The organism is Halobacillus sp. Marseille-P3879 (assembly GCF_900240285.1).
Lineage (GTDB): Bacteria > Bacillota > Bacilli > Bacillales > Halobacillaceae > Halobacillus_A.
Window position 1 is genome coordinate 285,541 of record NZ_OESS01000001.1, and the last position, 115,343, is coordinate 400,883.

Consider the following 115,343-nt stretch of genomic DNA (forward strand, 5'->3'; position numbering starts at 1 on the left):
AAGAATATTCCAGATATCGTAACCTGCTTTATTTTATCGGGCTTCCCTTTGAAATTCTTATCTACATAGCTGTACTCGTATTTGGCTGGTCCCCTGTATTTAAGAAGTTTGGCGAGCGGGTTTCACGTTTTTCGGTGGTTAACATCCCTATCTACGTTTTACTGCTTTCCACCGTGATATGGATTATCAGCTTTCCTCTCGATTATATCGGTTATCGCTTGTCTTCTCTATATGGAATCTCTACACAAAGTTTCTCAAGCTGGATGCGTGATGAGTTAATCAGCTTCTGGGTTGGCTTTATTATTATGGCTCTTTTAATTACGGTGCTTTACCAGTTGATTAAGAAAGCGCAGAAACGCTGGTGGCTGTATGCCTGGCTGCTGCTCATTCCCTTTTTTACATTCATGATGTATATTCAGCCGGTACTTATCGATCCGTTATATAATGAATTCACCGAACTGAAGAATCCTGAGCTTGAGGAGAAGATTCTCTCATTAGCTCATGAGGCAGATATACCGGCCGATCGAGTTTTTGAAGTCGATATGTCAGAGAAAACAAATGCCATGAATGCATATGTGAACGGAATTGGATCAAACCTTCGGATCGTGCTGTGGGACACTACACTGAATCAGCTTGACGACAACGAAACGCTGTTTATCATGGCACATGAAATCGGCCATTACGTTATGAACCATCTTTATATGAATCTGGCCGGGGTCATTCTATCAAGTCTTGTTGGATTATATATCACATATCGTCTTTTACATTGGATGGTTCGCAAATGGGGGGCGGAGTTTGGTATAAAAAGGGCAGCTGACATTAGTTCACTTCCTGTTTTATTCTTAATTCTAACCGTGTTATCGATCATATCCACTCCGGCAGAGTCCGCTGTCTCACGCCAGGCGGAGCGTGCAGCTGACGAGTATGCGATAGAGATGATGCCTGACCGGGAAGCGGCGATCGGTTCGTTTCAGGAGCTTACGATTAATGGAAGAAGTGAAGTGAACCCGCCTGCCCTGGTTAAATTTTTTCGCTATGGCCATCCCACAATGATGGAGCGTATCGTGATGCTTGAGGAATATGAAAGGGAAAAATAATGGGAGTGGGACATAAGTAACGCAGCGATGTCAAAAAACGAACATTCATATAAACGCAGATGATTAGCGTAGTTAAAATGCGAAGACTTCTGTGGGAACAGCACGAGCCGAAGATCCCGCAGGAAAGCGATCTTTGCTTTCTGAGGAAGCTGAAGCCGTGCCCACTTAAAAGCGAAGCGTTTTGACGGAGCGATGGGTGAATTCTCTTTAACATAAATAATCCGAACTGATTTCAACAAAATCGTTCGGATTATTTTATGCTTTATTCAGTTTTGTCCCAACCTCGATGTTTATTTAAACCATCCTTTTTCCTTTACACGTGAGACGGCTTCAATCCTGTTGCTTACCTCAAGCTTATCTAATACGACAGAAATATAATTACGTACCGTTCCTGTAGTTATAAAAAGCTGTTTCGCAATTTCTTTTGTATTCTTCCCTTCGGCAATAAGTTCGACGACCTGTTTTTCCCGCTCCGTAAGAGGGTTCTCATTACCAAATGCCATATCGACTAACTCGGGTGCGAAGATTCTTCTGCCGTCCATAATGGTTCGAATCGAGTTAGCCAGATCTTCGCTCGGACTGTCTTTTAATAAATACCCGCTTACCTGCGCTTTTTGTGCACGTTCGAAGTATCCGGCTCTGGCAAACGTTGTTAGAATTATAATTTTGCAAGGGTTGTCTTTTAACTGCTCTGCGGCGTCAAGGCCGCTTTTTACAGGCATTTCGATGTCCATAATACAAACATCTGGCTGAAGCTCCTCGACGAGCTTACATGCCTCTTCACCATTTTTGGCGGTGCCGACGACCTGCATATCCTCTTCTAAATCAAGCAGTGAACCAAGGGCTCCTAAGAGCATACGCTGGTCTTCAGCGATAACGATCCGTATCATTCCAATTCCTCCTGTTTCGATTGTAGAATGACTTTGGGTACACGAATGGTTAAGGTGGTACCCTGTTCAGACGACAACTCAAGGCTTCCATTAACGAATTCCAGGCGTTCACGGATCCCCTGGAGACCGTGTCCTTTCAACAAATTCTTGTCTTCTGAAAGCCCTACGCCATCGTCGCTGATTTGCAGATGGACTTCATCTGGCAGCTGTTCAATATGAATCGAGCACACAGAAGCCTGGCTGTGTTTTACGACGTTGGTTACCGCTTCTTTTAAACACATGCTGAGTACATTTTCTACAAGAAGTGGTGTGTTACTTAACTCGGGGCTGCCTTCTGCATGGAACTCAATTTCGGCAGCTTGCAGGATTTGCTGCACACGCAGAAGTTCATCCGCTAACTTACTTCCTCTCATGTTAGATACCATTTCCCGTACTTCTTTTAACGCTGTTCTCGCCGTCTGCCTTATATCATGAATTTCGCCTTGGGCAGCTTGCGGGTTTTTATCTATTAACTTCCCGGCCAGGTCGCTTTTTAACCCAATTAAAGAGAGCTTCTGCCCGAGCGTATCATGGAGGTCACGCGCGATTCGTTCCCGTTCCTCGATCACCTTAAGCTGGGAGATTTTTTCGTTGGCATCTTCCAGCTTATCTTCCAGCTGCTCCCGTTTAATCCGGTAGTACATGGTAAACGGAAGCAGTATTACTCCAATGAGACAAATTATAACAAAAGGAAGTTGAGGAAACAGTGCTTCGTTCTGCATCACAAAAACGAGAGTAATCGCTCCGACCGTAGTGACAAGATGAACAATATAAAGGGTGAGAAAACCGCTCAACCTCTGGATATTACCTATAAAAAATGCCAGAAATAAAGCGAAGTAAATGTAACCGAATAAGAGGGTCATGATAATGCTGATCACCATTTCAATACTTACCCAAACGTAGACCATTCGGCTGTGAGAAATAAAAGAGAGCCGGTAGGAGAGAAAGAATAGGATGATCATAAGAAATCCGAATATAATTTCAAATAATGAAGAAGAGCGGAAGATAAAGAAGAAAGGCAGCAGACAAAATATAATCCATATATATGAGCTTAATCCTGTATTCTTGGGGATGATTTGGTACCAGTTCTGCATAGGTTTCTCCTTTTCCAGTCTTATTTTGTAGTATTTCCATTCTATCAAAAGAAACCCTATTGCGTACAAATAGGGTTTCCTGCCTCTGACTATTGATCTTGAAAGCCTGTACGCGGCTTTTGAAGAAGCGGTTTTACTTCTTTAAAGCTGACAAATGTCTTATTGGCTGTATCATAGAGCCTGAATCGAATCGATTTCAAGCTGGATAGCAGCGTGATGGTTGTGGCTTTTTGCAGCGGTGGTGTGGATTCGTGGGCCTCTTCAAGCTTATAATTCGGTACTCTTGGACTTAAGTGGTGAACATGGTGGTAGCCAATGCTCCCTGATACCCACTGAAGGAGCTTCGGCAGCTTGTAGTATGAACTGCCATCGACCGCAGCTTTGACAAAATCCCATTGAGATTCATCTTCAAAATAAGAATCCTCAAACTGGTGCTGGACATAGAACAGCCAAATACCAAGCACTCCGGATACATAAAGAATGGGCAGCTGAATAATAAGAAAAGCCTGCCAGCCGATTGCCCAGATCATAAGGGCATAAATAACGGCAATCGATCCATTCGTAAGGTGTGTATTCCAGCGTTCCTTCCGCTTGGCCCCTTTCCGGTTAAAACGGTTGGATAAACAGAATAAATAAAGCGGTCCTAATCCAAACATAATGAGAGGGTTACGGTACAGACGATAAGCTAAACGTCTCCAGAAAGAAGCGGCGACGTATTCTTCAACGGTCATCACCCATACATCCCCTGTGCCTCGTTTGTCTAAATTACTGCTTGTCGCATGGTGAATCGAATGATCCCTTTTCCACTTTTCAAAAGGAAACAATGTGAGTATTCCGGTGATGGTGCCGGTAATCCGGTTTGCCTTTTGATTTTGAAAGAAAGACATGTGTGTACAGTCATGGAAGATAATAAAGATGCGGATAACAAACACTCCTGCGATCATGGCTAAGGGTACAGCAAGCCACAAAGATACAGCAAGACTTTGATAGGCTGCAAACCAAAGCAGGAAAAAAGGAACAAGTGTATTGATCAGTTGACGGATCCCAACTGTTTGATCAGGTTTTGCAAAAGCGGCTACATTCTTTTTTAATTCTTTTTGTTTATGCTGGCTCATAATAAGGACTCCTCATACGTTCGTTTGATCATAAACCCAATCATAGAAGAAATGAAGACGGGATGTAAGGCATAAACGTCAGGGGGTGAGTATGACATTTGTCATGGGTGGAGCCAATATTTATGTAAGCGCTTTCTTTATATGTGATAAAATGGAAGGCAGATATCATTTCAAAGGGAGAGATTTTATGATTAATTTTGGAAATCAGATTCAGTTTAAAGTCTATCAAACGATGCCTGACCCTGATCCCGAACGACTGCCCGTTGTGTATGAAGAATGGGAGCAGCAGGCCCGTGCCGTTTTAGAAGATGGTCCTTTCTACTATATTGCCGGGGGAGCCGGTGGTGAGCGGACTATGGATGCCAACCTGCAATCTTTTAATAAATGGGAAATTGTGCCGCGAATGCTCAGGAATGTAGAAGAACGCAATTTATCTATTGATCTGCTTGGTCATACTTATTCTTCTCCCTTGCTTCATGCGCCGATAGGGGTTCAGTCAATCATACACCCTGATGGAGAGATTGCCTCTGCAAAAGCTTCTGCTGCTTTGGGGGTCCCCTATATTGCAAGTTCAGCTTCTACAGCCCCGATGGAAGACCTTGCTAAGGCTGTGGGAGATGCGCCGAAGTGGTTTCAGCTTTATTGGAATAAAGATCCAGAAGTTACCGCCAGCTTTCTGAGGAGGGCGGAAGAATCAGGATACTCCGCGATAGTAGTGACCTTAGATACCCCTATGATGGCATGGAGGGAAAATGATTTAAAAAATGTTTATCTTCCTTTTCTCATGGGAGAAGGAATTGGAAATTACTTAACTGATCCAGCTTTTTGCTCTCAATTGCCGAAATCTCCTAAGGAAGATCCGGAAGCCGCAATTCTGCACTGGACAAAAACGTTTGGCAACCCGGGTTTAACATGGTCAGATTTAAGTTTTATTAGAGAGCACACAAGCCTGCCGGTTTTGTTAAAAGGGATTCTACACCCAGAGGATGCTCAAATGGCTCTTGAACATGGGGTGGACGGTATCGTTGTTTCCAACCATGGAGGAAGGCAGGTAGATGGTGCGGTTGGAGCGCTTGATGCGTTAGTGGATGTATGCGGGGTGGTGCATAATCAAATTCCTGTCTTGATGGATGGAGGCGTCCGCCGTGGTGCAGATGTCGTTAAAGCACTGGCCTTAGGAGCTGCAGGCGTGCTGGTGGGACGGCCGTGTATGTATGGGCTTGCCGTCGCTGGTGAGAAGGGCGTTCGAGAGGTATTGCAGAATATGCTCGCTGATCTGGACTTAACCATGGCTTTAGCCGGAGAGAAATCAGTTCGTGAGATGAATCGATCAATCATCAAAGAGAGCAAATGACAGAACTTCCTGGCTCCATATGCAGGCAGGGCTGTAGAGCAGAGTTAAAATCAGAGAAATTTCGCCTCTTTTCTTTTTGTTAGAAAATTGTTACGATAAATAATAAATTTCTTATCACGAGAGGTCGAGGGTAAGGTCCGTTGACGCCTCAGCAACCTGTTTCTACAAGGTGCTGCATCCTGCAAGCCGGAGAGCTTGAAAGATAAGAAGACGATGTATTATTTACAAAAGTCTCTTCTTATTCAGGAAGAGGCTTTTTTATACTTTAAGAATGTTTAACTTTGTTAAAGGCCTAAAGTATAGGGAAACTATGAGTTTTCCACCATTGGACTTGGCGGTAAGCCAAGTTTTTCTAATTTATTTGAAGGAGCGATGAAAATGACACTAGAAAAAAGACCACCATTTAAAGCAGACCACGTAGGAAGTTTTCTCCGGCCTGAGAGAATCAAGGAAGCCCGTTTTCAAAAAGACCGAGGAAAAATCTCAGCAGTTGAACTGAGAAATATAGAAGATGAAGAGATTGTTAAATTAGTAGAGAAGCAGAAAGAGGCTGGGTTAACATCAATTACAGATGGAGACCTGCGCCGATCCTGGTGGCACTTTGACTTCCTGGAGGGTCTGGAAGGTGTAGAAGGCTATGAGCCGGAAGAAGGTATCCAGTTCAGCGGGGTCCAAACAAAGGCTCATTCCGTAAAAGTTACAGGTCAGATAGACTTCGAGAACCACCCAATGCTGGAAGACTATAAGTTTCTTCATTCGGTTGTAGGAGACCATCACGTGCCTAAGTTTACGATCCCAAGTCCCAATATGCTTTTCTTTAGAGGAAATATTGATCGGGAAATATATGAGGATGATGAAGTATTACTTAAAGATTTGACGAAAGCCTACCAAAAGGCAATCCAGGCTTTTTATGACGCAGGCTGCCGTTATTTGCAGCTGGATGACACCTCCTGGGCTGTATTCTTCTCGGAAAAAGGCTTAAAACAGATTGAAGAACGAGGTCAGGAGCCGGAAAAGCTTCGTTCGCTGTTTGTGCAGGCGATTAACGATTCTATTGCAGATCGACCGGATGATATGGTGATTACTATGCACATTTGCCGCGGGAATTTCCGCTCTACGTATTCAGCAGAGGGAGGGTATGATGCGGTTTCGAAGACATTATTTGACGAGTTGCATGTAGACGGTCTTTTCCTGGAGTATGATGATGATCGTTCCGGGGGGCTTGAACCGCTCAAACACGTGAAACGAAAAGATTTAAAGGTCGTGCTTGGTCTCGTCACTTCTAAGTTTCCAGAGCTGGAAGATAAAGAGCGTGTGAAACAACGAATCTCCGAAGCTGCCAGCTATGTCCATAAAGATCAGCTTTGCTTAAGTCCGCAGTGTGGTTTTGCCTCCACAGAGGAGGGAAATGAATTAACGGAAGACGAGCAATGGGCAAAAATACGTCATGTCGTTGAAATTGCTGAGGAAGCATGGGGGACTGAACAATAATATAAAATTTTTGGCATTTTACTTAAATTTTATCTTTCCGTACACTAAAGAAAGGGATAGGCTGATTTATTGTCGCTCGTCCGGATGGAAAATGTTTTCGAAACAAGTGCTGATGACAGCTGCCTGCCCGAACATGAAGGAGATTGTCCATAAACTATCCAAGATGAGCCAGGTGAAGGAGAGTCTTTTTCTGTATGAAAAGAAATTCTAAGGAGCGGGCCCCTTCCACTCCTGCGGAAGAACGAGTGAGCCGAAATCGCCGAGTATGGGTTTTGCGAGGAAGCTCGGGCGCTCGTCCGCTAAAAAGGGAAGGGGCTTTCGCTCCTGGCGGTAAGAGAAAAGCTTGTGGAGAAACAGGGGTTTCTCTACAAGCTGAATCCAGAGAAATTAACTTTTCTCTGGATTTTTTGTTGATTGAATGTTTAATTTCTTTGATGGAGAAATGGTATGATGGAGAAAAGAACGTTTCTACGGAGGGTACGCTTATGAGTTTATTTTTACAGCGGATTAATAACCAGCTCGATACAAAGAACGATACAGTGTTCAGGGTGCTTCTCTATTCCCTTGAGAATTATCCGTATATACCTGATGAAATGGCAGCCGAGGTGCTGCGCCGAAGCAGGGGGTCAGAAGCGAAAAGATCAGCCGTATTGAATTACATGCCTAAAGTCACTCTTGGTGATCAATCGATTCAGCAGCTGCTGTCTTGCCTTGCGCACTCCGAAAAATACACAAGGTTTATTGACCAGGTAGAGGTAGAGAAACTATTTGAGTACCGGGAGCAGTTTGACCCTTATGTGGCAGCAGAAGATTGGGAGTTTTATGAACAGGTTAAAAATACGGAGAATGAAGAAGAAATGTTTATGCTCTATGCTGGTCTCCTTCAAGAACTGTCCGTTCAGTTTACTTCTAATAAATATATTCAGGCAAAGCGGGTAATGGATCAGCTGGTTGATTACGGCTGGGTTACAGGTCCAGAAGTGATTGGGGCCATCGAGGAGTCTGCGGCATCTCCTTATATGAATTATAATGGTCTGTTAAACATTTATGCCCTTCGTTATTTTAAAGAAGACCGCTATATCTCAACCCTAGTCGATCTGCTGAGAAGTGAAGAGGACCTGGTGCTGGAAGAAGCAGCAGCATCCCTTAATTACTTTCAGACGGATCATCTGGCCGATCAGATTTATCCATTCTGTTTTAACGAAGATTTTATTTATCCGATTAGTTTACTTGGAGAAATTAAAACAGATTATGCGTTATTCCTTTTAAAAAAGCTGTTCGGTGAGATTGAAGATCTCGAGGCAAGGGAGCTGGTCGTGGAAGGAATATGCCTGCACTTTGCAGAACAAGGCTTTGAAGAGGTGGAAACTTTCATGGAGCAGGGAGAATTTTCGGGCCTGGTCGATATGGATGAACTCGCTTATGCTTATTTCAAAGTTATTAACCGGGATCACCCTGACCTCATGTTATGGAAAAATGAAGTAGAAGAACGGGAGGCTTTTTTCCAACAAGAGTTAAGCCCGGGTCCTTTCGTTAAAGAAGTGAAAGTAGGGCGTAATGACCCCTGTCCTTGTGGCAGCGGGAAAAAATACAAGAAATGCTGCGGGGCATAAATTAGCGCATGTTATATAAAAAGAGAAGGATGCAGATAACTCCTTCTCTTTTTTTGTATTCTAGGAATCTTTTTTAGAGTGACATCCGCGACATAAGCCATCCGTCCTGCGGAAGGGAGACCACCTTCCTATGCGTGTCGTGTCTGCCAGGGCACCTGCGTCTATATTCTTTTTAACTGCTGAGTGTTTTCTTTAGTAAATCGGCTTCTGCTAAAGCTGTTGAATTGTTTTTAATTTCCCCTGGTTTTCCGGCTTTTGCTAATAAATATCCATTAAGTGAGCTTCCAAAAAACTGAAGAATGTACTGAAATTGCTGAATGAGAGGCATTCCTTTGATTTTGGGATTATCTCCGCCTACTGCAATCACATATACCTCTTTCTGCTGAAGGTCCTCTTTAAATGTTTCATATCCGGGTTCTCTGACCACCTGTGAGAAGCGGTCGACGAAGTTTTTCATCAGTCCGGACATACTGTACCAGTAAACCGGTGTGGCAAAAATAATGACATCGTGCGCAAGCATCTGGTCAATAATGGCATGATGGTCATCATCTATTTTCTTAAATCCATTTTCAGAATGACGCTCATCCTTAATTACTTCTATCTGATGATTTCTAAGGTAAATATGGGTTGTGTTTTTTTCAGGGACCGCCTGCTTTGCTAAATATTCTGTATTTCCATTCTCCCGGGTCGATCCGTGAATGACAATGGTGCTCACTCGAATTCCTCCTTATAAGTATTTAAGTTAAGCATACAATAACAGTTTAGCTTATGACACTTCTGTGACTTGATATGTCTTTCTAAAGAAAGGAAGGCTGAATGCCGATATAAAAGAAAACAAGCAGAGTAATGGAGGTATTGTATGTTCCCGCTTTTTGCAACAAAAACCAAATCTAAACCAGCTCCCCTGGTGTTTGAACCTGTGCCCCGCGGAAAAATTAATATAGAGAAAGGTTCCAAGTTACATAAGCAGTTTCAAATGATTGCACTGACAGAAGAGGATTTATCAGTTTTGAAATCGCTGCAGCCGATCGTAAGAAGGAATATAGCGATGATTGTCGATCAGTTTTACGAGAATCTGGCACACGAAGGCTCTCTAATGGAAATCATTGAAGATAACAGTTCGATAGAAAGACTCAAAAAGACACTGATGGCTCATATACAGGAAATGTTTAACGGTTTGATTGACGAACAGTTTATCCATAAAAGAAAAGTTATAGCGGAAGTTCATGTGAGAATTGGTCTAAAGCCTACGTGGTATATGTGCTCCTTTCAGGATATATTAAACTCTCTTCTTTCTATTTATGATCGTGAAGTGCTGGATGAAGCGGAGTACCGCCAGGCAATTAGGGCAACAACGAAAATTTTAAACTTAGAACAGCAGATTGTACTTGAACTTTTTGAGCAGGAAAATAGAAGAATCCGTGAAGAGGAAAATGAGAAAAAAGCAGAAGCCTACCGTAAGATTGATGAAATGGCCGAAGAGCTCGCTGCAATTTCACAGCAGGCGAGTGCCTCTACGGAGCAGCTTACCGAACAGAGTGACAAAATTCTTGATGACTCAAGGAAAGGTACGGAAAACGCTCAAGAGGTAGAAGGGCAGTCAAATGAAGGAAAAGAGCAGCTGGAAGTTCAGCAGGAGCAAATGAATCATATCCAGCAGAGCATTAAACAAATTAAAGATGAAATGGAGAAACTAAAAGGAACAGCAGATGAAATCAGCCAGATCGTTACGATTGTTTCTTCCATCGCTGAGCAGACGAATCTGCTTTCTTTAAATGCTTCCATCGAAGCTGCCCGGGCTGGCGAGCATGGAGCTGGTTTTACAGTCGTCGCTAATGAAGTTCGTAAGCTTTCTGAACAGACGAAAAGCTCGGTTTCTGAGGTGTCAGAATTAATTCAATCGACAAATGGTCAGATCCATAAGGTCTCTAATAATGTAGGGGATATTGACAAACTGATCGTAGAAGGAACTGAAAATATGGATCAAATCAATAATTTCTTCACAGAGATTGTTTCTGCAATGGCACAGAACAAACAATATAATTCCGGTATTCAAGAGGAACTAGAAGGGTTTAGACTTGTAATTCAGGAAATCAACGATGCTGTAGCTCAAGTGGCCTCTTCTTCTCAACAGCTGGCCGAGGTTACAGAACAATCATAAAAGGGGATTGAAAGAGCAGGGGAACATTTTTCCTCTGCTTTTTTCTTTTGAGACCGGGACTGAAACCTAAGGTAATACATATACGTATTAAAAGAAAATAGAGAGTGGAGGAATGAACATGACCCTTCAATCTGTACTCACCATTAATAACTGCCACATATCGATGAGAGATGAGATCGTTTTGAGTCAAATAACGTTTGAGGTACAGCAAGGTCATATTACAGCCCTGGTCGGCCATAATGGGGCAGGAAAATCCACCTTAATAAAAACGATCATTGGTTTGTTGGAAAAACAATCTGGAGCCATTGCGATCAATGGGATTGATCAGGATGGTGATTTTTTAGAGTATAAATACCAGTTCAGCTATATTCCCGAAGAGCCTCTTCTCCTTAATGAACTTACGATATTCCAGCATTTTCAACTTTATCAAAAGAGCTACCACATTCCTGACGCCCTTTTTATCGATCGTATTCAGACGTATACAGAAGCGTTTGAACTGATGGATAAGCTCGATGAATATCCGGAATCTTTATCAAAAGGGATGCGGCAGAAAGCTCAAACCATTTGTGCGCTTTTACCAGAAGTACCGCTTCTGCTCATTGATGAACCTTTCATGGGACTCGATGTGTATGCAGGTACTTATTTAGAACAGCTGCTGAAGGAGCGGAGGGATCAAGGAACGAGTATCCTGCTTACGACTCATCAGTTGGATAAAGTGCATAACCTGGCTGACGATTTTGTCATGTTAAAGGATGGAAGAATCTCTTCTGCTGGATCAATTGATCATTTCGACCAGCTCGACAGGAGGGGGACGTTATGAATTTCTCCACATGGGAAGTGTACCGTTGGGTGCGGGGCCAGCGTTTTAAGAGGAAGAGGCGTCTTTATCAGCAAGCCTTTCAGTTAACATTTGATGTTACTCTTGCCATTTATTGTGCTGTATTAGGGGCGGTTTTTTTATTGATGGCAGTAGATGGGCTGCAGCAGCTTTATCCTCTTTTTGATTTATGGCAGGCTTCCTTAGGTCAGTTGGTTTGGCTCTTACCTTCAGCTTTCATTCTTTGGGCGTGCGGGCAGTCTTTTTTTTACCCTGGTTTAATGTTTACTACGAGTGAATTGAAACTGAGCATGCTGCCGCATACTAGAAGTCATTTACTCTGGCATATCGCTCTTGTCAGAGGGACTGCCTGTACGGCCTGTGCGTTCCTTGCTGCCATGATCACAGGGTGGCTGACTCCGTTTACGTACAGTTTTGCTTTTTATTCAGCTGTTGTCTTCAGCTTGTTTTTTATCCTTACCATGCCCTTGCAGTGGTGGCTTTTCTCTGTTTCCCGCTGGAAAAAGCTTTTCGTGTTTGCGGCTGTGTCTCTTTTTATAAGCGGTGTACGTTATATCACGTTGTACCTAGAGCTGCACGGAGGATGGGTCGGACTTTTTCTGGGACTGCTGTTGTTAATTTGGAATCTTTATCTAATTCCCCGCAGCACTCAGGGAGTCGACTGGGGACGCACGGTTGAAGTGAACGATGCAAAGGTATGGAACCTTAAAATAATCAGTCACATGACAGGCGTCTTTATTAAACCGCCGAAACGATATGGAGTGCTGCACAGCTTTATTAGAAGGAGAAGGGCAAAGCAGCGTTTCACCCATATCCATCAGCTTTATCACCGGCTGTGGCGGTATCATTTACACCATCAATTTACGTACGTGTGGAAAACCATTTTGGCTTGTGCTGTGATTGTTACTGTGTTACCTGTTCATACGCCCTGGATCATGTATCTGACACTTCCTATTGCTGTCTTCGTTTATATTGAAGTGGCAGCTGGTCTGTTTGCTGATCAATTTAGAAAGCAGCCGATTTTAGGCATTATTCCAATCGAAGAACAAGGCTGGCTGCGTACGTTTTACAAATGGTCGGCTGTCGGAATGAGCTTTCTATTTATCCTCTTTGCAGTGGTTATGATCAATTTACACGGTTTGTATGCCGGGTTGTCCCTTCAATTACTGGGCCTTGGTTTCTGGAGTTTATATGATTTACAGCAGCGCCTGCGTGAGCGGATAAGTATTCTGCAGCGAACAGAAAAGAAAGGTTTGGAAGTATTGCGTTTGACCGGCTACGTGTGTCTGGGAGCGGGGGTGTTTTTTTCTCCAGTCATATTCGGTCTTATTCTTCCGCCTCTGGCAGCTAAATACAGAGAAAAGCTCCCATTTTTACGTCTGTCTGCATGAGGAGTTTTATTTTTCTTCAAGTACTTCTTTTAGAACGACGGCGTGGTTATGGGTCTCGTCCCTGGCTCCAAATAACAAAACAACACGCTGTCCCTCTGACTGTTCCCTCAGCTTGTTGAGCAGGGACTTCTTTTCTGGCTGGTCATTAAGCTCTTGCCTGTATTGTTTTTTAAATTCCTCAAACTTGGCGGGTTCATGATTAAACCATTTTCTTAAATCAGGGCTGGGAGAAATGTCTTTCATCCATTCATCGATTTCCGCCTGTTCTTTTGATATCCCTCTTGGCCATATTCGATCGGTTAAGACACGGTATCCTCCAAGTTTTTTTTCTTCATTATAAATTCTTCTTAAAACGACGGACACATTTTCTTCCCCCATTCCTTATTATTTAACAGGTGGTTCTGTCTATTGGTTTAATTTCCATAATTTAATTCATCTAAACGGAATAATGAAATTATGTTACTATAAAAATAGCGAAATTGTGTAAAATTTTAGTTTATTTGTTGGATTTTATGGATAAAAATAACTATTCGGATAAAGGGGTGAATTTGTGAACGAACTAATCTATTTAATTATTTTTACTGTGATTGTTATTGGCATCGGTTTATGGGAAAAGCACTCACTGGATCGAAGGCTTAAACAGATACCTACGAGAATATTAATTAACGGTATTAGAGGGAAGTCCACCGTAACCCGTCTTGTGATGGGGATTCTAAAGGAAAACGGAGAAAAGGTGATCGGAAAGACAACAGGTACATCCGCACGAATGTTCTATTGGGATTTAAAAGAAGAAGAACCAATCATTCGCGGTCTTCAGGGGCCGAATATTAGTGAGCAGCGAAAAATGGTACATAAAGTGACTAAACGAAAGGCTGATGCTTTCGTAAGCGAATGTATGGCAATTAATCCAGAATACCAAAAGGTTTTTCAGGAGAAGCTTGTAAAATCTAATATTACGATTATAACCAATGTGATGGAAGACCACCTGGACATCATGGGACCAACGCTTGATGATATTGCCCAGGCTTTCAGCTCTACGATTCCTCATAATGGCTATTTAATTATTCCTGAAACACCTTATCAGCAATTCTTTGAGACAGAAGCAGCTAAAAGAAACTCTAAAGTCTTGATTGCAGATGAAAGTGCAATTGATGAAAACTATCTAAAGAAATTTCCATTTATGATTTTTCCCCAAAACGCGGCTCTTGCCCTGGCGGTTGCTGATATCCTGCAGATCGATCGGGAAACGGCATTAAGAGGGATGCTGAATGCTCCTGTAGATCCTGGAGCAATGCGCGTTCACCAGTTTGGCGGTGACGAGGAACCTAAATACTTCTTTAATGGCTTTGCTGCAAATGACGTCACCTCAACGTTAAATATATGGGAGCGTATTAAAGAGCAGGGCTATCCTTTAGAAGATGTTACTGTAGTGATGAACTGCCGACAGGACAGAGTGGACCGGACTATAGAATTTGCTGAAAAGGTACTGCCGGCCATGGAGATAGACAGGCTGGTTCTTATTGGCAGAGAAGCTCATCCGATCTTAACGGCATATGATGAAGGAAAAATAAGAACAAAACATATTGTAAACTTAGAGAAACAGTCAGTTGAAGAGGCGGTTGAATATGTCGACCGCCTGCCTGGGCATGCTCTCGTTTATGGGATCGGAAACATCCATGGGGGAGGAGAAGAGTTTGCCAAAGCCATAGAAGAGAAAGAGTTATCGAGAAAAGACCGCCAAATCAAGGAGGAAGCTCCTTTTGAAGTGGAGTTTTCCAATAGAGAATATCAGATGAATAAATAAAGAAAGAAGCTTTTAGTGAAAAAAAGGGGTTGGAGACGCAGTGTTTGGGACGGATTTATATATAGCAATTGTTATAGGTGTCTTATTAAGCTTGCTTTATGCGGAAAAAACAGGGATTATGCCGGCAGGTCTCGTAGTACCCGGCTATCTCGCTTTAATATTTGATCAGGTCATGTATGTACTGGTTGTCGGATTGATTAGTCTGCTTACATATCTACTCGTAACGCAGGTGCTCTCGAGATTCACGGTGCTGTACGGCCGCAGAAAATTTGCTGCTATGTTAACAGTTGGAGTTTTGATGAAAATGTCAATGGATTACTTATATCCGCTTACTCCCTTTCCGGTTATGGAGCTTAGAGGGATAGGGGTTATTGTACCGGGGCTTATCGCCAACTCTATCCAGAAACAAGGAGTTATACCAACATTCAGCTCTACGTTTGTTATTGCGTTTTTTACGTTCGTGTTTATTACGGTCTATCATTTGCTGTAGGGGAGTTCTTAGTATGAAAGAAACAAAGCTGAAGTCATTTATGCAGGTCTGGGTAAAAAAACACCGGGAGAAAGCCGTTTCTCATTCTATTATTCTAGCTTTAATTTTATCTGTTCCTTTTTTTGCCCATAAACAGATTGATAGAGTGCAGGTTCCTGAGAACACGAGACCGGATAATGTGGACTACCGAGTATCAATGGTAGGGGATATGATGCTGGGACGCCATGTCAGGGATGCAGCAGTCAGGGAAGGGGAGCCGATTGACCGGGTTTTCTCTTATGTTACTCCTTATTTCGAGGAGTCTGATTACTCTACCGGAAATTTTGAAAATCCAGTAATTGATACAGAAGATGAATCGGTAGCCAGTCAGATGGAGGATTATGAGTTACATAATAAAGACATTCACCTTTATGCTGAAGCAGGTGCAGAGGATGCGCTCGTAGACGCGGGGTTTGATTCTGTAACGATGGCTAACAACCACACGATGGATTACGGGGACTTATCTTTAACTGAAACACTTAACCATATGGGAGAAGCGGATATTGATCTTCTCGGGATAGGGGATGTCCTTGATTCTGGAGAAGCTCAAGCTGCCGAAGTCGGTGAAGAAGAGGAAGAACTATTGGATGCAGGAGAGATTTCATATTTCGATATTAATGAAAATTATTCAGCAGCTATTTTAGGTTTTACCGATGTGTTTGTTCAAGGCTATAGTGCCGGTGACTACGTGGGCGGTGTGTTAACAAACGATGGGTTAAGTGTTCTTCAAAGCCGTATTCAAGAAGCGAAAGAAGAAGCGGATGTCGTTATTGTTCATGCTCACTGGGGCGATGAGTATCAAGTAGGGTCGAATCAGGAGCAGGAAAACCTTGCCTGGCTTTTAACGGACATCGGTGCTGATATTATTATCGGCCACCATTCTCACGTTTTAGAGCCTGTTACTGTAGTAGAAACTGAAAATAATACCTCCCTTGTCATGAACAGCCTTGGAAACTTTGTCTTTGACCAGGGGTGGTCAAGGACGAAAGAATCAACTCTGGCCCAGCTCGACTTTTTAGAAGATGGAAGTGCGAATCTATCATTTATTCCTATGCAGATAAGTGATACGAAGCCCCGGGAAACGAAAGGCCTGTTAAAGCCATACCGTGATTACCGGATTTTTCGAACGCTTCGCAAAGAACTGGATCGTGATCTCTGGGAAGTGGAAGACAGCAGGCTCGTTATTGATTTAGAAAAAGCTGGCGTACTGGAATACGGAGGGTCTGCCTCATGAATTACCTGAAGATCACCAATATATTTGCGGTTATCGTATTTATCGGATTAGTCGGATGGAACTATTATTTTGAAGACGAATTCGACGCATTTCGAGAGCCTTATCAAGGTGAAGAACCAACAGAAGCTGTTGAAATTAATGAAGAGGATGAGGAGTCTTATGCCTATGGAGTAAGTGCCCTGCACCCGCTGGCTGTAGAAGCAGGTATGGAAGTCCTTAATGAAGGAGGGAATGCTGCTGAAGCTGCAGTTGCTGTTTCCTTCACCTTAGGTGTCGTGGAACCTTATGGATCGGGGGTTGGCGGCGGCGGTCAAATGGTCGTTCATGAACCTGGTCAGCAAGCGATGACTTATGATTATAGAGAGGCAGCCCCTGAAAGCGGGGAGTGGCCGGAAAGAGGAGTAGCTGTTCCTGGATTTGTAAAAGGAATGGAAGCTTTATATGAGGATTATGGGGACAATAAGGAATGGGCTGAATTACTAGACCGATCAATTGAATACAGTGAAGAGGGCTTTGAAGTTGGAAGAATTTTCAACGAACAAATTCAGAGCTCGGACCGTTACCTGCAGATGCCTGAAGATAAGCGGAGTAACTTCTATCCGGAAGGCCGGCCTATTGCTATGAATGAAACGATCGTCCAGAAAGAACTGGCGGATACGTTAAAGATTATACAAGAAAAGGGAGCGGACGGTTTTTACGAAGGAGAGTTCGGCCGACAGCTTGCTGCTGAGATCGGATTGCCTGAAAGTGATTTGGCTTCTTATGAAGCAGCCGAGCGGGAAGCACCTGCCGGGAGCTTTAAAGATCAGACCGTGTACGCAGGCTCCTCTCCGACTTCAGGAGTTATTGTCGTTCAAGCTTTACAGATGATAGAGAGACTTGAAGAGGACTTTGAAGAGGTAATTCGCAGTGAGTTTGAAAATGATGATGGGGAACTGCCGGAATATCTTGCAGACGGACTTCCTGAAGATATGGAAGCTGTAGTGAACGATGAAGAATGGCAGGCTCTCTATATTCATCTTATTAATAAAATTACGGACCAGGTATACAGTGAGAGGGTAAGTACTCTTGGAGATCCTCAATTTGAAGAGGTCAATCAGGAAGAGCTTACTTCCCGGGAGTATACAGATGAGTTATTTGAACAGGAATTTTCTGAAGGGGATGGCCTGTCCAGTTCTGCAGAATTGCTGGACAGCCCTAATGAGATCAGTGACTCGAGGAATACAACACACTTTGTAATTGTCGATAAGGATGGAATGATGGTTTCTGCAACGAATTCCCTCGGTCAATTCTTTGGTTCCGGCCGTTACACCAACGGATTTTTCCTGAATAATCAGCTGAATAACTTTAGTACGGTTGAAGGTTCAATTAACGAATATCAGCCTGGAAAACGGCCGCGGTCATTTGTTTCTCCGATGATATTTGCCGAGGAGGGTCAACCTGTACTTGGGTTAGGCTCGCCTGGAGGCTCAAGAATTCCGGCGATGCTGATTCAAACGTTTTTACAATATGAGTATGGCAGAGACGATAATGATGAAAGGATTAATTTACAAGAGGCCATCATGAGACCAAGATTCTATACGGAGGATAATGTTGTGCACCTCGAAAATATGGTGGAGGATAGTTCACTTGAAGCGTTGAGAGAAGGCATGAATTATTCTGTCATCACCCATGACTCTCCTCTTTATTACGGCGGAATCCAGGGCTTAGGGATCCGGACAGAAGGAGAGGTCAAGGAAATGTTTGGCGGGGGAGATCGGCGCCGTCTGGGAACATGGCAAATTGCAGATGAGGAAGGTTTAGTGGAAGATGATACAGAAGAATAATGATGAAGAGCCTCCAGAGGCAAAAAGGACGTCGAAAGCAAGCGGTATACGTTCGAACGTCCCCACAAAATAACTTATAGAGAAATAAGGTGTTTCTCCACCAGCTGGAAGCCCTGCACATGAGTGCAGGGCTTTTTTAAACAGCCAATGAAATAAAATTTCTAAATTCATAACATAACATTGACAAAATAATTCAAAGGGAATATGATAAAGACAGTCATTAAATTGTCACAATTTTAAAAAAACCGCAGAATATATACAGCATTCCCACCACCTCTCACGCTCCCGCCCGCTTCAACAAGAATTCCAGCTCAAGAAATGAATAGCACTCTGTTCTGACAGGGGTCATATACGAGAATAAAGGTAAGGAGACGATCGCATCCATGGAGTTATCGAATTTAACAACTGAACAAAGAAACAAAAACAGTATGTCGCTGGATCAAATGTCGATCATGGAAGCTTTACATACGATAAACGATGAGGACAAGAAGGTAGCACAAGCTGTAGAAGCGGTTCTCCCGAATGTTAATACATCTGTTGAAAGAATTTTTAAAGCATTGGCCAAAGGCGGCCGGCTGTTTTACGTCGGGGCAGGCACGAGCGGCCGGCTCGGTGTAATTGATGCATCTGAGTGTCCGCCTACCTTTATGACTCCGCCGGAAATGGTTCAAGCGATTATGGCAGGAGGGAACGATGCATTCTTTAGTGCCGTAGAAGGCTGCGAGGATGACGAGAATCAAGGTGCAAAAGACTTAGAAGTTAAACAGCTGAGCAGTAATGATGTCGTAATGGGCATTACAGCAAGCGGACGTACTCCTTACCCAATCGGTGCATTAAAATATGCACGTAAAATCGGGGCTTATACAATTTCGCTGTCCTGCAATGATAATTCAGAGATCAGCAGGCATGCTGACTGCGAAATTGAAGTGGTGGTTGGACCTGAAGTGTTAACTGGATCGACAAGGATGAAAGCGGCAACCGCCCATAAAATGATTCTTAATATGATTAGTACTACGACGATGATTCAGCTTGGAAAGGTACATGAAAACCTCATGGTGGATGTACATGCCAGCAATTATAAATTAATGGAACGAGCGAAGCTGACCATAATGGAAATCACTCAGGTGTCCTATGCAGAAGCTGAAAAGGTACTAAAGAAAACGAATCACGAAGTTAAACCGGCAGTAGTGATGATCAAAACCGGAGCCAGTTTCAAAGAGGCCGCAGAAGCGATTAATAAAAGCGGCGGGTATGTGAGGCAGGCAATCAACTACATCTTGAAGTAAAACACATGAGTTCCGGAAACACCATTAATAGCTTATCGGGCTGTTAATGCGTTTCATATACTTAACAAAACCAAAGGGGGAAGGAATTTGAAGAAGCTATTTAAACGTCCTGTTTCATTGCTTGCAATGGGTGCACTTTCACTTTTTCTAGCTGCAGGCTGCTCATCAGATGAAGAGTCTTCAGGGAATGATGGCGGCGGTGAAGGTTCAGGCGATGGAGAAGTATCAGGAGAGCTGGAACTTCAATACTTTGTTGGTGGATACGGGGATTCCTGGTGGAAAGAAGTTATTGCTGATTTTGAAGAAGAATATCCTGATGTATCAATTGTAGAGCACGCAGGTCCAAACATAAACGAAGAGATGAGATCGCGCTGGGTATCAGGAGATCCGCCTGATGTGGTTTACATTGACGGTGCTGGATCAAGTGAAACGCAAATGGTGGAAGATGGCCAATTGATGAACTTAACGGATTGGGTAGAGGATATCGAAGTAGATGGCGAACCTTTGATGGACAGCTTTATTGTAGACCCTGCTACTTATGACGGCGATATTTACTCACTGCCGCTCGTATTCGACACGTGGGGCACATGGTATAACGAAGCAATGTTTGAGGATGAAGGATATGAAGTACCGGCAGACTTTGACGGTTTCATGGACACGATGGGTGAAATTCAAGATGGAGAAGACATTTCCCCATTCGTTACTACAGGACAACACCCTTATTACTTCCTGCGCGGCATGCTTTACCCTGCATTTGGCGCAGCCGGTGGAGATGAGTTGTTGAATGATGTCATCACCGGGGCTGAAGGTGCCTGGACAAGTGAGCCTGTCGTTAAAGTTATGGAAAAAGTACAGGAAATGCAGGAAGCTGGCTACATCGACGAAGGGTTTGGCGCGTTGAACCATACCCAGTCTCAAATGGACTTCCTAATGGGAGATAATGCCTTTATCCCAGTAGGTTTCTGGCTTCCGAATGAAATGGCCAACGATATTCCTGATAACTTTGAATTTGGTTTTATTCCTTCTCCAATGCAGGATTCAGGCGAACCATATTCAGTAGTTCCTGACTTGCGCCCGCTAGCAATTGCAGAAGAAGCTGAAAACCCTGAAGCGGCTCAAGCTTTTGTGGAATTTGTCTTTAAGAAAGAATACGCAAGGTCTTTCTCTGAACACACAGGAGCGATCATGAACTTAAATGGTGTTGACTTATCTGAGAATGATGAAGTACCTGATTATTTAATTGAAGCGAACGAAATGATTAACGATGAAGAACAGGTGCAAATAAACAACAAACCACACCCAATGAGTTCCGACTTGGAAGAACCTATTAGTAACTCACTGGTATCGCTTATGCTTGGTAATATTACAGCAGAAGAGTTTACGGAGGAAGCAGAGGAAGCTGCGGCCGAATATCGTGAGAGCAATGAATAGATAATGCTGACGGTATGGAATATAGGGGTGCAGCCTTATATTCCATACTCTTATTTCTAATAGAAAGAGTGATTGGGTGGTACAGTCTAAAAAGCAAAAATATACCTTTTTGGCATTTTGTCTTGTCCCGACATTTATCATGTTTTCCATTTTCACCTTGTATCCGTTATTCAGTGGATTGTATTATTCTTTCTTTGAATGGTCGGGTGCTTCACAGGATAAAACCTTTATTGGCTTTGACAATTACATAAAACTTTTTAATGATTCGATCATTCCCCGCACCATTTACCATGACTATTTCCTGGTGGCAACAAAAGTTGTTGGGATTATGGTGCTGGCCTTGTTCTTTGCTGTAGCTTTAACTCAGTTAAAGATTAAAGAGGCACCTTTTTACCGCATTGTGTTTTTCTTTCCAAATATTATGTCGGTGGTCGTTATTGGTATCCTTTGGGCTTTCATCTATAACCCGAGCATGGGTCTTGTGAATTCTGGACTAGAAGCAATAGGACTTGAAACCTGGACCAGAGCCTGGCTTGGAAATGAAGATTGGGCGCTAGCCAGTCTGGTATTACCGTCTGTATGGGCCGGGATTGGTCTGTTTATGCTCATGCTCATGGGCGGAATTGCCAATGTGTCAAAAAGTTATTATGAAGCCGCAGAGATTGACGGAGCAAACGAATGGCAGCAGTTTTGGAAAGTAACCCTGCCATTGGTATGGCCTCAGATTAAAATATCAATCTTATACATTGTCATTACCACTTTGAACGGGTCTTTTATAATCGTCCAGATTATGACCGGCGGGGGTCCGAATAATTCCACACATGTAATGGGGTCTTATTTATACCAGCAGGCTTTTCGACAGTATGACTTTGGGTATGGAGCCACCATTGGTGTAATGATTCTCATTATCTCTTTAGTTACAGTATTAATCTTACAATTTCTTATGCGACGAGAGAGAGTGGAATATTAATCTTAGCCGGATTTATCAAGGGGGTAAGGAACATGCAACAGAAAAAGAGTGTAGGTCAATTACTAGGAAGAGCGGGCATCAGAATTCCTCTTATATTATGGTCGATTGCTGTTTTATACCCAATTATTTGGATGTTCATCGGCTCGTTTAAGTCCAACGGAGAAATTTATGCAAACCCGTGGGGGATGCCTGACCAGTTTAACTTTGAGAACTTTAAGAGCGCCTGGACGGATTTTAACATCGACACGAGTGTATTTAACAGTTTAATCGTGACAGCGCTGGGAGCTGTCCTGACACTGGTATTAGCCATCCCTACGGCGTATGCTATCGAGCGGTTAAGGTTTAGAGGGAGCCGTATTTTATTTACTCTCTATATATCTGCCATGATGATCCCTATGGTATTAGGATGGATTCCTTTGTTTTTCCTGCTTCAGCGGTTTAATCTGCTTGATAATATCTATGGACTCGCCATGGTTTATGCTGTCAGTCAGCTGCCGTTTACAATATTTGTTCTGACGAGTTTTATGAGCACGATACCAAAGTCATTAGAGGAATCGGCCTCTATGGACGGGCTTTCACCGTACGGTATACTGCTGAAAATTATTACTCCATTATCCATGTCTGGAATTATTACGGTCACCATTATGAATGCCATCCAATTTTGGAACGAATACTTCATGGCATTGATTTTTCTTCAGTCAGAAGGGAATTACACACTTGCTCTTGCCATTGATTACATTAGCAATGAAGCAGAGTATACCAATGCATGGGGGACGCTGTTTGCCAGTCTGACGATTGCAATTATTCCCGTTATTGTTCTTTATGCGATCTTCCAGCAGCGTATTGCGAAGGGAATGACAGAAGGAGCTATTAAAGGTTGAATGGAGCGGCTGAACCACCAATATTTTGAGAAAGCTGTGGGCGTTTGACAGCTTTCTTTTTTTGTCTAATTTTGTCTAATTATTGCAAATAAAGCGCTGTCATACATAATACGACAAAAAGTTACATAATTTTCAGAAATTTTTGCAAGAAATTAATTGTAATCGGTTCCGTAACATTTTATGCTAATAATAAGCAAAGACATAAGGGGGTGATGGCGTGTTAAACGAAACATTAGTTGAACACGATCTCTATTTATTTCATCAAGGAAATTTGCGTTACAGCTATCAGCTCCTCGGAGCCCATCCTCATGAGGAAGATGGCGAGGAAGGATATCGGTTTGCCGTTTGGGCACCTAATGCTGAACAAGTAAGCGTTGTGGGTGACTTTAACAACTGGGATGGTACAGAGCATCGCCTCAGGAAGTTAAATGAAAACGGCATCTGGTACGGTTTTATACCGGAACTCACCGAAGGCACGATTTACAAGTACGAGATCTTAACACCACACGGGCATTTGAGGCTAAAAGCCGATCCCTATGGCTTTTCCAGTGAGCTGCGCCCAAATACAGCCTCAGTGACTTATCCTCTCAATCAATATTCATGGAATGACAACCAGTGGATGGACAGGCGAGAGAAACTAAATATCTATGAATCTCCTATCTCTATTTATGAATTGCATTTAGGGTCCTGGAAGAATATTGAGACCGAAGTTTACTACAATTACAGGGAATATGCAGATATGGTCATTCCGTATGTAAAAAAACTCGGCTACTCTCATATCGAGCTTCTGCCGATTACGGAACATCCTTTTGATCGCTCCTGGGGCTATCAGACGACCGGATACTTTGCGGCGACTTCCCGTTATGGCTCGCCGGACGATTTCCGGTATTTTGTCGATCAATGCCATCAGAATGGCATAGGGGTGATACTCGACTGGGTTCCCGCTCACTTTTGTAAAGACGAACATGGCCTGCGAAGGTTTGACGGAGAAGCCCTGTATGAGTACGAGGATCCTGTGAAGGCAGAGAAACCGCAATGGGGTACGCTTACATTCGACTTCGGTAGAAATGAAGTACAAAGCTTTCTCATTTCCAATGCGATTTACTGGCTGAAAGAGTTCCATCTCGATGGGCTGAGAGTCGATGCTGTCGCAAGTATGCTCTATTTGGACTTTGGCAAAGAAGAAGGACAATGGGAGTTAAATGAATACGGCGGCAGAGAAAATCTAGAAGCAGTGGCTTTTATCAAAAAGTTGAACGAAGCCATTTTTGAAGAGGTTCCTGACGTCCTGATGATGGCCGAGGAATCGACTTCATGGCCGCAGGTAAGCGCCCCGACCTATTTAGGAGGTCTCGGGTTTAACTATAAATGGAACATGGGCTGGATGAATGACATGTTGAAGTACATTGAAATGGATCCTATTCATCGAAAGCATCATCATCATTTGATCACATTCTCTTTTTTCTATGCATTCTCTGAGAACTTTATTTTACCTATTTCCCATGATGAAGTGGTCCACGGGAAGAAATCGCTCCTAAACAAAATGCCGGGCGATTACTGGCAGAAGTTCGCAAACTTACGCGCATTTCTAGCTTATATGTATGCGCACCCTGGTAAAAAACTGCTCATGATGGGGACAGAATATGGTCAATTCGATGAATGGAAGGATCTCGAAGACTTAGACTGGGAGCTGCTGGATTATGAATCTCATTCTTCCACTTTGGATTATGTGAAGCAGCTTCATCAACTGTACAATGACATGCCGGCCTTATGGGAGTTAGATCATGACGAGGAAGGGTTTTTCTGGATAGACCCTAATAATTATGAACAAAGTATCGTTTCCTTTGCCAGAAACAGCCGCAATGCATCGGATCAACTCATTATTGTTTGTAATTTCACCCCAGAGGTTTATCACGGCTATAAAGTGGGAGTCCCTAAAAGCGGGTACTACAAAGAGATATTTAATAGTGATGCCACCCACTTTGGGGGATCGGGGCAGACGAATGGGCTGCCTTTAGAAACGGTCGATGAACCGTGGCAGGGTCAGGATCAGCATGTATCTATGACCATCCCTCCACTAGCTGTAAGCTTCATAAAAAGAACTTCTTCACCAAAGGAGGAAAATGAATGAAAGGCAAAGAATGCGTAGCTATGCTCCTGGCAGGGGGGCAGGGCACAAGACTGAAATCATTAACGAAGAAAATTGCAAAACCAGCCGTCTATTTTGGTGGAAAGTATCGAATTATTGATTTTCCTCTAAGTAACTGCACAAATTCTGGTATCGATACCGTAGGAGTCCTTACCCAATATGAACCGCTTATTTTAAATAATTATATCGGTATAGGTTCTTCCTGGGATCTCGATCGAAGTTATGGAGGGGTATCCGTACTCCCGCCATATGTTCAGTCTGAAGGAGGAGGATGGTATACAGGAACAGCCAATGCCATCTTCCGCAATATAGAATTCCTTGATCGATATGAACCAGAGCACGTTTTAATTTTATCAGGGGACCATATTTATAAGATGGACTACAGCGCGATGCTTGAGGAGCACATCGAGCAGGATGCAGATGCTACCATCTCGGTGATCCCGGTTGCCTGGAAAGAAGCAAGTCGTTTTGGAATCATGAATACCAACGATGATGGAAGAATTATAGAATTTGATGAAAAACCTGAATTTCCTTTAAGTAATCTCGCTTCCATGGGAGTTTACATTTTTAAATGGGAAGTGTTGAAACGCTACCTGTTGGAAGATGAGGAAAAGGAAGGATCTTCCCACGACTTCGGAAAAGACATTATTCCAGCTATGCTGCAGGAAGGGAAACACCTTCATGCTCATAAGTTTGAAGGGTATTGGAAGGATGTCGGTACAGTCGACAGTTTATGGGAAGCAAATATGGACTTGTTGAAGGAAGAACCTGAACTCAATTTAAGTGATAATAAATGGCGGATCTATTCGAACAACCCTAATCAGCCGTCTCAATATATTGCGCCTTGTGCCACCGTACGAAATGCACTAATTAACGAAGGCTGCCGCATTTACGGCACTGTTGATACGTCGGTTATTTTCTACGGTGTCCACGTTGAGAAAAGTGCGCTCGTGAAAGATTCTGTAATTATGCCTAACGTAAAAATCGGTAAAAACGTTAAAATCCATCGAGCAATTATTTCGGAAGGCAGCATTATTGAAGATAACGCCGTAATCGGAGATGCAAGCCCGGACAGTCAAATTACATTAGTGGCTGAAGAGGGCAGTGTGATGGCATCAAGCTACGCAACAATCATTAAGTAAGGGGTGACGATATGGATCGTATTGCCGGGATTATAAACCTTGATCATGAACAAGACCTGATGGATGAATTGACCTATTTTAGATGCGGCGCAGCAGTGCCTTTTGCGGGACGATATCGTATGATTGACTTTACTATTTCCAACATGACGAATTCCCGGATGGAGTCTGTGGCTGTGTTTGCCCGCCGCAAGTACCGTTCCCTTATGGATCACCTGGAGCAGGGGAAAGCCTGGGATTTAGACCGAAAGCGTGGAGGTTTGTTTATTCTTCCTCCGGACTGGAATGATCCTACTGATCTATCACGGGGTGACCTACAGCACTTTCATAATAACATTGACTTTATTAAACGTACGCTTGCCGATTATATCGTAGTGTCAGGCTCGCAGAATATTTGTAATATTAACTACCGCGATGTGCTGGAGGCTCATAAGCAGTCGGGAGCGGATGTAACGGTTGTATATACGAAAGTGAGGGACCTGCAGCCTGAGCATAATTTAGCTCATAAGCTTACCATCGATGACAGCAACCGTGTTGCAGCCATCCATAACGACCAGAACAGCTCCAACGTATACATGGATATGTACATTATCGAAAAAGATTATCTGTATTATTTAATTGAGAACTGCATTGCCCATGGATGTTCACACTTCTTCCTTGATGGAATCAAAGGAAGGCTGCCGGATATTCATATTAACGCTTATGAGTACACAGGATCCTATTCCTTAATCAACTCAGTGGAAAGCTATTATCGAAACAGTAAAAAAATGCTGGACCGTTCTGCACACGATGAATTGTTTAAAGAGGAATCGCCGGTTTATACAAAAATAAAAAATGAAGCTCCTTCTAAGTATGCGCGATCCTCCAACGTGACCAATACTCTCGTAGCCAATGGATGCATTCTCAATGGTCACGTAGAAGAAAGTATTCTATTCCGAGGAGTGAAAATAGGCAAAGGAGCCGTAGTTAAGAACTCAATTATCATGCAGAGATGTGAGGTTGAAGAGAACGCGGTTTTAGAAAACGTAATTCTGGATAAAGATTGTACGATTTCAACAGGGCGCACGCTTATAGGTGCCCCCGAGAAGCCTTTTGTCGTTGCAAAAAGTAAAACGATGTAAACATCATAAAAGAGGCTGTCTGAAAAATGATTTCTGACAGCCTTTTTTGTTTAATCAAAACGCTTTGTTAGTCGATAGCTTTGACGATGTAAAGGGACAACAAGGACAAGCTTGACGTGTACAGCCAGCAAGAAGAAAAAGAGTTCTTCTTTTCATAAAGACAGCCCACAATAAAAGGAGATGAGAAGGAAATGAATGTATTAATGATTGGTTCGGAATGCACCCCCTTTATCAAAACAGGTGGATTGGCAGATGTGTTAGGGTCTCTTCCCCATGCACTTAAGGATGATGGACATGACGTCCGTGTCGTCCTGCCGAAATATGAAACAATGAGTGACGACTGGAAGATTAAACTGGAAACGATTCATACTTTTAATGTAGAGCTTGGCTGGCGTAATAAATATGCCGGCGTGCAATATATTGAACATAACGGGATACCTGTTTACTTTATTGATAACGAATACTACTTTAAGCGTTCAAATTTATATGGATATGACGATGAAGCCGAACGCTTTGTCTTTTTCAATAAAGCCATTATGGAAATGGTCCGCAAAATGGATTGGAAACCTGACGTCCTTCATTGTCACGACTGGCAGGCAGGATTGATTCCGGTTCTGCTTCATACTCACTATGGAAACCATCCTAAATTCCAGGATATGAAAACAGTTTTTACCATTCACAACCTAAAATATCAAGGAATTTATCCAGATGCAGTTTTATATGATTTACTTGGCTTCGACGGGAATATGATGACTACAGGAGGGTTAGAATTTTTCGGCAATATTAACTTCATGAAAGGAGCCCTCAACTTCGCTGATCATATCACTACCGTCAGCAAAACTTATGCAAAAGAGATTCAAACTCCCTATTATGGGGAAAACCTAGATGGAGTACTTAGGGAAAGATCAGAGAAATTGTCGGGTATTGTCAACGGGATTGACAACCAGGCATTTAATCCGATGAAGGATAAGAATCTCCCTTTCCCGTTTAGAACCTCGCTTCTGAAGAAGGCTCAGAACAAAATGTGGCTTCAGGAACAGCTGGGACTGCCTGTCAGCAAAGACATTCCAATGATTGGAATCGTTTCCCGTCTGGTTGAACAGAAAGGCTTTGATTTAGTAGGAAGAGTTTTAGACGAATTACTGGCTCAAGATGATGTTCAAGTGGTTGTATTGGGAACCGGAGAACCGGAGTATGAACATATGCTCCAATGGGCACAATCGAAGTATCCGGAAAAGTTGTCCGCGAATATCATGTTTAGTGAAGAGTTATCTCGTCAAATCTATGGAGCTAGTGATTTATTTTTAATGCCTTCTCGTTTCGAACCATGCGGGATCGGCCAGCTTATCGCCCTTCGCTATCTGGCTTCCCCGATTGTAAGGGAAACCGGCGGTCTGGCCGATACCGTGCAGTCATTTGATGAAAAAACCGGAGAAGGCAACGGCTTTACATTTACTAACTACAATGCCCACGATATGTTGTTCACAATTCGCCGTGCCATATCTTTGTATCAAGATCCAGATGCATGGAAGCAGCTTGTTAAAAATATGGCCAAAAGTCAGTATCCGTGGAAATATTCAGCTAATCGTTACAGTGAATTGTATGAGGCAGCATTAGAGTAGGCGCGAATGGGAGGACACCCTATGTTCAGCAGTAAAGAGGAATTCAAACAGGCGTTTTCTGTTAAGATGCAAACCGATTTAGGCAAAAAAGTAGGTTCAGCCACAGCTGCTGATGCTTATCATGCTCTCGGTTTATTAGTGAAAGATGAAATGAACAGAAACTGGCTGAAAACTTCGAGACAGTATGAGGAGAGTAAGGAAAAGCAAGTATACTATTTCTCTATGGAGTTCCTGATTGGACGTTTACTTGGCAATAATCTATTAAATATGCAATTACTTTCTCTAGTAAAAGAAGGACTCCATGATCTTGGCTTTTCTTTAGCGGAGTTAGAAGAAGAAGAAAATGATGCTGGTTTGGGGAACGGAGGGCTGGGACGACTGGCCGCCTGTTTCTTAGATTCATTGGCTTCTTTAGGATACGCTGGACATGGGTACGGCATTCGATACAAGTATGGAATGTTCGACCAACGAATTATCGATGGTTATCAAGTCGAACTGCCGGATCGCTGGTTAGCACGGGAATATGTCTGGGAGGTTCGCCGGCCTGATGAAGCGGTGGAAGTGCGCTTCGGGGGAGTGGTGGATATGGTGAGAACACCAGGTGGAAGTCTTGAATGCTGTCACCATCACTATGAGCAGGTGCGGGCGGTTCCGTATGATGTTCCTGTTGTAGGTTATGGTAATGAGACCGTAAACACGCTGAGACTGTGGTCAGCTGAGGCAACAGACCACGACACACTTGTAAAAGCATCGAAGGATGACGACTTTGATAATTTTCTGGAGCATAAACGCTCCCTGGAAGAAATTTCAGAATTTCTATATCCTGATGATTCACACGAAGATGGCCGAAGACTGCGGTTAAAGCAGGAGTATTTTCTTGTCTCAGCAGGCGTTCAAAGCGCAATTCGAAATTTTGAACGATTGCACCTGCCTTTATCCTCATTTCCGGAACATGCGGCTTTACACATCAATGATACTCATCCGGCCCTCGTGATTCCTGAATTAATGCGTATATTAATGGATGAGAAAGGATTAGGCTGGGAGGAAGCGTGGGAAATTACTCAGGCTTCTGTGTCCTATACGAATCATACTACACTTAGTGAAGCTTTAGAGACTTGGCCGATCGGTATGGTACGCTCTCTCCTGCCCCGCATTTATATGATTATTGAAGAAATTAATGAACGCTTCTGCCAGTCCCTCTGGGAGAAGCACCCGGGAGATTTTGACCGTATCGCAAGTCTCGCTATTGTAGCAGATGGATCCGTAAAAATGGCTCACTTATCCATCGTAGGCAGTCACAGCATAAATGGAGTGGCTAAGCTTCACACCGACATTCTTAAAAAACGGGAAATGAAAATTTTTTACGATACCTTTCCTGAGAGGTTTAACAATAAAACGAATGGTATTACCCATCGTCGCTGGCTGCTTCATGCCAATGTCCCGCTGTCTACATTGATTAATGAAGCAATCGGGGATTCATGGATCGAGGAGCCGGAACGGTTGGAAGACCTTATGCAGTACAAGAGCGACAGGTCATTCCTTAGTAATCTAAATGATATTAAACAAAAGAAAAAAAACGAGTTAGCCGGATTTATAAAAGGGTATACAGGGATACAAATAGACCCTGCTTCTATTTTTGATGTTCAGATTAAGCGACTGCATGGCTATAAACGACAGCTGTTGAATGCCCTGCATATTATGCACCTGTACAATCAGTTAAAAACCGACCGCCGCCATAAGATGACGCCGCGGACCTTTATATTTGGTGCAAAAGCAGCTCCGAGCTACCACTTTGCAAAAAAGGTGATTAAACTTATTCATACTGTAGCTGATGTCGTGAATAATGATCCGGCTGTGAACGATCAGATGAAAGTGGTCTTCCTGCCTAATTATTCCGTTTCTCTGGCGGAGAAGATTATCCCGGCTACTAATATCAGTGAACAAATCTCAACAGCAAGTAAAGAAGCATCAGGCACCGGGAATATGAAGTTTATGATGAATGGAGCGCTCACACTGGGCACAATGGACGGGGCTAATGTAGAAATCCACGAACTGGTAGGGGACGATTATATTTATACCTTCGGGTTGAGTTCGGATGAAGTGCTGGAATACTATCGAAACGGACGTTACAGCTCCCGTCAGGTGTATGAACAGGATGACCGTGTAAGACACACACTTGATCAGCTCGTTCATTACAGTCCCTTTTCTAAAGGTGAAACAGAATTTCAAGATATTTATGACAATTTAATTACCTTTAATGATGAATACTTCGTTCTAAAAGATTTTGCAAGTTATATAGATACTCAGGCCAGAATCGGCAAGGACTATAAAGACGTGCAGCTGTGGAATAAGAAGAGTCTGGTTAACATTGCACGTTCAGGTAAATTTTCCAGTGATCGAACCATCCAGGAATATGCCTCCGATATTTGGAAAATCCAGCCTACTGGCATTCTGAAATAAGACGTAGAGGAGGACTTCTTGTGAGACAGCTGGATATGTATCATAACAGCTTTGAAACAAATTATAGAGAGCCTTTTGGAGCAGTTGCAAAGGGCTCTAACGTTACACTAACGATCGATGTTCACAGTCGGATTAATGTGTCACGCGTGGTTCTTCATTACATCTTAGACAAAACCGATCAAGAGCACACTAAGGTTATGGACTTATACAGCGAGGAACACCAGTATAATTCATTTGAATGTGTGATAGAGATGCCGGAGCGCCCCCAGCTTGTCTGGTACTACTTCGAGGTGGCTGCAGATGATACTACCTATTATTACGGCAGAGTAAATATTGAAGAGAGCGGGGAAGGTGTGGTTTATCAACAGGTTCCTCCTTCCTGGCAGATCACTGTGTATGATGAGAGCTATGATACCCCTGCATGGTGGAAACATGCGACGATGTATCAAATTTTTCCCGACCGTTTTTATCGTGAGGGAGAGCCGGATTTAAAGAAAGCGCCTAAATCAAGTCTGATGCATTCTCATTGGGAAAATGACCCATATTATATTAGAGATGAAGACGGAGGCGTGGTTCGGTGGGACTTTTTCGGAGGAGATTTGCGGGGGATTGAGAAAAAGCTGGATTATATCCAATCCCTCGGTATCACAGTTATTTATTTGAACCCTATTTTTGAAGCAGAGAGCAACCACCGATATGATACCGGGGATTATCACAAGATTGACCCTCTGCTTGGAACGAAGGAAGATTTTGAATGCTTGATTAAGTCTGCAAAAGACCGGGGCATCGAAATCATGCTTGATGGCGTGTTCAGTCATACAGGAAGCAACAGTAAGTATTTCAATCAAAAGGGTGAATATGATTCGCTCGGAGCCTATCAATCTAAGGATTCGCCGTACTACTCCTGGTACAAGTTTCATAAATACCCAGATGAATATGAAGCGTGGTGGGGAGTTGGAACGCTGCCTACTCTAAATAAAGAAGAGGAAAGCTATCAGCACTTCTTAATTCATGATAAAAACAGCGTGTTAAAAACCTGGCAGAACTCAGGCTTAAAGCACTGGCGTTTAGACGTAGCAGACGAGCTCACAGATGATCTGATTAAGCAGATATACCAGCAGTTGAAGAAGGAAGATGAAGAAAGTGTTTTAATCGGAGAAGTGTGGGAGGATGCTTCCAATAAGTCTGCTTACGGCAAGCGGAGAGATTACTTCTTAGGAGGCGTTCTTGATTCTGTAATGAATTACCCTTTTCGTGAGCTTATGCTTAATTTCATGAAGGGAGAAGTTGATTCTTACTTTGTAAAACGACGCCTGTTAACTCTGAATGAGCATTACCCAAAACCCTACTTTTATGCGTTAATGAATATGCTCTCCAGCCATGACGTGGAGCGGATAAAGACCATGCTTGATGATTTTCTTTCAGACGATATCGATGAAAACCAGAGAGCAGGCATCGTTCAGGCACAGGTTAAAGCGCTTAGTCTTTGGCTTTACTCATTTCCAGGGATTCCTTCTTTATATTACGGGGACGAAGCTGGGCTGACGGGAGGAGAAGATCCTGATAACCGCAAGCCTTACCCGTGGGGGAGAGAAGAAGAGGAGCTAATGACATGGTATAAAAACATCGGAACGTGGCGGAGAGAACACCAGGCCCTTCGTACAGGAAATTGGAAACCTCATGCTGTTCATGAAGATGTGTTTGCCTTTGAACGGTGGACAGCCAATGGAGTGGATTTCTTTGGAGATAAAGCGAATGATGAGAATATTATTTTTATTATGAACCGTAATGTTGATCAAGAGATTGAGATTAAAATACCAGCTCGTAAAGGAAAATGGCAGCATCTCGACAACAAACGGAGAATTTTCAAAACAAAAAACGAAGAGCTTACGTTGAATGTGCAGCCATCTGAATGTTTTCTTTTACGCCATATGCATTAGAAAAAGGTCAGTCTCTTAAGCAGGAGGCTGACCTTCTCTGCGTGACTAGGTACTAAAGAATAGCATGAGAAATTAAGAAGTCAGCTCTTCGGCGGAAGAGCTGACTCTGTGTGATTATCTAAAATCTCTGTTAGCTTCCATCACTCTGCATACGGTTGTGTAGAGAACAGTAGCACTTAGGGATACGATAGTCACCAACCATAAAAAGTTCTTCATAAATGATTCTCCTCCTAATCTGACTAAAAGAATTTCACTTTCCCTTTCTTGAGTACGAGTTTTGGTCCCCCTACTAAAAACAGGTAGCGGTCATCGATAATGTTCTTCATGGCTTTAGCTTTCATGCCATACAGTTTTTTATCATCCAGGATGGTTCCCATTGCATCGGCTCCTCCAAGAGAGGCAACGGTTCCTTTATAATCAAATGAGAAGTCCTGTAACTCTTCATTTCTTAGCAGAGAGGTCAAGTTGGAAGCGCAAGTTTCGGCTTCCTGAATAGCACTTTGGGCGTTAGCAGGATAAGGACGATCATTCTCTTTATCCATTACCCATGAACAGTCTCCTATGATAAATATGTTGTCGTGACCGGGTACACGTAAGTCTCCATCTACGTTAACTTTGCCTTTAACAAGCTCAAAGCCTGATTGCTGGACGACCGGGTTGGCTTGTACACCGCCTGTCCACACCACAGTTCCCGCTTTAATCTCTTCGTGATCATCACCTACTATGAAACCTTCTTCCGTACACTTCTGAATTTTCGTACCGATTCTAAATTCAACCCCGCGTTCTTCCAGTGATTTTTGAGCATATTCCACAAGCTCTTCATCGAAACCGGGAAGAATGTTAGGAGCGGCTTCAACGTTAATAATTCTTACCTTTTCCCGGGGCACATTATATTCTTTACATAGTTCAGGTACGCGTTTCGCTAACTCTCCAACAAACTCAATACCTGTAAAGCCAGCACCGCCTACTAGAATGTTTAGGGCATCTTCGTTTTTTTCATCTGAGCTGCTGTACCGTGCAAATTGGAACTCAATATGATCACGAATGTAGCGGCTGCTGTTGATATTTTCAATTTTTAATGCGTGTTCTTTAATTCCAGGTATGCCAAATGTTGCAGTTTCAAAACCTAAAGCAATGACTAAATAATCATAGCTGAGTTCCCCATTCTCAAGAATGACTCGCTGCTCATCTTTCTTAATTTCCACAACAGAGTCGAAGTGCAGCTGTACTCTTTTTGTATTAACGACGTCACTAATCATTACTCTTGAGCTGTTTGGTGTAGCCGTTCCTGCTGCGACCTCATGAAGCCATGTGGTTAAATAATGATAATTGTGTTTATTCACCAGCGTGATATCCGCTTCATCTGGGCGAAGCTGCTGGGAGAGTTTCTTCGTTGTCATCATACCCGCATATCCCGCACCAAGGACGAGGATCTTTGGCTTTCTAATATTCACTTGACATCCACCTTTCCTTAGGAGTAAATCCTGAATCGTTCGTAAATTTTAAATACTCTATCATTATAACAATGACTGGATGCTTGTTGTAATCATATCTATTATGCCGAAATACGTCACTTGTAATTACAAAGAATTCTCAAGGTAAACATTCTTGAAAAATAAGGGCATATCAAGGAAAATGTAAATAACTCACAGGTGGAGGAGGGAAGAGGTGAAGCTTAGTTTACAACAAAAGCAAACGACACAGCTGAAAATGACCAGCGAACTGCGTCAGGCTATTTCTTTGCTTCAGTATTCTCATCAGGAAATCATCGAGTTTATCAATGAACAGGTGATGGAAAATCCTCTCCTTGAAATTGAATCATCAGGGAACGTCTCTTACACCCATGCCTCAACAGTGGAATACATTCCTGCAGAGATCAAGGACTGGCGCCAATATCTGGTGGAACAAGCAGGTGTATTATCATTAAACTCTTTAGACTATTATTATATAAAGGAGTTTATTTTAAATCTGAATGACGAGGGATTTCTCCCGTACACTGACCGTGAGCTCGCTGTCCGTTTCCATTTAGAGGAAGACAAAGTCAAATGGCTGCGAATGCAGCTGAAAGATCTTGAACCTGAAGGAATAGGGGCGTACGATTTTAAAGATTATCTAATTATGCAGGTTCACGGAAATGATCCTCAAGCTGAAACGATAAAACACATCATCCAAGATTACTTACCAGAAGTGGCTGCTGGTCATATTGAAGAATTGGCAGAAAAATTATCCCTGACAGTGGAAGAGGTTCAAGAGTCAGTGGATCGCTTGAAAGAGCTTAAGCCTCGTCCCAAACTCGGCACACCCCCTCAAGACACTTATATCGTTCCGGATTTCTTACTGGAGGAACAAGAAGGGGAGTATGTAGTATCATTAAATCGTGGAGGAGAGCCGAGTGTATATATTACTTCATACAATCAAAAAGTAGATGAAGAAGGAAAAGAGTTTTTGAAGCAGTGCTATAAGCGGGCAGTCTGGTTACTTAGAAGTATTGATAAACGCAGACATACGATGCTTGTAGTGGCCCAGGCCATAATAGACAGGCAGACAGCCTACTTAAATGCAGGCGAGGAAGGTTCTTTTACGCCGCTGACATTAAAGAAGGTTGCCGATGAGGTGAATATGCATGAATCTACAGTTAGCCGGGCAATTGCTGATAAATATGTAAAAAGCAGAAGTCATACCTTCCGGCTGGATCAGTTTTTTACTTCTAGTCTTGAAGCTGCCGATGGAAAAATGGTTTCATCGAAGTATGTTAAAGATTTAATTGAACAAATGATAAATCAGGAGAATAAACGGAAACCGCTGTCTGACCAGGTAATCGCGAATCATCTTCACCAAAAACACTGCATTGCTGTTTCCCGTCGCACAGTAGCAAAGTACAGAGAAGCAATCGGTATTTTATCTTCACCTCAAAGAAAATTAAAGTAAGCCCGGTTAAAAGGGCACCAAAAGGAGTATTCATCATGACATCATATCCTAAAGAACAAATCCAAGCCTACAAAGAAAAGCATAAACAAACAGGGAGGCTGCTCATTAAATGTCCTGACCAGCCAGGTATTGTATCAGCCGTTACCCGTTTTTTGCATAAGAACGAAGCCAATATAATCGAATCTAACCAGTATACAACTGATCCACAGGACGGTACATTTTTTATGCGGATCGAGTTTGAATCTAAAAAGCTCCCGGCTAAAGAGGAAGAATTAAAACACGATTTCTCTGAAATTGCGTTATCGTTTGATATGGAATGGTCGCTTAAAGGCGCCTATGATGTGAAAAAGACAGCGATATTTGCCTCCAAAGAACTGCATTGCTTACGCGAGCTGCTGCTGGAGTGGCAAAGCGGGGATTTAATTGCTGACATTAAGATGGTTGTAAGTAACCATGAGGATTGTAAAGAGTTAGTCGAATCATTTGGACTTCCTTTTTTCCATATTCCTTCAAACAAACACATTCGGAAGCAGGTGGAGGAAAAACAGCTTGAGCTGCTGAAGGAATACGATATCGATTTAATTGTGCTTGCACGCTATATGCAGATTCTGACTCCTGAATTTGTTGCAGCTTATCCATTTCAAATTATTAACATACACCATTCATTTCTTCCTGCTTTTATTGGAGCTAATCCGCACAAGAGAGCCTACGATCGTGGAGTGAAGCTGATAGGTGCCACTTCACATTATGTAACAAACGATTTAGATGAAGGACCAATTATTGAACAGGATATTATTCGGGTGGACCACCGTGACAATGTAGAGGACCTCAAGAAAATGGGGCGTTCTGTAGAACGTACTGTACTGGCTCGTGGAGTGAAATGGGATTTAGAGGATCGTCTGATCGTACACGAGAATAAGACCATTGTTTTTTAACGAATTTCCATCAAGCCCATGTTTCCCTTAAAGGAACAATTCAAACCAAAGTGTTGGCTTTATGAATAAATCCGAGGTGGTATTTTGAAAAGTAAAGCTCCTTTTTTTATGGTTCTGCTTGCAGCCTCGCTGTGGGGCACAACAGGTACAGCACAAACATTTCTGAACAACAGCCATCCCATATCGGTAGGCGCTATGCGCTTAGCGGTGGGTGGTTTATTTTTATTCGCAGCAGCCCTGGCGTTTAAAAAGTTTTCCTTTCAGCGTTTGTCAAAAAGACATGTTATATTTGCGGCATTTTGTATGGCGTGTTATCAGCCATTTTTCTTTTCCGCTGTGAGTATGACAGGGGTCGCTATCGGAACGGTCGTAGGCATTGGAAGCGCCCCGATTATGGCAGGAGCGATAGACTGGCTGATCTTGAGAAGGGCAAAATCTATACACTGGTGGGCTGCCACCATTCTATCGATCGTTGGCTGTCTAATGCTTTTCGTAAATAGTGAAGATGTAGTCGTTGATCCTTTAGGTATTCTTTTTGCCTTAGGAGCAGGACTTTCTTTTGCCGGCTATACTTTGCTGAGTGAAAAGCTTGTAAGGTCAGGGTCCCCTATTTCGGTATCAGCAGTTGTCTTTCTTATCAGTGCTCTCTTGTTGTCACCTTTTTTATTCATTTTTGATATGAGCTGGGTCTTTGAGATTAAGGGTGCATTGGTAAGTCTTCATCTAGGTGTACTGGCCACAGGTGTGGCTTATCTCTTGTTTTCTAAAGGATTAGTTCAGGTGCAGGGGTCCACTGCAGTGACCCTTTCATTAGCAGAACCTTTAACTGCAGCAGTCCTGGGTGTGTTTGTAGTAGGCGAAGTTTTTTCCTTAGCTTCCTGGCTTGGTATTGTTTTAATATTCGCTGGATTAACAATTTTATCGATTCCACAGAAAACAACCCAGTCAAAAAATGCGGCATGAAATTTCCCGGGAAATATCGACACAGTTCTTAATAACTAGAAAGCCCCCGAAACCTTGGATGGATTCGGGGGCTTTCTTATGAAAAAGGCCCTTTTTAAAGTTTATAGATTTTTTGATATCTGGTTAACGCATCATGTGTACTTTCTCTTTTAATCTTGAAGCTGTTGGCGCTTAGTTCAGCCATTGTTTGCAGGTCATCTACTGCTGTACAGAAAAGAAAACTGCATTCTTATTATTGGTTACACCCTGGTCTGCAAGTTTTAGACCATCACTATATTCAATAAGCTCATACTCCCAGTAAACAGCTGTCTATCGCTGCTTCTTATGTCGCCAGTTGAGAAGTTTTGACTTCGAACGCCTGCGCATTTCGTGCGAATTTTTATGTATAGCAATTGACTGCGTGTTCAGCACTTTGATTCCTGTTATGGACGTTACATACGGAGGCATTGGGTTACAGCTCAGGAGCAATGTTCATGAGGCTGGCTGCGATAATGGAACCGCATTAATGGCAGTTTTCACCTGTGATAATGGTCTGCCTATGTAGCTTTAGCACCTTTCTTAATGATTCTAAGAATGATCAAAGACGGTTTTTACCTTCTGCCGCTTCATAGCCAAATGCAGAGCCTTTGTGGGGCTTCCAATCCAACCCTCCTGAGTGCCGTCGCCAACAAAAAATGCGTAACGTTAATTACTTATCAGTAAACGGATGCCAGCCTCTAAGCCAAAATGGCCAAGGAACGCCTGATATTTGCTCTCCCATCTGTCCCAGCTGGTTACCGTTGATCCATACTATTCCAGGACGCAGCTTTAGAGACGGCGAATCCGGCTTTTCGAGGTCCGGCCCACCAGCAACAGCCAGACCACAGATAGTATCGTTAGCAAGTGTAACAGCCTCCTCTTTCGTAGAAAACTTGTCAGCTCCAGTAAAGGTCCAAATGCTTTTTCGTATTTCCAGCAGTGATTTCTAAATTAATAGGTTATTCATACTTCCGGTAGCATTTTTGTTGTTAGTTCATATAAATTCCACTCTATTTAACGACAAAACGTTAAAAAATTATTTAACATTTTTAACAGAATTAACGATATCAGTTTAAAAAATTATTGTCAAAGCTGAAAAAAAATTAAATTCATGCTAAGCCTATGTCGTTATAGGCTTTAGAGCGGTTTTAATTTTTTTAGATTTTTGACATACTGAGATTATTCGTTAAGATAAGTTTGTAAAGAAAAAATTTAACGAAATTAATGGAATTGGTTTGGAGGAGGTCGTAAATGTCGAACCAACATGAAGACACGGCTAAAGCTTCAATAGAAAGAGCTAAGTCTTTGGTCATTGATTCAATTGCCGAAACAATGGATTTATACGGGGTCACTCGAAGTGCAGGGAACCTTTATGGAACTATGTATTTTGAAAAAGACATGACGCTGGATGAAATGCGTGAAAAGCTCGGAATGAGTAAACCAAGCATGAGTACCGGGGTTAAGAAATTGCAAGACTATAATATAGTGAAGCAAACTTTTCGAAAAGGTACTCGCAGACAAACTTTCGTGGCAGAGAAGGACTTCTTTCAGTTTTTTGCCAACTTTTTTTCAAAAAAATGGTTAAGGGAAGCAAAAATTAATCTAGATGCTATCCAAAAAGCACAGGAAGAGTTACATGATCTTATTGAAGATCATGATGTAGAAGAGGATTTGCGGGAAGAAGCGATCTTAATCTACAGACAAATAGAAGCTTCCAAGCCGTATTATCATTGGCTGCAGAAGCTGGTAGCCTCAATTGAAAGTGGAGAAATCTTTGAAATTCTCCCTATAGAAGAGGAGGAAAAATAACATAACGACTCTCCTAAAATAACAAAACTGTTATTTTTAGGGAGACGTCCGCCTTTTATAAATTACAGAATATTCAGAAAATAGGAGTGGAGTCTATGACCAAACAGTCTAATCAAAGTCAGTCATTCTTGAAAAAGAACGCCACAGCATTAGTACTAGGGGCAGCAGTCGCTGCATTTATGATCTATATATTTATTACAAATGAAAACATCCACTGGGGTGGATTCATTGCAATGATCGTCTTTTACGCTCTCGTCTATTATGTAGGAGCTTTCTACGCCACTAAAAAATCAAATTCCCTCTCAGATATGATGGTTGCCAAGCGCAGCATCCCCCTTGGTGTCGCAATGTTTACAATGGCCGCTACGTGGGTAGGTGGAGGTTATGTGAATGGAACCGCAGAATTTACCTACAGCGATGGTTTAGTTTGGGCACAAGCCCCGTGGGGATATGCCCTAAGTTTGATAATCGGTGGTATTTTTTATGCTAGAAAAATGCGCCGTTACGAATTTATGACGATCCTGGATCCTCTCCATCAGCGTTTTGGCAAGAAAATGGCCGGTGTGCTGTACATTCCGGCGTTATTAGGAGAGATGTTCTGGAGTGCTGCGATACTTACTGCACTCGGAACAACCTTTGGAACCATTTTAAATATCGATTTTACTACGTCCATTATATTGTCTGGTATTATCGCGATCGCTTATACAGTAGCAGGTGGAATGTGGGCTGTAGCCTATACGGACGTGTTTCAGATGGCTGTTCTGCTCATAGGATTAATGCTCGTTATCCCTTTTACACTCGGTCATGTGGGTGGAATAGAATCAGCGTGGGGCAGTTATTCGTCAGAAATGGGCACGTATTCCAACTTATTCCCGCCCTTAGACGGATGGAATGACCCGGATTGGGGAAATTATTACTGGAATTGGATTGATTATGCACTGCTTCTGATCTTTGGGGGAATTGCATGGCAGGTCTATTTCCAGAGGGTCCTTTCCGCAAAAAATGAAAAAACTGCTATGTGGCTGTCTATCACTGCAGGCGTGATTTGTATTATAGCTGCCATTCCAGCTGTTATTATCGGTGTAGTTGGTTACAACATTGACTGGGCTGGAATGGGGCTGCCGTCACCGGAGAATGCATCAGTTGTCCTTCCGCACGTTCTGCGGTATTTAACGCCTGAACTCATATCAGCCATTGGGCTGGGAGCTTTAGCTGCTGCTGTGATGTCTTCAATGGACTCTTCCATTCTATCAGCATCCTCAATGGCATCCTGGAATATTTACCGTCCATTGATTAACCCTAAAGCGAGTCAGGATAAATTAAAGAAAGTAATAAAACGTACGATTATTATTGTCGGAGTAGGAGCTATGATCATTGCTCTTAACGTACAAAGTGTATACACGCTTTGGTATTTAGCTTCCGATTTAGTTTACACCATCCTCTTTCCACAGCTGACGATGGCTCTATTTTACAAAAACGCCAATCTATATGGCTCTATTGCAGGATTTTCAGTTGCTTTGTTCCTGCGGTTAGGCGGGGGAGAACCTGCGTTGGGATTACCAGCCTTTCTCCCGTACCCGATGATTGATGCAGATGGAATTGTTTTATTTCCATTTAGAACGCTGGCTTGTATCGCCGCATTTGTTTTTATTTTCATAGTATCAGAACTAACGAAAAACAAATGTAAACCGAAGCCATTAGTTCTTCCTTCTGAAAAAAAGGAAGCTGCTTAATAGTTGAAAAAAGTGTCAGCTCTTTACATAGGGCTGGCACTTTTTCAATTAATCGAACAGTTTGTACTTACGTAAAAGAGAGGACAAAGTGGGGCGTTCTTGATTATTTCTTCCTATTATATGAGTGGCTGAAAATAAAGAATTCAGAATCGCCTCTTCTGCAGCTTCTCCCATGGCTCTAAATGCCTGGTCGATTTCTTCCTCATGAATAAAGGAAAGCTTGTTTAATTTCTCTGACCGCTCGTGAGGGATTGTAGTTGCAGTAGAAAAGCCGATAACGATATCCCCGCTTCCATTTGAGATTATACTGCCAGTTCTGGAAAGGCCGGTTACACTTCTTTTTAAAACTCTTTTTAATTGCCGCTCTGTAAGGGGAAGGTCTGTTGCAGTCACAAGCATAATCGACCCCTTATCTTCATCTTCCTGTTCTAATAGTGGATAAAGCTTCTGCCCAATCTTTCTTTCATTAATCGTAAGATCCTTTAGAGTGCCGAAATTAGAAACGACATAAACCCCTAATGTATACGTCCCATGAGGCAGTTTTATTAATCGAGATGAAGATCCTACTCCTCCTTTTAGCGAATAACATAGCATGCCTCTTCCTGCACCTACTGATCCTTCTTCAAAGTAAGGAGAAGCGTTTGATACAGCATCCATGACATCTTTCTCTGTAATCGATTGTTTTCGAATATCGTTTAGGATCATATCATTGCATTCCCCGATTATTGGGTTAACGGTGCCTGTAGAACGACCGATTTCTTTATTGTTTTGAAGGGTATAATTAATAACGGCCTGAGCAGCTGTTCCAATGCTAAGCGTGTTTGTTAATATGATGGGAGTCTCAATTGTCCCTAATTCATCTAATTGTACAGTTCCCATTGTTTTGCCAAAGCCGTTGATCACATAGCTGGCACCCATTACTTTTTCTTGAAAGAGATTTCCCTGGTGGGGAAGTATAGCACTGACTCCGGTTTGCACATCACCATCACTGATAGTGGTATGTCCTACGGTGACCCCTTTAACATCGGTAATCATGTTGCGTTCTCCTGTCGGTAGTTCGCCAATTTGAATATGATAATCGCTAAGTCGACCCATAATTTAATAACCCTCCTCCGATTCATTGTTGCATACCGATGAAAGTATATACAAAAATCGGTGTATATTGTGAATAAAATGGTAAAAATAAGAAAAATATTGTTAGGAAATCTTCCAATTTAAATTTTTTTCAATTTTATTTGGTTGCGCTTACATTTAAACCCTGTTTTCAATAAACTCCATTCATTTCAGGGATTTTCCGGTGATTTTCAATTGTCATAATTATCAGATTTTAAGTTACAAATGCCTACACAATCACCATTCAAGCGTGAAAAGTAGTTTTCTTCATGCTATACTAGTATGAAATTGAAAAAACAGAATTTTGTCACTTTTGCTTGCAGACTTCAAGAACGAGTAGATGAGGGGGAACCACTATGCAAAAAAATGGATATCCAATTCCTCAAGGGTTATATCATCCTGAGAATGAACATGAAGCTTGTGGAATCGGAATGCTTGCTAATATTAATGGAACGAAATCACATAGCATCGTTGAAAATGCAATTACGATCCTTTGTAATCTTGAGCACCGTGGAGGCCAGGCCGCCGATGTGAGCACCGGTGACGGAGCGGGGATCTTAACTCAAATTCCACATTATTTTTTCGAGAAACAATGTGAGAAAGAAGATATAGAACTGCCTCCTGAAGGGGAGTACGGCGTGGCGATGGTTTTCTTGCCGGATGACCATGAGACTCGCGTTGAGTGCAAAAAGATCTTCGAAAGAATCGTTGAGGAAGAAGGTCAGCATTTCCTCGGCTGGCGTACCGTTCCGATTAATGATTCTTTTGTCGGTAAAGATGCGAAAAAAACAAAGCCTTTCATCCGCCAGGCTTTTATTGCACCTGCTAATGGATTCAGCAATCGAATGGATCTGGAACGCCGCTTGTATGTTATCCGGAAACGTGCTGAAATCGAAATTGCAAACCTGGACGGCTATGATGATTTTTATATCAGCAGCTTGTCTTCAAGTACAATTGTATATAAAGGAATGCTTGTACCAGAACAACTGGACTCATTTTATATCGACTTAAATCATCCTGACTTTAAGACGGCTCTGGCATTAGTCCATTCCCGTTTTAGTACAAATACATTCCCAAGCTGGAAGAGGTCGCACCCTAACCGATTTACAATTCATAACGGAGAATTCAACACACTTAGAGGTAATGTGAACTGGATGAGGGCAAGGCAGGAGCTTTGCGAATCTGAATATTTCAGTGATGAAGATTTACAGAAGATCTTACCTGTTATCGATTCTAACGGCAGTGACTCCTCTATGTTTGACAACGCTTTTGAATTCCTCTACCTATCCGGCCGCTCTCTGGCACACACAGCTATGATGATGGTACCGGAACCATGGGCTAATGACGATTCCATCCACCCTAAGAAAAAAGATTTCTATGAATATCATAGCTGCCTTATGGAACCGTGGGACGGGCCTGCAGCTTTAGCTTATACAGATGGAAAGCAGATCGGTGCATGTCTGGACCGTAACGGACTGCGTCCAGCCCGGTACTACGTGACTAAAGATGGCATGATTGTGCTTGGTTCTGAAGTAGGTGCCCTTGATATCTTTGCTGATGACATTTTATACAAGGATCGTCTTCACCCTGGCAAAATGCTGCTAGTCGATCTGGAAAAGGGAGAAATCATCCCTGATGATGAAATTAAGCTGGATATTGCGAATCAAGAGCCGTATGGAAAATGGTTAAAAGAATATAAAATGGATATAGAAGATCTACCGAAACCTGTAAAGAAAGAGAAGTCTGTTGAAAACCTGTTGGATAATCAACTGGCATTTGGATATACAACAGAAGAGTTAAATAAAATTTTAAAACCACTTGTTTCGGATGGGAAAGATCCGGTCGGTTCAATGGGATACGATTCTCCTCTTGCCGTGCTGTCGAAAAAACCACAGCTGCTTTACAGCTATTTCAAACAGCTGTTTGCACAAGTAACGAACCCGCCGATTGATGCCATTCGTGAAAAGATCATTACGATGGTCGAAACGACGATCGGTGCTGAAGGTAACCTTGTCGATCCGAAGCCGGACAGCTGCAGAAAAATTCGTCTGAAAAGTCCTGTACTGCGCAACGATCAGTTAGAGACGATAAGACATCAGGATTTAGAAGGATTTAAGTCTCAGACTTTATCAATTTTGTTTGAAGCAAAAGAAAACTCCATGGAAAAAGCTTTAGAAGACTTGTTTAAGAAGGCAGATGAAGAAGTAAATAATGGAACAACGTTATTAATTCTCTCTGATAGAGGAGTAAATAAACAACATGCTGCCATCCCTGCGCTTCTTGCTGTTTCAGGTTTACACCATCATTTAATCCGCCAGGGAACAAGAACTAAAGTCAGCATCCTTCTCGAATCTGGAGAGCCACGTGAGGTTCACCATTTTGCTGCACTGCTCGGTTATGGAGCAGAAGGCATTAACCCTTATTTAGCTTATGAATCACTTAATGATTTAATTGAGAAAGACGATCTCGACGTTGAGGACCTGGATACAGCGGTCAACCGCTATGTTAATGCCGTAACGGATGGAGTCATTAAAGTTCTTTCAAAAATGGGTATTTCCACGATCCAAAGTTACCGGGGAGCACAAATCTTCGAAGCTGTAGGGATTCATCCGGAGGTCATTGACCGCTATTTCACGCGAACGGCTTCTCGTCTTGGTGGTATTAAGCTGGATATGATTGAAAAAGAAGTTCTAATGAGACATGAGAACGCCTATGGAGATGAACGGAAAGGGCATAAAACTCTTGATGCCGGGGACGATTACCAGTATCGGGCAAATGGGGAAGATCATCAGTATAATCCGAAAACGATTCATACTCTTCAACATGCTTGCCGCACAAATGATTACAACTTATTCCAGTCTTACTCTAAGATGCTTACAGACGAAACGGATAACCTGCAATCCTTGCGCGGGCTCATTTCCTTTAAAGAACGTCCTTCCATTCCGCTTGACGAAGTGGAATCCGTAGAAGATATCTGCCGCCGGTTTAAGACAGGGGCAATGTCATACGGTTCGATCAGTCAAGAGGCCCATGAAGCCCTGGCCGTTGCTATGAACCGTGTAGGAGGGCGCAGTAACACTGGAGAAGGTGGAGAAGACCCTGATCGATTTACTCCAGATGAAAACGGAGATTCCCGGCGCAGCTCTATTAAACAGGTGGCTTCCGGACGTTTTGGCGTAACAAGTCATTATTTAGTAAATGCAGATGAAATTCAAATTAAGATTGCACAAGGTGCGAAACCAGGTGAAGGTGGACACCTTCCTGGTAAGAAAGTCTATCCTTGGATTGCTGAAGTACGTGGTTCTACGACGGGTGTAGAGCTTATCTCACCACCGCCGCACCACGACATTTATTCAATCGAAGATTTAGCTGAGTTAATTCACAACCTAAAGAATGCCAATCCTCGTGCCCGCATTAGTGTTAAACTCGTTTCAGCCGTAGGTGTAGGAACGATTGCGGCAGGGGTAGCAAAAGGACGTGCTGATCTTGTCCTCATCAGTGGATACGATGGGGGTACAGGGGCCGCGCCGAGAACGAGCTTGAAGCATACTGGTCTGCCTTGGGAAATTGGTTTGGCTGAAACCCATCAGACACTGCTGTTAAACCGTCTGCGTGACCGCATTGTCGTAGAAACTGATGGGAAAATGATGACAGGCAGAGACGTAGTTGTCGCCACGCTATTAGGGGCAGAAGAATACGGGTTCTCAACAGCGCCATTAGTAGTCTTAGGCTGTGTAATGATGCGCGTATGTCATTTAAATACCTGCCCTGTAGGTATTGCGACTCAGGACCCTGAACTAAGAAAGAAATACGCAGGAGATCCGGAACATGTAGCTAATTTCATGCGTTTTGTAGCTCAGGAAGCCAGAGAAATTATGGCGGAGTTAGGCTTTAGAACAATCAATGAAATGATCGGTCGTACTGATGTACTTCAAGCCAACGAAGATATTGACCATTGGAAAGCAAAAGGTGTCGATCTGTCTGCTCTGCTTCACAAGCCTGAAGTGGCTGAGGGAGTAGGACGTTATGCAACGAAGGAACAAGATCATGGATTAGAGAAAACCATCGACAATGAAGAACTGATTCCAATGTGTAAAGATGCACTTGAAAAAGGTGAAAAAGTGACAGGCACGGGCTCTATTCGTAACATTCACCGTGTGACTGGAACCATTCTAGGAAGTGAAATTACCCGCCGCTACGGTGAAAAAGGTCTGGATGAAGATACTGTCAGCTTGACCTTTAAAGGTTCAGCCGGTCAAAGTTTTGGCGCATTTATTCCTAAAGGTATGACATTACGCTTAATCGGAGATGCGAACGACTATGTAGGTAAAGGGCTTTCCGGCGGTAAAATTATTGTACATCCATCCCGTAAATCCACGTTTATTCCTGAAGATAACACGATCGTGGGTAACGTCTCCTTCTACGGAGCTTCCGCTGGAGAAGCTTACGTTAACGGGCTTGCAGGAGAGCGTTTCTGTGTTCGTAACAGCGGAGCTGAAGTGGTAGTTGAAGGAGTAGGGGATCACGGATGTGAATATATGACAGGCGGTAAAGTAGTGGTTCTGGGTGAAACAGGACGTAACTTTGCAGCTGGGATGTCCGGCGGAGTAGCTTATGTATTAGATGAAAATGAAACATTTGACAATAAGATTAACAAAGAACTAGTTCACGTTGAAGCGTTAGAAGATGACGAGGAAATTACAGAGCTTTATGAAATTATTCAGCAGCATGTGGCTTACACGAAAAGCCCTAAAGGGGAGCGCATCTTAAATGAGTGGGAAGAGACTCTTCCTAAGTTTAAACGTGTCATTCCTGAAACGTATCTGCGTATGCAGCAGAGAATTAAAGTTCTTAAAGAAGACGGTTTAGATAAATTTGATGCTGAAATGACAGCATTTGAAGAAGGTACAAAAGAACCAGTAAAAGCCTAAATCAACAGGAGGGGATCTAATGGGAAAGCCAACAGGTTTCATGGAATACGATCGGCAGTCACAGAAAGAAAGAAATCCTGCTGAGCGTACGAAAGACTGGGATGATTATACTCTTCCGTTGACTGATGACGAGGTTCAGTTACAAGGGGCACGCTGCATGGATTGCGGCGTACCTACTTGTCAATCAGGTATGGAAATCAACGGATCGACAACGGGTTGTCCCGTCTATCATTTAATACCGGAATGGAATGACTTAGTTTATCGCGGACAGTGGAAGGAAGCTTTGAAAAAAGAGCATGAAATGAATAACTTCCCTGAGTTCACAGGGTTTGCATGTCCTGCCCCGTGTGAAGGTGCGTGTGTGCTGGGGATTAACGAACCCCCTGTAGCTATTCGTACAGTAGAACGCTCCATTATCGAGAAAGGGTTCGAGAATGGATGGGTCCAGCCTGAACCACCAAAGTCCCGTACTGGTAAAAAAGTAGCTGTTGTAGGTTCCGGACCTGCAGGATTAGCTACCGCTGCTCAATTGAACAAGGCAGGTCACTGGGTAACCGTCTATGAGCGCAATGACCGTGTCGGAGGTTTATTAACATACGGAATTCCTGAAATGAAATTACCGTATTCGGTGGTAGAACGCCGTGTTAAAATTCTTGAAGAAGAAGGAATTAAGTTTGTCACCAATACAGAAGTAGGCCGTCATTTTCCAGTTTCTAGACTGCGTGAAGAGTATGATGCGGTGATCCTTTGTGGAGGAGCGACTGTGCACCGTAATATCGAAGCAGATGGAAGAAGCTTAAAAGGCATACACTATGCGATGGACTTCCTTCACTCTAATACGAAGAGCCTTCTTGATTCTAACCTTGAGGATGGCAACTACATTTCAGCAGAAGGCCGCGACGTAGTTGTTATTGGTGGAGGAGATACGGGTACTGATTGTCTCGCTACTTCAGTTCGTCATAATTGTAAGAGCCTTACACAATTTGATATTTATGATAAAAAAGGTGCAGATCGAGACGACTTAACCAATCCATGGCCTCAGTATCCTATTGTTCACCGGGTGGAATACGGGCATAAGGAAGCGGACGCTAAACTTGGACGTGATCCACGTGCCTATGCTGTGATGACTAAGCGGTTCGTCGGTGACGAAAATGGACGTGTAAAAGAGGTTCATACTGTGAACGTAGAACTTATCTTTGATGAAAAAGGAAACCGTATGCGCCGTGAGATTCCAGGTACTGAAAAAGTTTGGAAAGCAGATCTTGTCTTGCTGGCCATCGGTTTTAGCGGGCCTGAGCAGGACCTAATTGAAAAACTTGGCGTAGAGACGACAGAAAGATCAAATGTAAAAGCAGAATATGGGAAGTACGAGACCAGCATTGATGGAGTGTTTGCTGCAGGAGATATGCGCAGAGGTCAAAGCCTGATTGTATGGGCAATTAACGAAGGCCGGGAAGCAGCGCGCGAATGTGATCGCTACCTTATGGGATCTACTGTACTTCCATAAACCGTAAAAACCAGTCCACTAAGGACTGGTTTTTTGTCTTTGTAAAAGGACTAAAGTATAAGAGAGTCTACGATTTCCTCCATTGGACTTAGAGGTGAGTCAAGTTCTTTGAGGTAACCATAAGTAAATTGAAGGAATTTGCATAATTACTGTTTAAATGGCTGATAAATAAGGTATGTGTACGGTAAAGACAAAGAGAGGATGTTAGTTATGCTTAGAACAATTTTAATGATTATTGGAGCTATTGTAGTAATTGGTTTTATTCTTTCACTGCTATAATAAAAATTCTCGTACGTATTAGAGCTCACCGACAAGCTGGTGAGTTCTTTTATTTTGGATTAATAATGGGTATAGAAGAGGATTTAATACGATACATAAGAATTTGAAATATATATTTACTTTTTAGGGGAATTTGATATTATATAAGAGGATTTGTTACTTTAAGTTGATTTTTTAGAAAGGGGCTTGTGATTTATGCTGACCTCACTTTATCTGATATCATTAACGGTCCTGCTCACTTTCTTAGTTATGGCAGCAGTCGATCGTGTTTTATCAGCACGTAAAAAGAGAAAGAATCTTTCTCAACCTGCTAATCAAGCAGCACCTGTCCTCGAAGTAAACCAACAAGGTTGATTTCATATAGAATAGGTACACAGAACTCCTTAGAATTACTTCTAAGGAGTTTATTTATTACACACTGTGATCTTTATGGCCTGTTATAATGATGGTAAATCGCAAAGAGGAGGCAGATCACATGAAAGAGCAGGTTGAAGTACATAAGGATCATTTTTTAGATGAATTGAAGGAATTTTTAAGCATTCCTAGCATTTCTGCTTTATCAGAGTACAAAGGAGAAGTAGAGAGAGGGGCAAAATGGCTGGCGGATTCACTGGTTCGTGCTGGATTAGAAAACATAGAAATCATTGAAACAAAGGGACATCCAATAGTTTATGCGGACTGGCTTCATGCGGAAGGAAAGCCCACCGTGTTAGTTTATGGACATTACGATGTGCAGCCTGCGGATCCTCTTGAACTATGGGAAACACCGCCTTTTGAACCGGTTGTAAAGGATGGTAAGATTTTTGCACGAGGAGCTACGGATGACAAAGGTCAGCTTTATATTCACGTCAAAGCAGTTGAATTACTTATGAAAGAGAAAGGGAGCCTTCCGGTAAACGTAAAATTTTGTATAGAAGGGGAAGAGGAGGCAGCGAGCCCTAACCTTCCTCCTTTTATTACAGAAAATAAAGAAAAGCTGGCTGCTGATGCAGTTGTCATTTCTGATACTTCCTTTATAGAAAAAGGTCTGCCTGCAATTTGTACTTCACTAAGAGGTGCGCTTGCTTTAGAGCTTGTGGTCGATACTGCCAATACGGATTTACACTCTGGCTCTTATGGAGGAGGAGTTCCGAATGCAGTGCATAGCATAGTCCATATTCTTGATTCTTTTCACAACAGCCATGGAAAAGTTGCAGTAGAGGGTTTTTATGAAGGCGTTCCTGAAGTAACAGAAGAACTTAGAGCCGAAGTAGATAAAATACCTTTCCACCAGGAATCGATGAAGGAAGAACTTGATTTGGAAGATTTTTATGGGGAAGAAGGATTCAGCTTTAAAGAACGAACGGGCATCCGCCCTACATTAGAAATTAATGGGATTGGCGGGGGATTTCAAGGGGAAGGAGTGAAAACAATCGTTCCTGCCCGAGCACACGCTAAACTCAGCTGCCGGCTCGTGGGGGAGCAGGATCCGCAGCAAGTGTTTAAACAAATAGAACAGCATATCAACCTTCATAAACCTAAAGGCGCACGGGTCCAACTAAAGCAGTTAATAGCCGCTAAACCTGTATCTTTAGATTCCAGCCAGCCTATGATACAAAAAGCCGCTGACGCTTATGAACGCATATACAACGTCAGACCGCTGTTTCCGAAAGAAGGGGGATCTATACCTATAGTTGAAGTGTTTTCACGCGTGTTGGCTGCCCCTGTGGTGCTCATGGGGTTTGGGTTATCATCAGAGAACCTTCATGCCCCTAATGAACATTTTCATGTTGAAAACTTTACTAAAGGGATTGAAACAGTATGTGAGTTTTTTGAGAATTGTTAAAGAGAGATTTATTAGATTTCTCCTTCCTCACATTCGTAACACCTGAGCAACTGGTCTTCGTCAATGACACCTTCGAGAAATCCATCTTTACAGTAAATTGTTTTTCCACAGACCGCACAAGTTCCAACAAGTTCAACCATGGTTCTCCTCCTTATGGGCATGAATTTAATCTGCCGCAGCTTGGTTTGTGTTACGTTATTTTCCCTGTTATGGTTCTATGAAATCCTTTATTAAAAACCAGCCGTTAAGGCTGGTTTTAGTTATTCATAAGCTCTGAAACAATTTCATAAGAACGTACTCTGGCTTCATGGTCGTATATTTGGGATATAATCATCATTTCATCAGCTTGGGTACTATCTAAGAACTCTTGTAATTCCCGTTTTACTTTTTCCGGTCCTCCAATTATTGATGCACCGAGCTGTTGTTGAAGGGCATGTTTCTCATGCTCGGTCCAGACCTCTTCCATATTATCAACAGGAGGCTGTAACAGCATGTTCGTGTTACGTACGAGGTTGAGAAACTGTTGATATAAGCTAGTAGCAAGACGCTGTGCTTCTTCATCAGTGTCAGCTGCGATTACGTTAACGCCTACCATTACGTAGGGCTCCTCCAATACTTCTGAAGGGGTGAACTTGCGTCTGTATAGGTCCAGGGCACCTAGTGTATTATTTGGTGAAAAGTGGCTGGCAAATGAGAAAGGAAGACCTAACTGTCCGGCTAACTGAGCACTGAATCCACTGGACCCTAATAACCATATCGGGATATTCAATCCTTCACCGGGAATAGCCCGTATGCTGCGTAAACCCGTGGATTTCGAAGGGTTAAAATATCCGCGTAGTTCTTCCACCATGTCCGGGAAGTTCTCTGCATGGCTGTCCAGGTTCCGTCTAAGAGCGTGAGCGGTGGTCTGATCAGTTCCCGGTGCTCTTCCAAGGCCTAAATCTATCCGGTCTGGAAACAACGTTTCAAGAGTGCCGAATTGTTCCGCAATTATAAGAGGCGCATGGTTGGGGAGCATGATTCCCCCTGATCCTACTCTAATAGAAGTGGTATGGTGCGCTACATGACTGATCGCAACAGCTGTGGCTGAGCTGGCAATAAAGGGCATATTATGGTGTTCTGCCATCCAGTAACGTGTGAATCCAAGCCTTTCAGCATTCTGGGCAAGGTTAACCGTATTTTTAAATGATTGTGCAGGGCTTCCTCCTTCAAGTACAGGGGCTAAATCAAGAACTGAATACTTTATATCACTTAATTGTTTGTTGGACATATCATCATCATCCTTTATAAAGACTTGGTAGTATCGTATATCGTACCAATTTTGTTTCGGGACACAAAATAATCTGCTTTTACAAGTTTTTTCTAGCTTGCATCGTTTGTTATTAGACTTTACTATAAGAGTTACTATGTTCAGAGTGGGAGAGGCGCATGAAAACACTTAAAATAAAAAATAAAGATGCGAATAAGTATCTCAAAGGTTATCCGTTGCTGCACAAATCTTCTGTAGCATCCACTGGTTCTGATTTAAAAGAGGGTGATCTGTTATCTATTATAAGCGAGAGTCACACTTTTATAGGCAAGGGTTATTATGGTTTGCAAAATAAGGGTGTTGGCTGGGTATTAACGCAGGATCAGAAACAGACAATAGATCAGGCATTCTTTTCCAATTTATTAAGCAAGGCGCTTGCATTCCGCAAGACTCTATATCGTGATACAGAGACGAACGCTTTTAGAATTTTCAATGGGGAAGGCGATGGATTTGGCGGACTGACGATTGATAAATTTGATGATTACTACTTGCTTACTTGGTATAGCGAAGGGGCTTACCACTTTAAAGACTATTTTCTTCATGCTATTAAGGAACTTCTTTATTTTAGAGGTATATATGAGAAAAAACGTTTCGGAAAACAAGGGCGTTATATTGAAGAGGATGAATTCGTAACAGGGGAGAGGGGGACATTTCCTCTTCTTGTAAAAGAGAACGGTGTCCGATTTGCTGTCTATTTTAATGAGGGGGCAATGGTTGGTGTATTTCTTGACCAAAGAGAAGTGAGGCAAAGGATCAGAGAGGGGTATTCGGAAGGGAAAAAGGTACTTAATGCCTTTTCCTATACTGGTGCTTTTTCAGTTTTTTCTGTATTAGGAGGAGCGGCCCATACAACGAGTGTTGATTTAGCCAATCGAAGCTACTCGAAAACAATTGAACATTTCAAGTTGAACAGTATTGACTACGAAGCACAGAATATTGTCGTAGAAGATGTATTCAAATATTTTAAGTACGCAAATCGAAAAAACATTCTTTTTGATTTAATTATTTTGGATCCTCCTAGTTTTGCCCGCTCAAAAAAGCGTACATTTCGTGCGGAAAAGGACTATACTGATCTCCTTAAGGAGACAATTGAAATTACGGATCATAAGGGAACTATTGTAGCCTCAACGAACTGTGCAAAGTTTAATATGCGCAAATTCCGATCATTTGTTGATAAAGCCTTTGTCGACTCTAATCGTTCTTATCAAATTACTGAAGAATTCTCATTACCTTCAGATTTCAAGACCCATTCCGCCTTTAAAGAAGGGAATTATTTAAAAGTCTTGTTTTTACAATTAGATCTATAATTCGACTGCTTCCCGCAATATCAGTTAGTAGAGATAATTCTTATCTCTGTTCAACCTTCCATCATTCTTTTGGCAATCTCATCAAACCCTCGACGACCCTTCGACTGCTTTTAGCAGTCTCTTTTTTTGCTGATTATCCTATCTTTCATTAATTATGACTCTTTAACTTTCTTTAAGCACTCCGGATCAATCATTGTTTACATTTATGTTTACAAGTATACAAAATGCATTCTAAATGTGTACAATACCGTGTTCATGTACACAAAGTTGAACACATAGCTAAAATTAGGGATGTGTACAAAAAAGATTGCATGTAAACATATTTGTAGTAAATGTGTACAATTACGAACACGAAAATAGTCACATTGACTATTCCGGCCTGATCTAATATGTTTAATAGTGAAGCTAGTAATCTAGCTAATTTCTTTTATTAAAAAGGAGAGCTATTAAATGACAAAATCAAGAATTGCTGCTGTTGATGTCGGGAACGATGCAGTGAAAGCAAACTTCGGGAAGTTAGAATCCGAACTATATATACCAAACGTGATGGCAAGAGACTTAGAAGACCGCCCGGTTATCGGAATTGAAGAGCTTGATGACAAAGAACCCCTGGATAACATACATATACGGGTTCATTCCCCTGCGCTGCAGGAGAATAACGCGATATACCGTGTGGGTAATCTAGCGGCTAAAAGCGATAATTCTACAGAACTGGATCCAGGCAGCAGTAAATCTGAAGAGGATCAGACGCTCGTTATGCTTTTTACTTCGCTGGCACTGGATGCTGTTGCTGGCAGAGATGCTCAATCCTCTAAGAATAATGTAGTAGAGGCTAATTATACGTTAGGGACGGGACTCCCGCTTAGAGAAGTAAAGGAAGGTAAAGATGTAGGGTATCGCTCTCAATTACTGGGATCTGTTCACCAGGTAGAATTCCTTGTCACACCTAAATACCAGGGAATGAAAGTAAATATTAAGTTTGACGAGGTGAAAGTATATCCTGAAGGTTTTGCGGCTTATGTAAACTTAGTAATGGACAATGACTTAAACATTATTAATAAAGACCTTATTGATAAGCAAATTCTTATTCAAGACATAGGTGGACTTTCAACCGATATTGCAGTAATCCGTAACCGCAATGTGGACGACGATAAAGCGCAAGGGTTCAACTTAGGAGTTGCTGAGTCGCTTGAACAAATTCGAGATGAGATACTGACGAAACATGGTGTACAATTAGACAGTCGAAGAGATGTAGTCGATATTATTACAAGAAAGAATGATCGTCATCATATCATGGTGCGAGGCAGTCGTACCAGCGTTCATGACATTACAGACCGTATACTGTTAGAGTTGGCTAAAAAGCAGTACCGTTTCCTTCGAAATGTATGGCAGAAGAATTCTCAGTCTGAGATTTGCTATTTTGTCGGGGGAGGATCAGCTGTATTAAAAGAGTATATTAAAACGCTGAATAATAAACTCGACGGCTTTAATATTGACTTTTTTGAAGATGAAAATGAAAGTATCTGGATGATGGCCAACGCTTACTACAAACTAATTTCTGATTACATCCGCAAAAATGAAGCTTCTCAAAGCAAAAAGGAAGATAAAAAAGAAAAAGCGTCATCAAAGTAAGGTGATTAAATGAGTAATACCAAGAAAGGTGTAGAAAGGGGGCAGTCGATAACGTTTCGTGTCCCCTCGGATACACCAGATCACTTATTGAAGCAATTAACAGCTTTAAAAGAGAGTGAAAGAAGGAACTTTTCCAGTAAGGTTGCGCAGTTTGTTCTGGAGGGAGTAAGTAAGTCTTTATCCAGGGAGAAAGAGACTGTAACCATACCTCTACCCCGCCAGCTTACAAAAGAACAGAGGAACTGGTTGAAACATGAGCACTCTGAAGCTTTGATGGGAAGCATACTGTATCAATTGCTAAGCGACCCTACACGAGCTATGACTTTACTCGCATCTTTAAATAGTAATGCAGTAGATATTGAAGAAGCCCTGTATTTACAAGAAGAAACTGCTGCTTCACTTGACAATAATATATCTGAAGAAGATAACAATCAAAAAACGGATGATCAGGATGTAACTCTAGAAACAAGCAATGATCATGACCTCGATGATTTAAGTTTAGACAGCTTACAGACTGATATCCATGCTTCTGCAGAAACAGAGGAATATGAAGAAGATGAGGATCCTTTAGGGGACTTTCTATCTAGCATGAATAAATAACGAATCCCCCAGTTATACAGACTGGGGGATTCGTTATTTTAGTAAATCAAAATCACGGACTAAGATTTTCAAAACTACGGACTAAGCAAGCGGGTTGTTTTCAGCATAACTAAGAAAGCTCTGTTCGTCTTCAATTGTGCCGCATGCACCGCATTGCACTTTGTATTCCGGACCTCTATAATCAACATGATAGACAGCTAGCTGATCAGGATTACATTCCGATATTACCTGACCCGAACGAGGGTCAAGTTTAATAGATGTAGCTACCTGTTTAATCCTGTTGAACCTGGATCTGTTTGTCTTACAATTTGGGCATAAATAAGGTTTCACTTTCACGCTTCCTCCATTAATAATATAGTATATCTATTATTATGGTACTTCTTAAAGAAATTTATAATTAAATTTTAAAAATTAAAGACTGTAGACATTTCCCGGGAAATGTCGAGGAAGCTCGACAGCTGATTTATTATATTGTTGAGGTACAACTTCTACAGAGGCTCTTTATTAAAGGAAACATGTTAACCTCACCGCCAGGACATAAAAAAAGTAGAAAAACCGAGGTTTCTCTACCAGATAAAACACATTATTTGTTTAGTGAGACCCAATGATGAGACCATTCTTGAATACTTTCAATCACTGGTTTTAAGGATTTTCCCTTTTCAGTCAGTGTGTATTCAATTCTTACCGGTGTTTCGGGGAAAACTTCACGAACAATTAACCCTTCTTTCTCCATATCCTTTAATCGATCGGAGAGTACTTTTCCACTTATTCCAATAGAAGATTCTATGCTTTTAAAGCGCTGTTTCCCTTCTAAAAGTTGATATATAATTAGCCCGGTCCAGCGTTGACTGAGTATCGTAATTGCCTTTTCAAAACGTGGGCAGATAGATTTATTCATAGTTATCACTCCTAAGGAAAATATACCACGAATCCAGCCAATATGGAATGAAAATACTACCTGGTTACCTTTAGTAAGTGAAATTGCGTTAGAGCAGCGGAAAGTCTTACTTGTAAGAAACTGGACGGAAGGCTTTTATGGACGCTTCTTTATTCTATAAATTCAAGTTCAGGCATCCACTGGGCTACATGCTCTTTATTTTCTTCCATAATCCTTCTATGGTCAGGAAGAAGAGTGGAATCCAATTGGTTCATGGGCAGGAGTTCATACGAATGCGAGCCTTCAGAAGTCACGTAAGTAAGCAGGAAACGAGGGTCTTCCACATTTAACTGATCATTTTCCTTTACAAAGTCAAATTTTATTACTCCGCCTATTCGTTTTTCTAGAGCGTTTTGGCCAGAGAAAAAATTTCCCAGGGAATAGACTGCCAGCATTTTATGGCCATCTTGGCCTGACACCCATTCAACAGGCTGCAGAACATGAGGATGGTGACCGATCACTACATCCACACCAAGATCAGCAGCAAATTCCATTAACTCCTTTTGTTCTTTATTCGGCAGCGGTTCATACTCATCCCCAAAGTGAAGGCTGAGAATGATAGCATCACTCTCCTGTTCCGCTTGACTGACATCATCTTTAATTTGTTGTTTATCAATCAGGTTGACGAGGTGGGCTTTCCCTTCAGGTACAGGGATACCGTTCGTCCCGTATGTATAGCTTAAAAAAGATACATCAATTCCTTCATCTGTGCTTAAAACTCTTGTCTTATTTTGGTCTTTTTTGTCTCTATATGCTCCTGTATACATCATACCTAAAGAGTCCCAGTGATTAAGAGCGCTTATTACTGCTTCTTCTCCACGGTCCAGTGTGTGGTTGTTAGCAAGAGTGACCACATCTACTCCTAAATTCTTCAGAGCATCTCCAAACTCTTGAGGAGTGTTAAAAGAAGGATAACTAGACAGCCCAATCTCTTCTCCACCAATCATTGTCTCCTGGTTAGCCATTGTTATCGTCGTATCATTTAAGTATGGTTTTACATCTTCAAGCATAGGCATAAAGTTAAAACCATCAGCAGTTTTAGCATCATTATATACACGGTCATGTATGAGCATATCACCAACTGCAGAAACGCTTATTCTCTTTTCCGGGCGTACAGGTGCTTTATCATTTAAAGTAACCTTGTTAATACTATGAGAAAGTGGGGGATTTGAATCTTGTGAGCTGCTGCATCCAGTAATCATTAAACAAACCAAGACAGCACTAAAAAAAACCTTCACGATCAACCAGACTCCTTTGGCAGGTAAAATGAACTAAATCTTTTTCTATTATAACAGAATACATCCGGCTGTATTCTATGGAAATAAGAAAAACCACCCTCTTAAAGGATGGTTTTTCGCAGCTTCACAGGCTGATGTGGCGGGTGCACCTGGTTTGATTTTTGACTCGGCTAAAACATGCATGGGATGAAACCGACATGAAGGTGATGTGTTAAGTTCCACTGCAGCTGTTTGACGAGTGATGAGTGCTAGAAGTGAGGCATGTTAACTTTTGTTGTGTTTTTTGAACAGTGTGAATCTAGTTTGTATTTACGTATAATGGAAGATCTGTGTGTCCCATTTCTCTTACATAAACAAATAAGTTTCCTTTATGATGAATTTCATGATCTACCGCTGTATGGAGAAGTTCCGAAACCGACAGTTCCTTTCCGAAAATTTTTGATACATCGATTTTTTGCTGAAAATCTTCATCAGAAAGTTGTTGAATCATCTCTATTGTTTTTTCTGTATAAGTAGAAGCTTGTTCTGTAAGGTTTGCTTCGTCTTCTTCGTTAAAAAGAGGAACTGGTTCCTGATGATTGGCCAAACTAGCAAACATGTAAGTGGATTCGAAAATATGCTTCACCAGCTTTTGTGCTTCCACGGACGAAGGCGTTGGCTTATAAGTATAGTCTTTGCGGTCAATTTTAGCCGTCAATTCGTTCGTAACCTTTCTGTGGGATAAAAAATAGTCGATAAAACGAGCACTTTTACTCATTTTGATCCTCCTTTTGATTTCAGACTTCTCAACTTAAAGGTATATGCGTTGTTAAAATGGGTCAACCATAACGCTCAGATGGTCGAATATCATAATTTCAGACTTAGACGCATTGTCTTCAGGTAAGTCTAAAGTCCTTGAATTTTGTGGCAAAAATAAGAACATTTCATTACAAATATTTCATTTTGTTAAAATGAGACAGTTTTAAGTTCAAAAAATAGGGGATATAAGGTAAAATAAATGAGTGCGAAATTAACGGAGGTTTTACGATGTTTACAAATAATAAATATTTCACAAAAGATAAATTAAATAAGTGGCTTGTTTATGCTGTAGTAATTGCTATCTTCTGGATGAAGATGTATTTCATTCAAGGCAGTATTTTCACATTAGGCGTTGAGAATGCTAATGAAGCAGCAATACTTGCGTTTAACCCGCTCAGCAGTATTTTCCTTTTATTTGGTATAGGAATTCTTCTGGGAGGACGCAGAGGACTGTTAATCACTTATATCATTGGTTCTGTGCTTTTGTATGTGAATGTACTATTTTATCGTGAATACAATGATTTTATTACGATACCCATGCTTGGACAGGTTGCAAACCTCGCTGGTCTAGGAGGAAGTATCACTAATATTCTTTCGCTCACGGACATCCTTCTATTCGTAGATGTATTTGCGGCTATATTTCTATTATTCTATCTGAAGTCCAGCCGTTTTCCTAAATTTGCTCCGAAGCGCAGGGAAGGTATCGTATTAGCCATTGTGGCTATTCCGCTTTTCCTCGTAAACTTGGCCTGGGCAGAGACAGAGCGCACTGACTTGCTTGAAAGAGCATTTGACCGCAACATGCTGGTTAAATACATTGGTGTGATTAACTACCATGTATATGACATTGTGCTTCAAGGGCAGACAGAAATGAAGAAGACATTTGCTGACAGTAACGAACTGGTGCCTGCGCTTAACTATTTAAATGAGAAAAAGACTGAACCAAATAGTGAAATGACAGGTGTAGCAGAAGGTAAGAACGTAATCGTCCTTTCACTTGAGAGTACGCAGACCTTTGTGGTAGACAATGAGCTGAATGGAGAAGAATTGACTCCGTATTTTAATGACTTAAAAGAAGAAGGAGCTTATTTCAATAATTTCTATCACCAGGTTAAGCAGGGAAGGACATCGGATTCTGAATTTATGCTCGATAACTCACTATACGGGCTTAACCGGGGCGCAGCATTTTTCACTCACTCAGGGAACGAATATGAAGCTTCTCCGGAGATCTTAGGAGAAAATGGATATACTACTTCAAACATGCATGCGAACGACAAAACGTTCTGGAACCGTAATGTTATGTACGATTCATTAGGATACGATGAGTTTTATAGTAAAGAAGATTACGATGTCACAGAAGAGAAGTCTTACGGCTGGGGTTATCTGGACGAATATTTCTTTGCCGACTCTTTAGATAAAATGGAAGAGATGGAGCAGCCGTTTTATAACAAAATGATTACGCTGACGAACCACCATCCGTTTACGCTGCCTGAAGATAAGAAATATATTGATGAAGGCGAAACAAACAGCGGTACGTTGAATCGTTATTTCCAAACGATTCGCTACCAGGATGAAGCACTGAAACAATTTGTTGAAGAATTTAAACAATCTGATTTATATAATGACACAGTACTTGTGATTTATGGAGATCACTTTGGTATTTCTGAGAACCACCAGGAAGCGATGGGGCAGTATCTGGATAAAGATATTAATGAATTCGAGCAGTTCCAGCTGCAGCGAGTACCATTGCTTATGATTGGGGAAGGCATCGAACCACAGGAGCATGATACAATCGGGGGACAAATTGATTTACGTCCTACGATTATGAACCTGCTCGGGGTGGAAGATGATAACCCAATTCAATTTGGTCAGGATTTATTCAGTGAAGACCGCGATGAAATGATGGTTACACGCGACGGTGACTTCGCAAATGAAGAGTATGTAGGGGTAAAAGAATCATGTTATGACCGTGAAACTGGTGAAGAAGTAGAAAGCGAAAGTTGTGAGCCATTCTTCAAGGAAGCTGAAGAAGAATTGCAGATGTCTGATTCGATCGTTTATGGAGATTTACTTCGCTATCTCGATGAAACAGAAATGATTGAAGAAGAAGAGGTCTCTGACTCATCAGATGAAGAATAATAAAGAAGCCTTCACTCTTAGGAGTGAAGGCTTTTTATATGATTACCATCAAATGATGTCCAACCATACTTTGATAGTCGTAGCTGTAATAAGAACGGCCAGAATGACTTGAAGGGTTTTAGTATTTATAGTTTTGCCTGCTTTAGCTCCAAGTGGGGCAGCAATTAAGCTGGCTATAATCATAAGACCAGCTGCAGTGTAGTCAACCTGGCCCGTCGTAATTTTTCCTACCGCCGCACCAATTGAGGAGATTAATGTTATGGCTAAAGAAGTAGCGATGGTCATTCGGGTAGGCACCTTCAATACAACAAGCATAATAGGAACCAGTAAAAACGCACCTGCTGCACCAACAATACCCGCACCTATTCCCACAATGAGAGCCAATAAAGCAGCTAACCACTTATTGAAGGATACCCGATCAAATGGAATGTCATCAATGCCTTTCTTTGGTACAAACATCATAATTGCTGCAGTTAAGGCTAAAATACCATAGATTAGATTTATGCCATCCTCTGGCATAAATCGGGATCCATACCCACCAATAAAGCTTCCAATTAGTATACTTACACCCATGTAAAGGATGAGCGTTTTATTTAAATATCCGCCTTTACGATAGGCCCATACCCCGCCAATAGTTGCAAAGAATACTTGCACGGCACTGATGCCGGAAACTTCATGAGCTGTAAAGGCAGTGAAACCAACAAGAGAAGGAATATAAAGTAGCATTGGGTACTTTATAATAGAACCTCCAATGCCGAGCATCCCTGAGATATAGGATCCAACAAAACCAATTAAGAATACGGTAACAATAAGTCCAAACTCCATAACCAACTCTCCTTAAAAAAGGGAACCATTCGAGGTTCCCTTTTTCTTTTTTATCCTTTTTGAATCCAGAATTTTAGTACTTCATTTTCTTCGTCGCTCTTTAGTAACTCATGACCGCCTGATTTGGCCCATGCTGTTAAGTCACCTTTCGCTCCTTGGTCAGTCGCGTGAATTTCAAGCACATCTCCTGTTTCAAGTTCTTTCATTGCCTTTTTTGTTTTTACGATCGGCATTGGGCAGGCGAGTCCTTTTGCGTCTAATACTTTAGTAGAATTCATAATTTAAAACCTCCAACATTTATTTGTGTTTATTGTGTTATCTAACCGCACAACGGTTAGGTCCAATCTCCATTTCGCGCTGTTCCTCTTCATCTGGAGAGATTTTCCCCATATTTGTTTCTCTAATTTCTTGATAAGCATTTGGTTGAGGCGGAAGGTTCTCTGTTACCATTTTGCGAAATTCCGTTTCATCTTCAATGTTTAAACCATGGTTGTTAGAAAACAATGTTCCTAGCTTTTCTGCTACTGTTCCATTCTCGTTAAGTTCATCCATAATCATAAAGTGAGCGGGTAGAACAATTAGTTCGTCAGAAAGCTCTTTGTAACGAGAGTAGAGTGTCTCACGTAGATCTTTTACCCAGTCTTCTGCTTTACCAGCTAAATCGGGACGTCCAATTGAATCAATGAATAGAATGTCTCCAGAAAGAAGGTACTGACCATTGATGACAAATGAAGTGGATCCTATGGTGTGTCCTGGAGAGTACAATGCATGAATGGCGATCTCGGTATCTCCAACTTTCACGATCTTATTATCTTTTAATGGTGCGTAGTTAAACTTCACTTCACCAGCATCTTTCGGTGGAAGCCAATAGGTGGCGCCTGTTTTTTCAGCTAATTCACGCCCACCTGATATATGATCAGCGTGTAAGTGTGTGTCAAATACGTGAGTGACTTGAGCGCCTTTTTCTTCTGCAAAACGAATGTAAACGTCAGTCATTCGTGTGGCATCGATGATCGCAGCTTCACCCCTAGAGACAACCATGTACGATAGACACCCTTTACCGATTCGTACAAATTGAAAGAGCTCACCGCCATCCCTTAAGTCTGCCACTTTAAGGGGCTCTAAATATTCACTCCAGGCTTTCATTCCACCTTGTAAATAGGAAACATCTCTTCCTTCTTCCGAAATCATTTCTGCTACCATTACTGAAGATCCTTCCTTTGCACAAACCACAATTACGTCTTGATCGACAGGAAGCTGGTCAAGAATTTCTTCAACACCGTCAAGCAGATCAAAATAAGGGATATTTAAATACGTTAAGCTTTTTCCTTCAATCTTCCAGTCTTGAAAAGCTTCTTCATTTCTAACATCTAAAATAAATAAAGGTTCATTGTTTAATATTTTTTGTGTGACCTGCTGAGCAGTCATTGCATTTATAGTCATAAACACTACCCCCTTAGGTATTATTTTTAATAAAAAATTAATTGGATTTTGTGGTTTCGCCTGTCCAACCGCTCATTCCAGGCACCACATTGTAGACATGGTTATAGCCTTTAGCTGCCAGCTTTTGGGCGGCCATGTCGCTACGGTTCCCTGTGCGGCAAACCACATAAATATTCTTCATATCATCAATTTCATCCATGCGTTCATCCAGCTCGCCAAATGGAATAGATTGCGCACCTGGAATATGGCCGAAAGCGTATTCTGCGGCTTCACGAACATCTAAAATAAGGGTATCTTCATCAAATAATTGAAGGGCATCATTCTCTACTACATGAGGATGATGTTTCTCTTGAGACTCCTCGTCACTGGATTTACGAATGTAATGGCTTAACACGTCATTTTCTTCTGTAGTGCCAAGGTACTGGTGGCCAGCTTTATCAGCCCAGGCTTTCATGTCAGCGGTAGATCCTTTGTCTGTCGCTTCTACTTTAAGCACTTGACCTGCGTCAAGATTTTGAATGGTCTTTTTTGTCTTCACAATTGGCATTGGGCAAGCGAGTCCCTTTGCGTCTAAAACTTCATTTGTTTTAATATCCATACCTGAGTCCTCCTTAGATTTATTCGGTTGTTCCTTCGTAATTCATCATTCCGCCATCCGTGTTAATGACCTGATAGCCTTGCCCTTCAAGAAACTGGGCAGCCTGACCGCTGCGTCCTCCAGAACGACAAACCATAACGTATTCTTTTGATTCGTCTAACTCGTTCATACGAAATTCTAGAAGACCTAGAGGTATATTGTGCGCTCCAGGTATCTTGCCGGCTGCCACTTCATCCGTTTCTCTTACGTCTATAATGTTTAACTCTTTATGCTGATTTTCTACTTGTTTTGCTGTCATTGTTTTCATACTGGTCATCTTCCTCCTTAAATGAATAGGTTTACGTTACCGTCTTCTGCTTCTCCTAAATAGGCGGCAACTCCTGCATATTCAATATCTTCGAGTAACTCTTCTTTGCGAAGTCCAAGTAAATCCATCGTCATCGTACAAGCGACTAAGTTCACTTCTTGCTCTTGAGCCATTTCGATTAAATCAGGCAAAGGCATGGCATTATGCTTTTTCATGACATCTTTAATCATCTTCGGTCCAAAACCTGCGTAATTCATTTTAGAGAGTCCCATCTTCTCTGCTCCGCGAGGCATCATTTTGCCAAACAGCTTTTCCATAAAGTTTTTCTTTACGGCTACGTGGCCATCTTTACGTAAGGCGTTTAATCCCCAGAACGTATGAAAAATAGTTACTTCATGATCATACGCTGCTGCGCCATTAGCAATAATGTAAGCAGCCATCGCTTTATCGTAATCTCCACTGAATAAAATAATGTTCGTTTTCTTTGTTACTGACATATTCCTCATCCTCCTAATATACTTCTACACCTAAGGGTATTATTTGTTTCAAAAAAATTAGCGGCTTTTCACTAATAATTGTACAGCTTCATTAATGGATTCTTCTTTTGTCTCTTCATCCTGAGCATCTTGAATGCAATCAACCAGATTGGAACTTACAACTAATCCGATCGTACGGTCAAGGCCGCTACGTAATGCTGATAGCTGGTTGATAACATCTTTACAATCCTTGCCCTCTTCCATCATTTTAAGCACGCCCCTCATTTGGCCTTCCATACGTTTGATGCGGTTTTTTACTGAGCTGTTGTATTCCATAGCTGAACCTCCTTATTTATGGAGCTGCGTTTTAATTGAATTATATTACATGACTTATACTATACCCTTAGGGGTATAATGTCAACAATTAAAATTTATTTTATTGGGCAGTATAAAAGCGAGGTGAATCAGGATGGACATTTTGATGGATTCTGTGAAGGTCTTAGGAAGAATTGTGACAATTCTTCCGCTTATGCTGGTAATTGGTTTATATATGGGAAAGCGTTCAATCGGAGAGCTTCCTGTATTTGATTTCTTAGTAGTTTTAGTTTTTGGAGCTGTTGTAGGCGCTGATATTGCGGACCCAAAAATTAACCATATCCATACAATTGTAGCTATGGTTGCTATTGCTTTTCTTCACCAGTTAATCATATTCATGAAATTGAAAAACCGTAAAATAGGAAAGCTACTATCCTTTGAGCCAACCGTTGTTATTTATAACGGTAAATTTCTTTATAAGAATATAAAAAAAATAAATTACGCCATAGATAATATTACTCAGATGCTAAGGGGTAAGGGAGTATTTACCATTCAGGACGTAGAGATTGCGGTTATTGAAGCGAATGGACAGCTTTCAGTAAAGCTGAAAGCAGAAAAAGAGTGGGCAACAAAGGTTGAAGTCGGTGGAAAAATTACACCTGGTGAGTATGATGTTCCCATCATCTTAGATGGGGTAGCTCAAGAAAAAATGCTTAAAAGGATGGGTAGAGATAAGGAATGGATGAAAGATCAACTAAATAAACATAGCATTTTTGACATACAAACAGTGTTTTATGGGGCTCTTACGCCTGCTGGTAAGTTTATTTATTCCACAAAGGACGAGCAGGAAGACTTATCTATGGTGCCGCCTATTGAGCACTAAAAAAGAGTCATCCTCCAATCCTGCTGACAGAGAGAGATGAAAGCGCCCGTCATGGAGTTCGTGAGGCAGTTCGGTTGCTCGTCCATAGATAGGAAAAGTTGGCGGCAAGAAAAAAGCCTGTGGAAAACCAGGAATTTTCCACAAGCTTAAGAGGCCTCTGTCTCATTATACACTTCGATCTATGCACGTAATTAATCGCTCTTCAATGTCCTTTGCAAGAGCATGGACAGCGTCGTCATTTATCATATTGATAAGGGCGGTGGGCTTAGGCATGCCGATCTTTGTAGTCCCATCATCATCGTAAACCACTATTTTGCATGGAAGAAAGTATCCGGTCATTTGATTTTCGGTTATCACTCTCTGGGCTTCTTCAGGATTGCACACTTCTAATACTCTGTACTCCTTTTTAAAGTCCAGTCCTTTCTCTTGAAGTTTATCTTTAATATCAAAGCTCCAAAGCACTCCAAATTGTTCTTCCTTTAAACTGTTTTCCAGGTTGTTTACAGCATCCTCAACTCTTTCGTTCGTCGACACAGTATAATCAAACATAAATTTCCTCCTCAATACCGTTTTATAAATAACATACCCGTACCTGTATTTAGTTAATCAGTAAATGGAAAAAGATTGATCACAAACCTGTATCATTTCTTTTTTTTATATTAGAATAAGGGGAGCAAAAGAGAGGACGTGAACATCTATGAGTGAATTGAAAGATATTAAGCTGATTGCCCTGGATATGGACGGTACGTTGTTAAACACAGAAGAGAAAGTGACAGAGGAGAATTATAAGGCCGTCCAGGAGGCAAAAGATAAAGGGATCCATGTTGTACTCAGTACGGGTCGTTCCCTGGATCGCTGTCGGGACATAGCTGAGTCATTAGGACGCTCTTCTTATATAGTGACTATAAATGGAGGAGAAATATATAACGATAAGTTTGAACTGGTGGACCAGACCCTGCTGGATTCTAAACTTGTTGAACGTCTCTGGGAGCTTCGCCAGCAGCATGAAGTACATTATTGGTCTACTACCGTCCAGGGACAGTTTAACAGCACCGAGAATTTTGATAAAGAAGTAAAAGATTACGATTGGCTGAAGTTTGGGTTCGATATCGAAGACGACGAGATTAGGAAAGTAATTTTAGACGAGCTTTTAGAAAACAAAGCCTTAGAGATCTCAAATTCAAGCCCGACAAATATCGAAGTCAATCCAGCCGGGGTAAACAAAGCTGCTGCTCTTCTAAAAGTGTGTGAGCGTTTAGACTTAAACATGGAGAATGTAATGTCCGTAGGAGACAGCCTAAATGATTTAGCGATGATTAAAGAGGCTGGAATTGGTGTTGCTATGGGGAATGCCCAGGAAGATGTAAAGAAAGCAGCAGCCTGGGTAACGGATACCAATAACAACAATGGAGTAGCCAAAGCTATTCGAAGTGTGCTTAATAATTCCTGAGGCATAAGGGAGACGGTGAACTCATAATATAATACTACCCTACCTAAAGTCTCCTCCTATACAGAAAAACGCGGATGCTTACTAATCAGTGAGCTCCGTGTTTTTTTTTGTTGTGAAAACGCTTACCTATAAATGCAGGAATTTCCCCCCTGAAAACGAATAGTTATAAAGAGGTCTATTTTTGCCTGGGATGATCCGAAATTTCAGTAAAAGGGTGATTATTATTGAGAGCCGCATATTTAAAGGAAGAGCACGATATTCTTCGGAAGGCTTTAAGAAAATTTCTTGAAAAAGAGGCTTATCCTTACTTCGAGGACTGGGAAGCTGACGAACAGATTCCCCGCTCGTTTTGGAGAAAGCTTGGAGAGCAAGGTTATCTCTGCCCGTGGCTCAGTGAAGAGTATAGTGGATTTGATGCAGACTTCGGTTATTCAGTTGTCATTAATGAGGAGTTAGAAAAAGTAGGAACAGGACTCATTGGAGTAGGGCTGCATAACGATATTGTCGTACCCTACTTATACCATTATGGAACCGAAGCACAAAAAAAGAAATGGCTTCCTAAGTGTGCAAGCGGAGAAATCATTACAGCTATAGCCATGACTGAACCGGGAGCAGGCTCGGATTTAGCCAATATAAAGACAAATGCTCAGTTATCGGGAGATCACTATGTAGTAAATGGGGAAAAAACTTTTATAACCAATGGCATCCAGGCAGATTTAATCGTGGTAGTCTGCCGTACAAGTTTGGACGCTGACCCAGCCCATCGCGGAATCAGTCTGTTACTCGTCGAACGGGGGACAGCAGGTTTTTCCAGGGGGAAGAAGCTTAGAAAAGTAGGGCTGCACAGTCAGGATACGGCAGAGCTCATTTTTGAGGATGCAAAGATTCCAAAGGAAAATATCCTTGGGGAAGAAGGAAAAGGCTTTTATTATTTGATGGAGCATTTACAGCAGGAACGGTTAATCGTAGCAATAGGAGGGATTGCAGCGAGTGAACGGATGTTAGAAATTACAATAGATTACGTAAAAAACAGGAAAGCTTTCGGTCAATCCATTGCCTCTTTCCAGAATACTCAGTTTAAGTTGGCTGAACTGCAGACAGAGGTAGAGATGGGGAGAACATTCCTGGACCGAACCATAGAATTGCATATGAACGGCGGGGATGTAGTCAAAGAGGCGGCGATGGCCAAGTGGTGGATTACCGATCTTGTGAAGAAAGTGGCTTCCACTTGTATGCACCTTCACGGAGGCTATGGGTATATGGAGGAGTACGAGATCGCCCGCAGGTTCAGGGATGCTCCTGTAACGGCAATTTATGCAGGTTCAAACGAAATTATGAAATCGATTATTGCGAAAAAGATGGGATTAATGTAGGAGGTAGATTGAATGAATGAAGTAGTTATTGTGGAGGCGGTCCGCACTCCGGCAGGCAAACGAAATGGATTACTAAGTAATGTTAGAGCGGATGAATTATTTGCCAAAGTGCTGAAAGAAGTGGTGGACCGAGTGTCTCTGGATCCGAAACTAGTGGAAGATGTCATAGCAGGGTGTGTATCTCAAGTAGGGGAACAGGCAGGCGATATAGCTCGTACGGCTTTATTAATTGCTGGTTTTCCCAAAGAAGTACCCGGAGTCACGATTGATCGACAGTGTGGTTCGAGTCAACAAGCTCTGCATTTTGCTTCACAGGCTATAGCAAGTGGAGATATGGACATCGTGATTGCAGGCGGAATAGAAAGTATGTCTAGAGTTCCGATGTTTTCAAACATGAAAGGGACTGAGCATAGTGACAAGCTTACCGATCGGTATGAGATTATCAACCAAGGACTTTCTGCGGAACGGATCGCATCCCGGTGGAAATTAAATCGGCGTGAGCTGGATGAATATGCAGCCGGCAGCCATGAGCGAGCGCTGCGAGCCATAGAAGAAGAACGGTTTGATAAGGAAATTATGGCTGTAGAAACGAAAGACAAACAAGGGCTTCCCGTCATGATGCAGCACGACCAGGGACCGCGAAAGGGAACCACTGTTGATACACTTGCAGAGCTTCAGCCTGTATTTGACGAGCATGGAGTAATTACAGCGGGTAACGCGAGTCAGATCAGTGACGGAGCTTCAGCTGTCCTATTAATGTCTCGAGCTAAGGCTGAAGAATTGGGGCTGAGACCGAGGTGCCGGGTGGTGTCGCGCTCAGTTGTGGGATCTGATCCAACTTATATGCTTACAGGTCCAGTTCCTGCTACGCATAAAGTGCTGCAAAAAGCTGGACTAAGCCTCGAAGACATTGACTTATTTGAAGTTAATGAAGCATTTGCTCCGGTACCTCTTTTCTGGTTAAAAGAAACCGGAGCGGATCGGAATAAATTAAATGTTAACGGAGGGGCGATTGCTTTAGGCCATCCGCTTGGTGCTACAGGTACGAAGCTGTTAACGACTTTAGTTCATGAGTTAGAAAGAAGTGAGAGACGTTACGGACTTCAGGCAGTTTGTGAAGGTATGGGGATGGCCAACGCAACCATTATTGAGCGACTGGGGGATTAATCCATGAAAGCAGATGACATTGTTGCTGTTGTTACAGGGGGAGCTTCTGGTCTTGGAGAAGCGACTGTGCGAAAGATCATAGAACAGGGTGGAAAAGCTGTCATTCTTGATATGAATTCGGAAAAAGGCAAAGCTCTGGCAGAGGAGCTTACCCCATCGGCGGTCTTTTACCCGGCAGATGTGACCGATGAAGAAGAAGTGGAACAAAGCCTTACTAAAGCCGTCCGCCATTATGGTTATATCAATGCTCTCATCAACTGTGCAGGAATCGTGATTGCTGAAAAGGTGAAGAGTAAGAAGGGGCTTCATTCATTAAGTGCTTTTCAGAAAGTAATCGAAGTGAATCTTACCGGGACCTTTAATATGATCCGGTTAGCGGCTGAGAAAATGGTAGAAGCTCCGGCTAATGAAGAAGGGGAAAGGGGAGTTATTATTAATACCGCTTCCATTGCCGCCTTTGATGGGCAAATTGGACAAGCTGCATACAGCGCTTCTAAAGGAGGGGTAGCCGGGATGACGCTCCCAATCTCAAGAGAATTAGCCCGTTTCGGCATAAGGGTGATGACAATTGCCCCTGGTTTGTTTGAAACTCCTATGTTTGACGTGCTTCCTGCATCAGCTAAAAAAGCGCTGGGAGAAGCCACCCCTTTTCCCAACCGTCTGGGTCATCCGCAGGAGTACGGAAAACTTGCAGTAGCTATCATAGAAAATTCGATGTTAAACGGGGAGGTGATCAGGCTAGACGGGGCAATAAGGTTACAGCCAAGGTAGAAAAAGGAGACCACTAAAACAAGGGGAGAGGATTAGGTATGGGACCAACCTTAACTAGTATGTTTGAACAAACGGTTGCCAAATATCCAAACAAAGAAGGATTAGTTGATCTTCGGTTAGGAATCAGATGGACTTACCACCAATGGGATGAAGAAGTTAACCGATTGGCTAATACCCTGCTTGCTGAAGGAGTCGACAAAGGAGACCGCGTGTCAACGGTTCTTTTTAACACAGCTGAATTTGCTACAACTTTGTTTGCTTGTATGAAAATCGGAGCTGTCTTTAATCCGATCAATTTCCGATTAACTGTTCAGGAAATTGATTATATCATTAATGATGCTTCTCCTAAGATTGTGCTTTTTGAAAAGGCGACGGCAGAATCTGTTCGTGGAGCAGCTGAATCCCGGCCTGACATTTCTTTTTGGTCTATTGATGAAATGGAACTCGATTATGCGGACAACTATTACGAGATGGTCGCAGGGCAAATGACAACGACACCAAACATACTGGTTGAAGAGGATGACCTATACGCTATAATGTACACTTCCGGGACAACGGGGGCGCCGAAGGGTGTTATTCATACCCACAGAGACATGGTCGATCAGGCACTCATTTTAACAGCCACGCTTAGATTAACACCAAACGACAGAGGGTTAAGCGTTGCCCCGTTGTTCCACTGTGCAGAGCTTCATTGTACTTTTTTTCCTAGAGTGATGGTAGGTGCAACAAATGTGATTCTCCACCATTTTGAGCCCCGTGCGATGATTGAGACTGTAAAAGAAGAGCGGATCTCTACTATGTTTGCCGCGCCTACGATGTGGAATATGGTCCTCCAGGAAGAGTTTATTCAAGAGGACTTCAAAACGCTGCGGCAGGGACTGTATGGGGGAGCGCCAATGGCCCCGGCTTTAACGACCCGCCTGCATGAAGCTCTCGGTGTCCAGTTGCTGCAAGCATATGGGATGACAGAGATGGGACCTGCCATCACTGCATTATTTGAGGATGAACAGATTTCAAAAGCGGGATCGGCGGGAAGAGCGCTGATTAATCATGATGTACGAGTGGTCAGAACGCGTGAAGGCGGACCAGCAGACCCGGATGATATATGCAATCCCGGAGAGCTGGGAGAGATAGTTGTGCGCGGGCCGAGTACAATGAAAGGTTACTATAACCGCCCGGAAGCTACCGAAGAAGTGATGTATAAAGGATGGTATCACTCAGGGGATATAGGTTCATTCGATGAAGACGGGTACTTATGGGTGAGCGATCGTGTGAAGGACATGATTATATCGGGTGGAGAAAACATCTACTCGAGGGAGGTAGAGGACGCCTTATTTGACCATCCTTCCGTAATGGATGCGGCCGTGATCGGAGAACCCGATGAAATGTGGGGAGAACGGGTGGTGGCTTACGTAGTACCTAAAGAAAGAGGGCTGACCGCATCTGATCTCGAGGAGTTCTGTATATCCACGAATAGACTTGCCCGTTATAAACGACCGAGACGGTATGAATTTGTCGAGGAACTGCCAAGAAACGCAAGTGGAAAATTACAAAAGTTTAAACTGAGAGAAAAACTGGAAAGCAAAACATAATAGAGGACACTGCAGTGCAACAGTGTCTGAGGCTGTTGAGTAAATCTCAACAGCCTTGTTTTTTTAATTCCAAGATTCCTTTTCTTCGTGCTGATTATCTATAGATTCTTAATTGTATCAATCGGCTGCTTTTCTCTGACTTCATCATAGGAGGCAAATGGACAGCCAAGCGTCTGAACGCGGTGAAGAACATTTTCAATCGTATAGGAATAGGGAGTTAAACTGTCATTTAGCTCGCCCCAAAATAAAGGAGTAGCAACGCTCGCTTCCTCCGTGGCCCGTGCGGAATATGGAGCAATAATGGTTTTTCCTTCTGCATGCTGGACATAGTCGATATACAGCCGGTCCCCGCGTTTTTTCTTTAATCTTTCTATTGTAAATAGTTCCGGCTTCTCTTTTACTAGCAGCATCGCTAATTTTTCTGTAAAATTCCTCGTTTCCTCATAGCTGATTTTTCCTTCTTCAACGGGGATGTGGATCTGTAAGCCTTTATTTCCTGATGTTTTTACAAAACTGTAAACCTCAAGCCTGTCTAATAGATGCTTTAATAGCTTGGCAGCTAAAACAGCGGTCTGGAACTTCTCCCGGGAAGGGGGGTCGAGATCGAACACGATTTCGTCAGGGTAAGAAGACAGTGCTCGTTGAAACGGCAAATGGAATTCTAAAGCTCCCTGGTTGCCAAGCCATAACAAGGAATTAAGGGAATCAGCCCGTAAAGCCATCTCCCCATCTTCCTCATCCCACCCCTCAATATAATCAGGTGCATAATCAGGCTTATGCTTTTGAAAGAAAGACTGTTTCGTAATTCCGTCAGGGTAGCGGATGACCGTAACTTTTTTGCTTGAAAAAAAACGGAGCATGTGGGGAGCTATGTGACGCAAATAAATCAAATAGTCTTCTTTAAGTACCCCGATAGGCCATAATGTTTTGTCTGTATGGGTGAAATACACCTCTTTTGGAAAAAGCGCCAGATCCCATCTGCATTTTCGCCTTGTGCAATCCTCGGCCGATAAATCAAAGCGGAAATCTTTAAACACAGGCTCTCTTAATTCTTCATCCTGAGCATTAAGGCAGTTAATATCCACACATATGCCAGGTTCAATCTTCCAGTTTTGTCCTTTTTCTTTAAAGAATTTGATTAATGTCTGGAACTGCTCGCTCTCAAGCCCGTGTTTTACACGCCCTAATCCAATTCGCTGCTCCTCATTATATATTTCAGCTTTAAAGTAATCATTGTCAGGATTGTATTGAGTAAGAAACCCTGAAACGGTTCGCCATACTTTTATCTTCAACCAGTTTGAAGAGCGCTTGTTAAAGGCGTAGTTGCTTGATTTGCGTTTCGCAACGACCCCCTCTCCGAGATGCTCGAATACGAGCTGCCTGACTGTCTTCCAGTCGGAATAGGAGGTTACATAATGAAGCGAGGGGTGATTCAGGTCTTTCACAACCTTCTTAAGTTCTTTTTTCCTGTTTAAGTAAGAAAAATTCGTGATGTCTTGAGTCTCCTGAGTTACCATATCAAAAGCCATATAAGAGGCAGGACGCTTTTTAGAAGCCTGGATGATTCGATCCTTATTTTTTAAGCGACCGCGTTTCTGAAGCTGTTCAAAGTCGCCCTGGTAAGGAGTGTTTAAAATAACGATTTCCCCATCGAGCACAAAGTCAGCTTCCGGCACAACCGATAATCCTTCAATTAGTTCGGGAAACTGAAAAGAAAGGTCTTTGCCATTACGGCTGATTAATTGAACCTCTCCATTTGTAAAAATGAGGAAAGCTCGAAATCCATCATATTTTACTTCGTATTGCCATTCTTTTCCTTTCGGCGGCTCGGCAGAAAGAGTGGGAAGCATTGGTTTATCCATCATTATCACCTTCTTTGTATTCGTTAGTTTAAGTCGCGCTTGCCAGTTTAAACATAAATTTTATAAACAAAACGCATGCTATAAAAAAAGGAGTGATCATCGATGCACACGATGTGGAAAGGTACGATCAGCTTTGGGCTCGTAAACATTCCAATAAAATTACATGCAGCTACTGACAACAAAGATATTAGACTTAGACAGCTGCACGAAGAATGCAAATCTCCGATTGAATATAAGAAACGATGTCCGGTCTGTGAGAAAGAAGTAGCAAATGAGGAGATTGTGAAAGCGTATGAGTACACGAAAAATAAGTTTGTAGTACTCGATGCGGAAGACCTGGAAAATTTGAAGAAAGAGCAAGAAGATAAAGCCGTGGAAATTCTCGATTTTGTAAAGTTGGAGGAAATAGATCCTATCTATTTTGAAAAAAGTTATTTTATGTCGCCAAACGAGGGGGGATCTAAAGCGTACGGGTTACTCCGTCAGGCATTAAATGATACAGGAAAGATAGGGATTGCAAAGATTATTATCCGTTCTAAAGAGCAGCTTGCTATAGTCCGTGTCTATAATAATACGCTGATTATGGAGACGATTCATTATCCGGACGAGGTAAGAAACGCAGCGGATGTCCCTAACGTACCAGAAGAGACGGAACTGAGTAAAAAAGAAGTTAGTACGGCTAAGACCTTGATCGACCAGCTTACGGCTGAATTCGAACCTGAGAAGTATACGGATGAGTACAGGACGGCTCTTATGGAACTAATTGAAGCCAAACGCAACAATGAAGAGATCACGACCTCTAAGCCGAAGACAACTCCGGACAATGTTACTAACTTAATGGACGCGTTAGAGAAATCTTTAGAGAGCACTAAAGAATCGAAAAAAATCTCTCCGAAAAAGAAAACAGCTTCCAAAAAGTCAACGGGTAAGAAGAAATCATCTTAAGCTTAATCCTTGCTGTGTAGCGTTTTGTCGAACTATAACCCTGTATTTATGCTGTGATTTGTAGTATAATAATAATAGATCAAGTGGTCGGAGGGTTGTTTCTATGAGTGTTCGTACAAATGAACAAGCAGAAAGCCTGATGCAGTCTGCAAAGGCTTCTATGGCTATAGAAGGTTTAAGTTTAAGCCAACGAGAAGAGAGCCTTGTTAAGATGTGTTTAACAGGTTCCATTACTCATAAAGAGTTTTTAAAGCGGGCACTGGAATTGTCTCGCCATGCCTGAATCAAGGTATGGGAGCGGATCCTCCCGCTATTGTTATCCTGGGACCTCTATACTTATCAATCATTATGATATTATGGATGACCGCCAGCTCCAAACCATGGAAAATTTAGTAGCAACACAGCGATTGTCAGAACTGCAGGATTCACCTGTACAAGGCAATTTTGATTTACGTCATTTACAAAAAATTCACGAAGCTATTTTTAGAGATTTATATCCTTTCGCTGGAGAATTAAGAAGCGAAAATATTACTAAGGACGGGTTTACTTTCGCCCAGGCCCGCTTTTTACGAGATTCTGCTGAAACCATTTTTTCCGGCATTTTAGCAGAAGATTGGATGTCTAAAGACAAGGAAGAGCTTGCCGGTTGTTTAGCTTATTATATGGCAGAACTAAATGTACTCCATCCTTTTCGAGAAGGTAATGGCCGCAGCCTGCGTGAATTTGTCAGATGCCTTGCCTTAGAAGCGGAATTCACAATTGATTGGGCAGCTGCCCCGAAAGAAATCGTATTGCAGGCAAGCATTGAGTCTGTTCATGATCCTGAAGCATTAAGAAAAGTTATCTATGAATCATTAACTAAAGTAAATAAATGAGGTCGTACAAATAGTACGATCTTATTTTTTATGATACATTATCAGAAAAATCTGAAATAGATAAGTGCAGAGGAGGGGAACTATGAAAGAATCAGTATCCTTGCGTTCCGTATATAATGCGAGACAGCAGATCAAAGGAATTGCCGCAGAGACCCCGCTGATTTATTCAGAGGCTTTGTCTAAAGAAACAGGTAACCATGTCTATTTAAAATTGGAAAACCTGCAGCCGACAGGAGCCTTTAAGCTTAGAGGAGCAGCTAACAAAATCCTCTCCCTAACCGAGGAGGAAAAGCAGAAAGGGGTCACTACTTTCTCTACAGGAAACCACGGTATTGCCGTAGCCTATGTAGCTAAACAATTGGGGATTGAGGCGACGGTATGCATTTCAAACCGCGTACCAGGTGAAAAAGTAAACCGACTTCAACGGTTAGGGGCGGTCGTTGAGAAGTTTGGCGAGAATCAAGACGATGCCGAAGCTTACTGTTATGAGTTGGAAAAGCAGAAAGGGCTTTCAGTTATCAAACCTTTTGATGACCCTCAAGTTATCGCGGGACAGGGGACGATAGGGCTTGAAATTATTGAGCAGCTTCCTGAGGTCAGTGAAGTTGTCGTTCCCCTTTCAGGTGGTGGATTGCTTTCGGGCATAGCCTTTACATTGAAGTCAATTGCTTCGGATGTTTTTATACAGGGAGTGACGATGGAACAATCAGCTGTCATGCATGAAAGTCTGAAAAAAGGAGCTCCTGTGCAGTTAAAAGAAGCCGATACTTTAGCCGATAGTCTTCTAGGCGGACTTGGACCGGATAATAAATATACTTTTTCATTAACGAAGCGCTATATGGATGAGAGTGTACTTGTTAGTGAGAAAATGATTGAAAAAGGAATCGTTTTTATGATGGAATTTCATAAAATGATAATAGAAGGTGCAGCTGCAGCTGGGATTGGGAGTGTTTTACGAAGGAAGGAAGGGGATGGACGAAACGTAGTAATTGTAATCACCGGGAATAACGTGGATCATCAGACCATTCGTGATTTGATTTAAAGTAAAGAGTGAATGAATGGGGTGGGAAAATGGGAATACCTGTAAAGGATGTTTTGCAAATCCCTGTACTTGAACCAGCACGAGTGCTTACTGGGGAAGCATTTGTGAGCAGCAGGGAGATTGAGTGGATTTCCGTAATTGAAACACCTGTAGAAAATTTCGTCAGGAAGAATGAATTTGTATTAAGTACAGGTATTGGCTGTAGTGAAGACCCCGTAGCGTTAGAGAATTACGTGCAGGACGTCATAGACTCCGGTGCCTCGGTTCTCGCATTCGCGACTGGCCGGCATATTTATAAAATTCCCGACCGGATCCTGAAGAAAGCCGCAAACCATGATTTTGTACTGATGGAAATCCCGTGGGAAGTCAGATTTGGTGATGTGCTGCATGATGTTCTTCAGGAAATAAGCCGGCAAAAACACGTAGAACAGCAGCGAACTGAAGAAATCAGGCAGGAATTAATTAACTGTGTCTTAAATGGGAAAGGCCTCCAGGAAATTATGAAAATTGTTTATGAGAATACTGTCATTCCCGTAGCCATTAGTGATCATAACAAGCTCGTCCGTGCCAATTACTATTTTGATCAGCGTATGATCCAAGTCTTAAACGGAGAAGTACAAGGAGACTACCAGCTTATTCTGTCTCAAGAAACTCCTTTTAAAGACCACCCTTTATATCACTATATTGAGAAGTATCTGATTGGAGAGGATGATTGTTACCAATTAACGATATTATCGAATTATAAGAAACAAGGGTATTTACTATTTAAACCAGCTTCTGATACAGAACTCACCTGGTCGAACTTGAACATTTTAGAACACGCTCTCACAGCTTGTGCCCTATATTTTGTTAAAGAGAATGCCATTGAAATGACAGAAATAAGGTTGAAAGATAACTTTCTCCTCGATTTGGCCAAGACAGATATGGAAATGGATAAACAACTTCAGTCGAAGGCCCATTTGCTCGGATATGATCTTACTAAACCGTATATTTGTCTTGTTGGAGAAATTCGCTTTAAGAAAAAAGTCGATGATCTTATCGGAACCCCGGACCAGGCTGTCATGTCTTCCTCCATGCATAGTCGAAATTACTATATTCAGAAAGAAGTAGCCCATGCCGGTGATGTATTAAAAAGGAGAACGATGGCAACTTTTGAAGATGGCGAAGTAATTGTTTTCCTTGAAGCTGATAATCGACCTTATATGGAAACAGCGAACCAATTCCTGGATTTAGTAGAACGACGCCTGAATGAATTGCTGGCCGGGATTAATATTTCCTGGGGAATATCAATGCATAAAGATGGGGTTTATACGTTTCATAAAAGCTACAACGAAGCGGTTACAGCCTTCAATATAGGGAGGCAGCAGCATGAAGCCGGAGAGCGTACTTTTTTTAGTGATACGCGGATGAACCGTTTATTAATGGCCCTTTCACACGAGAAAGAAATTGAACAGATTGTACGAAGTACGTTACAAAAGCTGATTGAGTATGACCAAAAACGACAAACCGACTTAATTCACACATTTATTGTCTACAACAAATACAATAGTAATGTAAGCCAGACAGCCCGGGCTTTAAATTTACACCGTCAATCCTTACTCCACAGATTGCGTAATATTGAGCAGCTGACAGGCCTTTCACTATTGAATGCGGATGATATGTTTTTAATGGAATTGAGTGTACGTCTCTGGATGTTAAAGAAAGTAGACGAATAAAGAAGGAGAGCTCGACTCAAAGGAGCTCTCCTTAACTATTGTTCTTCAAATTTTTCATCGGGTACAATGACCTTTTCAGATCCGCTTTCTGTTACTGTAGATCTCAGCTTTACGACCCACTGATTCTCATTTTCATCAAAGTTTAAAGATTCGATTGCCAGTGCATTGCCCCGCTCTACTTCACTTAAAGCACTTGCTAGTGCCTGAGCCTCTGTTAAATCCGCTCCTTCAGGCCGTTCTGGATCTAACACAGTGACTTCCCCTGCTTCACCCTGCATGGGGGTGGATTCAGCCACCGGACCGTCAATCGTAACTTCAACTTTTTTTCCGAGCCACATATCTTCTTTTACGCCAGAAACCCAAATTGGTTCTCCTCCATCGGGTTCTATACGGTCAACGACTAAAATGCTCGTTTCATTCTGGTCCATTACATACCCTGAAAAGGTGGAGTTGTCTTCTTCATTATCCGGTGCCGCATTGCCGTTGGAACCTTCCTCTTCTTCTACGTTCGTTGTCCCACAGGCCGCTAATAACATTAAAAAGAGAAGCATCCATTTTTTCATTCTTTATATCTCCCTCGTTAAAAAATGGTAGATTCATTTCAAATACTACACCTTCCACAATGACAAATACAAGAACCTTTGTTATGATATATCCATCCAAGCGAATATTCATAGTTACTACTAGGGGGGCCCGAATGGGCTGAGAGGAAAGCGTGAACTCTTTCCGACTCTTATATACCTGATCTGGTTAGCACCAGCGGAGGGAAGTAGTCAGACACGATGTCTATTACTCTACCTATACTAGTCAGGTCCTCTTAGAGGGCCTGACTTTTCTTATGTCTAAGCCCTCATATTAAAAGAAGGGAGGAAACCAATGAAGAATCGAACTAGACTGCTTACAACCATGGCCGTATTTGTGGCGATAGGAACACTGGGATCTCAATTGTTGTGGTTCCCGGCAGGAGTCGCGAAAGCTTACCCTGTTCAGCACGCTGTGAATGTTTTGTCAGCCATTACTTTGGGACCTGTGCCCGCGGTAGCGATTGCCTTTACCATCGGCTTGCTTAGAAATTTATTAGGCTTAGGAACGCTGCTTGCCTTTCCAGGCGGCATGATCGGTGCTCTATTTGCCGGATATTTATACAAATGGACAAAAAGGAACGGTGCTGCCGCTTCGGGTGAAATGATTGGATCGGGACTGATTGGCGCTTTATTCTCTGTACCCTTTGCCAATCTGCTCATGGGGAGTAGTGCGGGAGCTTTTGCTTTTTTACCCTCATTTCTCGTCAGCAGCATAAGCGGATCCTTGCTTGGATGGCTTCTGGTATCGAGATTGTCCCACTTGAAACAAACCACCCCATTGAACTACCAATAATATAAAAATAAAGGAGGACAAACGTATGAGTTTTACAGAAGAACTAAGAAGGGAAAACAATGATATATTCAATGCAATCTTTAACCACCCGTTTGTAGATGGAATAGGTAAAGGGGACGTCCCTCATGATTCTATTGCCCACTACGTCAAAGCAGATTATGAGTATTTAAATGCCTTTATGCACATTTATGGAATCGGCATTTCTAAATCGAACGACCGAAAAGACATCAAGTACTTTAACGAACAAATCTCTTTTACGATGAACAGCGAGGCCCACCCTCACCAGAACTTCTGTGACGTCATTGGGGCAGGCTATGATGAACTACACGGCTACCCCCTTCCTCCGACGGCTGATCATTATGTGAAACATATGATGTACCATGCCCAGTCTGGAGGGCTCGGGGAACTTTTAGCTGTTATGCTTCCCTGCCCATGGACCTACCTTGAAATTGGCAGACATTTAATGAAAAAGTATCAGCCAACCCCTAGGGATACTTTCTACCCTTGGATCGAATTTTACGCTAATGAGGATTTTGAAACGCTCTCAGAGGCCATGCGTACTCGCTTGGACGAGTTGGCCGACCAGGCATCAGAAGCCGAGCGCAAACGAATGAAGGAGGCTTTCCGCAAGAGCTGCCAGCTTGAGCTGAAGTTTTGGGAAATGGCATACACTTGTGAAAGCTGGCCTCATGAGGAAGGAGTGACCACAAAATGAGTAAGGTTTCTACAGCTTTAACGATTGCTGGAACGGACCCAAGTGGAGGTGCCGGCATCCAGGCAGATTTAAAAACATTCCAGGAATTAAAGAGTTATGGGATGAGTGTGGTTACGTCAGTCGTTTCTCAAAATACCACCGGGGTTAAAGATGTTCACCATCTTCCAGTTGAGTTTATTAAAAGCCAATTGGAGGCTGTGTCTTCCGATATGCCTGTGCATGCCTTTAAAACAGGAATGATTGCCAATATGGAGATGATGAAAGTCATTGCTGAGTGGATACCTGAAATATCAGCTCCCTACGTTATGGACCCAGTAATGGTAGCGACGAGTGGAGATCCCTTAATTGAAGAAGAGTCACGCAGCTATTTACGGGATCATCTTCTTCCATTAACAGCTATTGTGACTCCAAATATACCCGAAGCTGAATTTCTGCTCGATGCTCAAGTGGAAAGCATCGAAGATATGAAACAGGCAGCTGAACAAATATGCACTCGATTTGGTGCAGGGGCGGCTCTTATAAAAGGCGGACACATGGAAGGAGATGCCGTAGACTTCTTATTTGACGGGTCTTCCATTCACGAATTCAGAAGCAGACGAATCAATACGAAAAATACACACGGGACAGGGTGTACGTATGCAGCAGCAATTACCGCTTTATTAAGCCAGGGAGTAGCGTTGGAACAAGCCGTTAGTCACGCTAAACAGTTTGTCACTAAAGCTATTCAATATTCGTTTGATCTAGGCAAAGGAAGCGGACCGACAAATCATTTTGCGGGACGTGTGAAGGAGGAAGAGTAATGACAGTCAAGCTCGTAAATGAAGTACGGGAAAAAAAGCCGTTGATTCACAATTTAACAAATCAAGTTGTCATGAACTTTAGTGCGAACGGTTTGCTGGCTTTTGGAGGTTCACCGATAATGGCAATGGCAGAAGAAGATGCTGCTGATATCGCTCAATTATCAAATGGGGTACTTATTAATATCGGCACTTTAACGGAACCTCATCTGCGGGCGATGATAATTGCAGGTAAAGCGGCAAATGAAAAAGACATACCAGTTGTCATTGATCCTGTAGGCGTAGCGGCAACTTCATATCGAACGGAAGCATTTAACCGTATTATCAATGAGGTTCACCCGGCTGCTATTAAAGGAAATGCTGGAGAGATGGCTCACCTCGTTGGAATCAATCTTGAAACAAAAGGTGTTGATTCAGTGGGTGAAGGGGATCCTCAGATGATTGCCAAAAAGGTAGCTTCTTCGTTTAACACAATAGCAATAGTAACTGGAGCAGTTGATGTAATTAGTGATGGGGAAGAAGTTGTAACGAATGAAGCAGGCCATGAATGGCTGGCAAAAGTAACAGGATCGGGTTGTTTGTTAGGATCTATTCTGACTGCTTGTTTATCAACTTCAGGCAGCCGTTTGGATCAGGCGTATGCTGCTGTTAGATTCTACGGCCTCGCAGCTGAAAAGGCCGCTCGTCATACAAACGTAAATGGACCGGGGACGTTTGCCGTCCGCTTCATCGATGCTCTTGCGATGGATCTAACGAAGCTTGAGGAGGGCTGAGCTTGGAGTTAAGCAAGCAATTAAGGAAATATTTAATTATGGGAAGTCAGAATTGCGATCGTAATCCCGAAAGGATCCTCAAGGAAGCGATCGAAGGAGGAATTACGGCCTTTCAATATCGGGAAAAGGGGCCTGGTGCTCTGGAAGGAGAAGAGAAGCTTGCTCTTGGCAGGAAGCTCCGCAGTCTTTGCCGGAAGCATAATGTGTTGTTTATTGTTAACGATGACAGCGGTTTGGTGGAGCCTCTTGATGCTGATGGCATTCATGTCGGTCAGGATGATGTCGATGTGCAGGAACTGCGTACCCTTTTTCCAAAAAAAGTGATTGGGTTGTCTATATCAAATGAGGTTGAACTGCGGCGAAGTTCAATTGAAGCCGTTGATTACTTGGGTGCGGGCCCGGTCTTTGCCACTTCTACTAAGGTAGATGCGAAGGAAGCTGTTGGTGTGGAGTGGATTGAAAAAGTGAAGCATATCCATCCAGAAATACCGCTGGTCGGTATCGGGGGGATTACGGTGAACAATGCGCGTGAAGTAATAAAAGCCGGAGCTGATGGTGTGTCGGTCATTACTGCGGTTACAGCTGCTGTTGATGTAAAAGAGGCGGTAAGAAAATTGTAAATGAAAGTCCCGCCGGATCCGGTGGGACTTTTTTACATCTCAAAATAGAGGGGGAAGTGATTGCTGCACCTCTCATTGAACCTGTGAGAACAATGGGGACACTCGCTGGTATTCATGTATTGGCTGATGGGAAGTTCATTCTTACAATGACCGCACATGATTCCATATTCATCCTGCTGGTCTTTGGGCCACTTAGCAGGCGAATGATCAGTTAATTCTTGATGACAGTAGTAGCAGGCGTAATATTTATGGCAGCAATAGAATTTGATGGCAACAACATCTACTTCACTGTGGTAATGCTCACAGCGGGATTCTGAATCCAGGTTCATTCCATTAACCTTAGGTTGGTTCATAGGGGGTCTCCTTCCGTCTTGCTTTCATAGCTGAAAGAAAATAAGCGATCGTAGCAGCAGCTCCACTGATAAGAAAGGAGCTTTTTGAGACATGGCCAAATTCAGCCTCTGTCATTTGCGCAGATGCAGCAACAGGGAATTCAGGTACGTAATTCATTGTTATAAGATAGCCTGAAGCCACTTCGAGGATTGCATATATTATCCCAAAACTAACAATAAAAATCATGTATTTAGTCAGCCATTCTCCTCTATTTCCTGACCTGTTTTCTTTCCTTCTGAAAAAACCAGATATGAGAAGAATGATTCCCAGAGTTCCAATTATAAATTCGACGTAGTAAAAGTTCCCTTCGTTCAACAGACGAATGAGAAATTGTCCACCGAATAAGCCTGTTAACAGCAAACCGAAAAAAATTGCAGCAAACTTCATAATAATCCTCCTTGCACGAACTATCCTTTCTTCTCGTTAAAAACGGGTTAAACATTTTTTCATTACACTGTCTAACCATAAATGGAATTTTATTACTTTAAGTGTAACACGTCGCTTTTATACTTACTATCAAGAAGAAGTAAAGTACCTTTAGAATAGGGTTTTATGGTAAACTGTTATTTTAGGGATGTGAAGATTATGTAGTGTTTTCGAGTTCAATCTTCTCTTTAAGAGTGAGATATGATTAAATAGGTTTCGGCGAGTTTTTATCATACCCTGAGAAAGGGGGAAAAGGGTTCAATTGAACTTTGAAGAACGTTTTGATTGGAAGCTTTGTTTCATTCTTTGTTTATTTATTACGATAAGCTGTGTCGCGTTATACAGTGCACAGCAAAGTCCTCAATATAGTGAAAATTTCATGCTGAAACAGCTTGTCTGGTTCGGAGCTGGCGGGGTCATCATTGGAATTATGCTTTATTTTGAACCTGACTTTTACAAGAAGATAAGCTGGCCTCTTTACATCGCCGGTCTTCTGATTTTAATCGGGCTGGTCATCGCACCTTCTTCGATTGCTCCTATTGTCAAAGGACAAAAAAGCTGGTTTATTTTACCTGGTTTTGGGTCGATTCAGCCTTCTGAATTTATGAAGGTATTTACGATTCTTATATTAGCCAATGTGGTATCGAATCACCATGAAAAGGTACGAGCAGTCACCATCAAAAGTGACTTTATTTTACTTGGGAAGATTGTCGGTTTAACAGCCCTGCCTTTAGGCCTGATTATGCAGCAGCCTGACCTGGGGACAGCACTAGTGTTTATAGCAATTATGTCAGGGATGATACTGATCTCCGGGATTACTTGGAAGATTATTATTCCTTTATTCGGCTTAGTTGCGGGAGGCGGTGTAGGAGTGATCTGGCTGGCTCTTTCCTTTCCTCAACTGCTTGACCAATACTTAGGTGTTAAACAGTATCAATTAGGACGGATCTATGCCTGGTTAAATCCCCAGCAATACGGGTCATCGGAGGGTTTCCAGTTAATTAGAGCGATGCGTTCTATAGGTTCCGGCCAAATGTTTGGTAAAGGGCTGGGAGAACGAGAGCTTTATTTACCGGAAGCTCACACAGATTTTATCTTCAGTATTATTGGCGAGGAGTATGGGTTTTTCGGCAGCTGTGTTGTTTTGCTGGCCTTTTTTATGTTTATTTACCGATTAACTACAATTGCGACTAGAGCTAATAATAGATTCAGTACGTACATGATGGTTGGACTCATAAGCATGGTTGCTTTTCATGTGTTTCAAAACATAGGCATGTCCATTCAGTTACTGCCGATTACGGGGATCCCGCTCCCTTATATCAGTTATGGCGGTAGTTCCCTGCTTGCATTCTTAATAGCCATCGGGCTTGCTTTTTCAGTTTCTTACCACCACCGAACATTTATGTTTGGTAAAGACTAAAAAACGCGTTTCTCTTCTAATGGGGAAACGTGTTTTTTTTATTGGTCTGATCAGTATCCTCAAAGCATGATTGCCAGAGTGAATTTATGTATAAAAACAACTAATAAAATTTCATACAATTTTTACATTACATAACAAAATAGTAATGAATACAATAAAAGTATAGTAATCCAAATATTCAGATAATAGGGGGAGGGATAGTTATGGTGCTTCCATTTGATATTCTAGAATATCATCAACGACTTAAGGGGACAAAAGAGCGCATGGCTGAGAAAGGAATTGATGTGCTTCTGATAACGGATCCGGCAAATATGAATTATTTGTCAGGCTATGATGCGTGGTCCTTTTATGTTCATCAAATGCTTGTCATTGTTATTGATGAGCCGCAGCCAATCTGGATCGGGCGTCATCAGGATGCAAATGGCGCTCGCGCGACTACGTGGATTTATGAAGAAAATGTGATTGCTTACCCGGATTATTACGTGCACTCAGACATTTACCATCCTATGGATTTCATTGCTGAAATTTTAACTCAGGTCGGGCAGGGCAATCGAAGCATTGGTGTTGAGATGGACCATTACTATTTTACAGGTATGGCCCTTGAGCGATTAAAGAAAGGGATGCCGAACGCTCAGTTTAAGGATGCCTCCCTGCTCGTCAATCGCGTCCGAATTGTAAAATCCGATCAGGAAATTGAATATATGAAGCGTGCCGCGTCTATTGCTGACTTAGCAATGACGAAAGGTGTTGAAAGCATATGTGCAGGCCGGAGAGAATGTGATACCGCTGCTGAAATTTACTACCAGCTTGTTAAAGGTACTCCAGACCATGGTGGTGAATATCCAGCGATCGTTCCATTGCTGCCGACAGGAGATCATACTTCCATTCCGCATCTTACCTGGTCTGATCGTCCCTTTGTAGATGGCAGCCCGGTAATTGTTGAATTAGCCGGTTGTTATAAGCGTTACCACGTGCCCCTTGCTCGAACGGTTTCAATCGGGGAGCCTAATCAGAAACTGGAGCTGCTGGCCCCAGTGGTGTTAGAAGGGATCCAAAATGTATTAGAAGCTGCAAAGCCAGGGGTAACGTGCAGTGATCTTGAAGCGGTTTGGTCGAAGAGTATTAAAAAGCATGGATTTGAGAAAGAATCCCGGCTTGGATACTCAGTAGGTCTGAACTATCCGCCTGACTGGGGAGAGCATACAGCGAGTATTAGAAAAGGGGACCCTACCGTACTTGAGCCAAATATGACGTTTCATTTGATTCCGGCTTTATGGTTTGACTATGACGGTATTGAGATCAGCGAAACATTTAGAGTCACGGAAACAGGCTGCGAACGATTTACGACATACCCGCAGGAACTTATAGTCAAGCGTGAGTCCTCTATATTGATAAACAGCAGCGACCAAATTAGTTAAGGGGGTGGGAACGATTCGTTTATATGAACGGGATCGAATTGAACGGGTGATACGACTGGATACTACTTTAATCGATAAAGTAGAAGGGGCTTTTACCGATTTAACAACAAAACAAGTGACAATGCCGCCGATTATGCGAATCGATGTCCCGGCGAATAACGGCGAAGTAGATATTAAGTCTGCTTATATTGAAGGATTAGACAGCTTTGCGGTTAAGTTGTCTTCCGGATTCTTTGATAACCCTAAACGAGGTCTTCCCAGTGCAAACGGAATGATGATTCTGTTAAGTGCCGAAACCGGGGAGCCTCTGGCTGTCTTTGCTGATAACGGGCTGTTGACTGACTTAAGGACAGCTGCTGCAGGAGCCGTAGCTGCCCGTTCTTTAAGCAGAGAAGACAGCAGGACAGCAGGGATAATTGGTACAGGTTCTCAAGCCAGATATCAGCTCGAAGCGCTGACTACGGTACGTGCCATTGAACAAGTATATGTGTTTGGGCGCAATGAAGAGAAAGCAGAGCTGTACAAGAGAGAAATGGAAACGAAACTTGGTATTGCTGTGAAAGTCATGACAACGGTAAGAGAAGTGGTTGAAAACAGTGATATTGTCGTTACCACTACACCTGCTGACGAGCCGATTATTCATTCGGAATGGCTCCATAAGGGATTGCATATAACTGCGATGGGTTCTGACGCAGAGCATAAGCAGGAGCTTAGTCCAGAGGTCCTGGAAACAGCAGATCTGTTTGTATGTGATGTGGTTAGTCAATCTGAGCGTCTAGGTGAATTAAGGGCTTGTTCAAATCAGAAGGTAATAAACTCAGCAGTTGAGCTTGGCCAGATTACAAGCGGGAGTAAAGACGGCAGAATAAGTAATGATCAAGTAACGATTTGTGATTTAACCGGAACGGGGGCACAAGATACAGCGATCGCCCGGTATGTATATCAATTATTGGTGAACAGGGAGGATGAGAATCATGAAAGAAGCTAAATTTGGAACAAAATCAATTTGGGCTGGAGAAAAAGATCAATTAGCATTTGGAGCTACGCAGGTACCGGTTGTTCATAGTGTTTCTTTTGGATATGACGATATGGATGACTGGTATGAAGTTGCGATTGGCAATAAAAAGGGCCACATTTACGGCCGTAACACGAATCCGACCGTAGAAGCTTTTGAAGAGAAAATCCGGATCCTTGAAGGCGCAGAAGCAGCAACCAGCTTTTCTACTGGAATGGCGGCGATCAGCAATACTCTTGGTACGCTGCTTCATCCCGGCGACAGGATTGTTTCGATTAAAGACACTTATGGCGGAACGAATAAAATTTTCACAGAGTTTCTTCCTCAGTTGAATATAGATGTCATGCTTTGTGATACTGGTGATCATGATGCGATTGAATCAGAAATAGAGAAAGGCTGCAAGGTCCTCTATTTAGAGAGCCCAACCAATCCAACTGTAAAAATAACTGATATTAAGAGAATGGCCAAAGCTGGTAAAGCGGTCGGAGCAACAGTCGTCGTAGATAATACGTTTGCTACACCTGTTAACCAGAATCCAATTGATCTCGGTGTTGATTTGGTGATTCACAGTGCAACTAAATTTCTCGGAGGGCATGCCGATGCTTTAGGAGGAGCAGTATGCGGCAGTAAAGAGCTTGTAGAGAAGATTTATCATTACCGTGAAATCAATGGAGCCACATTAGATCCGATGGCGGCTTACCTTTTATTAAGAGGGATGAAAACTTTAAAGCTGCGGATTGAAAAACAGAACCAAAATGCTCAGCAAATTGCTGAATTCTTAAAGCAGTTCGACGTAGTAGAAGATGTGTTTTATCCAGGTTTGGCAGAACACACAGGTCATGAAATTGCGAAGGAGCAAATGAGAGGATTTGGCGGTATGCTTAGTTTCTCCGTCAAAGGAGGCGTTGATACGGTTCGTCACCTGCTTCCAAGCTTAAAATACGCAAACCGTGCAGCTAACCTTGGAAGTGTAGAAACAATTGTCGGACCAGCAAGGACCACGAGTCATGTAGAATGCACTCCTGCAGAGCGAGCAGCGATGGGTATTCCTGAAGGGCTGATTCGCTACTCAGCCGGCATTGAAGATATTGAAGATTTAAAACAAGATTTAGAGCAGGCGTTTCAGGCACTTCCAAAGGATTTAGCGGTTCAGAGCTAAACTGAGGTGAGGTTGATGAAGCAGCGGAACGTCTTAAACCATAGGAAAAAAGCCGAAGCTGTTTACCCGGAGCTGGTCAAATGGAGACGCGATTTTCATAAACATCCGGAATTAAGCTTTAATGAGAAACGGACGAGTGAAAAAGTTATAGAGGTTTTGCAAAGCTTTGACGGGTTCCACATTCAATCTAACGTGGGAGGTTATGGAGTGATAGCCTCCCTGTCCAATGGGGACGGTCCGGTTATCGGACTACGGGCGGATATGGACGCTTTACCGATTCAAGAGCAGTCGGCCTGTGAATATGCATCGAGGAATCCCGGCGTCATGCATGCTTGTGGCCATGACGCCCATACAGCGATATTGCTTGGGGCGGCCAAAATATTAAGTGAAAACAGAAAACATTTAAAGGGCACGATTAAGCTGATTTTTCAGCCGGCAGAAGAGGCTTGTGATGAAAATGGCGAGTCTGGAGCTGTGAAAATGCTCCAATCGGGTTTCCTGGATGATATTGATCGTGCAGTGGCTTTGCATATGTGCCCCTGGCAGCCAAGAGGGACGATTCAACTGCATGACGGTCCCAGTATGGCAAACAATGACGAATTTGATCTTGCCATTAAAGGGCGAGGAGGACATGGAGGTTATCCTCAGGATACAATTGATCCCTTATGGCTTTCGGCGCAGGTTCTTCAGGCCCTCTACAGCATGAATGGACGTAAAATAGATCCTTTACAAGTGGGAACAATCAGTCTAGGGCAGATACACGGCGGGAAAGCTCACAATATTATTCCTGATGAAGTGATGGTTAAAGGAACCATTCGCTCTTATGAAAAAAACGTACGTTTGACGCTGATAGATGAGCTTGAAAATGCAGCTTCTCTTGCAAGTGCTTTAGGCGGATCCTATGAATTAAGGATAAATGAAGGGGAACCGGCACTGATCAACCATCCTTATATCAATGAAATTATTGAGAAAGCAGCAGAGGGTTTTCATATTGTTAAGAAACCTTTTGGAATGGGAAGTGAAGACTTCAGCTATATAACGGAAAAAATTCCGGCAGCCATGTTTTTTCTCGGATGTAGACTGGAAGAAGAACGCGGCCTGCATCATCCACAGTTTGACATTGATGAATCCGCCCTGGTTGATGGTACAGCAATTTTAGTCGGTTTTGTAGAACATTTGTTAAAAAGGTGAGGAGGAGGACAATGACAACAAATATTGCATTTATCGGGTTTGGAGGCGTTGGGCAGGCCCTGGCGGAAATCATAAGGGATCGAAAAAACAGCTTAGTATCATCCTATGGGTTAGACGCAAAGATCGTAGCAGTCTCAGACGTAATGAAAGGGTCGATTTATCACCCGGAAGGTTTGGATATCGATGAACTGCTGTCCGCTGTACGGGAGAAGGGATCCGTAGAAGCTTATGGAAAAGCTCCTCACGCTACTACCGGGTTAGACAGTATCGAGACGATCACTAATACAAATGCTGACGTTATTGTTGAAGTAACATTTACAGATGTGAATACAGGGGAACCGGCTATTACTCACTGCCGCAAAGCCTTTGAGCACGGGAAAAGCGTAGTGACTACGAACAAAGGGCCTGTGGCACTTGCTTATCGTGAACTGGAAGAACTGTCCAGAAAAAATAATGCCTTTTTCGGATTTGAAGGCACTGTGATGAGCGGAACGCCGGCATTGCGTATGCCGATAGAAACGTTAGCAGGCAACCAAATTACAGAAGTACGTGGAATATTGAATGGAACGACGAATTATATTTTGACCGAAATGGAAAAAGGTCAGTCATATGAAGAGTCATTAGAAAAAGCACAAAAACTAGGGTATGCAGAGGCCGACCCGACAAGTGACGTAGAAGGGTACGATGCGCGGTACAAAGCAGCCATCCTTTCCAATTATATAATGAATAACCCGATCTCCCATAAAGAAGTGGAGTGTAAAGGGATAAGCGGTGTCACTTTAGATGACGTACAATCTGCTTTAAAAGAAGGAAAAAGGTGGAAGCTGCTTGCTCGAATAAAAAATGAAAAAGGAAAGGTGAAGGCTTCTGTGATGCCGGAATGCATTGAAAACAGCGATCCGCTGGCAAGTGTAACAGGGGCAACTAACGCGATTGTATATGAATGTGACTTATCCGGTCCGATTATGTTAACGGGCGCAGGAGCAGGACTGAAGGAAACGGGGTTTTCGTTGTTAATTGACTTAATTCATTACCAGAAGGAGAAAAAGCTGGCCAAAATTTAATGGGTGGTGATTACTATGCATACGAAGGTGAAAGCGATGAAAATGCTTATCGGCGGGAAATGGGTAGAGGGAAAGAAGTCTGTGGAAGTTGTGAACCCTCAAAACAATGAGCCGATTGCTACTGTCCCATTAGCTTCGAAGGATCAAATGTTGGAAGCGGTTGAAGCGGCGGAGAGAGCGTACCAGACCACTACGGTATGGCCGACTCACGAGCGGATTGCAATCTTAACAAAGGTTTCCAACTATATGATGGAGCATGCAGAAGATTTTGCTAAGGTTATTGCAAGTGAAGGGAGTAAGACCATAAATGAAGCCCGTGGGGAAGTAAAGCGTGCCGCTCAAACGATTCAGATCAGTGCGGAAGAAGCACGCAGAATTAACGGAGAAACAATTAACTTCGACCAGAATGAAGGCAGTGAGAACCGCGTTGGATATTATTATCGTTTTCCGATCGGTGTAGTAGGAGCCATTACGCCTTTTAATGACCCCTTGAATATGGTAGCTCATAAAATTGGTCCAGCGATTGCTTCCGGCAATGCCATTGTGCTTAAACCGGCGACAGTAACTCCGCTTAGTGCATTAAAATTAGCTGATGCTTTTGTGAAAGCGGGACTGCCGGAGGGATTTCTCTCAGTCGTAACTGGGTCTGGACGTGAGATTGGTAATACACTTGTGCAGCATCCTGCGGTGCAGATGATTTCCTTTACCGGAGGACCGGAAGCAGGTGAAAAAATTACTCAAAAAGCAGGAACAAAAAAGCTAAGCATGGAGCTTGGATCTAATTCTCCTGTAATTGTCCTTGAGGACGCTGACTTGCATGATGCTGTACAGTCTACGGTGTCCGGAGCTTTCTCAGCTGTTGGTCAGAATTGTATTGGGGTTCAAAGAGTTTATGTGCAAAAAAGCATATATGACACTTTTCTCGATACGTTTGTTAATCGAACCTCAGAGCTTAATGTAGGCGACAAAATGGATGAATTAACCGATATGGGTCCTTTAATTAGTGAAAAGGAAGCACTTCGAGTAGAAAACTGGGTAAATGAAGCTGTAGGTAAAGGAGCAGTAGTTGAATTCGGTGGAAAACGTAAGGGTGCTTACTATACGCCGACTATTTTATCGAATGTCCCGGAAGATGCCACCATTGCAAAGGAAGAGATCTTCGGTCCTGTTGTTTTAATTTATCCTGTGGATTCGCTGTATGAAGCTGTAGAGAAGGCAAACGATGTAAACTACGGTCTGCAGGCCGGTATTTTCACAAGTAATATTAATCAAGCCTTTTATGCCATAAAACACATGAATGTGGGCGGTATCATGATCAATGACAGCAGTGATTATCGAATTGATGCGATGCCGTTTGGAGGTACAAAGGGTTCAGGTATCGGACGTGAGGGAATTCAATTTGCAATTGAGTCCATGACCGAAGCAAAGGTGGTTTCCTTTAGGCTTCAAGAAAAATTATTATAAGAATTATACAGGAAAAGCCACTATATTTTAGTGGCTTTTTCCTTTGCTTTCAAAGGATATTTTCTCTCCTCATGCACAAATTAAAGGGGAGGAAAGATTCCTTAAGGAGGCAAAACATGATGAGAAAAATAATTTACACATCATGCATGATATTATGTGCGTCAGCTCTTACGGCATGTGGTGCTAATAATGATGACCCGGCGGATAATGCCGCATCAGAATATAATCAAGTTACCTATGGACCGGGTGCTGAAGGCGAAGATAGACGTATGAATGATTTAAATCGTTTTGATGAGAATTTCCCGTTTGATAACAAAACCCCTTTTTATCCGTACGATCGGAATACAGAGGAAAATCGACAACAGTATAATAACGACGGACCGTATCCTCACGGTGGAGAGGAACGAGAAGGAGATCAAAAAAGGGAACAGCAAGAAAGATCTGGTGACCAGGAGCAACAGCAGGTTACAGGGGATATCCACGAACAAGTTGTACAGTTGACAAATGAAGCACGGGAAGAGCAGGGATTAGAGCCGCTTGAGCTAAGTGAGGAAGTATCTGAAGTAGCTCAGGAGAAATCTGAAGACATGGCCGAAAATGATTATTTTTCCCACACTTCTCCAACTTATGGCAGTCCTTTTGACATGTTGCAAGAGTTTAACGTTGACTATAATACAGCTGCAGAGAATATTGCTGCTGGACAGCAGACACCTGAAGAAGTAGTGGACGGGTGGCTGAATAGTTCAGGACACCGTAAAAACATTATGAATGAAAACATGACGGAAATTGGCGTAGGTTATGAAGAAAATGGTCATCACTGGACCCAGATGTTTATTGGAAATTAATCAAAAGACGCGATCCTTCGCGTCTTTTTCATTTGGAAGAATTAACATCGATTGTTTTCCTAAAGAGTCTGGAATGCTAATAACAACCATTTATTATCCAGGAGGTGATCTTCATGAAAAAGATCCTGCTCGTGTTCTGCTTTGTTTTTTTTCTACAAAACATTCAGCCGTATTTTACTCAAGCGGATTCCCGACAGCTCACTGCCATTGGTGATTCGATCCCTTATGGTTACAACTTAAGCAAAGATAATCACGACCCTTCAGAAAAAGCTTTTCCATATACAATCGGGGAACAGGCTGGACTTGAAGTTACGAATTTAGGGATCCCCGGGCTTACTTCAGAAGAGCTGTTAAAAGCGGTAAAGCATAACGACATATTCAGGGATACGATTCGGGAATCCGATTATATAGTCCTGTACATTGGAGGAAACGATCTTTTAAATTTACTAAAGAAACATAAAGGTGTTAAAGGAATTGATATGGATGAAGCGGCCATCGTTGTACGCAATCTTTTATTTAATGTTTATTCTATTATAATGGAGCTTGATCAATTAACTGATGGTAAAATTCTTGTATATAACATTTATAACCCCTATCCAGAAGAAGGAAAATCGCTGGATCGGCCTCTTCAGTATATTAATACTCAATATAGTTCATTGATTAAACTGCTCAGCCATTTTACAGAAGTGAGGCTTGTAAATGCTTATAAGGCATTTAAAGGTCATCCTGAATACATTTTAAAGGATGATGTTCACCCAACAGCTGAAGGCCAAATCGTACTTGCGAATTTAGGATTAAAAAAACTAAAGAAGTAAGGATAGGCAGACAAAGGAACCATGTCTTTGCTTCTTTTATGTTTTCCCTTAAGAACTTGTTATAATGAGGGTAACTTTGATTAAATAAGGGGAATTTACATATGATTCGATTTGGAATAATTGGTACTAATTTTATTACTGAGCTGATGATTGAGGCGGGGCAGCATTTAAGTGGTTTTAAGCTGCAGGCCGTCTATTCCCGGACAGAGGAACGAGCAAAGGAGTTCGCCCGATCCTGGAAAGCCCCGCTCATTTTTACCTCTGTAGAAGATATGGTGAAAAGCGATGAAGTGGATGCAGTCTATGTGGCAAGCCCAAACTCATTTCATGAGGAACATGCTTTATTGGCGATGAAGCATGGGAAACATGTACTTTGTGAAAAACCAATGGCTTCAAACGAAGCAGAAGTTAATAGAATGGTTCAAACGGCAGCAGATCATAATGTAGTCCTTATGGAAGCTGTTAAATCCACCTTGATGCCATCCTTTTTGTCGATTCAATCAAACCTTCATAAAATCGGTAAAATCCGCCGTTATACAGGCAATTTCTGTAAGTATTCCTCCCGTTATGACGCCTACAGGGAAGGAACAATTTTGAATGCATTTAATCCGAAGTTCTCAAATGGGTCTTTAATGGACTTAGGGGTGTATGGAATTTATCCGATGGTCGTGCTGTTTGGCCAGCCTGAAAGCATAAAGGCCAATGGAGTAGCTTTAGAATCGGGGGTAGATGGAGAAGGAAGCTTAATTGCTCATTATAAAGATATGGAAGCAGTAATTATGCATTCGAAAATCAGTCATTCCTATGCTGCCTCAGAAATACAGGGGGAAGAGGGAGTCATCGTTATTCCTAATATTTCTGAGCCTAAAGATGTGTATATTCAATATAATAACGGAGAAGTCGAAAGCCTGGATATTCCAGATCAGTACCCGCCGATGTATTATGAAATTGAAGAGTTTACGAAACAAATAGAAGACCGCCGCCGGTCAGTATGCAACAATTCTTTAGAAAACAGTCAACTGGCGGCTCACCTATTGGAAGAAGCCAGAAAACAAATGGGGATTTCGTTTCCTGCCGATGAGCATTAAGCTGGAAAAGCGGACTAGTGTTGTTACTTAGTCCGCTTTTTTATGGGATTGCAATATTTCTTCGTGGATAGAGGGATCTGGCTTGCGTGTTCTCATTTTTTTGTGAACCAGCCCCCACTTATTCATCGATTCTAAGAATGAGTATGTAGATTGCCCGTAGGGTGTCAGCCGGTATTCCACTCGAGGGGAGACGGTACCAAAATCAATGCGTTCTACCAGCCCTTCATCAATCAGTTTACGTAATTCCCGCGAAAGGATTCGAGACGAAATATTCCCGTCAATCGCCCGTCTTAACTCGTTAAAGCGAAGTTGATTGTGATGGATTAATTCCCATAAAATTACACCCTTCCACTTTCCGCACAAGACTTCCAGAGTAATATCAATTCCTGTTTCACTCTTCCCATCCTTCATCAGTGTCACCCCGTCTTGCTTCATCCGTTTGTTTTTTCATCGCTTTCTGATACCCTTCCATTATCCCTTGAGCATAAACTCTATTAAGAACGGTCATGGTATGGGGAATGACTTGATCATTAGAGGAATCTGATATTTTGTTCAGTAAGTCCACTAATTCCAGAAATTCATCAGTAACAGGGAAGATGGGCTTAATGTTATCTTTCAAATTATCACCTTCCATCAACGATACTTTTGTACCATAATATTTTATGCGGTTTTACAAATCTCTACAAGTAGTTACAATTTTGTTACCGTAAAATATTAATGTAATAATACCTAAGCTCTATTTTGAAGACGATATCCCGGTTAAAGATTCTGCAATGGTGGGCTGTGAAAAGATAAACGCCGACAAGAAGAAATTCTACAAAAAACAAGGTCCTGTCCATAGAAATTCCAATCAGTTCTACCCCGGCAAGAAATCCTGTATAATTATTAGGAACTCTCAAAGAAACAGTGGAGGACATTTTATGAAAAAAATTTTTTCATATGCCTTAGCATACAAATCGTCAGCCATTATTGCTCTGTTGTTAATGTTAATTGAACTGGCGGTGGAACTTGTACAGCCTTTGCTGATGGCTCATATAATTGATGAAGGAATTATCAAAGAGAATTACACGGTTGTATCTATATGGGGAGGAGTGCTGATCGGGCTGTCTTTGCTGGCTTTTACCGCTGGTATAACGAACTCCTTTTTTGCAGCTAACGTAAGCCAGGGTGTAGGCTTTGACCTGCGCCGGGACTTATTTAAGAAAGTACAAGCTTTTACAAATGAGAACTTCCAATCGTATTCTACACCGAATTTAGTCACTAGAATGACAAACGATGTGATCCAGATTCAAAACTTAGTTCTCATGCTGATGAGAATTGCGTTGCGAGCTCCATTATTTATTGTGTTTGCTTTAGTTATGGCTTTCACTGTCAATGTGACATTAGCACTCATCCTTGTAGCAGCCGTTCCTGTTCTAGGTGGGTTTCTATTTTGGATTCTGCTGAAAGGGGTCAAGCTTTTTAAAGGAGTTCAGTCCCGTCTTGATGGGGTGAACACGGTCATTCGTGAGAACCTGTCTGGTATACGTTTAATAAAAGGTTTTAATAGAGGGGATTATGAAGAGGAACGCTTTCAGGAGGTAAATACCTCACTGACGGTAAAAAATAAACGAGCCTTATGGCTGATGGAAGTAGCTATGCCCGTCATTATGCTGGGAATGAATATTGTTATTCTTGTCCTCCTTTTTACAGGAGCTGTCCAGCTTAATATGGGGGGAGCTCAAGCGGGTGAAGTAGTTGCTGTTATTAATTATGCGACACGGATTATGTTTACTTTTTCTATATTTTCTTTTTTAATAATGGTATTTTCCCGCGGAAACGCCTCTGCCAATCGCATCAGCGAAGTGTTGGAGGAACAGACTCCGTCATTTCTTGCAGCTGAAGCAGGCAGAGACCTGAATGTTTCAGGAAATGTTACCTTTGAAAATGTAGCGTTCTATCGCGAACATTCGGAGGTCTTAAAAGATATATCGTTTAGAGTAAAGGCAGGAGAAACTGTAGGCATATTAGGAGAGACAGGGTCTGGCAAAACGTCTCTTCTTCACTTGCTGCCTCGCCTGGTAGAGAAAAACAAAGGCTCCATTCTATTTGATGAGATAGACATCGAACGTATTAACATTAAAAGCCTGCGCCGGCAAATCAGTCTTGTTCCTCAAGACATTCATCTATTTTCCGGAAGTGTGAAAGAAAATATTGCCTGGGGAAAAGAACACGCCGATGAACAGGAAATTATTGAAGCAGCTAAACAGGCGGAGATTCATTCTTTTATTACTTCTTTGCCAAATGGCTATGAAACAATTCTTGGACAGAAAGGTGTAACTTTTTCAGGAGGGCAGAAGCAGCGTCTCTCCATTGCCAGAGCGCTTGTTCGAGATCCTAAGATTTTAATCCTTGATGATAGTACGAGTGCCCTGGATGCTCATACGGAGGCAAGACTATTACAGACGTTAAAACAGCGGAATTGTACCATTTTTATGGTTGCCCAAAAGATCAGCTCACTGCGAGCCGCGGACCAGATTTTAGTTATACAAAAGGGGAGTTTACTTGCAAAGGGAGATCATCACTATCTGCTTTCTTCAAGTCCCTATTACCGACAGGTTTATCAATCTCAGCAAGAGGAAGTGATGTAATGGCTGACAGTAAATCAAGCAATCGACCGGTCATTCAACGTCATCACCATGGGATTGGGACAGCCCCGCCTAAAGTTGAGAACATGAAGTCAACGTTGAAACGAATTTGGAGTTACATGTATGAGGAGAAAGGTAAGTTTAACCTTGTTCTAGCCATAATTGTGCTAAGCTCTGCGTTATCTCTTTTAGGACCTTATTTACTGGGTGCAGCCGTGGATAAAGTGATTGCTGAACGGAATGCAGGAACATTATGGATGATGCTGAGCCTTTTATTTGGTGTATATGTGTTTCATTCTCTATTTCTCTGGCTTCAAAATTATTGGATGATCACTATTTCTCAAAATACGGTTTATAAAATGCGTCGTCATTTGTTTTCCCATTTGCAGCGGCTCCCTATATTATTCTTCCAAAAGCGCCAGCAGGGAGAACTAATGAGCCGTCTGACGAATGACATGGAAAATGTAAGCAGGACTTTGAATACGGCAGTCGTTCAATTTGTAACAAGTGTCCTCACGATTCTCGGTACGCTTGTGATTATGTTTTGGCTCAGTCCGCTCCTTACATTATTGACTATTACGATCGTTCCTGTAATGTATTTCGGAATGAAATGGATTACAAAGCGGACTGGTAAGTATTTTAAAGAGCAGCAGAAACATTTAGGAGATGTGAATGGGTATGTAGAGGAAATGTTTTCAGGGCAAACGATTATTTCTATGTTTTCACGGGAAGAACGGGTGATTAAAGATTTTGAACGAAAGAATGAAGCCTTAAAAAAATCTGGCTACTGGGCTCAAACCTATTCAGGATTTATTCCTAAACTAATGAACATGCTTAATAATATAAGCTTTGCGATCATTGTAGGGGCCGGAGGATTGCTTGCATTAAATGAAAGCATTTCTATAGGAATTATCGTGACGTTCACAACTTATTCCAGGCAGTTTACCCGTCCGCTTAATGATCTGGCGAACCAATACAATATGATCCTCTCTGCTGTAGCCGGAGCAGAGCGGGTTTTTCAAATCATTGACGAAAATGAAGAAAAGCAGGATGAAAGAAACGCTGAAAATATAAAGGAAATTAAAGGTGATATAAAATTTCGCTCCGTCCATTTTTCGTATGAGGATGAAGAAGAGACGTTAACCGACATTAACTTTCACGCAGCATCTGGAGAAACTATTGCGTTAGTTGGGCCTACAGGGGCTGGAAAGACAACAATTATTTCATTGCTTTCCCGCTTTTATGAAATTGATGAAGGGACTATTCTCATCGATGGAAAAGAAATTAATACGATTACCAGGGATAGTTTAAGGAGTCAAATGGGCGTTGTCCTGCAGGATTCGACCATGTTCCATACTACAATTAGAGAAAACTTGAGGTATGGGCGCCTGCATGCAACAGATGAAGAAGTTGAGAAAGCAGCTAAAGCGGCTCACGCTCATGAATTTATTACACAGCTTCCTAATGGATATGATACAGTTCTTGATTCTGACGGAGGAGGAGTAAGTCACGGGCAGAGACAGCTGCTTTCCATTGCCCGGGCCATGCTTGCAGATCCGGCTTTACTTATTCTAGACGAAGCGACTAGCAGTATTGATACTGTTACTGAAATAAAAATTAACGATGCTCTTGCCAGGCTTATGAAAGGCAGAACCAGTTTTGTTATTGCTCACCGGCTCAATACCATTCGTGCAGCAGATCAAATATTAGTGCTTCAGCATGGAGAGATTATAGAGCATGGGGATCATAAGGAACTGTTAGAACAAGGAGGGTTTTATTCCGAATTAGTCAGAGCCCAGCAAGCTGAAAGCCAGGCATCTGTATAAAGAAGGGTTTATAACAAAACACGGAATAAAATATAAAATAATCCGAACGATTTTGTTGAAATCAGTTCGGATTTATTTATAAGTCGATGAAGGAATTTTTTATCATCGCTCCGTCAAAACACTTCGCTTTTTTGTAGGTATATTGCACTTTTCCAACTTCTTTATTTCGTGGAGAGACCATGCATTATAAATTGAACGGTTCTTTCCATTTCTTTCTCATCGTCCCAGTCAAGCTGCGGAGCAACAATAAAGCGTGTCACGATTAAACCGATTAAGGATGTCATGACCATACGGATGACAGTGGGAGTGGGATATTCTATAATCTTGCCTTCCTGCTTATAGTATTCAATTAAATGTTCAAAGCGGGTATAGACGTGCTCAATGAATACCTGTTTTAATTGTTCCTGCAGATCCTGGTGAAAGGCCATTTCCTGAAGCATGATGCGTACTAATGGAAGGTTTTCTTTTACGAATTCGAACCGGTTTTCTATGATTTTATAAAGCAGTTCCTTAAAGTTTTCCGGACGCTGCTCAAACACTTGCTCTGCAAAGTGAGAAGCAAAAACCGGTAGTGTGAATTTTACCATCACTGGAGTAACAATCGATACGAGCAGTTCTTTTTTAGTTTTATAGTGGCGGAAGATGGTTCCTTCTGCTACACCGGCTTTCTCAGCTATTTCGCTTGTCGAAGAAGAAGCGTATCCTTTTTCAGCAAAAATTTCTACAGCAGCTTTAAGAATTTGGGCTTGTTTTGGAGTTTTTTTAGGTTCGCCCTCTTCAAGAATTTGTAATAGTTGATTAAAGTCATTTTTCATTCCATGCACCTCTTATTATTGCAATTATCTTACTACAACGGCCTGTGTCTCTTCAAGGCGTATATATTTAGGAGCGTGAACAGAGCAGTAAAAGCAGTCAATACATATAAATCGAACTGAAAATCGGTGAAACCTTCATTTCTCAGCATAATTCCCCTCAGGGCTTCAGCCCCGTAAGTCAATGGCATTACCTGACCAATGGCCTGCAGCCAGCCTGCCATCCCCTCTATAGGAAACAGTCCTGAGAAGAAAACCTGCGGAACTATGACTAATGGTATAAACTGAATCATCTGAAACTCATTTTTAGCAAAGGCTGATAGCAGTGTACCTAAGCTTAAGGCTGTGATGGCAAGGAGAAATGTGACAAGCAGAACGTATAGAAAACGGCCGTCCATATACATATCAAGGACATATATAGAGTATCCAGCAATTAAGAAAGATTGAACGATGGTAAATACTCCAAAGCCTATTAAATAGCCACCCACTAATTCACTACGCTTCAGCGGTGTGGAAAGAATACGCTCCAACGTTCCTTGTGTTCGCTCACGAAGGAAGGAAACACCACCTACAATAAACACAAAGAAAAAGACGAAGAAACCGATTAACACAGGGCCTACATAATCAAATAATCCGAGCTCTTCCGAACCATGCCAGAAGTTGACTTTCATGTCGTCGGAGTCGTTTCCCTGCACGTTTTGCAGCTGTTCTTTGACTATAGAAGTGCTGTTAGGGTCACTGCCTTCAATCGTAACGGATGGCTTACCGTCTTCCCATAAAATAAAAGCGTCCAATTCTGCCTCTGCTATCTCCTCTTTTGCTTGATTTTCTCCCATGGTGATTACGTTTATATCCTCTTGTTCATTAATTCTTTCTTCAAAAGCATCCGGCACATCAATTACCGCAATGTTCAATGTGTCTTTCTCACTGTCTAAAACCAGCCACATCAATGTTAAAACAAAGATTGGAGCTAAAATCATTAAGGCTAAGCTGCGTTTATCTCTTTTAAACTGAATTAAGATTCTACGGGTGATCGTTAATGAATTCATTGCGAAGCACCTCCATAATGAAGAAAAACTTCTTCAATCGTGTCGGCACCAATCTCTTCTCTAAGATCCGCAGGCGTATTCATGGCAATAATCCTTCCTTCTCGAAGCATCGCTAAACGATCACACTTCTCTGCTTCGTCCATGACGTGGGTAGTAACAATAATAGTAACACCATGATCTTTAAGCCGGTTTAATTCCTTCCAGATCGACTGGCGGAGGACGGGATCTATTCCGACGGTCGGCTCATCAAGTATGATCATTTCTGGTTCGTGAAGAAGAGCTGCAGCAAGAGAGAGTCTTCTTTTCATCCCCCCGGAATAAGTGTCAACAGGATGATCTGCCACTTCTGTCAGGTTTACCATTTCAAGGAGTTCCTTAATCCTTCTCTTTTTCTCCTGCTTCTTTAACCGATAAATGGATGCAAAGAAATCCAGGTTTTCCTTTCCGCTCAACTCTTGGTAAAGAGCATCGGATTGTGCCATGAATCCATAGCGTTTCATTTGGGCAAGAGAAGGCATTTTCTCACCATTCATATAGACGTCTCCACTAGTTGGTTCTAACAATCCTGTAACTAATTTAATCAGCGTTGTTTTACCGGATCCAGAGGGGCCTAATAAGCCAAAGATTTCTCCTTTAGGAATATGAAGCGTAATCTCAGAAAGGACTTCCTTACTGTCGAACCGATGGGACACATCCTGAAGGACTATAACGCTGGTCATCCAACCACCTCCCATTAATGAGTGATTACTCACTTCTTAGTTTAAAGTGAAAGATGAGAAAAGTAAAGTGAGTAATCACTCACGAATAAATGAGAAAAAGTAGACAAGTTTAGGAGGCATGTCTGCATATACATGTGCTAAATATGCCTTTTAAGGAGGGAATCATTTGAAAGCATTAGTATTATCAGGAAAAAAGATTATGTGGGTTGTCAGTGGATGTACATTACTCGCGGTATTATTATTTGTATTCGGTTCATTTGGTGACAGTCTCCCTACCTTTTCCGGAAGTGAGCAGGAAAAGGCAAGAGAAGTAAACATAGTAACAGGAGAATTTAAAGCAGAGAATGCAGACGGAGAACAAATTGAAACGTACCGCTTTGACCCTGGCACAATCTTTGCTGAAGCAGGAGAGCCTTTAAAGTTAAATATTTATGGAGTAAATGGAGAAGAACACCCTTTTGTAATTGAAGGAACAGAGGAACAAGGAGTTGTTCATCAAGGGAATGAAACAGTGGTGGATGTAAAGTTTGACAAGGAAGGTGTGTACCGTATGATTTGCACGACCCATTCTGACTTCGAAACAGATGGTCCGATGGTAGCTTATATTGTTGTAGATGATTAAATGATTCTCCATTTTCCAAAGGCAGGGTTTCCAAGGAAGCTTAAGGCCGTGCCCACTTAAAAGCGAAGTATTTGACGAAGCGATGGTGTTAATTCTCTTTAACATAAATAATCCGAACTGATCCCTACAGAATCATTCGGATTATTTTATGATTTATTCAGTTTTGTCCCAGACTGTCCCGTTTACTTATGCTTCATTATTTAATTCTTTGTCAGTCGGCATGATAATAGCTGCCACGATGTACACGAGCAATAAAAACCCACTGCTTAAAAAGATTCCGACCGCATACAATATACGTAACAGACTTGAATCAATATCATACAATTCACTTATTCCACCTAGTGTACCAGTCAGCATCTTGTTACTTGTTGATTTGTACAATTTCTTTTTCAATTCCCTCATCTCCTTTTAGGTCAGTTCTTTTGAAAAGACAATCATATCAAGGGCCCGAATGCCATTTTCATAGAGGGGGGCGGGATAATCACAGAAGAAATCTCTGCGAATTGAATTCATTCGAAACCCGCATTTCTGGTAAAAAGCGATGTTTTCCAAACTGGAATTAGCTGTCCCTACTATAATTTCACTAAAACCCCTTTTTTGAAACATCGTACATGACTCGGTAAGCACTTGCTTTCCAATTCCTGTACCTCGCCGATCAGGAACAATTGCAATATTTTTTAGTTCAACGATTCCTTCAGCAGGGAAAATAAATAAACAGACACCGATAGAATGATCCTGCTCACAAATGGTATACATTTCTCCTTTATTGATATATTCAGCAATCAGGGTTTCACTTTCATCTGCAAGTAGAAGCAGTGGAAGGTAGTCATGCCGATTATGTACCTGCTGTAAGTAAGTCATATTGATCTCCTTCGCTTCATTTTATTCTTTTTACGTTGATTCATTCAAAAAGGTTTCGTTATGTTACAATTTTTATAAGTTTGATTTGAGAGGAGAGATCCGATGCAGCGAAAACTGTCAATTGCCGGGTGGTTATTATTTCTTTTAGGGGTAGGGCTGTGGCTGTTAAAAATAGAAGTTGCCTTTCAGGAAGCGGATTCTGTGTTAATCGGCCTTGGTGCTATCCTGCTTCTCTTTTCAGGGATAATGAAGTTTAAAGATCAGCAATCGTGACTCTCCTCTTGATCATTAGGCGGGAAACCAGGGGATCTCCCTGGTTTTTTTATGTTCTAGGAAACTTATGCATGTCGTGTCTACCAGAGCGCCTGCGCTTTTTTTTCTGGGTTTTAGATCGTGTTCGAATTGTTGATAATCCGGGGAGCATAATAAACAGGAATGCCTCCATGGCTAGTTATAGTTTTTAGAAGGATTATGGTACTATTGAAGAGGATTAAATTTATTTGAATCGTGCTTTTTTAGAAAAAGGAGAAGTGAAATTTAAATGGCTCAGGAAGACCACATATATGATTTGATAGGGGTAGGGATTGGTCCCTTTAATTTAAGTCTGGCGGCGTTACTGGACGAGATTGATGAAGTCAGCAGTGTTTTCTTTGAACAGAAAGAGAAATTTGATTGGCATCCAGGTATGCTGATAGAAGGAACGAAGCTTCAAGTTCCTTTCTTAGCCGACTTAGTCACAATGGCCGATCCCACCAATAAACACAGCTTTTTAAATTACATCAGCAAAAATGACCGAATGTATCAATTTTATTTTCTGCAAAGACTCGACATTCCCCGCCGCGAGTACAACGATTACTGTCAATGGGTGTCTGAGAGGTTAAGCAGCTGTCAATTCGCTAGTCGTGTCTCAACTATCCGTCATGTAAGAGAAGAAGAGACCTACTTTGAAGTAGTGGTAGAGAATTTACAGTCAAACGAAACTCATGTTTATAAGACGAGGCATATAGTGATGGGTACAGGAAGTGTTCCTGTAATGCCTAAGTCCTTTCAAAATCTGCCCGAACAAGATGTCTTCCACACAGCCGACTATATTCCTAATAAGGACCGCTGTCGGACGGCTGAATCTGTTACAGTCGTTGGTTCGGGCCAGAGTGCAGCTGAAACCTTCCGGGAGTTGTTAAAAGAGCAGCGGGAATGCGGCTTCCGCTTAGATTGGATTACTCGATCTCCAAGCTTTGAATCGATGGAAGAGTCGAAGCTGAGCCTTGAACACTTTTCTCCTGACTATGTGAAATACTTTTATCAGCTGCCGCAGAAAGATAAGGATGAGATTTTTGCCAATCAGGGCTTATATTATAAAGGAATCAGCAATCATACGATCGAAGACATCTATAATCTGTTGTACGAATATTCAATTGGTGAAGATGAATTAAATGTTGGTTTACAGGTTTTAAGTGAGGTCCAGGGCATTGAAGAAAAGAGTGACGGCACGGGCTACCTGCTCGATTGCTTTCACTGGCAGAAAAAAGAATCTTTTCAGCACGAATCTGAAGTCGTAATTACAGCGACAGGATATAAGCCGTATGTGCCTGAATTCATTTATTATTTAAGTGACTTTCTTCAATGGGATGACGAAGGGCGGTACAAAGTGGAAGCGGACTATCGTTTGAAAAAGAAAGAAGATGTTAACAACGAAATCTATGTTCACAGCGGAATTTCCCATACTCACGGTGTCGGCTCTACCAACCTGGGTTTAGCCGTACATCGAAACAAGGTAATTATTAATCACCTTCTCGGACGGGAAGTATATAAGATGCCCGAGAAAAGCATCTTCCAATCCTTCGATATCGAATAAATACGAAGACCAGCTGAGTGAGAGCTGGTCTTTTTTCTATGGCTGTAAATCTCCAGGACTCGATGATAATTATCCAAGTTGTAAGCACATGAATTCCAGAAAAAAGTTTAAAAATTTTTTCACTTAATGTAAACGCTTACTAAGTATGTATAATCATTCTTTTCTATCTCAAACACTTCGCTATAAAATAAAACTTTCTCTCCACCTGTTGACAGATTTTATCACACGAGTAATAATAGCATAAATATACGTTATATATAATATTTATACATATACAAAAAAGAGGTGAAGGAACAGTGGAAATTGGAATTATTGGGGCTACGGGATATGGCGGCGCGGAGCTGTTTCGCCTGTTACACAACCACCCCGAAGTGAAAAATGTCAAATTATATTCGTCTACACAAAGCGGAGAGTTCTTTCAAGAAATATACAGTCACGTTAATAACAAAAATTATACATTACAAGAGCTTAACCCTGAGGAGATGAAGCAGCAGCTCGATATCATATTCCTGGCTACCCCCGCAGGAGTATCCAGTGAGTTGACTCCCCAACTGCTGGGAGGAAAAGGGAAAGTCATCGATCTCTCAGGGGATCTACGGTTAAAGGATCGCGAAACGTATAACAAGTGGTACAAAAACACAGCGGCAGGAGAAGAAGTGATCGAACAATCGGTGTACGGCCTGCCTGAATGGAACAAGGAAGCCATTCAATCAGCCAGCGTAATTGCCAATCCCGGCTGCTATCCAACAGCTGTTCTTCTCGGTCTCGGTCCCGTGGTCAGTAAGCAGTGGGCTGACCCGGAGCGCCTTATCATTGATGCGAAGTCAGGGATATCCGGAGCAGGAAAGAAAGCAAGTGAAGTGACTCATTTTGCGAATACACAGGAAAACTTTCGAATTTATAAAGTGAATCAGCATCAGCATATTCCTGAAATCGAACAGCAGCTGATGCATTGGGATACAGATATCGAGCCAGTTACGTTTTCTACTCATCTCGTCCCTATGACACGTGGAATTATGTCAACGATTTACGTTGATTTAAAAGGTTCTCATACCCTTGATGAACTCATTCAATTATATGAGGAAGCGTATGAACAGGAGCCTTTTGTCCGAATAAGGAAAGCGGGAGAATTCCCCTGCACGCGCGATGTATATGCATCAAATTATTGCGATATCGGCTTAGCGCTCGACGACCGGACAGGACGACTTACCATTGTTTCAGTGATTGATAACCTTATGAAGGGTGCAGCCAGTCAGGCCTTACAAAATATGAATCTAGCAGTAGGGGTAGAAGAAACGACTGGCTTAAACCATATTCCGGTATATCCATAACTCATAAAGAAAGGGAGAGAGCGATTGATTCAACTAACGGACGCGCACAAGATTGTAAAAGTAGAGGATGGGACCATAACGTCGCCTAAAGGCTTCATGTCAGGAGGGCTTCATTGCGGTCTGAGGCGTTCAAGAAAAGACTATGGATTGTTAATGAGTATACAGCCCGCCTCTGTCGCGGCCGTTTACACACAAAGTCATTTTCAGGCCCCTCCGATCAAGGTGACCCAGGAGAGTATAGCTTCTTCAAAAAAGATCCAGGCGCTGGCTGTAAATAGTGCAATTGCCAACGCTTGTACTGGTGAAGAAGGTCTGGCCAATGCTTATAGGATGAGGTCCTTAATTGCTCAACGCTATGTCATTTCAGAAGATTACGTTGCTGTGGCTTCGACGGGGGTTATCGGTCAACAGCTTGAAATGGCTAAAATTGAGTATGGCTCTATGAATGTCCAGCCATCTAAGGAAGGAGACCATGACTTCCAACAAGCAATTTTAACAACGGATACGTGCGAGAAGTCAGCTTGCTATCAAGTTGAAATAGAGGGGCAGACCGTTACTATTGCCGGCGCGGCGAAAGGGTCGGGAATGATTCATCCTAATATGGCAACCATGCTCGGTTTTATTACAACGGATGCCGCGATTGAGTCAGAACACTTGCAGGCTGCTCTGAGCCAATCAATCGATAAATCTTTTAATCAAATTACAGTCGATGGGGAAACATCGACAAATGATATGGTATTGACGATGGCGAACGGATGTGTGGAGCATGAAGCTCTAACTCCTGAACATGACGACTGGAGCTCTTTTCAAAAAACACTTCAGCTTGTATGTGAGGATTTGGCGAAGCAGATTGCAAAAGATGGTGAAGGGGCAACGAAATTAATTGAGGTGAATGTAAGAGGAGCTTTAACTGACGATGAGGCCCGCATTATATCTAAAAAAGTGGTCGGCTCCAGTCTCGTAAAAACTGCGGTGTATGGCATCGATGCCAACTGGGGACGAATCGTCGGTGCCATCGGCCATAGTGAAGCTCAGGTAGATGCGACCAACTGCGATATTTACATTGAAAGTCAGCTTGTTTTCAGTAAAGGTACACCGAATCCATTTTCCGAGGAGCAGGCGATGGAAGATATGAAGAAAGAGACGGTTAAAATCTATATCGAGCTTCATGAGGGTAAGGGTTCAGGAACTGCATGGGGGTGTGATTTAACATATGACTATGTCAAAATCAATGCAAGCTATCGAACATGAACACAAGCCGGTCTTAGTCATTAAACTGGGTGGGAGCATGATTGACCACATTTCAGAAAGCTTTTATCAAAGTTTCTGCGAGCTGACAAAACGTTACCGGTGTATCGTCGTACATGGAGGCGGCCCTGCTATCTCCTCGCTGTTAGAGGACTTAAATATTAAGGGTGAGTTTTTTGAAGGGCTTCGTAAGACGACTGCAGAGACGTTAGAAGTGGTGACTATGACTTTAGGTGGTACGGTAAGTGCTCAAGTCACCTCTGCTTTTACGAAACAAGGCGTTCCCTGCGTAGGGTTAAAAGGATCGGATGGAGGTCTGCTGAAAGCCCGGTTAATCAATGAAGAGAAGCTAGGGTTAGTTGGAGATATCGAAGAAGTTAACGTCAGCCTGATCAATCAAATATTAGAGCAAAATTATATCCCCGTCATCGCCCCGCTTGCTACAACAAGTGACGAGCAAATGGTAAATGTGAATGCGGACATTGCAGCGGCAGCAGTCGCCAACGCAGTTAAAGCGGAAAAGCTGTTGTTCGTCACTGATGTCCCAGGCATTTTAAATAACGGACAAATGATTTCGAAAACCACTCCTGAAGAAATACAGAAGCTTATCGAAGATGGGGTGATTTACGGAGGGATGATTCCGAAAGTAAAGTCAGCAGTTAATGCGCTGTCTGAACACTTAAATGAAGTTCTTATTGTGAGTGGAGAACAGTCCCTAGTTCAAGGCAACTTTATAAAAGGGACCACGATTTATCAGGATGTAAAGGAAGGAGTCGTCAAATGAGTGTGTTTCCAACCTATAACCGTTTTCCGTTAACTATTGAATCCGGGGAAGGAACGGTTGTGACAGATGATGAAGGAAATCAGTATTTAGACTTTGTGTCAGGTATTGCGGTATGTAATCTTGGTCATCGTCCTCCTGCTGTTGAACAGGCTGTTCAGGAGCAGATCGGCAAAGTGTGGCACGTATCCAATTTATATCAGATTCCGGTACAACAGGAAGCAGCTGAGCTTTTAACAGCTGAAACACAACTCGATTATGCTTTCTTTTGTAATAGCGGAGCTGAAGCGAATGAAGCGGCGATTAAACTTGCGAGAAAGCATACTGGGAAGGAAAAAATAATTACATTTAAGCAGTCATTCCATGGCAGGACGTTTGCAACGATGAGTGCCACCGGTCAAGAAAAGGTTCATCAAGGCTTTGGTACACTCCTTCCTACATTTGAATACCTTCCGTACAATGATGCAGAAGCAGTGGCTGAAGTGAACGGAGAAGAGGCAGCAGCAATCATGGTGGAAGTTATTCAAGGGGAAGGCGGCGTTGTCGAAGGGACGGAGCTGTTCCTCCAAGCTGTACAGAAGAAATGCCGCGAAACAGGGGCCCTGCTCATCATCGATGAAGTACAAACCGGTATTGGCCGTACAGGAGAGCCATTTGCCTACCAGCACTTTCATTTAGATCCTGATATTGTAACCTCAGCAAAAGGGCTTGGCAGCGGATTTCCAGTTGGAGCTATGCTTGGGAAAGCCGAACTTGCTGATACATTTTCAGCGGGGTCGCACGGTTCAACCTTTGGCGGCAATCCATTAGCTTCTGCGGCAGTGAAAGCAACACTTCAAACGATTTTCCCACAACAGTTCTTAAAAGACGTAAAGGTAAAAGGCAAATACCTTAAGCAGCTGTTAGAAGAGCAGCTTTTACCAATAGACGGAGTAATAGAAATAAGAGGAAAAGGACTAATGATTGGCATTGAATTGGATGAACAAGCCATCGACTTCATTCATAAACTTCGAGGGAAAGGGCTTCTGGCGGTGCTGGCGGGTCCTAAGGTCATTCGATTGCTTCCTCCTTTAAATGTGTCGGAGGAAGAGATTGATAAGGCCGTGTCAACCCTTGCAGATGTACTGCAACTAGAGAAATCAAGTGCACAGTAAGGTTACTTTGCCAGGGTTTCCCTGCAAAGTATTTTTACTCATAACATTGTATAAAAATACTGAACAACTAATAAAGATACAGCGAGGTGTAAAGAATGCAGGGATTCCTGACATTACAAGAAGGCCAGAGTTTTAAAGGGCAAGCATCTGGCCAATGGCAGAAGCCGGTAGAAGGAGAAGTGGTGTTTTTCACGGGCATGACGGGCTATCAAGAGGTATTAACAGACCCTTCCTATAAAGGGCAGATCGTTGTATTCACTTACCCATTGATCGGTAACTACGGCATCAATGAAGATGATTCTGAAAGCGGCAGTCCGCAGGTAGGCGGAGTGGTAATGATGCATTGTGCAGAGGAAGCCTATCACTATCAAGCGACGTCATCTTTAAAAGACTATTTAACTAAATGGAACGTGCCTTTTTTGACTGAAGTCGATACGAGAGAAGTAACGAAATCCATTCGAAGCGAAGGTACGTGTCAGGCTGTGATGGCCCATGAATCCATTCAGCCGTCGGATACGAAAACAGTGGGACAGATTTATTTAGCTTCGAAATCCCAAGTGACGACTCATGGAAAAGGTAAGCAGCATATTGCCGTGATTGACTTTGGATATAAGGAGTCTATTGTAGATCAGCTCGTTGAACGCGGAGTAAGCGTTTCTGTCGTTCCTTTTACGCATGCACAGAAGGTACATGAGCTTCAGCCAGATGGAGTGGTGTTGTCAAATGGGCCCGGAGATCCAAAAGATGCAACGAAACATTTATCTGAAATAAAAGGGGTGCTGGAGCAATTTCCGACTTTAGGGATCTGTTTTGGGCATCAAGTGATCGCTTTAGCCTATGGAGCAGATACGAAAAAGCTGGCTTTCGGCCACCGGGGTGCCAACCATCCTGTTAAAGATGTGCAGACAGGACGTGTATTTATTACATCTCAGAATCATAACTATGTTGTGGACGATGAGAGTGTAGCAAATACGGTGCTTGAAGTCAGCTTCAGCCACGTTAACGACGGATCCGTTGAAGGCTTGATGCATCCGTCCAAGCCAATCTTATCTGCACAGTTTCACCCTGAAGCCAACCCGGGACCTGAGGATGCCTTATGGTTATTCGATGAATTTTTCACAAGTGTAAACAGCAAGAAAGGAGTGCAGATCTATGCCTAAGAAAGTTCTTGTCATCGGTTCGGGCCCTATCGTCATCGGCCAGGCAGCGGAGTTTGATTATTCAGGGACGCAGGGGTGTCTTGCACTTAAGGAAGAGGGACACGAAGTCATCCTTGTAAACAACAATCCTGCTACGATCATGACAGATAATGAAATTGCCGATCACGTGTACTGTGAGCCGTTAACCGTTCAGAGTGTCGAAGCGATTATTAAAAAGGAAAAACCTGACGCAGTTCTTGCCGGTCTGGGTGGGCAGACAGGATTAAACCTGGCTGTTGAAATGAATAAGCATGATTTATTTACTAAATATAACCTCGAACTTCTAGGGACGAGTGTCGCATCGATTCAGCAGGGGGAAGACCGTGAACTGTTTCGTGAATTGATGGATGAATTAAAGCAGCCCGTACCGGAAAGTGAAGTAATTGCAAGTGTGGAGGAAGCCTTAAAGTTCACTGAGCATTATGGCTACCCTGTGATCAGTCGTCCGGCTTACACATTAGGAGGCCGTGGAGGCGGCATTGTAGATAACGAGGAAGAATTAAAGGAATTAATAGCAAATGGCCTAAAGGCAAGCCCCATCGGCCAGGTTATTATTGAAAAAAGCATCGCTGGGTTTAAAGAAGTCGAATATGAAGTGATGCGCGATGCCAACGGTACGTGCATCAGTGTCTGCAATATGGAAAACTTTGATCCCGTCGGGGTGCATACAGGAGATTCCATCGTTGTGGCCCCATCCCAGACGCTTACGGATCAGGAATATCAAATGTTAAGAACCGCTGCCTTTACGATTATTTCGGCATTGGATGTCGTAGGCGGATGTAACGTTCAATTCGCGCTCGATCCGTATAGTAAAAAATACTATGTGATTGAAGTTAACCCGCGTGTAAGCCGTTCATCGGCGCTTGCATCAAAAGCAACGGGCTATCCAATCGCTAAAATGGCGACGAAGCTGGCGCTCGGTTTTACACTGGATGAACTGATCAACCCGTTAACAGGCACCACCTACGCTAGTTTCGAACCGGCGCTGGATTATGTAGTAGTAAAATTCCCGCGCTGGCCGTTTGATAAGTTTTCCCATGCAGACCGCAAGCTTGGAACGAAAATGAAAGCGACAGGAGAAGTAATGGCTATTGACCGCACGCTTGAAGGTGCTTTTCAAAAAGCAGTGGCTTCTCTTGATCAAACTATCCCGGAATTAGCAGGCAGCCTTGAAGAACATATAACGAAGCCGACTGATTTACGATATTTCGCGATTGTCGAACTGTTAAAGAAAGGGACGTCTGTAAAAGAGATACATGATAAGACAGCAATTGATTTATTTTTCCTTCAAGTTGTTGCGAATATCGTACAGATGGAGAAGACGCTTCAGTCGCATGAGCTCGATCTGAAGTTAATGAAGACAGCCAAAATCCATGGATTTACCGATCAAAAGATTGCTGCGCTTAAGGGAATAGACGAAGCAGAAGTGAAGAAGCTGCGGACGCAATACGGGGTCACACCGAGCTACAAAATGGTTGATACGTGTGCCGCTGAATTTGAAGCGGCAACAAATTATGTGTATACAACCTATGCAGGTATAAATGAAATTGAACCACTGCCGACTAATAAAAAGGCATTAATTATCGGCTCTGGCCCGATTCGGATCGGTCAGGGTGTCGAGTTCGATTACAGTGCGGTTAAGGCGATTCAGAGTCTGCAGAAGCTGGGCTGGACCACGGTAATGATTAATAACAACCCAGAAACTGTAAGCACCGATTACACGACCGCCGACCGTCTTTATTTTGATCCAATTAACAAAGAAGTAATTGAATCGATTGTTGAGCATGAAGGTATTGACCTTGTCTTTACTCAATTTGGAGGACAGACAGCGATCAATATTGCAGAGGAACTTGCTGAGGCGGACATTCCGCTGGCTGGAGTAAGTGTGGATACGATTGAGCAGCTTGAGGATCGTGAACAGTTTTATTCTGTGCTGCAGAGTATCGACGTGCCGCATATTCCAGGTGAGATGTGCCATACGATGAGAGAAGCTCTGGAAGCCGCCGAATCTTATCAATATCCACTGCTCTGCCGGCCGTCCTATGTTATCGGTGGTCAGGGCATGGTAAAGGTAGAGAACGAGGAGCAGTTAAAGGCAGCACTTGAGCAAACAGATGCCCGCCATTACCCGATCGTACTTGACCAGTTTATGACGGGAAGTGAAGCAGAGGTAGATCTTGCAGCAGACGGGAAGAACGTATTTATTCCAGAAATTATGGAGCACGTTGAACCTGCAGGCGTTCACTCAGGTGACAGTATGGCGCTGTTCCCATCACAGAGCCTGTCATCAGCCGTTAAAGCAAAGATTAAAGAGTACGCACAAAAAATCGTTCAGAAGGTAAACTATCAAGGCTTAATGAACATTCAATTTTTAATCGCTGAAGATACTGTGTACGTCTTAGAAGTGAATCCACGAGCAAGTCGGACCGTACCTATTATTAGCAAAGTATCGGATGTCTCATTAATCGATTTAGCTGTTAAAGTCCTTGTAAAAGATCAGGTGAGCTCACTTAAGGACATTGCACAGCCGTTGATTCAGAAAGCTGCCGTTAAATATCCGCTGTTCTCTTCACACGCACTGCCTGAGCTCGACCATAAGCTGGGAGCTAACATGCTGTCTACTGGAGAAGGCATGTGTCTTGCCGATACAGCCGATGAAGCAATGGCTAAAGTATTCGAACATCTTCCTAACTTGTACGAAAACGAGCACGCCTGTTTAATCGAATCCACCCGTTTTGTAAAAGGACAGTCGAGCGATGTGAAGTTCACGGAGTGGCTGGAATTGAAAGAAGCGAAGGTTTATATGAATGATGGAAATAAAGAAGAAGATTCGCTGAAAAGGATTCAAGCATTAAAAGCAGGAGTAACCGTATTTACGCAAGCCACCACGTTTAATGCATACGTCGATTCGCTGGCTTACGACCCTTACCAACCAACCCCGCTTCCCGGGAGTAAAGAAAAGGAGTGCGTGTAGATGAACTTAATGGATATGATGACAACTTCTAACCATACACTAAAAGGCAGAGATGTGCTAACCTGGCTTGATTTCAATCAAACTGATATCTCCCAGCTGCTGGCGAGAGCTCAGGATCTTAAAGAGAACAAGCACAACAGTACATTGAACGGAAAAACATTAGGGATGATTTTTGAAAAATCCTCTACACGTACGCGCGTCTCCTTTGAAGTGGGAATGGTACAAATGGGCGGTCACGCGCTTTATTTAAATACCCGTGATATCCAAATCGGGCGCGGCGAAACAATTGCCGATACTGCCAGAGTATTATCAGGCTATGTTGACGCTATTATGTACCGCACAACCTCCCATGAAAAACTGACTGAACTTGCCGAGCATGCCTCAATTCCAGTCATTAACGGATTGTGTGATATCTATCACCCTTGTCAGGCACTGGCTGACGTATTTACCATACTTGAGCTGAAAGGACGCTTAAGTGGTGTTAAGGTTGTCTATATCGGCGACGGAAACAATGTGGCTCATTCTCTCATGGTCCTTTCCGCCATGATGGGTATGGAAGTCGTGGTTGCAGCTCCAAAAGGATATCAACC

Annotated in this window: 104 protein-coding genes and 2 riboswitches (2 of these 106 only partly in view); of the genes, 72 read left to right on the forward strand and 32 right to left on the reverse strand. The window is 42.4% G+C overall.

Going from position 1 to position 115,343, the window contains the following annotated elements; translation table 11 throughout:
• Positions 1-1,097, forward strand: partial view of a M48 family metallopeptidase gene (locus C1A12_RS01545; RefSeq protein WP_101842093.1) — the 3' portion only. The gene continues 166 nt to the left of window position 1, outside the view; only the last 1,097 of its 1,263 coding nucleotides appear in the window; its start codon lies off the left edge, out of view; it ends in the stop codon at positions 1,095-1,097.
• A 290-nt stretch (positions 1,098-1,387) separates the two neighbouring features.
• Here C1A12_RS01545 and C1A12_RS01550 read toward each other — a convergent pair whose 3' ends face one another.
• The 3 genes from C1A12_RS01550 to C1A12_RS01560 all read right to left on the reverse strand — a co-directional run bounded on the left by C1A12_RS01550 (position 1,388) and on the right by C1A12_RS01560 (position 4,235).
• On the reverse strand, positions 1,388-1,987 hold the full coding sequence (locus tag C1A12_RS01550; protein ID WP_101842094.1) for a response regulator transcription factor: 600 nt from the start codon (positions 1,985-1,987) through the stop codon (positions 1,388-1,390).
• Entirely contained in the window at positions 1,984-3,120 is a 1,137-nt protein-coding gene (locus tag C1A12_RS01555) for a sensor histidine kinase (protein WP_101842095.1), read from the reverse strand. Before C1A12_RS01555 ends, C1A12_RS01550 begins: the two co-directional genes overlap by 4 nt.
• A gap of 89 nt (positions 3,121-3,209) precedes the next feature.
• The gene (locus C1A12_RS01560) at positions 3,210-4,235 is read right to left on the reverse strand and encodes a fatty acid desaturase (protein ID WP_101842096.1); all 1,026 of its coding nucleotides are present in this window, start codon (positions 4,233-4,235) and stop codon (positions 3,210-3,212) included.
• Positions 4,236-4,422: 187 nt separating this feature from the next.
• On the opposite strand from C1A12_RS01560, the gene C1A12_RS01565 reads away from it, so the two are divergent.
• The 3 genes from C1A12_RS01565 to C1A12_RS01575 all read left to right on the forward strand — a co-directional run bounded on the left by C1A12_RS01565 (position 4,423) and on the right by C1A12_RS01575 (position 8,693).
• Positions 4,423-5,589 carry a lactate 2-monooxygenase gene (locus C1A12_RS01565; RefSeq protein WP_101843248.1) on the forward strand — a complete coding sequence of 389 codons (1,167 nt, stop codon included), beginning with the start codon at positions 4,423-4,425 and terminating at the stop codon, positions 5,587-5,589.
• A 108-nt stretch (positions 5,590-5,697) separates the two neighbouring features.
• A riboswitch (SAM riboswitch) is annotated at positions 5,698-5,798 on the forward strand.
• A 163-nt stretch (positions 5,799-5,961) separates the two neighbouring features.
• Positions 5,962-7,080 carry a 5-methyltetrahydropteroyltriglutamate--homocysteine S-methyltransferase gene (locus C1A12_RS01570; protein ID WP_101842097.1) on the forward strand — a complete coding sequence of 373 codons (1,119 nt, stop codon included), beginning with the start codon at positions 5,962-5,964 and terminating at the stop codon, positions 7,078-7,080.
• A gap of 194 nt (positions 7,081-7,274) precedes the next feature.
• Complete coding sequence (locus C1A12_RS01575) at positions 7,275-8,693, forward strand: SEC-C metal-binding domain-containing protein (protein WP_101842098.1); 1,419 nt, start codon at positions 7,275-7,277, stop codon at positions 8,691-8,693.
• A gap of 172 nt (positions 8,694-8,865) precedes the next feature.
• Here C1A12_RS01575 and C1A12_RS01580 read toward each other — a convergent pair whose 3' ends face one another.
• Complete coding sequence (locus C1A12_RS01580; RefSeq protein ID WP_101842099.1) at positions 8,866-9,408, reverse strand: flavodoxin family protein; 543 nt, start codon at positions 9,406-9,408, stop codon at positions 8,866-8,868.
• A 144-nt stretch (positions 9,409-9,552) separates the two neighbouring features.
• Here C1A12_RS01580 and C1A12_RS01585 point away from each other — a divergent pair, with 144 nt between their 5' ends.
• The 3 genes from C1A12_RS01585 to C1A12_RS01595 all read left to right on the forward strand — a co-directional run bounded on the left by C1A12_RS01585 (position 9,553) and on the right by C1A12_RS01595 (position 13,083).
• Positions 9,553-10,854, forward strand: coding sequence for a globin-coupled sensor protein (locus C1A12_RS01585; protein ID WP_101842100.1), 1,302 nt, complete (start codon positions 9,553-9,555; stop codon positions 10,852-10,854).
• Positions 10,855-10,972: 118 nt separating this feature from the next.
• Entirely contained in the window at positions 10,973-11,674 is a 702-nt protein-coding gene (locus C1A12_RS01590) for an ABC transporter ATP-binding protein (protein ID WP_101842101.1), read from the forward strand.
• On the forward strand, positions 11,671-13,083 hold the full coding sequence (locus tag C1A12_RS01595) for a hypothetical protein (protein ID WP_101842102.1): 1,413 nt from the start codon (positions 11,671-11,673) through the stop codon (positions 13,081-13,083). The genes C1A12_RS01590 and C1A12_RS01595 overlap by 4 nt, the downstream gene beginning before the upstream one ends.
• Positions 13,084-13,089: 6 nt before the next feature.
• Here C1A12_RS01595 and C1A12_RS01600 read toward each other — a convergent pair whose 3' ends face one another.
• Positions 13,090-13,446 carry a DUF488 domain-containing protein gene (locus C1A12_RS01600; RefSeq protein ID WP_101842103.1) on the reverse strand — a complete coding sequence of 119 codons (357 nt, stop codon included), beginning with the start codon at positions 13,444-13,446 and terminating at the stop codon, positions 13,090-13,092.
• A gap of 187 nt (positions 13,447-13,633) precedes the next feature.
• On the opposite strand from C1A12_RS01600, the gene pgsB reads away from it, so the two are divergent.
• From pgsB to C1A12_RS01670, 14 genes are all read left to right on the forward strand, one after another.
• Positions 13,634-14,887 carry a poly-gamma-glutamate synthase PgsB gene (pgsB, locus tag C1A12_RS01605; RefSeq protein ID WP_101842104.1) on the forward strand — a complete coding sequence of 418 codons (1,254 nt, stop codon included), beginning with the start codon at positions 13,634-13,636 and terminating at the stop codon, positions 14,885-14,887.
• 40 nt (positions 14,888-14,927) lie between these two features.
• Positions 14,928-15,377 (forward strand): poly-gamma-glutamate biosynthesis protein PgsC, encoded by a 450-nt coding sequence (gene pgsC / locus C1A12_RS01610; protein ID WP_101842105.1) that lies wholly within the window; start codon positions 14,928-14,930, stop codon positions 15,375-15,377.
• 13 nt (positions 15,378-15,390) lie between these two features.
• A complete protein-coding gene (locus C1A12_RS01615) occupies positions 15,391-16,650 on the forward strand; it encodes a CapA family protein (protein WP_101842106.1) in 1,260 nt (419 codons plus the stop codon).
• On the forward strand, positions 16,647-18,476 hold the full coding sequence (locus C1A12_RS01620) for a gamma-glutamyltransferase family protein (RefSeq protein WP_101842107.1): 1,830 nt from the start codon (positions 16,647-16,649) through the stop codon (positions 18,474-18,476). The genes C1A12_RS01615 and C1A12_RS01620 overlap by 4 nt, the downstream gene beginning before the upstream one ends.
• A gap of 383 nt (positions 18,477-18,859) precedes the next feature.
• The gene (gene murQ, locus C1A12_RS01625) at positions 18,860-19,762 is read left to right on the forward strand and encodes an N-acetylmuramic acid 6-phosphate etherase (protein ID WP_101842108.1); all 903 of its coding nucleotides are present in this window, start codon (positions 18,860-18,862) and stop codon (positions 19,760-19,762) included.
• 126 nt (positions 19,763-19,888) lie between these two features.
• Positions 19,889-21,193 carry an ABC transporter substrate-binding protein gene (locus C1A12_RS01630; protein WP_101843249.1) on the forward strand — a complete coding sequence of 435 codons (1,305 nt, stop codon included), beginning with the start codon at positions 19,889-19,891 and terminating at the stop codon, positions 21,191-21,193.
• Positions 21,194-21,269: 76 nt separating this feature from the next.
• Positions 21,270-22,163 (forward strand): carbohydrate ABC transporter permease, encoded by an 894-nt coding sequence (locus C1A12_RS01635; protein WP_101842109.1) that lies wholly within the window; start codon positions 21,270-21,272, stop codon positions 22,161-22,163.
• 32 nt (positions 22,164-22,195) lie between these two features.
• Positions 22,196-23,044, forward strand: coding sequence for a carbohydrate ABC transporter permease (locus tag C1A12_RS01640; protein ID WP_101842110.1), 849 nt, complete (start codon positions 22,196-22,198; stop codon positions 23,042-23,044).
• Positions 23,045-23,261: 217 nt separating this feature from the next.
• Positions 23,262-25,175: a 1,4-alpha-glucan branching protein GlgB gene (gene glgB, locus C1A12_RS01645; RefSeq protein ID WP_101842111.1), complete on the forward strand. Its 1,914-nt coding sequence runs from the start codon at positions 23,262-23,264 to the stop codon at positions 25,173-25,175.
• Positions 25,172-26,335 carry a glucose-1-phosphate adenylyltransferase gene (locus C1A12_RS01650; RefSeq protein ID WP_101842112.1) on the forward strand — a complete coding sequence of 388 codons (1,164 nt, stop codon included), beginning with the start codon at positions 25,172-25,174 and terminating at the stop codon, positions 26,333-26,335. The genes glgB and C1A12_RS01650 overlap by 4 nt, the downstream gene beginning before the upstream one ends.
• An 11-nt stretch (positions 26,336-26,346) precedes the next feature.
• Positions 26,347-27,453, forward strand: a complete 1,107-nt coding sequence (gene glgD / locus C1A12_RS01655) for a glucose-1-phosphate adenylyltransferase subunit GlgD (protein ID WP_101842113.1) — start codon at positions 26,347-26,349, stop codon at positions 27,451-27,453.
• A 191-nt stretch (positions 27,454-27,644) separates the two neighbouring features.
• Positions 27,645-29,075 carry a glycogen synthase GlgA gene (gene glgA / locus C1A12_RS01660; RefSeq protein ID WP_101842114.1) on the forward strand — a complete coding sequence of 477 codons (1,431 nt, stop codon included), beginning with the start codon at positions 27,645-27,647 and terminating at the stop codon, positions 29,073-29,075.
• Positions 29,076-29,096: 21 nt separating this feature from the next.
• Positions 29,097-31,535, forward strand: a complete 2,439-nt coding sequence (locus tag C1A12_RS01665) for a glycogen/starch/alpha-glucan phosphorylase (RefSeq protein ID WP_101842115.1) — start codon at positions 29,097-29,099, stop codon at positions 31,533-31,535.
• A 20-nt stretch (positions 31,536-31,555) separates the two neighbouring features.
• The gene (locus C1A12_RS01670) at positions 31,556-33,475 is read left to right on the forward strand and encodes a glycoside hydrolase family 13 protein (protein WP_101842116.1); all 1,920 of its coding nucleotides are present in this window, start codon (positions 31,556-31,558) and stop codon (positions 33,473-33,475) included.
• A gap of 239 nt (positions 33,476-33,714) precedes the next feature.
• Here the strand turns inward: C1A12_RS01670 and C1A12_RS01675 are convergent, their stop codons facing one another.
• Positions 33,715-34,923 (reverse strand): NAD(P)/FAD-dependent oxidoreductase, encoded by a 1,209-nt coding sequence (locus C1A12_RS01675; protein ID WP_101843250.1) that lies wholly within the window; start codon positions 34,921-34,923, stop codon positions 33,715-33,717.
• A 220-nt stretch (positions 34,924-35,143) separates the two neighbouring features.
• On the opposite strand from C1A12_RS01675, the gene rpoN reads away from it, so the two are divergent.
• From rpoN to C1A12_RS01700, 5 genes are all read left to right on the forward strand, one after another.
• Positions 35,144-36,403, forward strand: a complete 1,260-nt coding sequence (gene rpoN / locus C1A12_RS01680; RefSeq protein WP_101842117.1) for an RNA polymerase factor sigma-54 — start codon at positions 35,144-35,146, stop codon at positions 36,401-36,403.
• 35 nt (positions 36,404-36,438) lie between these two features.
• Positions 36,439-37,338: a formyltetrahydrofolate deformylase gene (gene purU / locus C1A12_RS01685; protein ID WP_101842118.1), complete on the forward strand. Its 900-nt coding sequence runs from the start codon at positions 36,439-36,441 to the stop codon at positions 37,336-37,338.
• Between the two features lie 84 nt (positions 37,339-37,422).
• Complete coding sequence (locus C1A12_RS01690; RefSeq protein ID WP_235001503.1) at positions 37,423-38,301, forward strand: EamA family transporter; 879 nt, start codon at positions 37,423-37,425, stop codon at positions 38,299-38,301.
• Between the two features lie 1,269 nt (positions 38,302-39,570).
• Positions 39,571-40,128: a GbsR/MarR family transcriptional regulator gene (locus C1A12_RS01695; protein WP_101842119.1), complete on the forward strand. Its 558-nt coding sequence runs from the start codon at positions 39,571-39,573 to the stop codon at positions 40,126-40,128.
• Positions 40,129-40,223: 95 nt separating this feature from the next.
• A complete protein-coding gene (locus tag C1A12_RS01700; protein ID WP_200816534.1) occupies positions 40,224-41,861 on the forward strand; it encodes a sodium:solute symporter family protein in 1,638 nt (545 codons plus the stop codon).
• 48 nt (positions 41,862-41,909) lie between these two features.
• On the opposite strand, the gene C1A12_RS01705 is transcribed toward C1A12_RS01700, so the two are convergent.
• On the reverse strand, positions 41,910-42,956 hold the full coding sequence (locus C1A12_RS01705; protein ID WP_101842120.1) for a P1 family peptidase: 1,047 nt from the start codon (positions 42,954-42,956) through the stop codon (positions 41,910-41,912).
• A 374-nt stretch (positions 42,957-43,330) separates the two neighbouring features.
• Here C1A12_RS01705 and gltB point away from each other — a divergent pair, with 374 nt between their 5' ends.
• The 4 genes from gltB to C1A12_RS01720 all read left to right on the forward strand — a co-directional run bounded on the left by gltB (position 43,331) and on the right by C1A12_RS01720 (position 51,516).
• Positions 43,331-47,905, forward strand: a complete 4,575-nt coding sequence (gene gltB, locus C1A12_RS01710; RefSeq protein WP_101842121.1) for a glutamate synthase large subunit — start codon at positions 43,331-43,333, stop codon at positions 47,903-47,905.
• A gap of 19 nt (positions 47,906-47,924) precedes the next feature.
• Entirely contained in the window at positions 47,925-49,412 is a 1,488-nt protein-coding gene (locus C1A12_RS01715; protein ID WP_101842122.1) for a glutamate synthase subunit beta, read from the forward strand.
• A gap of 474 nt (positions 49,413-49,886) precedes the next feature.
• Positions 49,887-50,045 carry a hypothetical protein gene (locus tag C1A12_RS20975; RefSeq protein WP_159462120.1) on the forward strand — a complete coding sequence of 53 codons (159 nt, stop codon included), beginning with the start codon at positions 49,887-49,889 and terminating at the stop codon, positions 50,043-50,045.
• 91 nt (positions 50,046-50,136) lie between these two features.
• Positions 50,137-51,516 carry a dipeptidase gene (locus C1A12_RS01720; protein ID WP_255408396.1) on the forward strand — a complete coding sequence of 460 codons (1,380 nt, stop codon included), beginning with the start codon at positions 50,137-50,139 and terminating at the stop codon, positions 51,514-51,516.
• Between the two features lie 11 nt (positions 51,517-51,527).
• Here C1A12_RS01720 and C1A12_RS21475 read toward each other — a convergent pair whose 3' ends face one another.
• Both C1A12_RS21475 and C1A12_RS01725 read right to left on the reverse strand, forming a co-directional pair.
• A complete protein-coding gene (locus C1A12_RS21475) occupies positions 51,528-51,656 on the reverse strand; it encodes a hypothetical protein (RefSeq protein WP_255408375.1) in 129 nt (42 codons plus the stop codon).
• A 116-nt stretch (positions 51,657-51,772) separates the two neighbouring features.
• Positions 51,773-52,786, reverse strand: coding sequence for an LLM class flavin-dependent oxidoreductase (locus tag C1A12_RS01725; RefSeq protein ID WP_101842124.1), 1,014 nt, complete (start codon positions 52,784-52,786; stop codon positions 51,773-51,775).
• A gap of 158 nt (positions 52,787-52,944) precedes the next feature.
• Here C1A12_RS01725 and C1A12_RS01730 point away from each other — a divergent pair, with 158 nt between their 5' ends.
• From C1A12_RS01730 to C1A12_RS01740, 3 genes are all read left to right on the forward strand, one after another.
• Positions 52,945-54,132, forward strand: a complete 1,188-nt coding sequence (locus C1A12_RS01730) for a class I SAM-dependent rRNA methyltransferase (RefSeq protein WP_101842125.1) — start codon at positions 52,945-52,947, stop codon at positions 54,130-54,132.
• A gap of 450 nt (positions 54,133-54,582) precedes the next feature.
• A complete protein-coding gene (locus C1A12_RS01735; protein ID WP_101842126.1) occupies positions 54,583-55,764 on the forward strand; it encodes a ParM/StbA family protein in 1,182 nt (393 codons plus the stop codon).
• Positions 55,765-55,773: 9 nt separating this feature from the next.
• A complete protein-coding gene (locus C1A12_RS01740; RefSeq protein WP_101842127.1) occupies positions 55,774-56,364 on the forward strand; it encodes a hypothetical protein in 591 nt (196 codons plus the stop codon).
• An 81-nt stretch (positions 56,365-56,445) separates the two neighbouring features.
• On the opposite strand, the gene C1A12_RS01745 is transcribed toward C1A12_RS01740, so the two are convergent.
• The 4 genes from C1A12_RS01745 to C1A12_RS01760 form a co-directional block, all read right to left on the reverse strand.
• Positions 56,446-56,694, reverse strand: a complete 249-nt coding sequence (locus tag C1A12_RS01745) for a DNA alkylation repair protein (protein ID WP_101842128.1) — start codon at positions 56,692-56,694, stop codon at positions 56,446-56,448.
• 253 nt (positions 56,695-56,947) lie between these two features.
• Positions 56,948-57,262 carry a helix-turn-helix domain-containing protein gene (locus C1A12_RS01750; RefSeq protein WP_101842129.1) on the reverse strand — a complete coding sequence of 105 codons (315 nt, stop codon included), beginning with the start codon at positions 57,260-57,262 and terminating at the stop codon, positions 56,948-56,950.
• Positions 57,263-57,411: 149 nt separating this feature from the next.
• Positions 57,412-58,539, reverse strand: coding sequence for a CapA family protein (locus C1A12_RS01755; protein WP_235001504.1), 1,128 nt, complete (start codon positions 58,537-58,539; stop codon positions 57,412-57,414).
• 298 nt (positions 58,540-58,837) lie between these two features.
• On the reverse strand, positions 58,838-59,296 hold the full coding sequence (locus C1A12_RS01760) for a DinB family protein (protein WP_101842130.1): 459 nt from the start codon (positions 59,294-59,296) through the stop codon (positions 58,838-58,840).
• Positions 59,297-59,565: 269 nt separating this feature from the next.
• Here C1A12_RS01760 and C1A12_RS01765 point away from each other — a divergent pair, with 269 nt between their 5' ends.
• Positions 59,566-61,476, forward strand: coding sequence for an LTA synthase family protein (locus tag C1A12_RS01765; protein WP_101842131.1), 1,911 nt, complete (start codon positions 59,566-59,568; stop codon positions 61,474-61,476).
• Positions 61,477-61,524: 48 nt separating this feature from the next.
• Here the strand turns inward: C1A12_RS01765 and C1A12_RS01770 are convergent, their stop codons facing one another.
• From C1A12_RS01770 to C1A12_RS01800, 7 genes are read right to left on the reverse strand one after another with little or no spacing between them, the layout of a single operon-like run.
• The gene (locus C1A12_RS01770) at positions 61,525-62,301 is read right to left on the reverse strand and encodes a sulfite exporter TauE/SafE family protein (RefSeq protein ID WP_101842132.1); all 777 of its coding nucleotides are present in this window, start codon (positions 62,299-62,301) and stop codon (positions 61,525-61,527) included.
• A 50-nt stretch (positions 62,302-62,351) separates the two neighbouring features.
• A complete protein-coding gene (locus C1A12_RS01775) occupies positions 62,352-62,579 on the reverse strand; it encodes a sulfurtransferase TusA family protein (RefSeq protein ID WP_101842133.1) in 228 nt (75 codons plus the stop codon).
• A 37-nt stretch (positions 62,580-62,616) separates the two neighbouring features.
• On the reverse strand, positions 62,617-63,744 hold the full coding sequence (locus tag C1A12_RS01780) for an MBL fold metallo-hydrolase (protein ID WP_101842134.1): 1,128 nt from the start codon (positions 63,742-63,744) through the stop codon (positions 62,617-62,619).
• 37 nt (positions 63,745-63,781) lie between these two features.
• Positions 63,782-64,342 (reverse strand): sulfurtransferase TusA family protein, encoded by a 561-nt coding sequence (locus tag C1A12_RS01785; protein WP_101842135.1) that lies wholly within the window; start codon positions 64,340-64,342, stop codon positions 63,782-63,784.
• Positions 64,343-64,361: 19 nt separating this feature from the next.
• A complete protein-coding gene (locus tag C1A12_RS01790; protein ID WP_101842136.1) occupies positions 64,362-64,649 on the reverse strand; it encodes a rhodanese-like domain-containing protein in 288 nt (95 codons plus the stop codon).
• 17 nt (positions 64,650-64,666) lie between these two features.
• On the reverse strand, positions 64,667-65,146 hold the full coding sequence (locus tag C1A12_RS01795; RefSeq protein WP_101842137.1) for a DsrE/DsrF/DrsH-like family protein: 480 nt from the start codon (positions 65,144-65,146) through the stop codon (positions 64,667-64,669).
• A 57-nt stretch (positions 65,147-65,203) separates the two neighbouring features.
• On the reverse strand, positions 65,204-65,461 hold the full coding sequence (locus C1A12_RS01800) for a metal-sensitive transcriptional regulator (protein WP_101842138.1): 258 nt from the start codon (positions 65,459-65,461) through the stop codon (positions 65,204-65,206).
• A gap of 145 nt (positions 65,462-65,606) precedes the next feature.
• Here C1A12_RS01800 and C1A12_RS01805 point away from each other — a divergent pair, with 145 nt between their 5' ends.
• On the forward strand, positions 65,607-66,323 hold the full coding sequence (locus C1A12_RS01805; protein WP_235001505.1) for a DUF421 domain-containing protein: 717 nt from the start codon (positions 65,607-65,609) through the stop codon (positions 66,321-66,323).
• Positions 66,324-66,488: 165 nt separating this feature from the next.
• Here C1A12_RS01805 and C1A12_RS01810 read toward each other — a convergent pair whose 3' ends face one another.
• Positions 66,489-66,872: a DUF302 domain-containing protein gene (locus C1A12_RS01810; protein WP_101842139.1), complete on the reverse strand. Its 384-nt coding sequence runs from the start codon at positions 66,870-66,872 to the stop codon at positions 66,489-66,491.
• A gap of 148 nt (positions 66,873-67,020) precedes the next feature.
• Between C1A12_RS01810 and C1A12_RS01815 the strand changes: the two genes are divergently transcribed.
• The 5 genes from C1A12_RS01815 (at position 67,021) to C1A12_RS01835 (ending at position 72,676) form a co-directional block, all read left to right on the forward strand.
• The gene (locus C1A12_RS01815; protein ID WP_101842140.1) at positions 67,021-67,773 is read left to right on the forward strand and encodes a Cof-type HAD-IIB family hydrolase; all 753 of its coding nucleotides are present in this window, start codon (positions 67,021-67,023) and stop codon (positions 67,771-67,773) included.
• 224 nt (positions 67,774-67,997) lie between these two features.
• The gene (locus C1A12_RS01820) at positions 67,998-69,146 is read left to right on the forward strand and encodes an acyl-CoA dehydrogenase family protein (protein ID WP_101842141.1); all 1,149 of its coding nucleotides are present in this window, start codon (positions 67,998-68,000) and stop codon (positions 69,144-69,146) included.
• Between the two features lie 12 nt (positions 69,147-69,158).
• A complete protein-coding gene (locus C1A12_RS01825; RefSeq protein ID WP_101842142.1) occupies positions 69,159-70,313 on the forward strand; it encodes a thiolase family protein in 1,155 nt (384 codons plus the stop codon).
• A gap of 3 nt (positions 70,314-70,316) precedes the next feature.
• A complete protein-coding gene (locus C1A12_RS01830; protein WP_101842143.1) occupies positions 70,317-71,084 on the forward strand; it encodes a 3-hydroxyacyl-CoA dehydrogenase in 768 nt (255 codons plus the stop codon).
• Between the two features lie 38 nt (positions 71,085-71,122).
• The gene (locus C1A12_RS01835; RefSeq protein WP_101842144.1) at positions 71,123-72,676 is read left to right on the forward strand and encodes a fatty acid--CoA ligase; all 1,554 of its coding nucleotides are present in this window, start codon (positions 71,123-71,125) and stop codon (positions 72,674-72,676) included.
• Between the two features lie 98 nt (positions 72,677-72,774).
• Here C1A12_RS01835 and ligD read toward each other — a convergent pair whose 3' ends face one another.
• Positions 72,775-74,538, reverse strand: coding sequence for a DNA ligase D (gene ligD, locus C1A12_RS01840; RefSeq protein WP_159462121.1), 1,764 nt, complete (start codon positions 74,536-74,538; stop codon positions 72,775-72,777).
• Positions 74,539-74,640: 102 nt separating this feature from the next.
• Between ligD and C1A12_RS01845 the strand changes: the two genes are divergently transcribed.
• From C1A12_RS01845 to C1A12_RS01865, 5 genes are all read left to right on the forward strand, one after another.
• Positions 74,641-75,483 carry a Ku protein gene (locus tag C1A12_RS01845; protein WP_101842146.1) on the forward strand — a complete coding sequence of 281 codons (843 nt, stop codon included), beginning with the start codon at positions 74,641-74,643 and terminating at the stop codon, positions 75,481-75,483.
• 103 nt (positions 75,484-75,586) lie between these two features.
• Positions 75,587-75,766 (forward strand): hypothetical protein, encoded by a 180-nt coding sequence (locus C1A12_RS01850; protein WP_101842147.1) that lies wholly within the window; start codon positions 75,587-75,589, stop codon positions 75,764-75,766.
• Positions 75,759-76,358, forward strand: coding sequence for a Fic family protein (locus C1A12_RS01855; protein WP_101842148.1), 600 nt, complete (start codon positions 75,759-75,761; stop codon positions 76,356-76,358). Before C1A12_RS01850 ends, C1A12_RS01855 begins: the two co-directional genes overlap by 8 nt.
• A gap of 82 nt (positions 76,359-76,440) precedes the next feature.
• Complete coding sequence (locus tag C1A12_RS01860; RefSeq protein WP_101842149.1) at positions 76,441-77,400, forward strand: threonine/serine dehydratase; 960 nt, start codon at positions 76,441-76,443, stop codon at positions 77,398-77,400.
• Between the two features lie 29 nt (positions 77,401-77,429).
• A complete protein-coding gene (locus tag C1A12_RS01865; protein WP_101842150.1) occupies positions 77,430-79,115 on the forward strand; it encodes a PucR family transcriptional regulator in 1,686 nt (561 codons plus the stop codon).
• A 35-nt stretch (positions 79,116-79,150) separates the two neighbouring features.
• Here C1A12_RS01865 and C1A12_RS01870 read toward each other — a convergent pair whose 3' ends face one another.
• Positions 79,151-79,678 carry a DUF3221 domain-containing protein gene (locus tag C1A12_RS01870; protein WP_101842151.1) on the reverse strand — a complete coding sequence of 176 codons (528 nt, stop codon included), beginning with the start codon at positions 79,676-79,678 and terminating at the stop codon, positions 79,151-79,153.
• A gap of 112 nt (positions 79,679-79,790) precedes the next feature.
• Positions 79,791-79,900, forward strand: a riboswitch (TPP riboswitch).
• A 91-nt stretch (positions 79,901-79,991) separates the two neighbouring features.
• Here C1A12_RS01870 and thiW point away from each other — a divergent pair.
• The 5 genes from thiW to thiE are packed head-to-tail and all read left to right on the forward strand — an operon-like array spanning position 79,992 to position 83,397.
• Positions 79,992-80,492 (forward strand): energy coupling factor transporter S component ThiW, encoded by a 501-nt coding sequence (thiW, locus tag C1A12_RS01875; protein ID WP_101842152.1) that lies wholly within the window; start codon positions 79,992-79,994, stop codon positions 80,490-80,492.
• Positions 80,493-80,517: 25 nt separating this feature from the next.
• Positions 80,518-81,207, forward strand: a complete 690-nt coding sequence (gene tenA / locus C1A12_RS01880; protein ID WP_101842153.1) for a thiaminase II — start codon at positions 80,518-80,520, stop codon at positions 81,205-81,207.
• Positions 81,204-82,007 (forward strand): bifunctional hydroxymethylpyrimidine kinase/phosphomethylpyrimidine kinase, encoded by an 804-nt coding sequence (gene thiD / locus C1A12_RS01885; protein ID WP_101842154.1) that lies wholly within the window; start codon positions 81,204-81,206, stop codon positions 82,005-82,007. Before tenA ends, thiD begins: the two co-directional genes overlap by 4 nt.
• Positions 82,007-82,777, forward strand: coding sequence for a hydroxyethylthiazole kinase (gene thiM / locus C1A12_RS01890; RefSeq protein ID WP_101842155.1), 771 nt, complete (start codon positions 82,007-82,009; stop codon positions 82,775-82,777). Before thiD ends, thiM begins: the two co-directional genes overlap by 1 nt.
• Positions 82,778-82,779: 2 nt before the next feature.
• Positions 82,780-83,397 carry a thiamine phosphate synthase gene (gene thiE, locus C1A12_RS01895; protein WP_200816535.1) on the forward strand — a complete coding sequence of 206 codons (618 nt, stop codon included), beginning with the start codon at positions 82,780-82,782 and terminating at the stop codon, positions 83,395-83,397.
• A 32-nt stretch (positions 83,398-83,429) separates the two neighbouring features.
• On the opposite strand, the gene C1A12_RS01900 is transcribed toward thiE, so the two are convergent.
• Both C1A12_RS01900 and C1A12_RS01905 read right to left on the reverse strand, forming a co-directional pair.
• Positions 83,430-83,750, reverse strand: coding sequence for a CHY zinc finger protein (locus tag C1A12_RS01900; RefSeq protein WP_101842157.1), 321 nt, complete (start codon positions 83,748-83,750; stop codon positions 83,430-83,432).
• Positions 83,737-84,177 (reverse strand): hypothetical protein, encoded by a 441-nt coding sequence (locus C1A12_RS01905; protein WP_101842158.1) that lies wholly within the window; start codon positions 84,175-84,177, stop codon positions 83,737-83,739. The genes C1A12_RS01900 and C1A12_RS01905 overlap by 14 nt, the downstream gene beginning before the upstream one ends.
• 301 nt (positions 84,178-84,478) lie before the next feature.
• Here C1A12_RS01905 and C1A12_RS01910 point away from each other — a divergent pair, with 301 nt between their 5' ends.
• The 10 genes from C1A12_RS01910 to C1A12_RS01955 all read left to right on the forward strand — a co-directional run bounded on the left by C1A12_RS01910 (position 84,479) and on the right by C1A12_RS01955 (position 95,695).
• Positions 84,479-85,636 (forward strand): FtsW/RodA/SpoVE family cell cycle protein, encoded by a 1,158-nt coding sequence (locus C1A12_RS01910; protein ID WP_101842159.1) that lies wholly within the window; start codon positions 84,479-84,481, stop codon positions 85,634-85,636.
• Positions 85,637-85,839: 203 nt separating this feature from the next.
• Complete coding sequence (locus tag C1A12_RS01915) at positions 85,840-87,054, forward strand: M24 family metallopeptidase (protein ID WP_101842160.1); 1,215 nt, start codon at positions 85,840-85,842, stop codon at positions 87,052-87,054.
• Between the two features lie 4 nt (positions 87,055-87,058).
• Positions 87,059-88,042, forward strand: coding sequence for a cyclodeaminase (locus C1A12_RS01920; protein ID WP_101842161.1), 984 nt, complete (start codon positions 87,059-87,061; stop codon positions 88,040-88,042).
• The gene (locus tag C1A12_RS01925) at positions 88,029-89,228 is read left to right on the forward strand and encodes a cystathionine gamma-synthase family protein (protein WP_101842162.1); all 1,200 of its coding nucleotides are present in this window, start codon (positions 88,029-88,031) and stop codon (positions 89,226-89,228) included. The genes C1A12_RS01920 and C1A12_RS01925 overlap by 14 nt, the downstream gene beginning before the upstream one ends.
• 15 nt (positions 89,229-89,243) lie before the next feature.
• Complete coding sequence (locus C1A12_RS01930; protein WP_101842163.1) at positions 89,244-90,419, forward strand: M20 family metallopeptidase; 1,176 nt, start codon at positions 89,244-89,246, stop codon at positions 90,417-90,419.
• Positions 90,420-90,430: 11 nt separating this feature from the next.
• A complete protein-coding gene (locus C1A12_RS01935) occupies positions 90,431-91,483 on the forward strand; it encodes a homoserine dehydrogenase (protein WP_101842164.1) in 1,053 nt (350 codons plus the stop codon).
• A 15-nt stretch (positions 91,484-91,498) separates the two neighbouring features.
• Positions 91,499-92,947, forward strand: coding sequence for an aldehyde dehydrogenase family protein (locus C1A12_RS01940; protein ID WP_101842165.1), 1,449 nt, complete (start codon positions 91,499-91,501; stop codon positions 92,945-92,947).
• 116 nt (positions 92,948-93,063) lie between these two features.
• The gene (locus C1A12_RS01945) at positions 93,064-93,792 is read left to right on the forward strand and encodes a CAP domain-containing protein (protein WP_235001506.1); all 729 of its coding nucleotides are present in this window, start codon (positions 93,064-93,066) and stop codon (positions 93,790-93,792) included.
• 113 nt (positions 93,793-93,905) lie between these two features.
• Positions 93,906-94,607 carry an SGNH/GDSL hydrolase family protein gene (locus C1A12_RS01950; RefSeq protein WP_101842166.1) on the forward strand — a complete coding sequence of 234 codons (702 nt, stop codon included), beginning with the start codon at positions 93,906-93,908 and terminating at the stop codon, positions 94,605-94,607.
• 101 nt (positions 94,608-94,708) lie between these two features.
• Complete coding sequence (locus C1A12_RS01955) at positions 94,709-95,695, forward strand: Gfo/Idh/MocA family protein (RefSeq protein WP_101842167.1); 987 nt, start codon at positions 94,709-94,711, stop codon at positions 95,693-95,695.
• Positions 95,696-95,722: 27 nt separating this feature from the next.
• On the opposite strand, the gene C1A12_RS01960 is transcribed toward C1A12_RS01955, so the two are convergent.
• Both C1A12_RS01960 and C1A12_RS01965 read right to left on the reverse strand, forming a co-directional pair.
• Complete coding sequence (locus tag C1A12_RS01960; protein ID WP_101842168.1) at positions 95,723-96,106, reverse strand: helix-turn-helix domain-containing protein; 384 nt, start codon at positions 96,104-96,106, stop codon at positions 95,723-95,725.
• On the reverse strand, positions 96,087-96,314 hold the full coding sequence (locus tag C1A12_RS01965) for a hypothetical protein (RefSeq protein ID WP_235001507.1): 228 nt from the start codon (positions 96,312-96,314) through the stop codon (positions 96,087-96,089). The genes C1A12_RS01960 and C1A12_RS01965 overlap by 20 nt, the downstream gene beginning before the upstream one ends.
• Positions 96,315-96,615: 301 nt before the next feature.
• Between C1A12_RS01965 and C1A12_RS01970 the strand changes: the two genes are divergently transcribed.
• Together C1A12_RS01970 and C1A12_RS01975 are read left to right on the forward strand one after the other, a co-directional pair.
• A complete protein-coding gene (locus tag C1A12_RS01970; RefSeq protein WP_101842170.1) occupies positions 96,616-98,325 on the forward strand; it encodes an ABC transporter ATP-binding protein in 1,710 nt (569 codons plus the stop codon).
• A complete protein-coding gene (locus C1A12_RS01975) occupies positions 98,325-100,148 on the forward strand; it encodes an ABC transporter ATP-binding protein (protein ID WP_101842171.1) in 1,824 nt (607 codons plus the stop codon). The genes C1A12_RS01970 and C1A12_RS01975 overlap by 1 nt, the downstream gene beginning before the upstream one ends.
• Positions 100,149-100,309: 161 nt before the next feature.
• Here C1A12_RS01975 and C1A12_RS01980 read toward each other — a convergent pair whose 3' ends face one another.
• From C1A12_RS01980 to ccmA, 3 genes are read right to left on the reverse strand one after another with little or no spacing between them, the layout of a single operon-like run.
• Complete coding sequence (locus C1A12_RS01980) at positions 100,310-100,963, reverse strand: TetR/AcrR family transcriptional regulator (protein WP_101842172.1); 654 nt, start codon at positions 100,961-100,963, stop codon at positions 100,310-100,312.
• 32 nt (positions 100,964-100,995) lie between these two features.
• Positions 100,996-102,009, reverse strand: a complete 1,014-nt coding sequence (locus tag C1A12_RS01985) for an ABC transporter permease (protein ID WP_101842173.1) — start codon at positions 102,007-102,009, stop codon at positions 100,996-100,998.
• Positions 102,006-102,728 carry a heme ABC exporter ATP-binding protein CcmA gene (ccmA, locus tag C1A12_RS01990; protein ID WP_101842174.1) on the reverse strand — a complete coding sequence of 241 codons (723 nt, stop codon included), beginning with the start codon at positions 102,726-102,728 and terminating at the stop codon, positions 102,006-102,008. Before ccmA ends, C1A12_RS01985 begins: the two co-directional genes overlap by 4 nt.
• A gap of 166 nt (positions 102,729-102,894) precedes the next feature.
• Here ccmA and C1A12_RS01995 point away from each other — a divergent pair, with 166 nt between their 5' ends.
• The gene (locus C1A12_RS01995; RefSeq protein ID WP_200816536.1) at positions 102,895-103,350 is read left to right on the forward strand and encodes a cupredoxin domain-containing protein; all 456 of its coding nucleotides are present in this window, start codon (positions 102,895-102,897) and stop codon (positions 103,348-103,350) included.
• Between the two features lie 186 nt (positions 103,351-103,536).
• Here C1A12_RS01995 and C1A12_RS02000 read toward each other — a convergent pair whose 3' ends face one another.
• Both C1A12_RS02000 and C1A12_RS02005 read right to left on the reverse strand, forming a co-directional pair.
• Positions 103,537-103,743: a PspC domain-containing protein gene (locus C1A12_RS02000; RefSeq protein ID WP_255408376.1), complete on the reverse strand. Its 207-nt coding sequence runs from the start codon at positions 103,741-103,743 to the stop codon at positions 103,537-103,539.
• Between the two features lie 15 nt (positions 103,744-103,758).
• The gene (locus C1A12_RS02005) at positions 103,759-104,211 is read right to left on the reverse strand and encodes an N-acetyltransferase (RefSeq protein WP_101842176.1); all 453 of its coding nucleotides are present in this window, start codon (positions 104,209-104,211) and stop codon (positions 103,759-103,761) included.
• 102 nt (positions 104,212-104,313) lie between these two features.
• On the opposite strand from C1A12_RS02005, the gene C1A12_RS20980 reads away from it, so the two are divergent.
• The 9 genes from C1A12_RS20980 to argF form a co-directional block, all read left to right on the forward strand.
• A complete protein-coding gene (locus tag C1A12_RS20980) occupies positions 104,314-104,484 on the forward strand; it encodes a hypothetical protein (RefSeq protein WP_159462122.1) in 171 nt (56 codons plus the stop codon).
• Between the two features lie 268 nt (positions 104,485-104,752).
• Positions 104,753-106,066, forward strand: coding sequence for a lysine N(6)-hydroxylase/L-ornithine N(5)-oxygenase family protein (locus C1A12_RS02010; RefSeq protein WP_101842177.1), 1,314 nt, complete (start codon positions 104,753-104,755; stop codon positions 106,064-106,066).
• A 296-nt stretch (positions 106,067-106,362) separates the two neighbouring features.
• On the forward strand, positions 106,363-107,397 hold the full coding sequence (gene argC / locus C1A12_RS02015) for an N-acetyl-gamma-glutamyl-phosphate reductase (protein WP_101842178.1): 1,035 nt from the start codon (positions 106,363-106,365) through the stop codon (positions 107,395-107,397).
• 24 nt (positions 107,398-107,421) lie between these two features.
• On the forward strand, positions 107,422-108,648 hold the full coding sequence (gene argJ / locus C1A12_RS02020; protein ID WP_101842179.1) for a bifunctional ornithine acetyltransferase/N-acetylglutamate synthase: 1,227 nt from the start codon (positions 107,422-107,424) through the stop codon (positions 108,646-108,648).
• Positions 108,611-109,429, forward strand: coding sequence for an acetylglutamate kinase (gene argB / locus C1A12_RS02025; protein ID WP_101842180.1), 819 nt, complete (start codon positions 108,611-108,613; stop codon positions 109,427-109,429). Before argJ ends, argB begins: the two co-directional genes overlap by 38 nt.
• On the forward strand, positions 109,426-110,580 hold the full coding sequence (locus C1A12_RS02030) for an acetylornithine transaminase (protein ID WP_101842181.1): 1,155 nt from the start codon (positions 109,426-109,428) through the stop codon (positions 110,578-110,580). The genes argB and C1A12_RS02030 overlap by 4 nt, the downstream gene beginning before the upstream one ends.
• Before the next feature lie 95 nt (positions 110,581-110,675).
• A complete protein-coding gene (locus C1A12_RS02035) occupies positions 110,676-111,740 on the forward strand; it encodes a carbamoyl phosphate synthase small subunit (protein WP_101842182.1) in 1,065 nt (354 codons plus the stop codon).
• A complete protein-coding gene (locus tag C1A12_RS02040; RefSeq protein WP_101842183.1) occupies positions 111,733-114,753 on the forward strand; it encodes a carbamoyl phosphate synthase large subunit in 3,021 nt (1,006 codons plus the stop codon). The genes C1A12_RS02035 and C1A12_RS02040 overlap by 8 nt, the downstream gene beginning before the upstream one ends.
• A protein-coding gene (gene argF / locus C1A12_RS02045; RefSeq protein ID WP_101842184.1) for an ornithine carbamoyltransferase crosses the window boundary here: on the forward strand, positions 114,754-115,343 show its 5' portion. Its footprint extends 373 nt past the window's final position; 590 of the gene's 963 nt are visible here — the first part of the coding sequence; the start codon lies at positions 114,754-114,756; its stop codon lies off the right edge, out of view. It abuts the gene before it with no gap.

What these genes read in the sequence shown, in the direction of transcription:
- C1A12_RS01780 (WP_101842134.1), bottom strand. Translation starts at nt 63,744, where the DNA reads ATGACTATAAATGCAATGACTGCTCAGCAGGTCACACAAAAAATATTA.
- C1A12_RS01810 (WP_101842139.1), bottom strand. Translation starts at nt 66,872, where the DNA reads ATGTTTGATTATACTGTGTCGACGAACGAAAGAGTTGAGGATGCTGTA.
- C1A12_RS01550 (WP_101842094.1), bottom strand. Translation starts at nt 1,987, where the DNA reads ATGATACGGATCGTTATCGCTGAAGACCAGCGTATGCTCTTAGGAGCC.
- C1A12_RS01835 (WP_101842144.1), top strand. Translation starts at nt 71,123, where the DNA reads ATGGGACCAACCTTAACTAGTATGTTTGAACAAACGGTTGCCAAATAT.
- C1A12_RS01555 (WP_101842095.1), bottom strand. Translation starts at nt 3,120, where the DNA reads ATGCAGAACTGGTACCAAATCATCCCCAAGAATACAGGATTAAGCTCA.
- C1A12_RS01615 (WP_101842106.1), top strand. Translation starts at nt 15,391, where the DNA reads ATGAAAGAAACAAAGCTGAAGTCATTTATGCAGGTCTGGGTAAAAAAA.
- argB (WP_101842180.1), top strand. Translation starts at nt 108,611, where the DNA reads ATGACTATGTCAAAATCAATGCAAGCTATCGAACATGAACACAAGCCG.
- C1A12_RS01770 (WP_101842132.1), bottom strand. Translation starts at nt 62,301, where the DNA reads ATGGAGTTTGGACTTATTGTTACCGTATTCTTAATTGGTTTTGTTGGA.
- C1A12_RS01720 (WP_255408396.1), top strand. Translation starts at nt 50,137, where the DNA reads ATGGTAAATCGCAAAGAGGAGGCAGATCACATGAAAGAGCAGGTTGAA.
- C1A12_RS01650 (WP_101842112.1), top strand. Translation starts at nt 25,172, where the DNA reads ATGAAAGGCAAAGAATGCGTAGCTATGCTCCTGGCAGGGGGGCAGGGC.
- C1A12_RS01845 (WP_101842146.1), top strand. Translation starts at nt 74,641, where the DNA reads ATGCACACGATGTGGAAAGGTACGATCAGCTTTGGGCTCGTAAACATT.
- C1A12_RS02035 (WP_101842182.1), top strand. Translation starts at nt 110,676, where the DNA reads ATGCAGGGATTCCTGACATTACAAGAAGGCCAGAGTTTTAAAGGGCAA.
- C1A12_RS01815 (WP_101842140.1), top strand. Translation starts at nt 67,021, where the DNA reads ATGAGTGAATTGAAAGATATTAAGCTGATTGCCCTGGATATGGACGGT.
- C1A12_RS01955 (WP_101842167.1), top strand. Translation starts at nt 94,709, where the DNA reads ATGATTCGATTTGGAATAATTGGTACTAATTTTATTACTGAGCTGATG.
- C1A12_RS01945 (WP_235001506.1), top strand. Translation starts at nt 93,064, where the DNA reads ATGATGAGAAAAATAATTTACACATCATGCATGATATTATGTGCGTCA.
- C1A12_RS21475 (WP_255408375.1), bottom strand. Translation starts at nt 51,656, where the DNA reads ATGGTTGAACTTGTTGGAACTTGTGCGGTCTGTGGAAAAACAATTTAC.
- C1A12_RS01980 (WP_101842172.1), bottom strand. Translation starts at nt 100,963, where the DNA reads ATGAAAAATGACTTTAATCAACTATTACAAATTCTTGAAGAGGGCGAA.
- C1A12_RS01595 (WP_101842102.1), top strand. Translation starts at nt 11,671, where the DNA reads ATGAATTTCTCCACATGGGAAGTGTACCGTTGGGTGCGGGGCCAGCGT.
- C1A12_RS01855 (WP_101842148.1), top strand. Translation starts at nt 75,759, where the DNA reads ATGCCTGAATCAAGGTATGGGAGCGGATCCTCCCGCTATTGTTATCCT.
- thiD (WP_101842154.1), top strand. Translation starts at nt 81,204, where the DNA reads ATGAGTAAGGTTTCTACAGCTTTAACGATTGCTGGAACGGACCCAAGT.
- C1A12_RS01695 (WP_101842119.1), top strand. Translation starts at nt 39,571, where the DNA reads ATGTCGAACCAACATGAAGACACGGCTAAAGCTTCAATAGAAAGAGCT.
- C1A12_RS01785 (WP_101842135.1), bottom strand. Translation starts at nt 64,342, where the DNA reads ATGGATATTAAAACAAATGAAGTTTTAGACGCAAAGGGACTCGCTTGC.
- C1A12_RS01640 (WP_101842110.1), top strand. Translation starts at nt 22,196, where the DNA reads ATGCAACAGAAAAAGAGTGTAGGTCAATTACTAGGAAGAGCGGGCATC.
- C1A12_RS01560 (WP_101842096.1), bottom strand. Translation starts at nt 4,235, where the DNA reads ATGAGCCAGCATAAACAAAAAGAATTAAAAAAGAATGTAGCCGCTTTT.
- C1A12_RS01585 (WP_101842100.1), top strand. Translation starts at nt 9,553, where the DNA reads ATGTTCCCGCTTTTTGCAACAAAAACCAAATCTAAACCAGCTCCCCTG.
- C1A12_RS01960 (WP_101842168.1), bottom strand. Translation starts at nt 96,106, where the DNA reads ATGAAGGATGGGAAGAGTGAAACAGGAATTGATATTACTCTGGAAGTC.
- C1A12_RS01575 (WP_101842098.1), top strand. Translation starts at nt 7,275, where the DNA reads ATGAAAAGAAATTCTAAGGAGCGGGCCCCTTCCACTCCTGCGGAAGAA.
- C1A12_RS01925 (WP_101842162.1), top strand. Translation starts at nt 88,029, where the DNA reads ATGAAAGAAGCTAAATTTGGAACAAAATCAATTTGGGCTGGAGAAAAA.
- thiM (WP_101842155.1), top strand. Translation starts at nt 82,007, where the DNA reads ATGACAGTCAAGCTCGTAAATGAAGTACGGGAAAAAAAGCCGTTGATT.
- C1A12_RS01860 (WP_101842149.1), top strand. Translation starts at nt 76,441, where the DNA reads ATGAAAGAATCAGTATCCTTGCGTTCCGTATATAATGCGAGACAGCAG.
- C1A12_RS01665 (WP_101842115.1), top strand. Translation starts at nt 29,097, where the DNA reads ATGTTCAGCAGTAAAGAGGAATTCAAACAGGCGTTTTCTGTTAAGATG.
- C1A12_RS01825 (WP_101842142.1), top strand. Translation starts at nt 69,159, where the DNA reads ATGAATGAAGTAGTTATTGTGGAGGCGGTCCGCACTCCGGCAGGCAAA.
- C1A12_RS01620 (WP_101842107.1), top strand. Translation starts at nt 16,647, where the DNA reads ATGAATTACCTGAAGATCACCAATATATTTGCGGTTATCGTATTTATC.
- purU (WP_101842118.1), top strand. Translation starts at nt 36,439, where the DNA reads ATGACATCATATCCTAAAGAACAAATCCAAGCCTACAAAGAAAAGCAT.
- C1A12_RS01850 (WP_101842147.1), top strand. Translation starts at nt 75,587, where the DNA reads ATGAGTGTTCGTACAAATGAACAAGCAGAAAGCCTGATGCAGTCTGCA.
- C1A12_RS01700 (WP_200816534.1), top strand. Translation starts at nt 40,224, where the DNA reads ATGACCAAACAGTCTAATCAAAGTCAGTCATTCTTGAAAAAGAACGCC.
- murQ (WP_101842108.1), top strand. Translation starts at nt 18,860, where the DNA reads ATGGAGTTATCGAATTTAACAACTGAACAAAGAAACAAAAACAGTATG.
- C1A12_RS02040 (WP_101842183.1), top strand. Translation starts at nt 111,733, where the DNA reads ATGCCTAAGAAAGTTCTTGTCATCGGTTCGGGCCCTATCGTCATCGGC.
- C1A12_RS01865 (WP_101842150.1), top strand. Translation starts at nt 77,430, where the DNA reads ATGGGAATACCTGTAAAGGATGTTTTGCAAATCCCTGTACTTGAACCA.
- C1A12_RS20980 (WP_159462122.1), top strand. Translation starts at nt 104,314, where the DNA reads ATGCAGCGAAAACTGTCAATTGCCGGGTGGTTATTATTTCTTTTAGGG.
- C1A12_RS01740 (WP_101842127.1), top strand. Translation starts at nt 55,774, where the DNA reads ATGAGTAATACCAAGAAAGGTGTAGAAAGGGGGCAGTCGATAACGTTT.
- C1A12_RS20975 (WP_159462120.1), top strand. Translation starts at nt 49,887, where the DNA reads ATGCTGACCTCACTTTATCTGATATCATTAACGGTCCTGCTCACTTTC.
- thiW (WP_101842152.1), top strand. Translation starts at nt 79,992, where the DNA reads ATGAAGAATCGAACTAGACTGCTTACAACCATGGCCGTATTTGTGGCG.
- C1A12_RS01975 (WP_101842171.1), top strand. Translation starts at nt 98,325, where the DNA reads ATGGCTGACAGTAAATCAAGCAATCGACCGGTCATTCAACGTCATCAC.
- C1A12_RS01760 (WP_101842130.1), bottom strand. Translation starts at nt 59,296, where the DNA reads ATGAGTAAAAGTGCTCGTTTTATCGACTATTTTTTATCCCACAGAAAG.
- C1A12_RS01915 (WP_101842160.1), top strand. Translation starts at nt 85,840, where the DNA reads ATGGTGCTTCCATTTGATATTCTAGAATATCATCAACGACTTAAGGGG.
- C1A12_RS01930 (WP_101842163.1), top strand. Translation starts at nt 89,244, where the DNA reads ATGAAGCAGCGGAACGTCTTAAACCATAGGAAAAAAGCCGAAGCTGTT.
- C1A12_RS01630 (WP_101843249.1), top strand. Translation starts at nt 19,889, where the DNA reads ATGGGTGCACTTTCACTTTTTCTAGCTGCAGGCTGCTCATCAGATGAA.
- C1A12_RS01565 (WP_101843248.1), top strand. Translation starts at nt 4,423, where the DNA reads ATGATTAATTTTGGAAATCAGATTCAGTTTAAAGTCTATCAAACGATG.
- C1A12_RS02010 (WP_101842177.1), top strand. Translation starts at nt 104,753, where the DNA reads ATGGCTCAGGAAGACCACATATATGATTTGATAGGGGTAGGGATTGGT.
- C1A12_RS01870 (WP_101842151.1), bottom strand. Translation starts at nt 79,678, where the DNA reads ATGAAAAAATGGATGCTTCTCTTTTTAATGTTATTAGCGGCCTGTGGG.
- C1A12_RS01905 (WP_101842158.1), bottom strand. Translation starts at nt 84,177, where the DNA reads ATGAAGTTTGCTGCAATTTTTTTCGGTTTGCTGTTAACAGGCTTATTC.
- C1A12_RS01900 (WP_101842157.1), bottom strand. Translation starts at nt 83,750, where the DNA reads ATGAACCAACCTAAGGTTAATGGAATGAACCTGGATTCAGAATCCCGC.
- glgD (WP_101842113.1), top strand. Translation starts at nt 26,347, where the DNA reads ATGGATCGTATTGCCGGGATTATAAACCTTGATCATGAACAAGACCTG.
- gltB (WP_101842121.1), top strand. Translation starts at nt 43,331, where the DNA reads ATGCAAAAAAATGGATATCCAATTCCTCAAGGGTTATATCATCCTGAG.
- C1A12_RS01735 (WP_101842126.1), top strand. Translation starts at nt 54,583, where the DNA reads ATGACAAAATCAAGAATTGCTGCTGTTGATGTCGGGAACGATGCAGTG.
- C1A12_RS01790 (WP_101842136.1), bottom strand. Translation starts at nt 64,649, where the DNA reads ATGAAAACAATGACAGCAAAACAAGTAGAAAATCAGCATAAAGAGTTA.
- C1A12_RS01590 (WP_101842101.1), top strand. Translation starts at nt 10,973, where the DNA reads ATGACCCTTCAATCTGTACTCACCATTAATAACTGCCACATATCGATG.
- C1A12_RS01765 (WP_101842131.1), top strand. Translation starts at nt 59,566, where the DNA reads ATGTTTACAAATAATAAATATTTCACAAAAGATAAATTAAATAAGTGG.
- C1A12_RS01830 (WP_101842143.1), top strand. Translation starts at nt 70,317, where the DNA reads ATGAAAGCAGATGACATTGTTGCTGTTGTTACAGGGGGAGCTTCTGGT.
- ccmA (WP_101842174.1), bottom strand. Translation starts at nt 102,728, where the DNA reads ATGACCAGCGTTATAGTCCTTCAGGATGTGTCCCATCGGTTCGACAGT.
- C1A12_RS01940 (WP_101842165.1), top strand. Translation starts at nt 91,499, where the DNA reads ATGCATACGAAGGTGAAAGCGATGAAAATGCTTATCGGCGGGAAATGG.
- C1A12_RS01950 (WP_101842166.1), top strand. Translation starts at nt 93,906, where the DNA reads ATGAAAAAGATCCTGCTCGTGTTCTGCTTTGTTTTTTTTCTACAAAAC.
- C1A12_RS01730 (WP_101842125.1), top strand. Translation starts at nt 52,945, where the DNA reads ATGAAAACACTTAAAATAAAAAATAAAGATGCGAATAAGTATCTCAAA.
- C1A12_RS01725 (WP_101842124.1), bottom strand. Translation starts at nt 52,786, where the DNA reads ATGTCCAACAAACAATTAAGTGATATAAAGTATTCAGTTCTTGATTTA.
- C1A12_RS01805 (WP_235001505.1), top strand. Translation starts at nt 65,607, where the DNA reads ATGGATTCTGTGAAGGTCTTAGGAAGAATTGTGACAATTCTTCCGCTT.
- tenA (WP_101842153.1), top strand. Translation starts at nt 80,518, where the DNA reads ATGAGTTTTACAGAAGAACTAAGAAGGGAAAACAATGATATATTCAAT.
- C1A12_RS01715 (WP_101842122.1), top strand. Translation starts at nt 47,925, where the DNA reads ATGGGAAAGCCAACAGGTTTCATGGAATACGATCGGCAGTCACAGAAA.
- C1A12_RS01935 (WP_101842164.1), top strand. Translation starts at nt 90,431, where the DNA reads ATGACAACAAATATTGCATTTATCGGGTTTGGAGGCGTTGGGCAGGCC.
- ligD (WP_159462121.1), bottom strand. Translation starts at nt 74,538, where the DNA reads ATGGATAAACCAATGCTTCCCACTCTTTCTGCCGAGCCGCCGAAAGGA.
- C1A12_RS01775 (WP_101842133.1), bottom strand. Translation starts at nt 62,579, where the DNA reads ATGAATTCTACTAAAGTATTAGACGCAAAAGGACTCGCCTGCCCAATG.
- C1A12_RS01795 (WP_101842137.1), bottom strand. Translation starts at nt 65,146, where the DNA reads ATGTCAGTAACAAAGAAAACGAACATTATTTTATTCAGTGGAGATTAC.
- C1A12_RS01570 (WP_101842097.1), top strand. Translation starts at nt 5,962, where the DNA reads ATGAAAATGACACTAGAAAAAAGACCACCATTTAAAGCAGACCACGTA.
- C1A12_RS01705 (WP_101842120.1), bottom strand. Translation starts at nt 42,956, where the DNA reads ATGGGTCGACTTAGCGATTATCATATTCAAATTGGCGAACTACCGACA.
- glgA (WP_101842114.1), top strand. Translation starts at nt 27,645, where the DNA reads ATGAATGTATTAATGATTGGTTCGGAATGCACCCCCTTTATCAAAACA.
- C1A12_RS01750 (WP_101842129.1), bottom strand. Translation starts at nt 57,262, where the DNA reads ATGAATAAATCTATCTGCCCACGTTTTGAAAAGGCAATTACGATACTC.
- C1A12_RS02005 (WP_101842176.1), bottom strand. Translation starts at nt 104,211, where the DNA reads ATGACTTACTTACAGCAGGTACATAATCGGCATGACTACCTTCCACTG.
- C1A12_RS01985 (WP_101842173.1), bottom strand. Translation starts at nt 102,009, where the DNA reads ATGAATTCATTAACGATCACCCGTAGAATCTTAATTCAGTTTAAAAGA.
- C1A12_RS01970 (WP_101842170.1), top strand. Translation starts at nt 96,616, where the DNA reads ATGAAAAAAATTTTTTCATATGCCTTAGCATACAAATCGTCAGCCATT.
- C1A12_RS01800 (WP_101842138.1), bottom strand. Translation starts at nt 65,461, where the DNA reads ATGGAATACAACAGCTCAGTAAAAAACCGCATCAAACGTATGGAAGGC.
- C1A12_RS02030 (WP_101842181.1), top strand. Translation starts at nt 109,426, where the DNA reads ATGAGTGTGTTTCCAACCTATAACCGTTTTCCGTTAACTATTGAATCC.